The organism is Dysgonomonas sp. 520 (assembly GCF_010501095.1).
Taxonomy (GTDB): domain Bacteria; phylum Bacteroidota; class Bacteroidia; order Bacteroidales; family Dysgonomonadaceae; genus QVMP01.
In genome coordinates this window covers 1-91114 of sequence record NZ_QVMP01000012.1, presented here as the reverse complement: position 1 = coordinate 91114, position 91114 = coordinate 1, and the positions used below count along the sequence as shown (strand labels likewise).

Below are 91114 nucleotides of genomic sequence, written 5' to 3'. Positions count from 1 at the left end.
GAGTGCTCGGAAACCTACCGCAGTAATGCGATAAGGCGCTGGGTGCTTAGCCTACTCAAAACTGTCCGCAAGTTCTTTGGAGAAGCTATCGTGGTAACGCAGGAAGTAGACGATATTATTTCGTCTCCGATTGTCAAGGAAGCGATTATCAATAATTCGGATTGTAAAATACTCTTAGACCAACGCAAGTATATGAACAAGTTTGATTCGATACAAGCCATGTTGGGATTGACCGAAAAAGAGAAATCGCAGATCCTTTCCATTAATATGTCCAACAATCCGAATCGGATATACAAAGAAGTCTGGATTGGCTTAGGAGGTATGCAATCTGCGGTTTATGCTACAGAAGTTTCATTGGAGGAATATTATACATATACCACCGAAGAAACTGAAAAACTCGAACTTTTCCGTTTAGCCGAAACGTTGGACGGAGATATCGAACTCGCTATAAAACAACTGGCAGCGAGTAAGCGAAAACGCTAAATAATCATTTTTTATTCATTAAAACAATATTCAATATGAGAACAAAAATCTTCATGTTGTGCGTGAGCCTTGTGCTTTTCACAACGAATATGAGTGCCCAATGGACGGTTTGGGACCCAAGTAATTTTACTCAAAGTATTGTCAATACAAGCAAACAGGTTGTAGAGACATCAAGTACTGCCAAAAATATGATAAACAACTTCAAAGAAGTTCAAAAAGTCTACAATCAGAGTAAAGAGTATTATGATGCTTTGAAAGCAGTTAACAATCTGGTAAAAGATGCTAAGAAGGTACAGAGAACCATCTTGATGGTCGGAGAGATATCGGATATTTATGTCCACTCCTTTCAGAAAATGATGTCCGACCCCAATTATTCCATAGAAGAACTCAATGCTATTGCCAACGGCTATGCCAAACTATTGGAACAAAGTAACGATGTGCTGAACGAATTGAAAGGAGTAGTTAATATCAGTACGTTGTCTCTCACTGATAAAGAAAGAATTGATGTCGTGAATAGTTCCTACGATGCCATGCTTAACTATCGCAATCTGGTACAGTACTATACCAATAAGAATATCGGTATATCCTATCTCAGAGCTAAGAAAAAAGGAGAAACGGCACGAGTGACAGCTTTGTATGGCAATCCGAATGAAAGATATTGGTAATCAATAAAACAGTCATCACTATGGATTTCAATCAATTTCACGAAACATTAAGGACACTCTATGACCAGATGATACCCCTGTGTGGCAATATGATTGGTGTTGCCAAAGGAATTGCGGGGTTAGGAGCTTTGTTCTATGTGGCTTATCGGGTTTGGCAATCCCTATCGAGAGCCGAGCCGATAGATGTCTATCCTTTACTCCGTCCGTTTGCTATCGGCTTGTGTATTATGTTCTTTCCGACTGTCGTTCTTGGAACAATTAACAGCATTATGAGTCCTGTTGTACAGGGAACACATGGGATGTTAGAGTCCGAAACATTCGATATGCAGAAATACGCAGAGCAAAAAGATAAGTTGGAGTATGAAGCTATGAGACGCAATCCTGAAACAGCCTATTTGGTGGACAACGCTGTTTTTGATGCTCAGATGGATGAGTTGGGTATAACCGATGCAGGGCAAATTGCAGGAATGTATATCGAAAGAGGTTTGTACAATGCAAAGAAAGCTATTCGGGAAGCATTCAGAGATATATTGGAACTTGTCTTTCAGGCAGCGGCATTAGTTATTGATGTGATCCGTACTTTCTTTTTGATTGTTCTTTCCATTCTCGGTCCATTGGCTTTTGCGATATCGGTCTGGGATGGTTTTCAATCTACGCTCACTCAATGGCTAACGAGGTACATTTCGGTGTATCTGTGGTTACCTGTTTCGGACTTGTTCAGTAGCATACTTGCCCGATTACAATCGTTGATGTTACAGGCTGACATCGAACGGATGCAGACTGACCCCAACTTCTCATTAGACAACTCCGATGCCATTTTCATCGTATTTATGATTATCGGCATCATCGGATATTTTACAATACCGACTGTTTCGGGATGGATTATTCAAGCAGGAGGTATGGGCAATATGGGTAAGAATATCAACAATACAGCGACTAAAGCAGGTGCTATGGTTGGTGGTGTAGGAGGTGCTGCTGCGGGAAATGTAGCAGGAAAATTGATGGGGCGATAACGCTTTTCTAACTAATAAATATAAAAATGGAATTCAAATCATTAAAAAATATCGAATCGAGCTTTAAGCAACTTCGCATATTCAGCATTGTGTTTCTCTGTTTGTGTGCTATTATCGCAGGCTACTCCGTTTGGAGTGCCTACGATTTTGCAGAAACACAACGTCAGAAAATCTATGTACTGGATAATGGCAAATCACTGATGCTTGCACTCTCTCAGGATTTATCCCAAAATCGTCCTGTGGAAGCCCGTGAACACGTCAGACGATTTCACGAATTGTTCTTTACCCTTTCGCCTGATAAATTGGCTATCGAAAGTAATATCCAAAGGGCATTATTACTGTCGGATAAATCTGCTTTCAATTATTACAAGGACCTATCAGAGAAAGGATATTATAACCGAATTATTTCAGGAAATATAAATCAGACTGCACAAGTAGATAGCATTTCCTGCAATCTGGATGTGTATCCGTATCAGATTATAACTTATGCACGGCAAATGATAATCCGGGAAAGTAATATTACCGAACGTAGCCTGATTACCACTTGTAAACTCTTGAACTCCGTCCGCTCCGATAATAATCCGCATGGATTTACTATCGAAGGTTTCGAGATACGGGAGAATAAGGATTTGAGAGTATTGGATCGATAAAGCCTGAACCAATGAGAGAACGAATTAAAGAACTCGGCTACTGGATTGAAGATAAACTGAAAGATCTCTGCGGAGAAATTACACCTGACAAACGGTTGACGGTAATTGTCATTATGCTTCTACTATTTACGATACTAAACCTCTATTTCACATTTACCGCAATCAGTAATTGGGGACGAGAACAAGAGCGTAAGGACCAGCTGAAGATAGAGCATATCAAACAATTAGAACTCAATAAGTCAAAACCGAGGGAGCTAAATTTTGACTTTCAGGATTCAATATCAAATGATTACGAACGATAAAATATTTGGATTATATGGCTGAAAAATTAAAAATAAGCGAAGAGTTAAAACAAAAGCTTAAAAAATATGCAATTTTCGTATTGATGGCAATTGTTTGTGCAGGATGTATTTGGCTAATCTTCTCCCCATCCGAGAAAGATAAGGCCAAAGAGCAGATAGGCATGGGTTTTAATGCTGATATACCTGAACCGAAGAAGGACGGTATTGTTGGCGACAAAATGAGTGCCTATGAACAAGAACAGATAGAGCAACGGCAGAAAGACCGAATGCAATCTCTACAAGGTTATGCCGATATGTTGGAAAACTCCAAAAGCCAAAGAGTTAGTATAGACTTGGGCGATGAACCACAAAAACGTAAAGTAGCTTCTGACGAGAAAGCTTCGATCAACAATTCAGTTTCTGCTTACAGGGATATCAATAAAACATTGGGAAACTTCTATGAAAAGCCCAAAGATGATCCCGAAAAAGAAGAGATGAAAAAGAAACTGGAGGAATTGGAATCTAAAATAAATGAAAAGGAGAATAAGCAAAGTGCTGTGGACGAACAGTTGGTATTAATGGAAAAATCCTACGAAATGGCTGCAAAGTATATGCCACAAGGGCAAAACCAGCCTTCCGAAAATGAAAGCCTGAGCAAAAGAATTGCGAAAGGATCTTCCAATAATGGGAAAACAATAATTACTCCGATTAAACAGGTTCGGGAACAAACAGTATCCGCTCTGCACCAACAATTCAGTAATGACGAGCTTTTTGTTCAGTACGATCAGGTTCGCAATTTTGGATTCAACACAATGGATGAGAAAGAGAGTATTACCGAAAAGAATACCATCTCGGCTATTGTTGATAATGACCAGACTATAGTTGACGGTCAAAGCGTTCGACTCCGACTGACCGAACCTTTAATGGCGGGCAGTACGATTATTCCGGAGAATACCATTATCACAGGTATGGCAAAGATTCAGGGGGAACGATTGGGTATTCTGATAGCCAGTATTGAGCATGACAAAACTATCCTTCCTGTGGAAATGACTGTTTTCGATTCGGATGGTCAGAAAGGAATCTATATTCCCGGCTCTTTAGAAATGGATGCCCTAAAAGAAATTGCCGCTAACATGGGACAGAGTGTAGGCACAAGTTTTAGTATTACCCAAAGTGCAGGACAGCAAATAGCTTCCGACTTGACTAAAGGTTTGATGCAAGGTACTTCTCAATATCTGACCAAGAAAATCAGACAAGTGAAAGTGAAGCTGAAATCGGGCTATAAACTAATGTTGATGCCTAAAGAGAATCAGTAAATGTGTAATTGATTAATATTCAAACTTAAAATACAAAATAAATGAAAATATATATAGCAATTTTTATGAGTATGATCGGAATACTTTCGATGAATGCTCAAAGTGAAAACGAGACTTCAAAGGTTCTTCAAGATGAGTTGCAGCAAGTCCTCAAGCCATCATCGGGAGATTACTATGAGGGGTTGAGTAAAAAAATAACCTTTGATAGAATGATTCCGCCTTACGGATTGGAAGTAACCTTTGACAAAACAGTACACCTTATTTTCCCATCCTCGATTAAATATGTGGACTTAGGTTCTAATAACATCGTTGCAGGCAAAGCAGGAACTTCTGAAAATGTGATCCGAATAAAAGCTGCGATTCGCAATTTTGAGACTGAGACTAATATGGCTGTCATTACTGAAGAAGGCAGTTATTATACTTTCAATATTAAGTATGCGGATGAACCAGAGAAACTGAATATCGAAATGAAAGATTTTATGCACGATGGTATAGCTACCAATCGTCCGAACAATGCACAGGAAATCTACCTGAAAGAATTGGGAAGTGAATCTCCTCGTTTAGTGCATCTTATCAATCGCTCTATCCATCAAAATAATGAGCAGTTCATCAAGCATATCGGTTCTAAACGATTTGGTATTCAATATCTACTCAAAGGAATCTATACCCACAATGGGCTTCTGTATTTACATACACAAATCAAAAATTCATCAAATATCCCTTTAGATATAGATTTTATCCGCATGAAGGTGGTAGACAAGAAAGTAACTAAGCGTACAACTATACAGGAAACAGTTATCTATCCTTTACGTGCCTATAATTTTATATCTACTGTTGGAGGAAGTAATACAGAACGAACCATATTTACCATTGATAAAATTACAATACCTGATGATAAGCAATTGGTCATAGAACTCTATGAGAAAAATGGTGGTCGCAACCAAACCTTTATTGTGACCAATGCCGATTTGCTGAGAGCTAAAGTAATTAATGAACTCAAAATCAAATAAGATGAGAAAGTTTATATCATTGCTAATGCTGTGCTTTACCCTGATAGGGCAAGCACAGGCTCAACGGTACTTACTGGGACAAAAGGGTTTACAGTTTACAGTCGGAGCTGTCGATGGCCTCAACTTAACAAATGGGGATAAACAGGCTTTTAGTTTTGGACTGGCTCTTTCAACTTATACTCAAAACCGTAATCGCTGGTTATTTGGAGCAGAATATCTGCAAAAAAAGCATAAGTATAAGGATATTCTTATTCCTGTATCTCAGATAACGGCTGAAGGCGGTTACTACCTGAACTTCTTATCGGATGCGAGTAAAACGGTTTTCTTTTCTGTCGGGGCTTCGGCAATGACCGGATATGAAACCGTGAACTGGGGTAAGGAATTGTTGTTTGACGGGGCAACCATTACCAGCAAACATAACTTCTTGTATGGTGGTGCTGTAACTTTTGAAATAGAAACTTACCTCTCGAATAGATTTGTACTTCTGCTGAATGTAAGGGAACGTATATTATTCGGTTCATCCATCAATAAGTTCCATACACAGATTGGGACAGGGATTAAGTTTATTATCAACTAAAAAAACAATATAGAAATGAGAAAACGTGCATCCTATATAATCTTTACGCTATTGCTGGCCGCAATAGCGTGTGCCTGTAGCGATAATCTTGATATTAAGCAAAGCTATGAATTTCAAGTTACTCACTTGCCTGTTCCGAAGAAACTGAAAGTGGGAGAGACTGCTGAAATTCGTTGTCAATTAGAACGTTCAGGAGAGTATGAAAATACAAAATACTATCTCCGATATTTTCAACCTGACGGCAAAGGTGAATTGAAATTGGATGATGGGACGGTGTTCTTGCCGAATGATACCTACGAACTCAAGAAAGAGATTTTTCGACTGTATTATACTTCTCAATCAGAAGATCAGCAAGTGATAGATATATATTTCTCGGATAATTTTGGGAACGAGTTTAAATTGTCATTTACTTTTTCCAATGATAACGCCGATAATCCATCTAAGGAATGAATTGGTTTATTGCATGGTTGGTATTTGAAGTGATAATGCTGGCTTGCCTCGCTTACAGCATTTATACTGCTCCGAGTGATGTGGAGTTGTGGGGAGAGGAGATAGAATAATTAAATAAGAAAGTCGGATAATTTTTTATTGTTCGACTTTCTTTTATCTTATCTTTGATAAATAACTAGTACTTAAACTATGACACCATCTGAAAAATATGTATCGGAACTTTGTAAAAAGTCTTTCCTTCCTTTTTGGAGTTACCCAAGTCCGCTAGGAAAGAATGGCAAAGAATTATGTGATGTATTAATCATTTGTGGAAATGACATCATAATTATTTCTATAAAAGACATACAAGTATCGGATCATTCAGATCATTCAGTGCAATATAATCGTTGGCATAGTAAAGCAATAGATGCATCTGTAAAACAGATATACGGAGCTGAAAGATTTTTAGAGAATATAAATGAGATTACACTCAATGATAGAGTAACTAAAATAAGATTACCTGAAAAAAAAGATCGAGCAATTTATCGAATTGCAGTTGCCTTCGGAAGTAAAAAAGATTTTCCACTGGATACTGGGGATTTTGGCAACGGATATGTTCACGTATTTGACGAAGATTCAACTTTTACTGTTATAAATGAACTAGATACATTTCCTGATTTTATAAACTATTTAAAAGCTAAAGAAGAATTTACCAAAGGGAAAATAGTAAGTGTTCCTAAAGAGATTGATTTTTTAGCTTTATATATCAGAACTTCTTTGGAATTCGACTATACTCCTGACACAATAATAATAGATGAGGGTTTATGGGATGAATATCTAAAATCCAATGAATATGCTGAATGGCAAAAAGATATACAGCCAAGTTATATCTGGGATGAAATAATAACAACTCTATATGATTTACATATTAAAGGGAAGAAAGATAAAGATAAACATTCTGAATTAGAAGCCGCAACTAGAGCTATAAATCTAGAACCGAGAATAAATAGAAGAGAACTAGGTATTGTTTTAGAAGATATGTTTAAGAGAAATATAAGGTCTAGAATGTTAAAAGAACAACCTTATACCAATCATACATATGTATTTCTTCGTGCTGATGAGAAAAATTGGGAATCGAAAGAGAATGAATTGCAACTAAGATGCATGATTGCTAAAAAAGAGAATCCAAATGTTTCTAAAATAATTGGTTTGACTTTTGGGACTGATAAGGATGGAAACGATATGTTTGATTTAGCTTATTTCGACTTGCCAGAACTAAATGAGGAAATGAAGCGTAGAATCGAAATCGTTCAAAAAGAATTTGGATATTTTACAAATTCGCAAATCAGTCGTAGTAAAGATATGAGATAAATAAAGTTGTCGAAAACTAGATATCTATCTATAAATACAGTATATACACATTGTCAATATAAGACAATGTGTTTTTATTTTTGGATAAGTTGTCCATAGAAAGGACAACTTCACACAAAAAATGGCGACAAACCTCATGTTTTTGTCCTTTTTTTCGGAGATTTTGTGGAGATTATTAGGCTGATAGGGTATTTATATTTCTTTTATAATTAGATAATTGCCTGTAAATATCTTTATAACAGCAAACTACATAATAAATTATTTACATGAAAATAAGTATTCTTTTTTGTCCTTTGACGATTGAAAATCATTTCTGACTTTCGCAGGGCGAGGCAGGGCTTTCGATTTCATTTTTTAATTGAATAGCTATGTCTAAGAACAAACAAAAGAGAAATCGTAAGTACAGGAATCGCAGTTCTCATAAAAAACACACTAAAGATTGGGCGGATTTAATATCCACTCTAATTAAATCTGCTTTGAAAGAATTGATTAAAGATGGAATAAAAGAAATAATAAAACTATTGCTGTTATTTATCCTATATATATTATTACAAATATTTATTTAATATCCTGTATTTTAGGTATAAATAGAAAACGGACTGAAAATTTCAATCCGTTCCTTTTATTGATATCCTCATTTTACTTTTTCACTTTCAAATACGTACCAACTATCCCGATAATTATCCCCAACCAAATTAAATGCTCCGCTTAATCCGCTATCTCGGGCAAATAGTTTGGCTTTCGGAATACTATCAAATTCGCCTAATAATTTGAATCCTAAATATAATCTGTACATATCTATCCATTTCAAAATAATTCCAACTGTATCACCTTTCTCCCTGTAACCGTATCAAATAAATCCTTAGCTTGTTTCAATACACGAGCAGTATATTTATCTTGATCTACCTTTCTGAGTTTATCCATTAGTTCCTGCAAAGCAGATATTAAGCAACTCTTTCTGTCATCAAAGATTTTACCCCATATGCCTAAGCCATAACCACCTCCACTAGTGTTACAAGAATAACTTACTCCATAAGACCATTTTCCATTGACACCTCTACCAATAGTGATATGATTGCTGACTGCCCATCCGTCCCGATGCGGAAACTCAAAATGTTCAATATCTAAAAACTGAGGCCTTTCCAACCATCCATATTCATTGAATTGAATATCCGCAAAGCCAAATAAAAGATGTTGATCGTATTCTCGTCTGTTCATCAAGAGTTGTCGGGCAGAATTACCAAAACTTTCATATTCAGCTATTATTTCGCTATCATTTCGCCATAAAGCCTTTAGATATTTAGCTGCATACGAACGCTCTCTTTTCATAAGGTGTAAATCCTGTATCTGAGCCAACTTTTCGTATTTATTGAGATTCTTATAATTGTTTTCCATGATTCTGGGGTTTTAGAAGATAAATAATAGGACAAGAGAAACTATTGCTGTCAGAAATAGGATAGAGAAGAGATGAAAGATAATTTTTACAGATAAACGAATGATACTAAATACACTACGAACAAGTATGTAGATTCCGATTACAGAGATAACCGAGATACCTACTTTGTAGGCGAACCATGTACCAACCATCAGTAAAGCTATTCTCAAACCAATTTTTATGTTAATTCCAGAGGTGAGGGAGCTTTCTTGTTTCTTTATTTCGTTTCTTATTTTCATGACCTTTTTTTTTGCGGCATCCTTTCGGAGTTAGGAGTTTCTTGTTTCGTAGGGCAACATAGGGTATTGTGCTTTTAGGATAGGCATATTTTTTCGAAATAAATACGCTCGCCCGATAGGGAAGGAGGAAGATTTGTTTTGAAAACCGCAGGCCCCGAATATGAATATCTAAAACACGATTATACCTTTGCTCTTCGAACAAGACTCCACAACTCTAAAGAATACCTTAGATTTGGGGAATGAGTGTAGATAAACGAAATGTGTATATTAAAATGGTTAGACAATTATATGCTATCACAGCATATTTACTGGAATATAGAATTTAAAGTATTTGAAAAAATATCTCTACATAAGCGAAATAAAAATCAAAGTATATTTTTATTTTCTGAATGTTAATGAATCCCTGTCTAACGACTCAAATAGATCATCATCCAGTTCAAGAAAAGGGTCATACCAGTCTGCTTTCTTTCTGGCCCAAGAAATCCACTTCTGAACGGCTTCGGTCATCATGTTCCTCTCAAGGATATTTCTCTCATACTCATTTATATAATCTCGAATGATTTTAGTTTTTTGAAAGCGATCAGCTAAGGTAAAGAGTTCTTTAAAATGTAGTAATTCCAATTCTTGGCTTTTCTTAAAGTCACGTTTAATACGTTCCTCTTCTTCCTGTATTTTATGCCGATAATCACGTTCTAATCTTAACTCATATTCTTCTTTCCCTTTAACTTCCATATAGGCAATGATATTTATCATTCTATCTTCAATTAGCAGATCATCTTTATCGATCCATTCTTTTTGATCAAAATTGAAATGCCCACAGCGGAAGCAAAGTTTTCCATTGAATACAAGCGTATTATCTGTACGGCCCCATTTGTTAGTTTCCTGTTTCCAATTAGATTTTTCAAGAATGCTAAAATTCAGATAATCTTCTTCGTTGTTATACAAAAATTTAGTTTTTTCATATTTAACTTCAATACCATGTCCTCTAATTCGGAGATTTTTAATCAAGGTATCTAAGAATAATAAAGATCGATTAATATTCGAGTCTGAAGTTTTTATTCTTAAGGTATCATTAGTATACATACTCCCTCTTCTCTGATAGTCTAAAATCAGTTTGTCTGGATTGTTAAATTTCTTCGGAATCTTAAATGTCAACCTTTTATCGTTTTGAACATTTTTCTCTTGTAATTTTAATTTTCCCTGAAAAGATATTTCAGGAATATTAATAGTATCTAAAGCATTAAAATCTATAAAAGGTAAATCTCCCTCATACTTTTCAATGAAGGAAATTCTTGTTACAGGTTTGTTGAGTTTTATATTAGTCCAGTAACCTTTGAGTGGTAATGGAATACACATTTTATCACAAAGTTTTTTTAGATTGGGATAACTGATATTAAACTTTTGAGACAAACCATATAGAGGTTCTGTCCAGATTAATTCATATAATTCTTTACGTGTGTATTTTGTCTTTAATTCATCCATAATATCAGATTATAAGTTTAATACAAATATAAAAAAAGCCTCTTACATCAAATTGTAAAATGCTCATTATAAAAGATAAATTCTGATAACTATTCTTCCTCATTTTGCACAAACCCGACTCTCTTTCGTGGTTTATCCTCCAATTCTTTGATACTGGCTAATTCCGTCAAAGCCTGATATACCTCATTGAATTGCATATTGGTTTCAATCATAAAACTTTCTAATTTACTGTTCAACTCTGCATATCCCAAAGCATATTTTCTTAGCGTAACAAAAGCCCTGATTATTGAAATATTTACCTGAATAGCCAAAGGACTGTTCAAAACACTGGATAATTGTGCTATACCTTGCTCTGTGAAAACAAAAGGCATATATCGTATTCCTCCCCAATTTGAGGTGCCAAAATTGCACCTCAACATTTCCCATTCATCAGTTGTCAACTCAAACATAAAATCGGAAGGAAATCTGTCGATATTACGTTTAACTGCTCTTTTCAGGTTTTTCGTTTCAACCTGATACAATTCAGCTAAATCAAAATCAAGCATGACACGTTCTCCTCTTATCTCAAATATTTTATTCTGTATTACTTGTAATTCCATTTCAATTCAAAGTTTTAAGTGAATGTTCTCTTGTGTAAGTATTGGATATGACAATAACCTCATGGCTTTTCTGCTCCTTACTATATTCCCGAAAAGCGTTCAATACCCATTCCCGAAAAGCTTTTGTATAAAGCGATTGAATACGAAAACTCAAAAAGATAATTATTTCAAGATTGTAATAAGTACGAATATATTCTTCTTTCTCATTTCGGGTATATCTATACTCCTTTGTAACATCACTTTCTCTCAATAAACCATCTTTGAATATGGCTTTTAGATGTTTACTGATTGTCGGGGAATATACCCCGAACAAATCAGCTATCTCGTTTACTGTCATCCAAACCGTACCATCAATTATTCTCACTTCAATAATGGGTTTATCAGTTTCTATATCTGTGAATTTTATATATCCTGTTTCCATAAAGCCTATTTATTAATGTATTTCCGTCTTTTATAGTTTTTCGCCAAGCTATCCATATCTGTACTAAGCTTCTGATCGACTATTTTAGCGTAGATTTGAGTAGTCCGAATGTCTGTATGCCCGAGCATTTTTGATACCGTTTCAATAGGTACTCCATTGGCGAGCGTAACGGTTGTTCCGAAAGTATGACGTGCTATATGACAGGTTATTAGCTTATCTATTCCGCAGATTATAGAGATTTCTTTGAGGTACTCATTCATCTTCTGATTAGAGCAAACAGGAAATAATTTGCCATTCTTTTGTTGTCCTCTATACTTCTCTATAATTGCTAATGGGATTTCGAGCAAACGGATATTAGATGGTACACTTGTCTTTTGGCGTTTAGTCATTACCCATTGATGTCCGTCAAAAGCAGTTTTGATATTATCTTCTGTTAGCTGTGCTACATCAATGTAACTAAGTCCGGTATAACACATAAAAATAAAGATGTCTTTAACTTGTCCTAATCTTTCGGTTAAGAACTCTTTTTTGTATATGATATCGAGTTCTTCTTGAGTAAGTATTTCCCGAACGACTTTGGTTGTGCGGAATTTAAAACTACCGAAAGGATTAATCTTTATATCTGCTCCTGTATCTTTGATATAATAGAAAACTGCTCTGAATCGTTGGATAAACTTCAAAGCAGTATTATTACTGCAATTATGGGTATTTCGAAGAAACAGAAAAAACTTCTCTACAAACACAGGTGTTAGTTCAAATACAGGAATATCCGAAAGATTATATTCTGCCTTTAAGAACTCTTGCAGACGAAGTTTGGTTAACTTATAACGATTAGCAGTTATTTGAGAAGTATCTTTGCCGATCTTCAAAACATAGAACTCATTATATTCGTCAAAGTGTTCCAACAGCATCTTTCTTCTATCAGAATCGACTCCGAGTATAATGTTCTTAATCTTTTCGGGCAGAACATAGCCGTACTCGCTCAGTTGCTTATGATATAATTCATTTGCTTTTGCACTGATAGCTTCCAACAAACGATTGGTCTTCATGGAGTCAGCACCCTTGCCAACCGCCTTTCCATTCTTAGTATCCCAAAGTTCAGGTTTGATTTGTAACTTGGAACTGAACTGCACTTGTTCTCCATTTACAGTAATTCTTACCATAATCGAAGAATTACCGGATTTGTTCACTTCATTCTTTCGGAGATAAAACAATACACGAAAGGTTGACTTCATAACATTCATAATAGATCATTTTTTAGTGTTCAAAACTAGAATTAATTGTTAGAAGTCAGGAAGACAAAGAACTGCCAATATTCGACAAATGAGATACTTATAATCTAAATCGTTACGGTTTTTGTCTTTCGTGAAATCCGTAACGATTCCGTAACGAATGACTGTCCGATATCGGCATTTTAATGACTGATTATGTCTAAAAGGGAGAATAAAAAAACTCCCTAAGAATCTATCTTAGAGAGTTTTGTCTTGTTTTGTCAGAAATAAGTCTTTGGTTTTCCGACCTTTAAGTGATCCAGAAGGGATTCGAACCCCTGACCCACAGCTTAGAAGGCTGTTGCTCTATCCAGCTGAGCTACTGGACCTCACCTTTGATTGCTTAAAAAGCGATGCAAAGATAATATATTTCCATCTAAATCCAAATTTAATTAAAAAAAGATTCGAAAAACAACTATATATTGTAATCTTCATTTTACAATAGTAGTTTATATTATTCCTTAGAGCTTTCACTTGCTAAAATAGTCGGAATAAATTCATCCTCTAATCAAATTTATCAAACTTAATTTCTTATATTTGTGTCGCTTTTTTCAAAAAGTTTTCAAGAATAGCATTTAATCTATACAAAATATATAATATTTTTAATTTCAATAAGTTATGATAACAATTGACAAATTTAACTTTGCTGGTAAAAAGGCTTTTGTAAGGGTTGACTTCAATGTTCCTCTAGATGCAAACTTTAATATTACAGATGACACACGTATACGTGCCGCTCTTCCTACCTTGAAAAAAATCTTAGCTGATGGAGGTAGCCTGATCATTGGATCACATCTCGGAAGACCAAAAGGCGTTGAAGATAAATACTCGTTGAAACACATCCTTGGTCATGTATCAAAACTTCTTGGAGTTGATGTTCAATTTGCCTCCGACTGTGCAAGTGACGAAGCTGCCATGAAGGCCGCAGCACTTCAACCCGGAGAAGCTCTTTTGCTAGAAAATCTTCGCTTCTATGCAGAAGAAGAAGGCAAACCTCGTGGCTTGGCAGATAACGCAACGGATGAAGAGAAAGCCGCTGCAAAGAAAGATATCAAGGCTAAACAAATCGAATTCACAAAGCAACTGGCTTCGTATGCAGATGTATATGTAAATGACGCTTTTGGTACAGCTCACCGTGCACACGCATCAACAGCTCTTATTGCCGATTATTTTGATGCAGAGCATAAAATGTTCGGCTACCTTATGCAAAAAGAAATTGACGCCGTTGACAAAATTATGCAAGATACAGCTCGTCCATTTACTGCTATCATTGGTGGATCGAAAGTATCTTCCAAAATCATAATCATCAAAAACCTTCTTACTAAGGTTGACAACCTGATCATTGGAGGCGGTATGGCATTCACTTTCGAAAAAGCAAATGGTGGAAAAATAGGAAGCTCGCTTTGCGAAGATGATATGCTAAACGAAGCAAAAGAAATTATGGCAATCGCAAAAGAAAAAAACGTAAAACTTGTTATTGCCAGCGACGCACGCATTGCAGATTCATTCAGCAACGACGCCAATGTTCAGATAGTGAAAGCAAATGAAATTCCTGATGGATGGTCAGGACTTGACATAGGTACAGAAGGAGAAAAAGAATTTGCGGAAGTAATCAAAGCTTCTAAAACAATCTTGTGGAATGGCCCGGTAGGTGTATTTGAGTTTGACAATTTCGCTCACGGATCTAAAGCTGTTGCCGATGCAATAGTTGATGCTACAAAACACGGCGCATTCTCTCTTATCGGTGGTGGCGACTCAGTTGCTTGTATAAACAAATTTGGTTATGCAAACGACGTATCATACGTTTCAACCGGAGGTGGAGCTTTACTTGAATTTATAGAAGGAAAAGTTTTACCGGGCATCAAAGCCATAAGAGGTTATTAATCTTTACAACCAAAAGATACAAAGAGGTTGTTCTTCGGAGCAACCTCTTTTCATTAAACCGGTTCTGCAAAACAGGGGTACGATATAAGATTAATATTATTTATCACCCTGATTATTATGAGGTTTAAACTTTCACCTATTTTACTTGTCAAATTAGCACTAACGATAGAATTACAAATTTAGATTGAATCAGATTATGGCAAATTGCGAAAAGTGCGAAGAATTACTTTCAATATTAAAAGAAATAAAGCGATTTATGGATAGTGATGACTATCTGGCTGAATTCGACGATCTTTATGATAAAATAGCAAATGCAATCGAACAGAATTAGCCGTTTGCATATTGGATAGCATTACAATGTTATCAACCAATCTAAGTACAAAAAACAGAAGCGTGCAATCTACTGATTTACACGCTTTTATTTTCCTCTGTGACTCTGGCGGGAATCGAACCCACATCAAAGGAACCGGAATCCTTCATTTTATCCATTAAACTACAGAGCCATTCTGATTTTTGGTTCACAAAAATACAAAATATTTTGATCTGGAAAGAGTTTATCCGAAATTAAGTAACAGAAAGTTCTTTCCGGCTTATAATTGGCATTAAAACACACATAAAACAGCCTGTAACCTTATCCGAAAAGCTGCCGGAAAGCCTCCTCAACTTTCCTCACTTGCACAATCTCAATCTTCACTTTTGAAGTAAACCCTTTCAAGTTGTTATGCGGAATGAGAATCTTTGAAAAACCAAGTTTCTCGGCTTCCAATATCCTTTGTTCTATACGATTTACGGGACGAATTTCGCCCGACAAACCAACTTCTCCCGCCATACACACATGACGCTCGATAGCAATATCCAAACTTGACGACAAAACAGCACTTATCACAGCCAAATCTATGGCAGGATCATTTACCTTAAGTCCTCCGGCAATATTCAAGAAAACATCTTTCTGAATCAATTTAAAGCCTGCCCGCTTTTCCAACACAGCCAAAAGCATATTCATTCGCCTGATATCGAACCCCGTAGCCGAACGCTGAGGCGTTCCGTAGGCAGCAGTGCTCACCAATGCCTGCGTCTCGATAAGAAAAGGGCGTACCCCTTCTATTGCCGCAGAAATAGACACTCCGCTCAATCCTTCATGATTTTGGGTAAGTAAAAGTTCCGAAGGATTGCTAACTTCCCTCAATCCACTTTGGCGCATTTCGTATATACCCAATTCGGCCGTACTTCCAAAACGATTTTTGATACTTCTCAGTATCCGGTACATGTAATGCTGATCTCCTTCAAACTGCAACACCGTGTCTACAATATGTTCCAAAACTTTAGGACCTGCAATGCTTCCCTCTTTATTTATATGACCTATGAGAATAGTCGGTGTACCCGATTCTTTTGCAAACTTCAAAATGGCTGCGGAACACTCCCGAACTTGCGATACGCTACCCGGAGAAGATTCTACCATATCCGAATATATTGTTTGTATTGAATCTATAATAACGATATCGGGGTTGACATTCTTGATATGTACAAAGATTTGCTCAAGATTGGTTTCACAAACGATGAAACAGTTCTGATTTTGCTGGCTGATTCTATCGGCTCTCAATTTCAATTGCTTTGCACTCTCCTCCCCCGATATGTAAAGAATATTGACATCCGGAAGTTTCAGAATAGTTTGCAAAACCAGCGTCGATTTTCCAATGCCGGGTTCGCCGCCTATCAGAACCAACGAACCGGGAACAAGTCCACCTCCCAAAACACGGTTAAACTCTTCATCCCGAAGATTTATCCTAAGCTCTTCGCTTGTTTCAACATCCTTCAATTGCAGTGGCTTCCGCTTTGAAGAATCCGAAGCCAGTCCTCCTGTTCGGGAAGGCTTGGAAGCACTCGTCTTCAACACCAACTCCTCTACGTAAGTATTCCACTCGCCACAGACAGGGCATTTTCCGAGCCACTTCGGCGAATCGTTGCCACAACTACTACAAACAAAAACCGATTTTGCTTTCGCCATTGTCTTATTTTATAATTTTTTCCTTATACACAGCCACGCCTGTCTCCACCAATACCTGATAAACTCCCTGTTGCCACGATTCTGTCGACATGGATAGAGTAGAAGCGCCGTCTCCCGACTGTTGAGTTACCAATCTGCCCGAAATATCGTATACCCAGACCTTACTGATTATATTTTTCGCATTAATATGCAGTTCTGTATTCACCGGATTGGGAAATATAACAACATTACTACTCTCTGCTTTCTCTGATGCAATACCACTGTCCTTATTCACTTCCAGACCCTCCAATACCAATATGCCTGTATCATCGGGGTCAAGATAAGTCTTCATCCGACGGTTCGACCCGGAATATTTATTCCAATGATAAGACATTTTACCATAAACATCCTCACCAAAAAGATTGCCACATTCTGAATTTCCTCCCGTCAGCGTGCCCACAACCAGTCCGTCTTGATTGAACAATGGTGAACCGGAAGACCCTCCGGCCGTAACGCTACGCCCATTAGCTGTTTTCGACCACAACACAGACCAATGTGCAAAAGATGCCGTGTATATCGTATCACTCATCCACACGCCACCGAAACCCGTCTGACCAACAGTTTCCTTATATGTCGACACGGTTTTCTGGTAGCCGCCGGGATGATGTATGCCGACACCGCTTGACGGAGCTATTTCCCTCGCATCCCATCCGTTATAATATACATTCCAATCAGAAGGAATTTCATTTTTCAACTTGAGCAACACACCATCCGAACCCTTATGCAACGGTATATCAACCAACAGTTCGGCTCCGACGAGAGTTCTCGTATTCGAACTTATTATATTTTCTATCGACGTACATCCATTTTTCTCTTTATAAAAATCGAACATCATGGTAGCAAAATTGGCAGTATCTTTTTCTACCCATATACAATGATCTGCCGTCATTATATAAGGGGTTTTATCTTTTCGTGCATTATTCACCAATACGCCCGAACAAACATAAGATGAACTTCCTATACGAATCTGCAAACCAACCACGCCTTTTTTCTGTTTCTGCCAATTGTCTCCCTCTTCGCAATTTATGTTCACCATACATGAAAGATCTTCCTTTGCCAGTTCGGCTTTCATATTGTACACATAACCCACCGACGATATTTTTATGCGGGGTGCTTCCTCCGATTGAGCCGAAGCCACATATTCGAGCGTAACTTCGTCCTGAAACAGTACGGGACTGCTGTATTCTCCTCCCGATGGATTCGTTTTTTCCGTGTATGCTCCCTCAACCTGCAACCTATCGGATGTGTAGATATATAGTTTTGCCCCTTGAGGTATGTACATTTCATCGAACGACAAAATCAAACCGTTAGCATCCGGCGATTGAATTGTTTGTTGCCAGATTTGCTGACCATTAGACAATACCATCCACTCTCCCGTTCTATTTATATCAACATCTGCTGCAACATCCTCCGCTATCCGCAAAGGCATGCCCATCTTATTGGTCACAACATCTTCTTTCTTCAGGTCTTCTACTTTGAAGTGTTTTTCCAAAACCTGCACTTTCCTCATTAGCTTTGTTTTACCGACCGGCATATTGTTGAAGCTCGGAGGAACTCCCACCTCTATCCTTTGTGCCGACAGGTTGACACTAACAAACAACAGAGACACCAAAATGCCCGCAATTTGTAATATTTTCTTCGTACCCATCATATATTCAATGTTTTATATTGAGAAGTTCCGACAACAGAGACACATATTTCTCTATATCGTCTCTGCTAACCAACTCTTCAGCCTCAAGTGTATATTTGGCCTTAGAATAAAACGGTTCTCTTTTTCTCAAATTTTCTTTAATAAAATTGTATAGTTCTTCGTCTGTTTTGTTTTGTAAAAGGGGCCTCTTGTCTCGGCATGTCAGCAATCTGCTGTGTAACAGGTCTGTGCTGGCTTTCAGATACACAGTTTTTCCTTTCCGGTTCATTATATCAATATTGTCATAGAAACATGGTGCTCCCCCCCCTGTCGAGATAACAACATTTTCGAAGTCGCTAACCTCTTTCAACAGTTTGTTTTCTATCTTCCGGAATCCGTCTTCTCCATATTCTTCGAACAATTGAGTTACGGTTTTTTGGTATCTGGCTTGTATATATAAATCTAAATCAACAAATTCAAGGTTTAGTGCTTTTGCCAAACCTTTTCCCAAGGTTGTTTTACCAACCCCCATATATCCAATTAAAAAAATACGCTCCATAAGTGTTAACACAAATGTAATGAAAAACAAACAATTAAAATAAAGACTTAGTTAATCTTAACTATGCAAATGTATTCTATTTCCTTGTTTTTCCAATGCCCAACATCAAGCATATTCTTCTAAACACCTTGAATGTACATAAAAAAAACCTGTTCGATTTCACAAAATCAATGATATAACTATCCTTGTTCAGGTCGAATAATTTTTCATAATCGGGCAAATAGTTAGAAGGCATCAATTCCCTGATCACTTCGGCACGTTCCTTTTTAAGTATTGCACCATATTCTCCGCTTGTGCTGATACCAAACATCTCAAAATCAACCACAGGGATATTTCGAAACGAGGTTTTCTCATTGCCTAATATTGCCTTGAAAAAAAACTTCCAATCGGCTGTAATCTTCAACGTTTCATCATATTTACCATATTTATCAAACATATCTCGCCTGATGAATGTAGCCTGATGAAGCATTGTATTTTCATACATCCCAAACACGGTTAAGTCTTCCTCTCCCATATTTGTCCATATCTCGGTGCGGTTGCCATAGTTACAAATCTGGGTCCCACGGATAAACGGAACACTTTGCTCTTCCGCAAAAAAACGTTCCAAAACATCATCGGATGCATATGAATCACCCGCATTCAGGAAGTGTACATAATCGCCTGTTGCCTTATCCAATCCCTTATTCATGGCATTGTATATACCCTTATCGGGCTCACTAACCCAATAGGCTATCTTGTCATCATGCCTTTTCAGAAGATCGGCGCTGCCATCCGAAGAGCCTCCGTCAATAACAATATATTCATAGAGCCGATAGGTTTGCCGAAAAACACTTTCCATGGTTTTTTCCAAGCCCTCGCTATTGTTGAAAGATATGGTTATAATGGATATTTTATTCATTTACCTTGACTCTAATATTTTTTTGTAAATATCGACCGTAGATTGTGCGCTTTTCTGCCACGAATATTTTTTCAATTGTTCCGTACCCCGTCGGATATATTCTGTTTTCAGGGTTTCATCATTAAGCAAAGATATTACATTTGTGCGTAGCTGATTGGGCGATTTTGGTTGAAAATACAAAGCCGCGTCTCCCGCAACCTCCTTTGCGCAAGCAGTTTCGGCCAGTACGACAGGACACTTTGCCTGAAAAGCCTCCAAAACAGGTATGCCAAACCCTTCGTAATAAGACGGGTATATAAATGCTTCGGCTCTGTCATACACGGTATAAAGTTCGTTGTCCGAAACCGAAATATACTTAACCTTATCTGTTACCCCCAATTCGTTGAGGAAGTACCGTTCATCGTAATTAAATTCAGAACCAACGCACAGTAAAACTATATCGGGATACTGGTTGAATAGTGGAATGAGGGATGTTACCAGAAAATTAAAGTTCTTGTATCCCATTCTCCTGTCACCAACGTAGAGCAAGTAGCGCTGAGGCAAATCTATTTTTTCAACCTCACCCTCAATCAGCGACGAAGCATGGTGTGTTACCGATATTTTATCGGGATCTACATCAAAAACATTCACCAAATCCGTTTTCGTATTTTCCGACACAGCAATAATGTGGGTTGCCCGTTCCACCAGCTTCCGCTTTCGTTTTATAAACCCTACGCTATAAGTCAACTCCGGGTACAGTTCGAGAACCATATCATGCACGGTCAATACAAAAGGCTTGTTTTCAATTACATCAAGATAATAATCGTCAAAAAAAGTAGGATGGAAAATATCAAAGTTTCCTTCTTTTATTTTTTGTATGCTTTTTTGTTTATTTGCATCGTACCGTTTGTTATATTTTTGCGGAAAATAGCGTTCTATCTTCCCGGTCAGATAACCTTGACCTTTGAAACTATATTGAGGCAGAAACTTGTCTACCATTTGATAAACATACTGAAAAGGAATATCAGAATTTTTCAGATACTCATTAAAAGAATATTCAACCGATACATCAGCCTCTACATCTGTTGGCAAATGCTTGATTATTTCGGTAAAATAGCGGGAAACTCCCCCTACCCTCTGATACTGAAATATTTGATGATCGTATAATATTTTCATATATTATTTTCGGTTAGTCTGACACTCACATTTATTTTACCAGAGATCCGTACAATTCGACATAACGTTTTGTTATATCTTCTATCCGGAAATTGTCCAGAACTTTTTGTCTAGCAGCGTTTCCCAATTCATTTTCATCGTTATTTGATAAGCACCAGACAATTCCATCTTTCAAATCTCCTGTATTGTACGGTTTTGCCAAATAGCCGTTTTGCTTATGGTCTACCATATCCGAATTTCCTCCGATGTTGAATGCAACAACAGCAGTTGCACAGGACATGCTTTCCATTATCGTTGTCGACAGATTTTCTTGTTTAGACGGCAATATCGTAATATCGGCGGCCGAATAGGCTATCCGCATAAAAAACTCATTATCCACATAACCCAGATACGTTGCTTTATATTCTCCGTACAAATTGCCTCCGGATTCTACCCCCAAAATAAGCAGTTCTATTTCGTCCTGCCTATACGCTCCTGCCAGTTTCCTCAAGGCCTCGGTTAACAAAGCTCCGCCTTTTCGTTCGTCTTTGTTTATTGCAATGCCTCCAAACAAAATTACTTTCTTATCGGGATTTATGCCTAATGATTTTTTCGCCGACTTTTTATCAATCGGATAAAAATAGTCCGTATCAATGCCGTTGGGGATAACACTTACAGGAAAATTCTTTAATAAAACACTTTTTCGTGCATGGTCGGCCAACCAATTGCTGGGACAAACAATGTGAAAATTGATGTCCGAATATCTTTCTTTTTTCTGTTCAAAAGTTATATAGCTAAGGTCTTTTTGTATGGTTGCGCCCAATTGCGGACAAAATTGGCAATGAGACAGATACTTGTCACAATCTTCGAAATAAGTACAAATTCCGGTGAATGCAAAACAGTCATGCAATGTCCATACAACAGGCTTATCGAGATTCTTAAACTCTGTGAAATTCACAAAACTATCTCCTACCCAATGCAAATGAAGTATGTCGAAATTATATTTTTTCTCTACCTCCTCCAGGGTATTTTTTAGAAGCGAAACCTCTAGGTCTAAAACAACGGCATCCTTCAGTCCCGCGGCATATTTTTTCCACAACTTGCGCCTGTTCAGTTCCCCTCTCACCAGCTTTAACCTCTCTATGTATTGAAAAAGCCTGGATTTAGGTTTATGGAATTCTTCTATACGAACAGAGGTATTGTTGGCAGACCTTTTACTGTTTACTATAAATTTGTTGTCTACTCCCATTTTATCCAATTGTTCATGGATACGGCATGCAACCTTGGCCGCCCCCCCGAAACTATCTTTTGAACTAAGAGTAACTATTTTCATCTGTTTTTTTTCTTTATCAACCTGCTATACCTGTTTCTTACCAAACTGACAGGTATATAATACAAAAATATAGTTTTAAACGAAACCAGCACACACAATGTTCTCAAAACAACTCCTTTATCAAAAAATCTCCAGCTATTTGCCCATACCCGGGCCCAATATGAAAGAACATTCTTTGGTATTTTAATCTTAACATCAGACTCTATATATTTCAACACGGTTACACCTTCCGTAAAATCTAAGCCTAAACGTTTTGCCCTTGATGTCACTTTTTGAGAATGTTGCCTGAAATAGTTGAAGGCTTCCGAAAATTCCACTACTTTACCTTTCTCCGCTAATCTGACCCAAAAGAACCAATCGCCACAATATTTCATTTCCGAGATGTCGTCAAACCAAGCCGGATCGACACATTCTTTGCGAAACAATGCCATACTTGCATTATCTATCGCATTATAACAGAGCATCCGTTTTTTTATAAACTCTACTCCGTCATATCGTGTATATTGAAAATTGTAACTTTCCGATGGTAAAACATCGTTGTCGGACCATGCCCGTAACGATTGACAAAACGAAACGACAGTATCACCGTCAAAAGCCGAAAGGAGTTTCTCTATCATATAAGGTTCTGCCCAATCGTCGCTTTCGGCAATCCATATATAATCTCCTTTTGCCAACTCCAACCCCTTCTTCCATTGCTTGAAGGTAGAGCCCGAATTCACTTCATTATAAACGATATGGGTTACATGCGGATTGTTTCTGTATTCTTCTATAACATCCCTGCTATTATCCGACGATTTGTCATCCAATATTATTAATTCAAAATCCGTATAAGATTGATTCAAAATAGAATCAATCCGTCTTTTCAGATATTGAGCATGGTTATAGTTAGGCAGAATAACAGATATCATCATACATTCTTCACCAATTGTTTGAACTATTTGCCGTATTTTTATAATACAATTCTTCTTCTGTCATGTTGTTCGAGTCAACATACCATCCTTCGTGCTTTGCCGTAAAATTACCGGCTACCCTAATACCTGAAAAGAACTTCGAAATATGATCGAATCTGTAAAGGGGAGGATAAATAGCAAATGTTGTATCTAAATTGGCTAAATACAAGTCTTTACCAATCGGTTTTTCCCAATACTGTTTTTCCCAATCAAGCACTTTATCTTTCAGAGCATAAGACTCTGGTATATCACTGATATCTAATGCGAATCCAACTTTCACAACTTCATCATTCTCATTCAGAATATTCATTAGTTGACTAACATAATCAACCGGTAGCTTATCATTTGGCAAGATATCAGAATCTGTCACAATATAATAACCTTTTGTGTACCTCAACAATAAGTCATTATTTTTCCATAATACTAAATGTCCCCAATTTTTGTTCAACCTCTCAATAGTAACTTTATCCTTTATGTGTTCATAATATTCTAACAGAGGGGGATATGATGAATCATTATCTATAATAATAATATTTTGATGCTTTCTTTCAATTAAAAAAGTCACCAACTGTTTTAGGCCTTTAAGGCGATTGTAATTTATTATTATAACAGGAATAGAAAGGGGATTCTTTTTCTGTTTTCTCACCAATTTATTCAGGATATAAATTAATGGTTTTATTCTCTTTTTATGAATAAAGATTATCCAGTTCTGAATTGAAAATATTTTTTTGAAAAAAGAAATCATCTATTTACTTTAATATTAGTTTTTGGCTTTAATTAATTAGAGTCTGTTCAGAATTTTCTTAAATGACTTCTTTATAAATATTGAAACAAGTTCAATTTTATACCATATAGTAAACTTTCCTTTTAAAAGTTTCAACAAGTCATATCGGCCCAGATTTGAATACGATTTCAACAAATGTTTTCTTATAAATATATCAAATAACTGCTTATTAAAATCCTGTTGCAAATCATTTAAATATTTAATCTTCCACAGGGTAAAAATTGCCCGGTAAGCTTCTACCGATTCGAAAAGACGGCTTATTACAAAATAGTCTTCGGTAGTCAAGTTATCTTTCCAGTAAAATTTTGCATATTCAATCCTTACTTTACGAGTGGTTTCTCTTTGTTCAAACGCCTTACTAACGCTTATTTGTTCATTATGAATTCTATAATAGACAAGCACATCCTGCAAGTTAGCCATATTAAGATTTTTCATCGAAAATGAAGTCCACAAAGCATAATCTTCGGCAGAAATATATTCATCTTGAAAGAATAGATTATATTGTACGATATTGTTTCTTCTTATCATAACAGAAGGATGAGCAAATGTTGTTCCTTCCAGTAGATATATCTTTATAAGTTCCGTATTCTCAGGATGATGCACCTGTTTATTATTATCACTTCTCACATAACTTGTTCCCAATATTGAAACCTCATTGTTCTTCTCTAAAAAAAGAACCTGCTTTTCCAATCGTTCCGGCAGTGATATATCATCAGCATCCATTCGGGCTATATATTTTCCTGTTGCTACTCTTATAGCAATATTTGCCGAATAAATAAGCCCTCTATTTTTGTCATTCTTCAACAATTTAATACGATTGTCTGTGTATGACTCAATTATTTCAGACGTTTTGTCTGTAGAACCATCGTCAACTATAATAAACTCAAAGTTTTTATAGGTCTGATTAAGAATACTATCTATCGCTTCTTTCAGATATTTTTCTGCATTATATGCAGGCATAACAACAGAAACAAATGGAGATGATTCCATAAACTCTAAAAATTTATAATATACCAACTATCCGGTATAAAGTCATGAATATTATAGGAAACAACTTCATCATTAAACCACCTTGATGGCGCTATAGTTATTCCTTCTCTTTGCGACAACCATGCCCCCCACCAACTGAATGAACTATTTGCAATAATATGGTACTTACATGCTGTCATTAAGCATAAATCTTTCCAACTATCATCACCTTTATTCACATCTATGATAACACAATTCGGGACAAACTCGAAATGTGTCTTTATATATGCAGGGTCGTCCGAAAATATATAATAATCAATATCTTCCTTTTCTATCTTCTTTGATAACAAATCTATAGCCTGTTTGTAATATGCAACAGGAAGCACTCCGTGTTTATTTCCTATTTGAGAAGAACTTACATAGTCTCCTCTCCTCACATGGATGCTCACCGAATTGCTATTGGCTATTTTATCATATATAATTCTATTTTTTTCATCGTCAAAAGCTATAAATTCAAAATCTTTTAACAAATCCTTCCTTATATTTCTAAAGTACTTTTCTGATTGAAAATAACCATCCAGATAAATATTTCTATTATCGGGCAAATTCACATAATGATCATTCGTCTGTTTGATAGCTCTAATATTCAACAAGCGTCTAATAATCCTTATAAACAGATTAGTAGAAAGGAATATCGTTCTACAACTATTCGAAAGATGAGTTGCTCTTATATTTTTAAAAATATTCAATTCATATTTTCTGGCAGAAAAATGTTCTTCCGATTTATTATGTGTTTCAAGGAAAACCAAATCTAAATATACATTTTTATTTTTCTTCGTTTCCAACGCTCTCACTACAGCATACTGAAACATTTGGTTTCCCAACCCTCCCTGAAGTTTACTTATTTTCATCTGAGCTTTTTAAACCAAAAACAACCACATCCATAATTCTGCTGTGCCGCAGTATCCAAGTCTGCATTCCGTACAAACTCACTATCATCCTTAATCAAAGAGAACTCGATCAAATCAAACCCTTCAAACAATTCATTTACTACAAGATGTGGATCATATATACGATGTGCATTAAACATAACCTTAGGTATTCCTACCGGGAGCACTATTAACAAATTACCATTAATTGCACAAACTCTCTTCAGCTCATTAACAGCTATTATATCCCCTTTCGGATCAATTTTATCTCCATATCTGCCCAACCCGATATGCTCTATGGTATGCATACACGACAGTGATTCTATCGAATTATCTTCGAAATGCAGGTTCATTAAATCAGCTCTTCCATACGTTGCATTATCTAACTTTACTTCAGCAGGCCTGTAATCATAATATTCTACCGGAATAAAAGCAGAAAGCATGGATGAAAAGTATAATATGGATGAAATGTCGATATGTAGAGAAGGATTAATCTCTTTCACCACTCTGCACGCCCATGCCGGATGATAGAAATAATGAGCATCAAATGGTGTTGTTCCACTATTATCGTTTAAGCACGGAAATAAATCTTTCTCTTCTGCCCTGATATCATATTTGCTACCGAGCTCATTAAAAAGTTTAAATTGTTCTTGAAAAAGAACGTTTCGTGTATCGGGCTTAATAAATTTTGATTTTATTCTCGAAAACATAATTGTCAACCTTTACATACTTCAACATTAAACTGATTCATTAACAAGCCAGTAGTTCCATCTATCTTAATAAGGTTATCATTTGACGTTTTCGAAATCAGATCAATACTAAACTCTAAAGACGAATCATTATAAAACAAAGATTCGTTACCTTTAGATATACCTACTATCAATTTGAAGTTTCCTTTTTGAAGGAACAAACTGTCATTTTCAAACGAAATAGTATATGTCCCTTTCGGTAGGTTTTGTGGTTCGGACCATGTTGTTGAAATCGGTGTATCAAGGTTAGTATTTAGTCCTGTTGCAAAAACAACATTTTTCAGGTTACCCTCAGTAACTTCAAAATGAACGTTTATCTTCCACTTCTCTCCAATCATAAACGTATCTTTTATCTCGTTGTCATCACCGGTAAGATATATGGAATTTAATATTAAGTTGTCATCTATTTTTTTATTAAATTCAACTTGCATAATCTTCTTATTGTCAGAAACGTATATATTTAACACATCATTTATTTCTCCTTGACAATATATCGAACCATTTCTCAACAGAAGGCCTGTATTACAAAGTTTTTTTACAGCATCAAGATTGTGGCTCACAAAAAGAACCGTGCGGCCTCCACCTAGAGACACATCCTTCATTTTCCCGATAGCTTTTTTCTGAAATTCGGCATCGCCAACAGCCAACACTTCGTCCACAACTAATATTTCGGGTTCGAGATGTGCGGCAACGGCAAACCCCAAACGCACCATCATCCCCGACGAATATCGTTTGACGGGTGTATCTATATATTTCTCGACACCTGCAAAGTCTACTATTTCATCCAGTTTACTTTTTATTTCGTGGCGAGTCATCCCCATAATAGAGCCATTCATATATATGTTTTGCCGTCCGGTCATTTCAGGGTGAAAGCCGGTTCCGACCTCCAATAGCGATGCTATGCGCCCCTTGGCTTTTATTTCTCCTACGGTTGGCGAAGTAACTCGTGAAAGTATTTTCAGCAAGGTCGATTTTCCTGCACCATTTTTACCGATGATACCTAAAACCTCTCCCTGCTTTACGTCGAACGAGATATCCTTCAGTGCCCAAACATACTTACTATTAGCCTTCTGGCTCCGGTCGTTCACCTCTCCTATTTTTAGGTATGGGTCTTCTTTCCCTCTAACCAGATGCCACCACCTATTAATGTCGTGACTCAGTGTACCCGTTCCGATTGTTCCCAATCTATATTGTTTTGCTATATTCTCAAATTTTATCGCTATGTCTGACATGTTTTCTTTCTAATCTTTATTGATTCTTTCTTTGTAAAGACAAATGTGCTATCTTCTTCCAATCTTGCAAAGATACAACATTTTATGATACCTGTTTGCCTTAGCTTCGTTAGTTATAGTACTTTTTTACAAAAAATATTAATTTAGTATTTTATCCCAATATTTACCTAAATTAACACCACATTAAAAAACACTACCATAGCGATGATATTCCGTACTTATACTTTGTTCCTTTAAATAGTGAAGCAGTTCTATCCTCCCGTCAACAATAGGTTTATCTGCAACAATGTGCAAACCTAACTTAGCCGCCTCTTCATATACCGCCTCCGACAGGCTACCTGCGCAGCTTCTTATTCGTTCATAGTTTTTTATACAGCCTATAAAGTCAGGCTCTTTTTGAACAAAGACTTTCACTCCGGGCAAAACAATCGTAGATTGTTTTATATCTTCAACATCATCGTACATATCCGACATACTGATAGTTAAAGGTACGTTTGCTATCACCGAAGCTAAAATAACCAACAATATATCGCATATATCATCGTGAGGCTCTATACGGAATATACATTTTTGAAGAGGAAGATAACGCAATGTATTAGATTCTCCATAAATGTTGCTAACATCTTTCTCTTGCGCAAACACTTCGTCCCATGCCTTCTTATAACTGCTGAACGCATAATTCAGCCTTAACCGGCATTTCGAGTCTGCCAACAAATCGTTCAACGGAGGGTCTATGACAGGGGGATTTATGGCCGGAAGCAGATTTTCGGTAAACTTGACCAAAGAAGAAACGTAGTTAGGTCCTCCTGCTTTGACTCCGCCGCCAAAGGCTGAATGTTTCATCCCCCCAAATGGCTGACGCCTTACTATTGCCCCCGTAATGCCCCTGTTGATGTATAGGTTTCCCGCCTCAATCCGCTTTTTCCATATACATATCTCCTTTTCGTCTAAGGTTTGCAAACCTGATGTTAAACCATATTCGGTAGAATTGACAAACTCAATGCCTTCCCTCAGGTTTTCGATACACACCACAGCTAGCAATGGGGCAAACAATTCGGTACGGAATGTATAGCTACCGGGCTTGACACCCCATTTCACGCATGGTTTCAATATATATTTCTTTTCATCCAGAAATTCAGGCTCCACAAGCCACGACTCACCTTCTTCCAGATGACTTATCGCATGCAGCAGTTTTTCATTATTATTGTCAACCATTGGTCCCACAATATTTTCAGGGTTCCATGCACTGCCTGTCTGTATGCTGGTTACCGCATCCTTAAGTTTCGCTTTGAAAACAGGATCTTCATATACCTCTTTTGCGACAAGGAAAAGAGAACATGCCGAACATTTCTGACCGGCATTTCCAAAAGCGGAAGAAACCACATTCATTATGGCATGATCCTGATCGCCCCGTCCGGTCAATATTATCGCATTTTTCCCTCCTGTTTCGGCAGACAGATGGCATTTCGGATTATTTTTCAATAGGTTGAATGCTGTTTCTGTACCCCCCGTAAAAATTATATGTTTTATCACAGGATGTGATGTCAAACGATCCAAAGTACTTCTTTCTGCCGGACAAACAACTTGCAATGCGTCCTTCGCAACTCCGGCATCCCAAAAGCATTTTGCCAACTCCCAAGCTATCGGCAACGAAACTGTTGCAGGCTTCAATATCACCGTGTTTCCTGCAGACAAAGCGGCTGCTACGCCTCCAACAGGTATGGCAAGAGGAAAATTCCAGGGTGAAATGACCAATACAACCCCTTTGGGTGAATAAGATACATTTTGCAGATCGGAAAATCGCTTCATTGATATCGGATAGTAGCAACAAAAGTCAATACCTTCGGAGACTTCAACATCGGCTTCCGTAAAGGTTTTTCCTGTTATGGCAACCATACAGCCTATAAGGTCACCTCTTTTTGCACTAAGGTTTTCTGCAACCTGATGTAGAATTTTATTTCGCTTGTCCAGCGTAGTCTTTCTCCATCCCGACTTGTCTTCTTCGGCAATGGATAATATTTCAGCCACCTGGTCGGACGACGATAAGTTTGCCTCACACATACAAATCTTATCATCCCTATTTCGATCATAGTATTTCTTCTTATACTCTGTTTCTATCTCCTTATCTCCAATCTGAACGGGAACTATAAAATTCCGATCATTAAATTCCGTCTTCCATTTTTTCAATATTCCAAGTGCCCACTCCCTATTGACACTCAAATTAAGATCGGTGTCCGGTTCATTCCGGAAAACATCAATGCTTGTCTGACGATTGGGCAAAAGGTTTCTATTTTGCTTTCGGGAACTGCGTCCTATCATTTTATCTTTCAGTTCATAAGCCTGAACAAACTGATTCTCAAGAAAACCCCATTCTTTACTATTCAGCTTCAAATTGAACGAATACCTCAGAAAATTATCCTCCCCCGTATTCTCGTCCAAACGCCTGACCAAATATGATACTGCATTCAGAAAATGCTCTTTTTTCACAACCGGGGTATACAGAACAACTTGTTTTTTCAAAGATTGCATCACACGAGGCAGATGATTGGCCATCCCCTCCAACATTTCAAATGACACATAATCCCCCACCCCATTCCTCTTGGAAAGCAAATAGGCATAGCCTATCGTAAAAAAATTGTGTGAAGCCACACCTACGTGTAAAGCCTCTGCATTTTCAGGTTTCAGGGCAACATCCAACAAATGAAGATAGTTTGCATCAACCTCAACCTTGGTTTTCAGAATCGGTTTTTCCCACCCTCGGAGCGACGAAACAATTGTTTCCATCTGCAAATTAGCACCTTTCACCAAACGCATTTTCAGTGGAGCTCCACCTTCCGAATATCGTTGTTTTGCAAATTTGAGCAACTTTTCATGAAATATTCCGGCATCCGGCAAATATGCCTGAATAACTATTCCGGCTGTCAGGTTTCGAAACTGAGGCATACTCAACACAGTAATAAAAACATCCAGAGTCAACTCCACATCTTTATATTCTTCCATATCCAGATTAACAAACTTTGGGGTGGTTTTCCCCTCTTTATCCGTGTATGGAAAATCAATTGCCTGCTGATATATATTAGCCAGCCGCTTGCATAGTTCGGTCTTACTCTGGGCGTAATTCAAAGGATGAATTTGTGCGTAAATCCCCGAAATCTTTATCGAAATATAATTTATATCTTTCTCTTCAAGGGCTTGTAAATAATGACGATATCTATTATCTGCTTCTGCATTTCCCAGAACAACTTCGCCTAATAAGTTTACATTTTGCCCTATCCCCCTACCGCTTCTGTCGGCCAAATGCCGGGTTAGTTCGGGACGCTCTTCCGCTATGATTATCTTATTAGTCTCCTGCCGTAATCGGCTTCTGAATATCGGCATCGCTATTTTATGGAAGCGATAACCCACTGCCGCAAAAAGCGATAATTGTATGCGATCGAAAATATTGAAAAATTCAGGAACTCCGTATCTGTCGATCAATATCTTCATACGCTTTGCCAGTTTCCGGTCGTCCCGAATCTGAGACGATTCATCTAACATCTTAGATAATAAAATCTTAGAAGACGGAATACTTACCAACGACGCATATTTTTTTTGTTCTTTTTTTTCCTCTTTACTAAGCTCCTGCTCTGCTTTTATCAAAAAACTTTCCGTCCAATCAAGAACTTCTTTTGATGTTATATTCTCCATGACAAACTAATATCTGAGTAGTATAGATTTTTACGAAAGATACAACAAATGAATTAAAGTTCAATAAATAAAAAAAGATTTATACGCTTAATATTAATTGTGCCAACGAGTATTTGGATTGACTATAATAAAAATGTTGGTTTAAATTGTACAATATCTTTTCAGTAGGGGCGAATAAACATTCGCCCTGATATTCGTTGACTAAAAACCAACACTTTTCAACTACTTATTCGCATAATTTATATAAAAGCAAATTATAGGTCACATTCTCCACATCTTACACATTCTAAAGAAAATATCAATAATAATTACAGATATGCACAAAATACTGTCAATAAACGAATAATCACAAGTTTAATTAGCCCCAAATATTTAAATTGAAACTTTAAACATGTTAAATATATTAAATTGTTATTGTAATTCGATTTTTATATATACTTTTGAATGTTGTTTAAGTGTTGAAGATACACAACAAAACATTTTATCATAGAACTAAAAGTTATGAAAGGAGTCAACCGTGAGGTCCACTCCTTTTAGTTTTTTGGGGACAGAACACAACGAGAGGCATTTGTAAAGGATGCCTCTCGTTATTTTCCATACTTATAGAATCAATATGAATCTACAATTTCCACCAGATCATAGAGGTGCGATTGGCGCTATTCTGAAGAGAATATTGCAAAGTCCAGGGATATGAAGTATTTTCACTATGAGATAACTTAAAGGACACTTTCTCTCCGGCTTTTACGTCACACCCAACAACTATGGAATATGTATAGGCCGGAATCCAATTATTATTGCTGGCAAGACGTTTTTCCCCTCCATATATATCAATTTCTGCAATATCCACAATACTCCCATTGACCCATACCGTTAAATAGTAAGCAGCCAAATAATTAACAGGTATATCATTAATTTTACCATATAATCTAAAGCTGAAAGCGTAAGAGCCATCCTCCGGAATTTCAATATATCCCTCATCATTAAATTTGAGAAGGACCCCTCCAGACCCATCTGTACCTCCATCTGTGGTTGCTACATTTTCAACAAGGTTCAATAAATTCAGAGTTGATTTAGGGATCTCCGTCACCATCCTGATCCAGTTCACTCCATTCCAATAATATATACCCGGCGTTACTTGAGCGTTACTGGTTGTGTTATAAACCATCATTCCTGCCACGGCATTGGTTACGGGAGCTTTCACATTTGCAGCTGTCAATGCAACACGATTCAGCAATAAACCTTTGTTAGCATCGCTCAACTCCACTTGTGCAGAATTATTGAACGTAGTCCCTGCTCCGATTTTCGAGATACCGGATACATAAGAATTGCCCGTAACATGAAGTTTCTGTAAAGGATTGTTTGTTCCCACTCCTACATTACCACTGCTATTGACAATGACGTCGTCTGCCACATTCGTATTTCCGTTCGTGTTTTTTTGCGCATCGATGTGAAACACCCCTTGTGGCGACTCCGTGTTCACTCCAACCTGCCCATAAGCCTTGAAACCGATCAAAAGCATTGATAAGAATAATAAACTTTTTTTCATAATTTTTTAATGTTGTTTGTCGTGTTAGTTTTTCGTCTCCAGTTCGTTTTTTGCCTCTTCTCCAAAATCACTAATCACCTGATTATGTGCGACTAATACACTCTGTCACTTTAGCAGTGACAGAAAAACCCTTTTGACTATGTTACACCATTAATTATAAAGACATTAAGTTTTATGAGAAAAACAAATGTTAAACACCTTGTTAAACATGAGGTTGTTTCATTCGATAAAATCGGAAATACGGGTAAAGTAAATCGCTGATTACAAATATTTAAACAGAAACATGAGAATTGAAAAAATAAAATTTTTCGTTAAATATTCGTTAAACACACACTAATTCAATCACTTAAACAACAATAAAATATGAAAATTGAAAATAATAGAATCAAATCCGAAATTCGGTTTGTTGATCTGGAAAAAGGAAAACAATGGGATTGCAGACAAGAGAATTGCGGGATAATATTGGTAATTTCAGGAAGACTGAATATCTCCTTTTCGGACATTAAGGAAGAATCTATTTCCGCAAATAAGTTCTTCTTCCTGCCTGCAGGATATGGATGTATGATCAACGCTCTGGAAAAGTCTTCTTTCGTATCAATCGGCATTAACGACGAAGATTATCTTTACGATAATTTTAGAATGAAGGAGTTGAAAAACACAGAACAACAGGATTTTAGCTATCTATTTTTCAACGATGTAATGAACGGCTATATCCGTTCACTTCTTATTTACAAAGACAAGAACATAGATTACAATTTTCTGGCAGACATCAAGGCTAAAGAGCTGATTTGCATACTCAAAGCATCGTATATAGAGGAACAATTGAAAGGCTTTTTCAGCACATATCTCACAAACGACCTTTATTTCACAGAGCAGGTCAGGAAACTAACCAAAAGCGTCCGAAATGTCAGGGAACTAGCTGATCTGATGCATTATAGCTATTCCGGTTTCAACAAAAAATTCAGAAAAGTATTTGGTGTTTCTGCCTATTCATGGCTCAGGCAACGCAGAGCCAACACGGTTTTCCACGAAATATACCACACAGACAAGAGCCTGAAACAGATATCGACCGATAACAAATTCGCAACTCTTTCACATTTCAATGAGTTTTGCCACAAAATATTGGGTGCTTCACCCCGACAAATAAGAAACAAGAAACACAGGAAGCAAAACACGTAAGTTTAAGGAATATTACAGGAAGTGAGCGACGCGTATTTTGCCATAAATTTGCACTGAATAAAACCTCTGAAAAAAGAAAGCTCTGTCACTGCTAAAGTGACAGAGCTTTGATCATTATAAACAACCAAAGTACAAATATACGAAAATGATTTTATAAAAGATAAATTCTACCCGAATCTTTTAATCCGAGAAATTTCAAAGAAAGAAAAAGAGTGTAAAGTGAATAAGGCTCTCAACAAAAAACAATAAGGGACTGCTTCATCAGCAGCCCCTTATCATGCCTGTCAAAACACTTTTATCCGGAGATATTTGACAGGTCAGTCATTCTGACTAGACATACTCTATTTATATGCTGTGTGTGTTGATGACACAAAAATAATATATTATTTCAATATATCCACAGTATATTGTGTTAATAATACACCTTCATACCGTTTTTTTATGTAAAAAAAACAGTAAAAACCTTTTTAGCTCTTATCAAACAGGGATAATAAAGTATTATTTACGTATATACCAATCGTCTTTGTAACGTTTAAAATACTCGAAATTGCGTGGTGTGGAGGATGGTATTTTCGATTTTTTTATGAGGCAAGCAAATTCCGTTGTGAAAGGATTTATATAAAGAGTGTCATCCAGATCGACACTCACATAATACAATTTTGAATCCAAAAACTTCTGAACCAGTTTCACTATCATCTGATAGCCAATGTAGTCTTTCTGGCAAGTATCTATTACATCCGTATTGTTTATTCTTATTATCTTGGCATTTTCAACGTCTACCAGCACTATATATGGCTGACATTCTACATTTGCTTTTTTAACGTATATAAGTGAGGTTCCGGGTTCGTCTCCGCTCGCCCTATAATAAAGCGTATAACCCTTGAATTCTGAGATTACATTTTTTTGCTCTACAAATTCAATTATAGTATCAATTTTCTTTTGATTGCTACATGCGTAAAAAATGCAACATACAATCAAAGAAAAAAGAATCAACATATAGCATCGTATTGTCCTCATTTCTTTCTTTTAAGAAGCCTCCTACAATAAATAGAATAAAGTAATAGTGTCTTAACAAAATTCGAAGGTACTTTTTTTTAACAAAAGATGGAGGCTCCACCCTCAAATTTTAACAATAATTACAATCAAAACGTTATTACCTAGAAATTCCTTACATTTTCGACAACGACAAAACCGTATCTAAATACCAGTTCCAGAATTCTTTCCTGAGCTCTATACTTCCGGTAGCGTCGAAAGGGCTACCTCCTGAACAGGTCATTGAAGCATAATAATCAGGATTCCAACCTTCCCAGTCGAATACATCATCGTTTTCGCCACAATATTCGTCTATTTCGAGCATCATTCCGGCATCAAAAGCTATACTGTATGCCAATGAAACCACAGTCATTCCGGCTAATGCCGCCATTTTTTTCTCACCTTCCAAGAATCCAAATACCTGATCTTTCAACAAGTCGGCCAGTACAAAAAACGACGACTGTTCGCCAACATCAAAATACAAGAATTCGTTTATCGACGACATCATCAACAAAAGGCTTTCGTCTTTTCCGAAACCTTCTTCATAGATCGGAAGAACCTTTTTGGCACATTCGAAAAAGACCCTATTCACCGTCTTCACATCATTCAGCAAAGACAGCAGCCTAATCCTATGGCTTAAAGCCAAATGCCCATCGCGAGAAGCGTCTACAATATCTTTTAATATATTGATGTGATCATCTGTCAATATGCTACGCTCAACCCGAACCTCCTCTGCTTCCGGAGCAAGAGATTCTGGTTGACTTTGAGCTTTATTTTTTTTAAAAAGACCGAAAATAGCCATACCTACCCATAGTATTGTAATGTTCGTTATATCTATTCTGATCAGATAAAACTTCCCCAAACATCAATTACACCTACAATATTACGAAAAAGTTATGAAACATAGGCATATAACCATGAATATTACTTAGATTTTAAGCACTTCTATTGTATTATGGCATCCAAAACAATAAAAATGCTGCACCGTATAAATAAAAAAGCCGCCTCCCTTTTCGGAAACGGCTCTCTTTCTTATTTCGTCAGGAACAATTACAGCTTTCTTGCCCCATCTTTGATAATTACATCATAAACTTTAGGTTTGATACCAAACTTCTGCTCGTAATCGGTATTTGCACGCTTAATGAATTCATCATACAATTCGTTCTTCACAAGATTGATGGTACAACCACCAAATCCTCCACCCATCACGCGAGAGCCTGTTACGCCGCAACGACGAGCCAAATCATTCAAGAAGTCCAACTCATCGCAACTTACTTCATATTTACGGCTCAGTCCAATATGTGTTTCATACATTTTTTTACCTACAGTTTCGTAGTCTCCTTTTTCAAGGGCGGCACAAGCATCCAACAGGCGTTGAATTTCTTCAATAACAAACTCTGCACGTATATAATCTTCCGCACTCACTTCGTTTGCCACTTCCCTCAACATATCCAGATTTGCATCACGAAGAAGCTCTACCTCAGGATGGCGTTTCTTTATTGCATGGGCAACAGCCTCGCACGACAAGCGGCGTTTGTTGTATGCTCCTTCTGCCAAATTGTGCGAAACACAAGTATTTACCAATACCAAACGATAACCTTCCGGATTGAATGGCACATACTGATACTCCAGCGAACGGCAATCTAAGCGAATCAATGAACCTTCTTTACCAAAGCAAGAAGCAAACTGATCCATGATACCACACATCACACCTACATAGTTATGCTCTGTGGCTTGTCCTATTTTTGCTATTTCAAACAAATCGAAACCTAATCCAAATTGGTCATTGATAGCAAAACCAAAACAGCTTTCCAATGCCGCAGAAGAAGACATACCTGCTCCGAGAGGCACATCACCTGCAAAAACAGTGTCAAATCCGGGGATTTTTGCTCCTCGTTTTATCATTTCGCGGCATACGCCAAATATATATTTTGCCCATTGCTTTGCAGGCAGGTCATTCTCTTCCAATCCAAATTCTGCCGATTCACCCAAATCTAAAGCATAAGCCCTCACTTTGTCGGTTCCATTTGGTTTTATTTCGCAATACATCGCTTTATCTATTGCTCCCGGCAATACAAATCCACCATTATAATCGGTATGCTCACCGATAAGATTGATACGTCCGGGCGAAGAATATACAACACCTTCAGTTCCGTAAAGCGATTTAAATTTGTCTCTGATTTGATTTAATTCCATGGTTAATTCAGTCTTTTTGTGATTAAAATTAGTTAGTTATATAATAAGTAGTTTTTATTTAGTCAAAAATTTATATATACACGTTTGTTTATAAACCTCTCCGGGATTTAAACGTGTTGACGGAAACTCCGGCTTATTGGGCGTATCCGGATATTTTTGAGTTTCGAGCGCTATTGCCGCACGACGGTTTATAGGCTTTCCATATTTTCCATTGAACGACCCGTCGAACCAGTTGCTCGCATAAAACTGAATACCCGGCTGGTCTGTCCACACTTCCATCACACGTCCCGACGAAGGTTCGTAGACAGATGCAGCAAATTCCACGCCATCTTTCATTTCTTTGTTTATCACCCAATTATGATCATATCCTGCACCAAACTTCAATTGTTCGTTGTCGTTATCTATTCTCTCTCCTATTCTATAAGATGTCAAGAAATCGAACGGAGTATCTTTAACCGACGCTATTTCTCCCGTTGGGATATTCACTTCATTGTAAGGCGTATATTTGTCGGCATTAATAGTCAACATATAGTCGAGTATATCCCCGTTACCCTCACCCTTAAGGTTGAAATAAGAATGGTGAGACAAATTAACATGCGTGGCCTTATCCGTTTCTGCTTCATAAGCAATTTTGAATTCATTATCCGGAGTCAAAGTATACACCATCTTATACTTTACCGTTCCGGGATAGCCTTCTTCTCCGTCGGGTGATGTGTACGAAAAATGAATCTCGTTTCCCGACACTTTGTCAACATCCCAAACCACACTATCAAGGCCTTTCAAACCTCCGTGCAAGCTATTGGTGGCATTATTTACGGGCAACGTATACTCAACATTGTCTATTGTGAATTTCCCATTTGCGATACGGTTGGCATAACGACCGACAACACATCCGAGAAATCTCTCGCCCGTATTGTTCAAGTAACGGTCTATATTTTCATAACCCACCACTATATCTTCATAGTTACCCGCCTTGTCCGGAACCCAAAGCGTAACAACCCGTCCGCCAAAATTGGTAACTTGCATTGTAATGCCATTTCCTGATTCGAGAGTATAAAGCGCAATCTTCTTACCATCTAAAGAGGCATCGAAAGCCTCGGCTTTTAGAAGTTCGATTTTATTATTTGCATTCATGTAGATTAGGTTTAGTTATTAATTTATCTTTGTAAGCTAGCAAAGATATTTAATAAATGCCGAAAACACGCTCTTTAGGAGATGCTTCAAGTCAAAAAAAAAGTTAATATAGAATACATCACAAGACAAGACATTTTTGCAGCAAAACCTATTCTACTGTATATAAAAACATTACCTTTATTTTCTTTTTTATTCACTTCAAAACATCATGAAGATTATTTTTGCAACGCACTGAAACTCAACCACAATTTCCATTCTGGAAAACTTTACGAAAAATAAAAACAAAACACACACTCATTATCAAACACTTATCAATAATTTAAGAAAACTTCACATTTTTATCAAGAACAAAGTCTATCTCAACTTGTTTCATCTTATATTAATTAATAGATTTGCAATCTCAAACAAGTTGAGCCAATCAACACGCTCAATTTACGCTTTTATCAAGAATCAATTTACAACAACAAAGTATTAAAAAACTTAACATTTTATAATAAACGTATGGGACAAATGGTTTACAGTTTTGATGAAGCATACGAAGCCTCATTAAAATATTTTGAAGGAGACGAACTCGCTGCCAAAGTTTGGGTAAACAAATATGCATTGAAAGATGCTGCGGGAAACATATATGAGCAATCTCCGGTTGATATGCACTGGCGTCTGGCAAATGAAATTGCCAGAATTGAAAAAAAATACGAAAACCCTCTTTCTGCTCAGGAGTTGTACGATTTGTTCGATCGGTTCAAATATATTGTTCCTCAGGGAAGCCCTATGACAGGAATTGGCAACAACCACCAAATAGCCTCTCTTTCAAACTGTTTCGTCATCGGAATGGATGGTCCTGCCGACTCATACGGAGCCATCATACACGTAGACGAAGAACAAGTGCAGTTGATGAAACGCCGGGGAGGTGTCGGTCACGATTTGTCCCACATTCGCCCTAAAGGTTCCCCGGTAAAAAACTCGGCGTTAACTTCCACAGGGTTAGTGCCCTTTATGGAAAGATATTCCAACTCGACCAGAGAAGTAGCTCAGGATGGTCGCCGTGGAGCTTTAATGTTAAGTGTATCGATAAAACACCCTGATGCAGAATCGTTTATTGATGCAAAAATGGAGCAGGGAAAAGTAACCGGAGCCAATGTTTCCGTGAAAATAGATGACGACTTCATGCGCTCTGTTGTTGATAAAACAATATATACACAACAATATCCTGTCAATTCGTCTAACCCTGTATTTGTGAAAGACATAAATGCAGAAGCCTTGTGGAAAAAGATTGTACACAACGCTTGGAGATCGGCAGAACCCGGAGTGTTATTTTGGGACACAATCATAAGGGAGTCTGTGCCCGATTGCTATGCCGACCTTGGCTTCAGAACCGTTTCTACAAATCCATGCGGCGAAATTCCACTATGTCCCTACGACAGTTGCCGATTGTTAGCCATCAATCTATATTCGTATGTGGTTAATCCATTCAAAGAAGATGCGTATTTCGATTTCGACTTGTTCAAAAAACACGTAGAACTGGCTCAACGCATTATGGACGACATCATTGACCTGGAATCTGAAAAGATTGACAGCATTCTCGACAAAATAAATTCCGATCCCGAACTTGAAGAAGTGAAAGCCGTGGAAAGACATTTGTGGGAAAAAATTCGCACAAAAACACTTCAAGGACGCCGTACAGGTGTGGGAATCACAGCCGAAGGCGATATGATTGCAGCTATGGGGTTACGATACGGAACAGAAGAAGCAACAGCCTTTGCCGAAGAAGTGCAACGCACGTTGGCTTTGGCAGCCTACCGCTCATCTGTCAACATGGCAAAAGAACGTGGCCCTTTCCAGATATACGATTCAGAAAAAGAGAAAAACAACCCGTTCATCAACCGTCTGGCATCTGCCGAGCCTGATCTATACACCGACATGGTGAAATATGGACGACGCAACATTGCCTGCCTTACAATCGCCCCAACAGGAACAACCAGCCTGATGACACAGTCGACCTCAGGTATCGAACCCGTATTTATGCCGGTTTATAAACGTCGTCGCAAAGTAAACCCTAACGACGTTCAGGTAAAAGTGGATTTTGTTGACGAAAACGGAGACTCTTGGGAAGAATATATCGTATTCCATCACAAATTTGTAACATGGATGGAAGCGAAAGGATACCCTACGGCAAAAAAATATACCAACGAAGAAATTGACAACATGGTTGCCGAATCGCCATATTATAAGGCTACTTCGAACGATGTAGACTGGCTTCAAAAGGTGAAAATGCAAGGCCGTATGCAGAAGTGGGTAGACCACTCTATCAGTGTAACCGTAAATCTCCCTGCTGATGCGTCGGAAGAACTTGTAAACACCTTGTATATAGAAGCTTGGAAAAGCGGATGTAAAGGTTGTACAATATACAGGGACGGATCTCGTGCCGGAGTACTAATTGCCGCGACAGACAACAATAAAGAGAAAAAGGAAGAAGAATGTGGTGAATGCTACGAACGCCCGGCGATAGTACAACGCCGTCCGAAAGAGTTGGAAGCCGACGTTATACGTTTCCAAAACAACAAGGACAAATGGATCGCATTTATAGGACTTCTTGATGGCAGACCTTACGAAATATTCACCGGTATCGCCGACGACGAAGAAGGTTTGCTACTTCCTAAGAATGTAAATCAAGGACTGATTATCAAACGAGTAGAAGAAAGTGGCGAGAAGAGCTATGACTTCCAATTCAAAAATAAACGTGGATATAAAACAACGATAGAAGGACTGGACAGTAAATTCAACCCTGAATTCTGGAACTATGCAAAGTTGATTTCAGGAGTATTGCGTTACGGTATGCCTATCGACCAAGTTATCAAACTCGTACAAGGTCTTGACCTTGACAGTGAGAAAATTAACACTTGGAAAAACGGTGTTGAGCGTGCCTTGAAAAAATATCTGCCAAACGGTTCGGAAGTGAAGGGTCAGAAATGCCCGGTTTGCGAACAAGAAACATTAATATACCAAGAAGGCTGCTTGAAGTGTACCAATTGTGGAGCCTCTAAATGTGGTTGATAATAAGACAAATATAGCACAGATACAAATCGGGGAGTACTCTTGATGAATACTCCCCGATTTATTTATATAATTATGATAAACAATTAAGCCTCTTCGCTTTGAGTAGCTTCGTACGCTTTCAACAGTTTATCCTGAACATCAGATGGTACAAGTTCATAACTCGAAAACTTCATAGTGAACGAAGCACGACCTCCGGTCAATGAACTCAACGTAATGGAATAATTAGACAACTCTTTCAACGGAACTTTAGCTTTCAATATTTCTATATCTTTATCGCTTTCCATCCCCAGAATCATACCTCTGCGGTTCTGCAAGTCGCTCATAACATCACCCATCTTGTCTGCGGGCACAAATACCGTCACATCATAAATAGGCTCAAGAATCTTCGGATTTGCCTCCTTAAATGCCGTACTGAAAGCATTACGCCCGGCAAGCATAAATGAGATTTCGTTTGAGTCAACAGGGTGCATCTTTCCGTCGTACACAATCACACGCACATCACGGGCATAAGATCCGGTCAGCGGACCTTGTTCCAATCGTGCCATAATCCCTTTCAATATAGCAGGCAAGAAACGGGCATCAATAGAACCTCCAACAATACTATTTACGAAGACCAACTTGCCACCCCAATCGAGGTCGTAAGTCTGCACATCACGAGATTGTATTTTAAATTCCTGTCCGTTAAACTTATACGTTTCGGGCAATGGCATACCTTCCGTGTAAGGCTCAACAATCATGTGCACCTCTCCAAATTGCCCGGCTCCACCCGATTGCTTTTTATGACGATAATCGGCTCGGGCAGCCTTCGTGATAGTCTCACGATAAGGGATTTTAGGTTCGGAAAATACGATAGGAATTTTATCGTTGTTTTCCAATCTCCACTTCAAAGTCTTCAAGTGAAACTCTCCCTGTCCGGAAACAATCAGCTGCTTCAATTCCTTCGAATTTTCTATCAACCAAGTCGGGTCTTCACCATGCATACGCAGAAGAGCCTCGTTCATTTTTTCAGTATCTTTCTCATTCTCAGCCTTAATAGCACGACGATACTTAGGGTCGGGATATTGTATAAAGTTAAACTTATTGTCCGCACCCTTTCCATTCAGGGTATTACCCGTGCGCACATCTTTCAGTTTCACAGTTGCCCCGATGTCTCCCGCAGCAAGCTCTTCCACCTTTGTCCGATGTTGCCCTGCTACTGAAAACATCTGCCCCATACGCTCTTTCGAACCCCTGTCGGCATTCAACAGGTCATCTCCCTCTTTCACCTTTCCGCTCATCACCTTAAAGTAAGAAACTTCTCCTACGTGCGGCTCAACCGTCGTTTTAAAGAAAAACAAGCTAGTAGCTGCACCGCTATCGGGTTTCACCTCCACACCATCGGTATTTATGGGAGCAGGCATATCGGCAACATAAGGAACCACATTTCCTAAAAATTCGAGTGTACGGCGCACACACATATCTTTTTCGGCAGAAACACAGAACACAGGATAAATATCACGATTGACCAATCCGAAACGGATTCCCATACGCATTTCATCCTGAGAAAGGGTTCCTTGCTCAAAGAATTTTTCCATCAAAGCCTCATCGTTTTCGGCAGCAGCCTCCACCAATCTTTGATGCAACTCTTCGGCCTTTTCTTTTTCTTCTGCTGGTATATCGAGTACTTCAGGAACTCCGCCTTCGGGTTTCCATTTGTACATTTTATTCGTAAGAACATCAACAACGGCATTAAATCCTTCACCGACATTGACTGGATATTGTACTAGCACAGCCTTGTCGCCATATTTGGCTTTAAGCTGCGATACAACGTTGTCGAAATCAGCTTTTGCATGATCTAACTGATTAACGACAAAAATCACCGGTTTTTCTATCTTTTTTATATATCTCAACTGATTGAGAGTAGCCACCTCAAGTCCGTATTGTGCATTCAGCACCATCAGTGCGGTATCTGTTACATTCAACGAAGTTACAACATTACCGATAAAATCGTCGGAGCCGGGACAGTCAATAAAATTCAACTTGCGATCATTCCACTCAACAGAAAAAATACTGGAAAAAACCGAATATCCGTATTCTTTCTCTACCGGAAAATAATCACTTACAGTGTTGCCTGCATTGACCGATCCACGGCGTTGTATGACTCCGGCTTCGAAAAGCATTGCTTCGGCGAGAGTGGTTTTGCCGGCTCCCGAACTACCAAGAATAGCTATATTCCTGATCTGATTAGTTTGGTACATTTTCATGGCTTAAAGTTTTTAAGAATTAATACACCATTTATTATTTGTGTCTCAAATGTTTACGATCATAAAAAGATACATTTTCGACACACTTTTTCAAATTTAGGAAATAGTTTTCTTTTTATACAATCTTTCGAATATGTTATTTAGCTATAATTTGTTAAAATAAAGTATTTTAAAATTAAGCGGTCAGATATGCTCTTCAATTGAATGAAAAAATATAATTTTATGCTCCGTTTTTTTAATTCTATTGAAATGATAAGAAAAATCCTACCTCTATTCGTTTTATTTGCTTTTTCAGCCATCGTTTACCCTCAACAATCCGACAACAACAATACGGACTACAAATCGGGGCTATACGACAAAAAGGGAAAGTTGATTCTTCCTTGTCAATACGAAGACGCCGAACTGCTGCCCAACAAATTGTTCAGGGTGAAAATGAATGGTAAATGGGGGCTTATCGACAGCAAAAACAACCCTCTTTTGCCTTGTCAGTACGAGATTGTCCGCTATTACACGCACAACCTGATAGTTGTGGGCAATGACGACCGCAACCGTGTGATCGACATCAATACAAAAAAAGAGATAATTCCACCCGTATACGAATACATAGGAAGCGTTTCGCATGGTTTTTCCGTGGTATGCAAAAATAAAAAATGGGGAACCATAAACATCACAGGGCAGGAAATTCTACCTTGCGAATACGGCTATATCGAAACATTCCGAAACGGATATTCTTTAGCAATGGACACAGCCAACTACAAGTGGGGAATAATAAATTACGAAGGAAAAGTGATCGTTCCTTTCAAATATACAGAAATAAGGGACATGGAAGATTTGAATATCTCGATTGTGAAAATGGGTTCATTAGCCGGAATGGTGCGCCCTTCGGACGGAAAAGAGATAGTTCCTTGCGAATTCAACGAATTGTACCCGCCCGAAAACGATCTTATCAGAGCCATTAAGCATGGCAAATGGGGTGCATACCACATCACGGGGCAAGAAATAATTCCATTTAAATATAACTATATTGACAATTTCAAAGAAGATTATGCCCGTTCCATGATTAACCAGAAATGGGGTGTATTGAGTAAAAACGGAAGTGAAGTACTCCCTTTCAATTACAGCTATATTTCCGGTGTTAGCGACGGTATGGCAATCGCCCGTAAAGACAAAAGTTCCAACTGGGGAGCCATAGATATAAAAACAAAAAATGAAACCGTTCCTTTCGAATACCTGAAAATCGAGCCATTCAAAAAAGGTTACACCGTGGCTCGTGATGGTGGTTTCTGGGGGGCTATAAACAGAGACGGCAAGAAAATCTCACAGTTCATCTACAGTCAGATGAATGCTTTTTCGAAAGACGGATTGGCGCTTGCACTCAAAGATTCGGTATGCGGAGCAATAAACCATAAAGGCAAGGAGGTTGTACCTTTTATATATCAGACAATCCACCCTTATTCAAACAAAGCTGCGGTGGCCAAAATTAACGACAAATACGTTGTCATCAACACCAAAGGAAAGATTATCAGTAAAGAATATGACCGAATGGAAACTCCCACATCGAGCGACATAAGAAAAATAGATTTTGTAAACAACATAGTTGTTGCTTTCAAGGATGGAAAAAAAGGCATTGTGAACAACAAGGGTAAAGAAATTGTGCCCTGCATTTACGATGATATAAAAATAAACGAAAACGGCACTTATTCCGTAAAACAGGCTTTATTATCTCAATAAAAAGTCACTTTGTCATATTTCAGCACATAAAAAGCATAAAAAACAGCAATTTTTAGTAACATTTTCACAGAAAAAAGGAGTATATTTGGAAGATAAACCAAAGATACCGTATGATACTGAATATCAGAAATGAAACATCGCAACTAAAAACGGTTGTATTAGGGCAGCCATACTCCAATGGAAAACAGCCAAAACTGGAACAAACCTACGATGCAAAATCATATGAAAGTGTGCTAAACGGCACATACCCCGTGGAGGAAGATATTGCAAACGAAATGTCTTGCCTCGAAAAAGTGCTGTTGAAACATAATGTGGAGGTTCTTCGCCCCCTGATTCTACCCAATAGCAATCAGGTATTTGCACGGGACGTAGCATTTGTTATTGACGATAAAATAATCACGTCAAATATTATTCCCGACCGTGCCGACGAACAGGAGGCTTATGCTCCGATATACAGCAAAATTGCTTTCAACAAAATATATAACCTTCCTGAAAAGGTGCACGTTGAAGGTGGCGATATCATTTTACACAACGATATCATTTTCATGGGAGTTTATACCGACTCCGACTACCCCAGCTACAAAACGGCACGCACCAATAAATATGCCATTGACTTTTTGAGGGAGCTTTTTCCTGACAAAGACTTCATACCACTCGAACTTGCCAAACACGATACCGACCCAAGAAAAGGCATTCTTCATCTCGATTGCACCTTTATGCCCATAGGAGACGGAAAAGCTGTAATTTACAGAGACGGCTTTCTAAATCCCCGGGATGCGGACTTTCTTACCGATTTCTTCGGCGCAGAAAATATTTTCAGGATCACGCGTGAAGAAATGTATTATATGAACTCGAACATATTTTCCATTTCCCCCGAAATTGTTGTTAGTGAACAAAACTTCACACGCCTGAACCAACACCTCCGAAACGAATGGGGACTTACGGTCGAAACCATTCCATATCACGAGATATCTAAGATGGGAGGTTTGCTCCGCTGCTCCACCCTGCCGCTCGTAAGAGAATGATTTGTTGTTAATATTGAGCAAGTTATAATTTACAATTATTAAATTTGCCAAAAGAACCTTTTAAATATAATTATCGTGAAGAAAAATATTTTTTTATCTCTTGTTTTAGTCTTTACGTGTTCTGTTTTCGGACAAACCAACGAAAAAAAAGCATACGAAACAGAAACCTATACTAAACGAATGTCCGAATTCAGAAAGAACCCACTAAAAACAGGTCAGATCGTTTTTATGGGGAACAGCCTGACCCAAGGTGGAAAATGGAGCGAATATTTTCCGAAACAAAAACCTGCAAACAGAGGCATCAGCGGAGATAATACGGAAGGAATGCTTGCCCGGTTAGACGAAATTGTCAAGGCTCAACCCGAAAAATTATTCTTTCTGGGCGGAGTGAATGATATTTCTCAAAACGTCCCGAACGACACGATAATAAAGAATATAAGAACGATTATACGACGGACAAAAAAAGAGTCTCCGGGCACAATCATCTATATACAAAGCCCTCTGCCCATCAACAATTCATTTGAAAGATATAAAAGATTGACAAACAAAGAAAACGTGATAGACAATCTGAATAAAAAATTGAAAAAATTGTGTAAAAAAGAAAAAGTCAACTTCATATACATCCACCCTGCATTCTTGATAAAAAAGCAAACACTCGATGCCAAATACACAACCGACGGACTACATCTCAATAAAGAAGGATATTCTGTTTGGGCTAAAGAATTGAGCAAATATATCGAATAATGCTTCAAAAACAAGCTATTTTTTACTGAAAAAGAAAAATTTATGGAAAAAAGTAACTATCTTAGCGTATCTTTTTTGAGGTACGAGGGGTAAATCATTATTTTTTTTTATTGACTGAGAATTAAAGAAATAATTGGACGAATGAAATTAATAGCAGAAAGTGGATCAACCAAAACCGAATGGTGTATTATTGAGGGAAACTCAATCATAGATCATGCTTTTACTGATGGTATAAACCCATTTTTTCAGACCAGAAGAGAAATCAGCCGTTGCATACGATTGCAGCTATCCGAGAAGTTTTTTTCACGTAAACTGGAAGAAATATACTTCTACGGTGCAGGGTGTACTTCAGAAGAAAAGAAGGTCATTGTTAAAACTTCACTTATAGCACAATTCAGGACTCCAACACAGATCAACAGCGACTTGCTTGCTGCTGCAAGGTCATTGTTCGGACAAGACGAAGGCATAGCCTGTATTCTCGGAACCGGTTCCAACTCTTGCTTCTACGACGGAAATGATATTGTTAAGAATGTAAAATCGCTCGGTTACATACTTGGAGACGAAGGTAGCGGGGCCGTTCTTGGCAAAATGTTTATAAGCGATTGCTTGAAAGACCTTGCCCCCAAACATATTACACAGGCATTTTACGAACTTTACCGCATATCTGTGGACGACGTTCTCGATTTGGTTTATAACAAACCTTTCCCCAACAGGTTTTTGTCAACACTATCGTTCTTCCTATCAGAACACATTGAGAATGAATATGTCTACGAACTTATATATAAAAATATAAAGAGATTTTTCAAACGTAACGTTCTTCAATACGATTACCAGAACTATCCGGTATCGTTCATTGGTTCGGTTGCCCACAACTACTCGGACATTTTACTCCAAGTGTCTAAAGAATATGACATTGAGATAAAACAGATTGTTGAATCTCCAATGCCGGGACTGGTAAAATATCATACTTTGAAACTGCCGTTTACCATTTAATTTCCTCTTAAGAAAATTGTCTCTTCCAATTCGGAAAACGGGATGATCGTTTTTATGTTTCTGTCTGTGGGTGTCCACGACCGAATGATGGTATCAACCTCTATGTCAAGATTTTGTATGGCATCGTAAATAATCAGTTCCTTTTCGCTTGCCTTTTTTAAGAAACCATCTTTACTCATTTCAATAAGTTTTGGCTCAAACAATAGCTTGTCATCAGGGAAATAAAAAACGGTGAAATCATCCTCAATACCATCATACAGATTACCAATACGATACATTTGCATCGTATATTCGCCATCCGTAACCGTCTTAGTATCACTGATTATCTCAATATCCAATCTTTTAGGCTGCATGTGTAAGCTATCAACCTGAAAAGGCTTTCTATTACGAACCAAATAAGTTATAGAATCAAAGTTCTCCATTAAGGTCAATATTGTTGCGCCTTTATGAACAAAAGGTCTTATTCCTCTCAAATTCTCGGGATGATAATGGCTGAACGCAAAATATTTGACAGGTTTTTCCTGCGATATTTTTTTAGCTTCACCGATTAGTTTCTCTCCGTTTTCGCTGGTTATGGGCGATTCCAGAATTGCAAAATAATCTTTAAACTCAACAATCAACGAATTGATGCCTTCGGGGTAGAAACTCACAATGTGAATGTGATCACTCAATTTTTCAGTTTTCACGTATGGCTCCGCTATGCCTTTCTTCTTTTTCCGGGCACTCACTTCCGAAACAAACAAGAGGCTCAAAACCAAAGATATATAGAATACAAACTTTATTCTTTTCATGTCTATTAAACGTAAATGATGAAATTGTGTCTGTTTTGTAGTAGGAATAGTTAATGCAAAGATAAAACTTTGCAACAATAACACAATATGAAAAAACTAAGAGAAAGCGGTTCGAAAGTTTTTCCTGTAATCGACCGGGGTTATTTGCAAATATTTCATGAAAACCTTTCGCATATTATCCACCGATCCCAAACCACACAACACGGCAATTTCCTTAAAGGATAACTGAGTATCTACCAGATACCTGCATGCACTTTCAACCCGCATCTTATCCACATATTTTGCCGGAGTTATGCCTGTTTCCCTTAGAAAAACACGGGCAAAATTGCGTGGACTCATGGATGCTTTTTCAGCCAGATTTTCGACAGTCAAGTTTCCTTGCAAATTATCAACAATCCAATTTTCAATATCTTGAATAGGCTTATAATCAGTATTTTGATGAATTAAAACAGAGCTGTATTGAGACTGATTTCCGGGACGTTTCAAGTATAAAACCATCTGCCTGGCTACATCCATAGCCAACGATCGCCCAGAATCTTCTTCAACTAACGCCAAAGCTAAATCCATACCCGAAGAAATCCCGGCAGATGTGTATATATTACCATCTTTTACGAAAATGGGATCTTTCTTCACTTTAATTAATGGATAATCCTGAGCCAACCTGTCACATAATTCCCAATGCGTTGTAGCGTTTCTTCCCTCTAAGATACCTGCTTCAGCCAAGAAGAAAGTTCCTGTACAGACCGAACAAATACGCTCTACTTTAAGTGATTGTTCCCGAATCCAATTCAGAATTTTTTTACCTAATCTGTAATCACTCTGCATACGATTAGGAACTCCGGGAATAAACAAGGTATCAATCTCATAATCTATATCTTGAATATTCTCATCGCAATCAAACACTACTCCCGAAGCTGTCTTTATCCTTTTATTTTTTATAACCGATATAGTATGTATTTTATAGTAGAAACTCCCTTTTCTATTTAATGATTCCACACAATCGTTTGCCTGATAAAAAACCTCCAAAGGACCAGTTATATCCAATAATGTAGCATCGGATATTACGAGGAATGCAATATGTCTAATTTCAGTCGCCATTATCAACCAATTAACTTATCATACAAATATACTATTTTTTGGCAGGATTGGACGTATTTATGTCATTATAGACAAATGCTTTATAGCTTATTTTTGTATTATTATTTACAATAAAATAAAATTGAAACAAAATGGCTTTAAAAATAATGACAGCTGAAGAAGCTGCTTCTTTAATAAAAGATAATGATAATGTTGGTTTTAGCGGATTCACACATGCCGGATGCCCAAAAGTTGTACCCGTAGCATTGGCAAAAAGGGCTGAAGAAGAACATGCTAAAGGAAATTCTTTCAAGATAGGAATGTTCACGGGTGCATCCACAGGCGATAGCATTGATGGAGCATTGGCCAGAGCGCACGCTATAAAATTCCGCACACCCTATCAGACCAATAAAGATTTGAGAAATGCCATCAACTCGGATGAAGTTAAATATTTCGATCTTCACCTATCCACTCTGGCGCAAGACCTGCGTTATGGCTTTTACGGGCCTGTAGATGTGGCCATTATTGAAGCATCGGATGTTACGGAAGATGGTGAAATTGTTCCAACATGCGGTGTGGGTATCAGTCCGACCATTGCCCGACTCGCCAAAATTGTAATCGTGGAATTAAATAGCTGGCATCCAAAAGAACTGAGAGGCATGCACGATTTAGTTGAACTGCCAGACCCTCCTCATCGGGAAGCAATTGGTATCTATTCCGTTCGTGACCGGATTGGGAAAGACCACATAAAAATAGACCCTGAAAAAATAGTCGTAGTAAATACAAATATGCCAAATGAGGGTAACGGATTTTCTCCCGTAGATGAAATAACTTCACTAATAGGCAAAAATGTTGTCAAATTTTTCGTCGAGGAAATGAAAGCAGGACGAATGCCCGAAACATTCCTTCCCATACAATCGGGTGTGGGAAACATCGCTAATGCGGTCTTAAAGGAGTTGGGAGACAGCAAGGAAATACCTGATATGGAGGTTTATACCGAGGTGATACAAGACGCAATAATAGATTTGATGGAGAAAGGACGGATAAAATTTGCCAGCGGTGGAACTTTAACAGTCAGTAACCCGGTTATAGAAAGAATTTATAAAAACCTCAACTTCTTCAAAGAAAGGATTATATTCCGCACGGCGGAAATATCCAACAATCCCGAAGTTGCCCGCCGCTTAGGAATTATAGCTATGAATACGGCTATTGAAACCGATATTTTCGGTAATATCAATTCCACACATGTTATGGGAAGCAAAATAATGAACGGAATTGGCGGGTCCGGCGATTTTGCCCGCAGTTCTTATTTGTCTATTTTCTTGACACCTTCTACGGCTAAATCGGGAAAAATCAGTGCCTTTGTCCCTATGGTTTCGCACCTCGACCATAGTGAACATTCGGTGAAAGTTATAATCTCTGAATATGGAGTAGCCGACCTTAGAGGAAAATCGCCAAAAGACAGGGCTGAATGTATCATCAAAAATTGTGCCCATCCTGATTATCGACCGCTCCTGAGAAAATATCTGCAAAGTGGAGAAAAAGGTCAAACTCCGGTGAATCTGTACAATGCCTTTGCCTTTCACAAGGCTTTTATGGAAACAGGGAATATGAGAGATGCACAGATGTAAAAAACATTTCATCACCTGACAACACAATTTCGTACAGCCAGCGCAGCATTTCATAAAACAGAAAGAAAAGGGTAATAATTATCTGGCAGAAAGACATATATTTGTAATAGAAAACAAGCAACCTAAGGAAGTTGTAATTAGAGAATATATTATCAAATATTATCTATTACTTAAATATGTCGAAGTATCTGGTATTAACAAATAGCAACGAAGTGGTCAGGGTTTCACCCGAACGGATTGTATTCATCTTGTCGGATGGCAACTATTCTACCATGACCCTTGAAAATAAGGACGAACATCTGTTTTCGTTCAATCTGGCTTCGTTCGAAAAAATTATTGAGCAACAGTTAGGTACAGATGCACAGACATTCATCCGCTTGGGAAAAAGCCTTATCATCAACGGTAGGTATATTTATTACGTAAATGTGTCGAAACAGCAGATTGTGCTTTCCGACAGTAGTTTTTCCAACAAATTTACGCTTTCGGCATCGAAAGATGCCTTGAAAGCTCTGAAAACAGTTTTGGAGGACAGTATAAAGAGTAGGAGGATTGGTATATGAGCTCAAAAAACAACAAAGATAATGAAGTGTATATTCTTGGCTCCGATATTGAGGAGAACAAGAAAAAGTCCACAACAAAACTCAAATGGATCATCATTTTTTGCATTTGCCTGATTGTAGCCATTGCCGGGATAATTATCCTTCTTTCTGATAAGGAGCAGGCTCCTGAATATTATTTCGAACCGGAAATATCGGAACAACAAAGCGTAACTATCACAACCAGCAACACGGAAAGCAGTGAAAACCAAAGTTATACAAGCGCAACAACAGACACCATCAACGATGTTCCATTGAACATTTTCGTCACACACAATGCCATGATGTCTCTAACCGTAGGAATGCCCGACAGATCGGATTCGACTATCATCTTTGCAGCCATGGCGGCAGATATACGCAAAGACAATCAAGAAATTGTGGGAGACTTTGTTCTTTCCGGAAATCAAATAACGAAAGGTGTTGCCAAAAAAGGATTTTGCGCCATCATCAACAATACCATCTCAATAGGTGTAGGAGAAGACACTCCGCTATTGCAGCAAGCGATAGAAAACAAAGGGTTCTTTTTCAGACAATACCCACTTGTTCTGAATGGGGAACTGATAGAAAACAGACCTAAAAATAAATCTATCCGGCGAGCTCTTGCCATGCGCAACGAACAGATAATCATGATAGAAAGTCAGAATACCGAATCTTTCCACGATTTTACGCAGGCGTTGATAGATATAGGCGTATCGGATGCCATCTATCTGGTAGGAGGCGACGCATACGGATGGTATCGGGATAAAGAGCAAACCCGAAATGAATTCGGAAAAGAATTAACCGAAATACCCCAGAATATATCTTACATAGTCTGGCGAACACAATAAAATAAATCAGTCAAATATTCAATTTTATTAAACCCGAGTATAACAATCGCATCGGACAGGGGATTGTATGTCCGTAAGGGTTCTTTTAAAATGTGACATTTGCACCCGTCAGGCGAAACGGCATCTGCTTCGCATCAATAATAAACAAACATAAACTCTAGTTATGAGAAAAATAAACATTCTGCTATTCGTAGCGGCAGTAACAGTCGTATTTGCACATTGCACCGATAACGTTGAAAATGTGATTCCTGATCCCGAAGATAATATCATTCCCGATACGGTAGCCACTCACATTACCAAAGAGAAACAAAACACTGATAATCAAGCAAAGAAGTGCATCTATTTAACAATAGACGATGCTCCGCTCAATGGTAGTGTATACATAGACAGTGTGGTGACGGCAGAGGAAATAAAAACGAATATTTTTCTGGTTGGCAATCCGATAGATTGTAGTGGAAAATTCCGCAGATATCATGAAATACTACAAAAGAACTCACATATCGAAATTTACAACCACAGCTATTCTCATGCAAACAACAGATACTCTGATTATTATAAAAATCCGAAACAAGTACTGGAAGATTTCAACAAAAATCAATCTGATTTCGGCATATCTCACAAAATAGCCCGACTACCCGGACGCAATTTGTGGCAATTAGGAGAAAGAAAGAAAAATTGCAACCAGACCGGCTCTACATCGGCCGAACTAATATCTAACGATGGGTATCAAATATTTGGCTGGGATGTGGAATGGAATTACGATGCAAAAGATTACACCCCGAAACAAGGTATAGACGAGCTGATTGCCGAGATTAATAAACTATACGAATCTTCCCGAACATTTACTGCCAATCATGTGGTATTGTTGATGCACGATCAGATGTTTGCAAAGGTAGATGCCAAGAATAATCTGGCCGAACTGATTATCAAACTTAAAGAAAATGGCTACACCTTTGAGCATCTCAGTTCATATCCGGAAGAGATACCTAATTAACAAACTTGTCATTCTGAGTGAAACGAAAAATCTTTTTTAAATATTAAAAATCAAGGCAAACAGATTCTTCACTTCGTTCAGAATGACAAAAAACTTATAAAACCCTCCAATACAATTACAACTGCTTTACTCTCTCCAAAGCCTGTTTCAACATATTCTCGTTGCAACACAGCGAGATACGTACATAACGTTTACCTTTATCACCGAATATGAATCCCGGAGTTATAAAAACATTGGCATTATAAAGCACCTTGTCAGCCAATTCTCCACTGTCTGCATAACTATCAGGAATTTTTCCCCAAAGGAACATTCCCACCTGATTCTTGTCGAAAGAGCAACCTAATGTATCCATAATCGCCTCGGCATACTGACGGCGTGATGCGTAAATCTCGTTCATCTCATCATGCCACTCTTTAGGAGTGTTCAATGCAGCAACAGCAGCCATCTGCATCGGCTTGAATTGTCCACTGTCAATATTGCTTTTCACCTTGAGAACCCATTGCACAAACTGCGCATTCGATGCCAACATCGCCATACGCCAACCGGGCATATTGTGAGATTTACTCATCGAATTCAGTTCTATACAAATATCTTTGGCTCCCCTAATTTGCAAGATACTCAAACGAGAATCGTTCAAAATAAAACTATATGGATTATCATTTACAATTACAATACCATGTTTCTTCCCAAAAGCAACCAGTTTTTCGAACAGTTGAGTGGTAGCATTTGCACCCGTCGGCATATTCGGATAATTAACCCACATCAATTTAACACCGGATAAATCCATCTTTTCCAACGCTTCAAAATCGGGTTGCCAGCCATTGTTTTCGTCCAAATCATAAGTATGAATTTTTGCCTGAACCAAATTACTGACAGATGAATATGTCGGATAGCCCGGATTCGGCACAAGCACCCCATCCCCCGGATTCAGAAACGCCATGGAGATATGCAAGATACCCTCTTTCGATCCGATTAACGGCTGAATTTCCGTAACGGGATTCAGCTCCACATCGTACCATTTTTTGTACCAGTCGGCAAATGCTTTACGCAGTTCGGGGATGCCCACATAAGGCTGATAGCCATGCGCATCGGACGTATTTGCCCATCGGCTCAGTTCGTCTATCGTATTTCTTGATGGCGGCAGATCGGGACTTCCCACACCAAGACTTATCACATTTTTTCCGGCAGCATTCATTTCCGCCACCTCTTTCAATTTTTTAGAGAAATAATATTCCTCCACAGAATTCAACCTGTCGGCAGGTATAATCTTTTTCATATCTATTTTTTATTATCTTTTTCTTAAATAATACTTTGTTCACCTTCGGGATATTCACCCAGAATATGCAATTCACTGATCAACGGGCGAATAGCATCTACTGACTGCCTGTAACGTTCAAAATCAGCGTACTTCACATCCACATAAAACTGATACTCCCATTCGCGTCCGATTATTGGTAAAGACTGAATTTTAGTAAGGTTTATTCCATAAAAAGAAAATACGGACAAAACCTTCGACAAACTTCCTTCTGTGTGGGGAAGTGTGAACACCAAAGAGGCTTTATTCACAACATCTCCATTTATGATTTCCTCTACCATCCACCGGGCCGAAACGATAAGAAAACGTGTAAAATTATGCTTATTGGTTTCGATTCCACTTGCCAGAATTTCCAGTCCATATATCTCAGCAGCCTTGCTACTGCAGATGGCTGCCACGCCTTGCATTTTTTTCTCAGCTATATCTTTCGCCGCCAAAGCCGTATCTTCATGTTCCACTATTTTTATGTTCGGCAACGAATCCAGAAAGTTGCCACACTGCATCAAAGCTATCGGGTGCGACATCACCTCTTTTATATCATGAACACTTTGACCGGGTAAGGCGGCAAAACAATGAGATATCCGCTGCTTAAACTCTCCGGCAATGGGCAATTTATATTCTTTTTGCAACTCGTAGTTTTGGAGCAGGCTTCCCGCAATTGTATTTTCAATAGCCATAATTCCGATAATGGTAGGGTCTTTTTTTATTGCCTTAAAAATATCGCGAAATGTATTACACTCAACCAATTCTAACTCTTCCTTGAAAAAATTTTCTGCGGCAATACCGTGATAGGCTCCTAAAACTCCTTGAATAGCTACTTTCCTTTTCATAATTGTTGATTCAAAAAAAAATCCCGTCGATCTTCGACAGGATTTCATATATTATTGATTTTAACTTTTCACACTCTCAATTCTTTACATACAAAACCCTGTTCTACTTTGGCTAAAGTAAAAGCTAAAAAAGTATGCAAAGAAAAATTGATTCATAGTTGTCACTATTTTATTTTCGATTGTGCAAATGTAGTTATTTTTTGATAATCACAAACTTTTTGACAGGAATTTTATATTTCAATCACAAATTTATTTTTGTTCCCGTATTTTTTCCTAATTCCGACGCTTTGGTTATTATCACTTCCTTCACTCCGAACTCTAACGATTTGAAGGCATTTTCCAGTTTTGGAATCATACCTCCCTGCACTATTTTCTCACTCAACAGATGTTCAAAATCTGTTTTCGTGATAACAGGAATAACGCTATCATCATCATTTTCATCAGCAAGAACCCCTTTTTTCTCGAAACAATATACCAGGCTCACATCAAAGTGTTTTGCCAATCCCTGAGCCGTTTCCGCAGCCATAGTGTCGGCGTTCGTGTTCAGCATGTTCCCTTTTCCGTCGTGAGTAAGGGGAGCTACAACAGGCACTATTCCCTGCTCAATCAGGGAGCTCAGCACCGAAGCATCCACTTCTTTCACATCTCCCACAAAGCCGTAGTCAATTTCTTTCACAGGTCGTTTTTCGGAACGCAGAATATTCAAATCCGCCCCGGTAAGCCCCAGAGCATTGATACCCAACGCCTGAAGTTTGGCCACTATGTTTTTATTGACCAATCCGCCATAAACCATTGTCACAACTTTCAGTGTTTCTTCGTCCGTAATGCGTCGGCCATCTACCATCTTACTTTCAATACCTAATTGCTCGGCAAGTTTGGTTGCCGACCTGCCCCCGCCATGCACAAGCACTTTATAACCCTCGATGTGCGAAAAATCAAGAAGCAGTTGTTTCAACGAATCGGCCTCTTCAACAATTTTTCCGCCAACTTTTATTAATGTCAGTTTTTTCATATTTTTTCTAATCTGGATGCAAAAGTACAAAAAAGCGAAAAGAGATCTTTTCACAAAGACCTCTTTTCTTCATAGGAAAATCAAAAAGTAATAATCAAAATGTAATTCTAAACACTAATCATTCTAAATCTAAACTGGTAGTAGTGTCCCAAAATGACTTCGTGTCAGAAGTATCTACATTAGTTTTCGTATAATTTCTTTCATAAATTTTTTCTTCACCTTTTTCTTCTTGCACATGGATAACAAAACCAATTGATTCCGCTTCCGGGTATCTGGCTATGTAAGGGCGTATATCAAATGCCCCCAATCCTATGCCATCTTTATATTGTTCGTCTTCATATGCGTTGTGTCTCAGTTCTAAGTGTATCTTTCCGTCGTCGTCATATTCCCTCAATTTATTTTCAACAAGGTTGACAAAATGAGTTTTATGATTATATCTAAACGCAAACCTAAAGTTCAGGTAATCATCACCAAACCATACCGATTTGACTTGAATAGGATCGTACCCTAAAGAATCGCTTTGTGTGTCTGTATTAATTATTGATACATCCTTTGTCAGAATATTTGATATGTAATTTATCTTAATTGCATGATCATAATCCTCATACGAATCAGACAAAAGAGTGTAATCTATGTAAACACGCTGATTTGCTTTCGGTGTATAATTTATATTCAACGGAGCCACAGGAATCAACGTTGTTTTATCATCAAGAATCAGATAAAACGATTTTGAATCACCTATCGGACTTACTGTTGCCAAGTCAATATAAAAATCATCGAGCGAATAGTCGTCATCGTCACAAGAACTGAACATTAGGATAGTCATAAATAACATGACTCCTAAAATAAAACTACTCTTAGTTTTTTTCATCACCACAAACCTCCCTTTTTTCTTTTAAGACTCTTTACACTATTAAAGATGCTTTGTTTCGTGAAACGTTGCGTACATTTTTCAAATTTAAGTTTTTTTTACAATTGAAAAAATTCACAAAACACTAATTTTCAGGATAATAACTAAAAATTATATGCAAAACCGATTCCCAATATTTCTTTAAACTGAACTCTGGCTCCGTGCGATACGTTGTGTTTATCAACATATTTCACATCATCGTCATATTTTAGAGTCGTATTCAAATTTGCATTCAAATATTTATTGATCTTCATGTTGATAAGTACGTTCCACTCCACATCTACATTGCCAAAAGACTTATCGTATGCAGTAAAGAAACTTACGTCTGTTATCAGTTTAACGTTCTCCATTATATCTTTCTGAGCTTTACCTTTAAGATAAGCACCCAACTCTGCCTTGAATTTGTCTCCGGGATCAACACCAAAAGCACCCACATTAGACAATGAGTCATCCGTTACGAAAGTCAACTTGCCTGCGATTGGCGAAAAATATGCCGAATAGTTATCATTTGGCTTATACTCAATCCCTAACGATATATTGGAATAACCGGGCGCCATAAATTTTGAGATATAATTGTCTTTATTCGGATAGTTATACCCATAATAAAACTGCGACTTGAAATCAGCCATAGCCGAATAATACCATTTATCGTTAATTTTATATCCCAATTGAGTAGTAAAATCTATTTTATCGGCTGTTTTCTGAACTCCTTGCGACTCCAGATGTGTAAGTCCATATTCAAGTATCAAAGCATTTGTCCACAGCCATTTATCTTTTTTATACTCTAAACTCCCATTTAGATAGGCATTGCCGGCATAAGAATTTTCACCACCTGCCGACCAGTTGGTTAACGACGTTTGAGATAAATTAACGCCCGTACTACCTTTTAATTTCCAAGGACTTACAGGTTTTATATCTGTTGGCTCTACTTCTTGAGAAAAGACAAAAACAGTTGATAACAAAAATGGAATAAGTAATGCTAATTTGTTCATATTTTACAATTATTTAATTTTGTTCATTATTTTATTCAGCACAACATTTTTTGTCCGATAATTACTCATTATCAGACAAATAAAACAAAACACATATTTACAATAACATAAATAGTGAAAGTTTGCGTTATACAAAATTATAAAATTTGAACTTTCAACCCAAGAGATAGGTGTAAATAATCGTTTGGCTTCAGATAGCTATTACAAAATGCACTGATCAGATATAACTCGTTTGTTCCTATTTCATAAAAAAATGTCACAGACTTTCGGGTACGTCTTTTATCAACAGGAAAGTGATATGTAAACCTTTGTCCCAAAGCCATATTGAAACGTATTTTAGTGGAAAAGGAATAATAACCGTTAGGATATTTATCCGGAGCGGATGCCCAATAGTCGCCATCCAGAACCGAATTGGCATACAAAGAGCAAGACAAAGGGTCCATCGAAAAATCTTTTCCGAGTTTCACATTCCAAGGAATAAAGTTTTGTTTCAGGGTAAATGTTGCCCGAACTTTTTCGTCGCTATATCTGGGGATAAAACCAAACAAAACATCAGTTTCCCATTGCTTATTTTTCCCGTAGTTCCATCCTCCGCCCAACGAAAGAAAGCCCATTCCTCCGGCAAACTGCACCTTTGTATATTTAGGGATCAATTTGCTCCACCGGGTCTGATAGTTATACATTCGCCTTTCATACTCACTCTGTGCATTTGCCTGAGTAACAAACGATAGGCACAAAACCACCGTAAGCAAGAATACCCTGATTTTAGAATTCCACCACTTCATACTCATATTCGTCGTTAGGTTTAATCGTAAAAAGAAGATATTTTCTCTTGGCTATATTGGCCGTTCCATAATATATTATGCCATCGCCAAACAAATCGTCTATCTTTATATGATGATCGTGTGCATTCAGGCAGAATTGCAACCCTTTGAAAAAATTTATATAATGTTGGAATACACGGGCAACATTGTCGTTAAATTCCATAGAATATGGACGGACGTGCATAGCCACAACCGTTTTTTCGTGTCCTTCCAGTTCTTCATTTATTTGCTCTTCTATAAATTTGAAATCGGGAACAGGCCGTGAATAATCATACTCAAGCGCATTTGTGTTGAGACAAACAAACTTCACATTTCCTGCCAGAAAGGAGAAATTTTCCGCTCCAAATATTTTCCGGTAAATAGTTTCTCCATTTGCCAGACAATCGTGATTGCCCAACAGAGCCACATACGGAACTTTCAATTTGTTCATAATATCACGCATCCAGATGAATTCGTTAGTCAAACCAAAATCAGATATATCGCCACCATGAATAGCAAAGTCAATATCATCTCTTTTATTCAGTGCCTTAACAAAATCTTCCGTTTCGTCGTACCATCGCTGAGTATCGCCAAAAAAGGCAAACCGAATAGTTTCCTTTCCCTTACATGCTTCTTCTATACGTGCAATATTTTTTGCATTAACATTCCGTTCTCCACTAATTTTACCATCGTAAGGATGATACTCAAAGGCGTCGCATCCCGAAAGAAAAATAGTAGAGCATGTAACAAAGAATAAAGTTATACGCTTTCTCATATCATTTTTATTATTTTGGCAAAAATAGAACTTTATTGTTTAAATAGTGAAAGAAAAATATGGTTGACAGCCATATTCTTTCATTCTTTATCGAATATTAAATATCTTCGCATTCCTTTTTGATTTTTTTGATTTTCCACAGTTATACATATTTCACTATCTTTGCAGTTCATAAAACTTAACAAAAACGAAATAACAAACAAAATATAGAATATGTCGGACGATAAAAAGATCATTTTCTCGATGATTGGGGTAAATAAAATATATCCCCCACAAAAACAAGTACTGAAAAACATTTATCTATCTTTCTTCTACGGAGCTAAAATTGGCATTATCGGTCTTAACGGATCGGGTAAGTCTTCTTTATTGAAAATCATTGCCGGTATTGATAAGGAATATCAGGGCGAAATTGTTTCCGACAAGGGGTATAGCGTTGGTTATCTGGAACAAGATCCTAAGCTCGACCCTACCAAAACTGTGAAGGAAGTGGTTCAGGAAGGTGTACAGCCAATCATTGATCTACTTACCGAATATGAAGAAATAAACGAAAAATTCGGACTTCCCGAATATTACGAGGATGCCGACAAAATGGATGCCCTTTTTGCAAGGCAAGCCGAACTTCAAGATAAAATTGACGCTACCGACGCATGGAATCTGGACAATAAGCTGGAACGTGCTATGGATGCCCTGCGTTGTCCGCCCGAAGACGAGTTGACAGAACACCTGTCGGGAGGTGAAAAACGCCGTGTGGCTCTTTGCCGCCTGCTATTGCAACAACCCGACGTTTTGTTGCTGGATGAGCCTACCAACCACTTGGATGCCGAATCAATTGACTGGCTCGAACAACATTTGCAACAATATGCCGGAACGGTTATCTGTATCACCCACGACCGCTATTTCCTTGACCACGTAGCGGGTTGGATTCTTGAGTTGGATCGTGGCGAAGGCATTCCCTGGAAAGGAAACTATACTTCTTGGCTGGAACAAAAAACCAAGCGTATGGAACAGGAAGAAAAGCAAGCAAGCAAACGCCGCAAAACACTTGAACGGGAATTGGATTGGGTGCGAATGGCTCCGAAAGCACGTCAGGCAAAAGGTAAGGCTCGTTTGAACGAATACGAGAAACTGTTGAACGCCGACCAAAAGGAAAGAGAAGAAAAACTGGAAATATTTATTCCGAATGGTCCACGCCTCGGAAACAAAGTTATAGAAGCGCATGATGTGGCAAAAGCCTTTGGTGATAAGTTGCTGTTCGACAATCTCAACTTCTCGCTACCGCCTAACGGCATAGTTGGCATTATCGGACCTAACGGGGCAGGTAAAACAACACTGTTCCGCCTCATTCAAGGAATGGAAACCCCAGACAAAGGCACATTTGAAGTGGGAGAAACCGTAAAAACTGCTTATGTAGACCAAGCACACGAGTCTATGGATCCGAACAAATCGGTGTATCAGGTAGTATCGGAAGGCACTGAGTTTGTACGGGTTGGAGGTAAAGAGATCAATGCCCGGGCATATCTTTCACGCTTCAATTTTACGGGAGCCGATCAGGAAAAGCTTTGCGGAGTGCTTTCCGGTGGTGAGCGTAACCGTCTGCATCTGGCCTTAACACTGAAAGCCGAAGCCAATGTTTTGCTTCTGGACGAACCTACCAACGACATAGATGTGAACACATTACGTGCATTGGAAGAAGGTTTGGAGAACTTTGCAGGCTGTGCCGTTGTTATATCTCACGACCGCTGGTTCCTCGACAGGATATGTACGCACATATTGGCATTCGAAGGAAATTCGGAGGTCTTTTATTTCGAAGGATCATACAGCGAATATGAAGAAAATAAGAAAGCACGAATGGGCAATGTAGAGCCTAAACGTGTACGTTATCGCAAACTTACTAACTAAACAGAACTTCAAAAATAACATCTTGAAAGCCTAGGATAACTAAATATCTTAGGCTTTGGCAAGTAAACATTTTTGTTCGTAAATAAAACCCAATGTCTGTAAAGTCAAATAAATCATATATAAAGAAGCTGATTGCAGCCATCAGTTTATTGCTTGTTATTCAATCATATTCTTTTTCTCAAACAACAACTGTTCAGGGAGTTGTTAAAGATTCAATAACAGGCAATATTATTGAATTTGCAATTGTCAGGTTCGACGACTCGGCGGTTGGAAATATATCGGACGAAAAAGGTAAATTCAAAATAAGTAACAATAGCAAAAAGAATCAGGTGGTGGTTTCACTCATGGGTTACAAAACATGGACGAAAACTGTCCCTATTGGGAAAACCACAACTCTGGAAGTTTTGTTACAACCATCGGAGTATCAACTGGATGAAGTAGTTATAAGACCGGGAAAGGAAAAATATTCGAAGAAAAACAATCCGGCCGTAGAGCTCATTAAAAAAGTAATTGAGAACAAAGAGAGGAACAACATTCGCAATCAGGACTACTATCAGACTGATGAATATGACAGGCTGATCTTTGCATTCAACAAAGTAGACACTGCCAAGGTAAAGGAAAAGTTGGCTAAATATACTATGCAGTCGCGTATAGACAACAAAACTATTTTACCATTTTCTACGAGGGAAACCCTATCCACATTCTATTACAGAAAAAAGCCTGAATCTACGAAAAGAATCGTTACTGCCCACGAACTGAACGGAATAGACGAGGCCATGAACGTGGAGGCGATTGATGCGGTTACTAAGGAAATGTTTAAAGACATAAACATTACGGACAACAAAATAAACCTGCTTCTCAGAGACTTCGTCGGTCCTTTGAGTTCAAGTCAGGCTGTCGATTTTTATAAATGGTATATCATTGATACCGTGACAATAGAACAGGAAAGATACATCAATCTGGGATTTCTTCCGTTCAACACCCGCGATATCGGTTTCACCGGCAACATTTATGTATCGAACGACTCTTCCTATGCCGTAAAAAGAGTTACGATGGATGTTCCCAACAAATCGAACGTAAACTTTGTGGACGCCATGGTGGTGGAACAAGATTTTGAAGAACTGTCGCCAAATTTGTGGATACCAAAAACACTTACCATGTCGGTAGATTTGACAATGGCAAATGCCATAAAATTATATGTGGAAAAGGTGAAAAACTACAATAATTTTGTCTTCAACCAACCGGTTGATGTTGTCTTCGTAAATCCGGCTCCCGTTCTTTACGTATCGGGATACAATAAACAAAGTAGGGAATATTGGGAAGAGAACAGGCCTCAGTCCTTAAACACTGACTATAAGGTAGATTTGATGATGGACGAACTTATGTCGAACAAATATTTCAAGCTTTTCCTTGGGGCCGTAAAAATTATATCAAGCAGTTCGGTTCCATTGTCAAGCGATGAAGAAAAGAATAAATTTGAAGTAGGTAAGACCCTCAGCCTATTCAGTTTCAACGGATTGGAGGGTGCCCGATTCAGGCTGACAGGAAACACCACGCCCAATTTTCACAAGCATCTATTCTTGTACGGATATGGCGCCTACGGAACAAAAGACAAAAAATTCAAATACTACGGAGAAGCAACATGGGCATTCGGGAACAGGGAAAAAAACAAGGATGAGTTTCCGATGACAAATCTGGTGGTAGGTCACAAATACGATGCAAACCCTTTAGGTTTGAGATTCTTGCAATCGGAACGTGACGATATTTTCATGTCCGGAAAGAACCAGTTGAAAGAAAACGCAACATATTCACGTACAACTCAGGTTGAATTTAAACACGAAACATATAAGAACTTCTCGTTCGACATTTTTGCTCGTACTCAGAAAGAAAAGCCTGCCGGAAACTTAACATTCCGTCTTATCGACGACAATGGCAATATGTTTTTCAAACCAAATCTTATCTCTACCGAAGTAGGGCTCAGTCTTCGTTATGCACCCAACGAAAAATTCTTCCAACAGAGACGTGCCAGAAGGAAGATTCCGCACGAAGGCGTCGTATACAGCCTTTCGTATACCGCCGGATTGAAAAACGTATTCGGCAGCGACTATAATTATCACAAACTGATGGCATCCATAACAAAAGATTTCTGGATGTCGCCTTACGGAAAGCTGCAAATAAACGTAATAGGTGAAAAAATATGGGGAGATGCACCCTTTCCCATTCTTTTGACAGCCAGTGCCAATAAATCATTTACTATACAAAAACATTCATTCAGTTTGGTAAATACCCTTGAGTTTTTGAACGATCAGCAGATAACATGGAACGTTACCTACAATATGGATGGTTGGTTATTGAACAGAATACCGTTGCTCAATATGCTAAAACTTCGGGAAGTTTTTGGATTAAGAGGAATTTGGGGTTCATTATCCGACAGAAATAATCCCGAACACAACAACAAAATGTTAGTCTTTCCCAACAATTCTTTTAAAATGAAAAAAGACCCGTATATGGAGGCTAGTGTAGGTCTGGAAAATATTCTCGGCTTTTTCAGGTTGGATTACGTTTGGAGACTGAACTACCTCAATCATCCCAACATAGACAAATCGGCAATCCGTTTAGGCTTCGAGATGTCCTTCTGAAAAAACAGTGAGATTCCGGCATTTTTTTTGTAAATCACTATAAATAGTAATTGCAACACTCATTAAACTTATGTACTTTTGCAACGAGTTTTTTAGTAAACCAGATTGTTGTAAGGTCACAGACCTTTTATATTGCTTTGGTAGGTAAAAAACACCTCAGCAAGGTTATAATTTTAGAGATATATCATCAAATTCTATCAATTACTTATACTGATAAAAAAATGGAATCATACAAAGATTTTAAAGGAACCAAGTGGAAAGAAAACATTGACGTAAACAACTTTATTCTGGAAAACTACACAGAATACACAGGCGATGAAAGCTTTCTACAAGGTCCGACAGAAGCCACTACTCAATTATGGAACAAACTTAGCGAAATGTTTGTAGAGGAAAAGAAAAAAGGTATTTACGATGCCGAAACCCGTATTCCCTCTCAGATAGACGCTTATGGTGCAGGATATATTGATAAAAATTTAGAGAAAATTGTTGGTGTACAAACCGACAAACCATTGAAACGCGCTATTTTTCCTAACGGAGGACTAAGAATGGTTCAGCAAAGTTTGGAAGAATATGGCTACAAACTGGACGAAACAACTGCCGAAATATTCACTAAATACAGAAGAACTCATAACGAAGGAGTTTTTTCCGCATACACAGACAGTATCCGCCGTGCCAGAAGCAACGGTTTACTTACCGGGCTTCCCGACGCTTACGGACGTGGACGCATAATCGGCGACTATCGCCGTGTTGCCCTTTATGGAATAGACCGCCTGATTGCCGAAAGGGAAAAACGCTTCAAAGAATGCGACCCTATCGTTATGACTGACGAGCTGATCCGTCTTCGTGAAGAATTAAATTCTCAGATTCTGGCATTGAAAGCATTGAAACGTATGGCTGCGGCTTATGGTTTCGATATTTCACATCCTGCAAAAACTGCGCAAGAAGCTATTCAGTGGACGTATTTCGGATATTTGGGTGCAATCAAAGATCAGAACGGTGCAGCAATGAGTCTTGGACGTGTAACAACTTTCCTTGACATTTACATTGAACGTGATTTGCAAGCCGGCTTGATTACGGAGCAAGATGCGCAGGAATTTATCGACCACTTTGTTATGAAATTGCGCATCGTGCGTTTCCTTCGTACCAACGAGTATAACGAATTGTTTTCGGGCGATCCTGTATGGGTTACCGAATCTTTGGGCGGTATGACCAACAAAGGAAAATCTTTGGTTACGAAGAACAGCTTCCGTATGTTGCACACGCTTTACAATATTGAGCCTGCTCCGGAACCAAACCTTACTGTTCTTTGGAGTGAACGCTTACCCGAAAACTGGAAAAAATATTGTGCAAAAGTATCTATTGATACATCTTCTTTGCAGTTTGAAAATGACGACATTATGCGTCCGCAATTGGGCGACGACTACGGAATCGCTTGTTGTGTTTCGCCTATGCGTATCGGTCATCAGATGCAATTTTTCGGAGCCAGAGCAAACCTGCCTAAAGCATTGCTTTACACCATCAATGGTGGTAAGGATGAAAAAACAAAAGCTCAGGTATTGCCAAAGCACTGGGTAGAAAAAGTGTCGGGTGAGTATCTTGATTTTGACGAGGTTTGGGCTAAATTTGACAGAACACTCGACTGGCTTTCAGAAACTTATGTAAAAGCATTGAATATCATTCACTATATGCACGATAAATATTCGTACGAAGCCTTGGAAATGGCTTTGCATGATGTGGATATTGTTCGTACACAAGCATTCGGAATATCCGGTTTGTCTATCATTGCCGACTCTTTCGCAGCCATTAAATATGGTAAAGTACGCATAATCAGGGATGAAGATGGCGATGCGGTAGATTATGAATTGGAGGGTGAATACGTACCTTTCGGAAATAATGACAGCCGCACAGACCAAATTGCAGTGGAGATTGTAGAAAAATTCATGAACAAGATACGTAAACGCAAGATGTATAAAGATGCAATCCCAACACAATCGGTATTGACAATTACATCGAATGTGGTTTATGGAAAGAAAACAGGTAATACCCCCGACGGACGTCGTGGCGGAACGCCTTTTGCTCCGGGAGCTAACCCAATGCACGGTAGAGATACCAAGGGAGCTGTCGCGTCTCTTTCATCTGTTGCTAAACTTCCGTTCGAACATGCCAATGACGGTATTTCGTACACGTTTGCTATAACTCCCGACACATTGGGTAAAAGCATGGACGAAAAAGCAACCAACTTGTCGGGACTGCTCGACGGATACTTCCACAATACAGGTCACCACTTGAATGTGAACGTATTCAACAGAGATTTGCTTGTAGATGCAATGGAACATCCGGAGAAATATCCTCAACTCACAATCCGTGTATCGGGATATGCCGTAAACTTCGTAAAATTGACCAAGGAACAGCAATTGGATGTTATCAACAGGACAATCACGACAACTTTCTAAGAAAAGTAGCCGAGTAAATGATTAATATTCAAGCAGAAAAGAACTTTCATTTCTTTTCTGCTTGTTTGTAACAGAGTATCAGAAATGAAAGGTTATATACATTCTTTCGAATCTTTCGGAACAAAGGACGGTCCGGGCATACGCTTTGTTATTTTCATGCAGGGTTGCCCGTTGCGATGCCTTTACTGTCACAATCCTGATACATGGAAAAAGGATGATGCTCAATATACTTTGACTGCGCAAGAGGCGTTTGACGAAATAGAGAAAGTAAAATCCTTTGTCCGTGGTGGAGTTACCGTATCGGGAGGTGAACCCATGCTTCAAGCTGATTTCGTATTGGAATTATTCAGATTGTGTAAGGCTGATAATATCCACACGGCAATAGATACATCCGGCTTCTTGCTGAACGACAAGATAAAAGAGCTTCTCAACTACACCGATCTCGTTCTTCTTGATGTGAAACACATCGACCCGTCAAAATATAAAGACCTGACAGCAGTCCCCCTTGAACCGACCCTTAAGTTTCTTAGCTTTCTTTCCGAAATAAAGAAACCTGTCTGGCTGCGTTATGTTCTCGTACCCAACTTCACTGATGACGAAACAGACCTACATAACTGGGCAAAACATGTTTCTCAATATACAAATATAGAGAGGGTAGACATTCTTCCTTTTCATCAGATGGGAATACATAAATGGCAGCAAATGGGATTAAATTACAAATTACAGGATGTAAAATCGCCTTCACCCGAAATCGTAAAAAAAGCAGAGCAGATATTTGAAGAATATAATCTTCCTGTTTCTAAATAAAAAATAACCCGTGGTGCATTTAGGACTTTGATATAAACTCATTTATTATAAGATTCATATCGGTTTTGTCATTTTGAACGAAGTGTAAAATCTATGTGTTTACAATCCAGATCCTTCGTTTTATTCAGAAACAACGTTCGAGGAGCAAAGGCGACTCAATGGCAATATAAATATGTATTATATTTCAGTCTGTTATCTTTCATTATCTAGATGCACCACGGGTAAGATTTTACGCCTCAGCGAACAGTCATTTACAATTTCCAATATATCAATGATGTGCGTGCCGCATTAATCTGCCCCGGAAGAGATTGCAACTTAAAGGAGATGGGTTCTGTATAGGCCGGATTATAACTTGGATCTAATAGATGACACCATCTGAAAGTTATTACATCTCCCCTACTTGCCGTACATCCCATTGTCACAGAATAAGTACTTGAACCATAATGCAACAACCCGTTTGCCGGATTCATTGATATGTTGATTTCAGCAACATCCACCACTTCATCTATATTTTTAGTAGGATTATACCTCATCACATTTATATAGAATACGCCATAAGACAACGGATACGAAACAAGATTCACCGGAACTAACATAGCTCCATAAAGACGAAAAGAAAAAGCATACGAACCATCTTCTTCCACTGCTATTTCGTACCTGTTCCGTTTGACATTAAAGTCTCCAAAAGGCAGAAGAATTCCATTTTCTGTTGCATCATATCTTGCATGAACCGACATAACATCCATCATCAAATCGAGTGTATGAACAGTAGATATCGGGGCTGCGGGTATATCGGTTAAAAGATGCAACCACCTCACTCCATCCCACACATATTGTCCAGCATCAATGCCGTTGCCTCCAATATGATAAACATTCATCCCTTTATGAGCTGCTTTTTGTACATTTGTTCCTCCTCCTGATATAAACGGTTCCAGACTTTCCACATTCACCAATCTCACTCGTGATAATAACAACCCTCCTTTTTGCGAAGTAATTCCGCCCTGAGCAGGATTGGAGTCAACCTGAGTTTGAATGTTAACTATTGCTGCATTGGGCGAACTTATGTCAGATCCAATGGTTACCTGCGCCGACACAGAACATTGCATGGCCTGTAAAGTCAAGAAAACTACAATGGCCTTAAGAAATTTCACTTGTTTATACATCATCATTTTTTTTCTTTGTTTTGTAAGTCAATTTTTAATATTAATTAAAGTTATTTAAGTCAACCCAAACACTAATCCTTATGCTTTTATAAATCATTTTTTCAAGATATAAATTTTAACACTTTTCTCTATACTCTTATTTATCAACAATTTACAACAGCTCAATTTTCCGTCACTTTATGAGTGACGGAGGGGTACTTTTTAGCATATTATATATTTGAAAATAAACCTATTACATACACACCTAAAGCAGTTGACAAACATTTTGTTAAACATGTGGTCTTCATCATCAACAAAATGGAAAACATAATCAAAGTAAATGATTGAAAACAAAGGATTAAACTAGACCAAGCTGGTATTCAGACCGGAATTTTTCGTTAAATATTAGTTAAACATGCACAAATTCAAATACTTAAACAACAACAAAATATGAAACTTGAAAATAAAGACATGAGTTCGAACATTCTGTTCGTTGACCTGGAAAAAGGTAGTAACTGGAGTACCAAACAAGATAATTGCAGGATAATATTAATCATTTCGGGAAGACTAAATATCTCTTTTTCGGATGTTCAGAAAAACTATGTTTCAGCCAACAAATTATTCTTCCTGCCTGCCGGATATAGATGTATGATTAACACCCTGGAGAGTTCTTCTTTCATCTTAATTGACATCAACGATGAAAATTACCTCTATGATAATTTCAGGATGACGGAATTCAAAAACGCTGAACAGCAGATAGTTAACTATCTCCCTTTTAATAATGTAATGAACGGATATATTCATTCTCTCCTTATTTACAAAAATAAGAATATAGATTACAATTTTCTGGCTGACATTAAAGCTAAAGAGTTGATTTGCATACTCAAAGCATCGTATACAAAGAAAGAATTGAACGAACTTTTTAGTACATACTTAACCAACGACCTATACTTTACAGAACAAGTAAGAAAATTGTCTCAAGACATCAGAAATGTAATAGAACTAGCTGATCAAATGCATTATAGCTATTCCGGATTCAACAAAAAATTCAGAAAAGTATTCGGTGTTTCAGCCTATTCGTGGCTCAGGAAACGCAGAGCGAATACGGTTTACCACGAAATATACCATACGGACAAAAGCCTGAAACAGATATCAACCGATAATAAATTCGCAACTCTGTCTCATTTCAATGAATTTTGTCACAAAGTATTGGGTGATTCGCCTCGACAAATCAGGTACAAAAGACACAAGAAGCAAAATATATAATTTTAAGGCTTATTACAGGAAGTAGACAACACATATTTTGCCATAAATTTGCACTGAGCAAATCCTCTTAAAAAAAGAAAGCTCTGTCACTCATAAAGTGACAGAGCTTTTATCATTATTCATAACGAAAGTACAAAGATATACAAATTTATTGGAAAAGGAATAATGAAGATTGCAAAATTTTATCTCTTGTCCTTCATCCTGAACTGCATCACAGTTTCTTTATCCCAAACATTTTCAAGCAGAACGGTTTTACGTGTAACTTTCTCATTCTTACGTCCCCAATCCTGATAAACATCAATGTAAGCCTTTGCTTTCGATGCTGTTTTGGTTCTGTTTCCACTATAATATTTGAGCATCACTTTATAATCTCCTTCCGGAGCCTTTTTCAGAATATACATTTCGGGACCGTAACCATCTGTCACATCAATGCTCAAACGTCCGCCGATCTCAGTTTTGCTGTGAGCATAATAGCACTCTTCGCCTGTTGGTTCAAGCACATGCAGGTCAATATCTGTGTTGTCGATATTCCAATTAACCATTATAACCAAATCTGCCTCTTCAAACAAAAGGTCTTCGTCATCCAATATTTTTTCAACCTCAGCCTTAAATTTATTCAGAAATTTACGGGTATGAGGCGAAATTGTCACATTCTTATTAGCCAACAGTTTATTCATATATTTGTAGCACCTAAGGGCAGCCACTTCCTCAAAACTACCATAATCGCTGTCCCAATCCGAATTTAAACAGATATAATAATATATCAGAGCCATATCTATATTGTTTATCGTATTGGCCAAAGCATCCGCCGCAGTCAGATAAGATATCGCCTCGCCTTGCCGCCATTCTATTATACGCCTCATCATATAATATGCCTGATCTCCCATCCCCCAATCGGTCACAACCATAGCTATATCTCTCACCGCCTGAACGTCGGAAGCATTCTTTTCCACCACAGAACTAAGTAGTTTCAGGGCATCGGCTTTGCCATAAGTCTTTTTGCGATTTTTGGACAATTTATACATCCTGTCGAAACGAATATCGTCACTGTTAAGTATTTCTTTTTCATCCGAATCCTGCTGGTCTGACAGGTAAACATAATATTGCAGAGGTTTCAGCCAAACTTTAAATATCTCTTCCGGCAATCCGTTCACATATTCTGTAAACTCATCCTTTGGCCTGAAATCTATTACAGAATTCTCATTACTTAAACCTTTCATCCATGCAAGGAAATCGGCTTTGCTGTTGCCCAGCGATAATGCAGCTTCTTGTTCCTCCAATTTGGCTATGATTGTATGTATTTCATTATCATCAACAAAATTTTCGGCATCATCCATATCTATTGCTCCATAATCTTCGTACTCAAAGCTTCTGTCTAACATAAGGAAAGATGTGTACTGCCCCGGAATCTGATAATATGTAGAATAGTTGATCGCCGCATCTTCTGCCTTATATCCATAGTTATCAAGATACGACATGGCTATTTGCCCATACACACGAGAAGCCAAAGGTGATTCTATTTTTTCGGCAGCATCAAATGCAATCTCCTTGCGTTGAGTGCCATTGTTCACTTTTATGAGAATTTTCCCCGTAGGCTCTCCCCGTCCGGTGAATAGCAACTTCTGACCGTTATACAACTGTGTGGGATTGCCCGATATAAGAAAATCTTTAACACCTTCAACCTTAATATCTTCAACCTTCCAAGGCTTGTAGCGGAACGACTTAGCCGTCAACTCAGCTTCTTCTTCACCTGTTACAGTGAAGGAATAGCCTCCCGTTTCCCGGCTGAGAAAATCGAGCACGCCCATATTTGTGCCCGAAAGTCCTGTTTTATAGGTATGTATCCTATCTCCTTTGTTCACAAGATATTTGAATGTGTGTTTATTTGTTTCACCCCAGTTGCAGTCGGCGTCACTCATCAAGAATATATGTTTCGAGGCGTTCTTCTTCAACCACGACGGACTAGCACCTTCTTTCAGAGCAGTATAAATATCCGTTGCACCTTCCAATGACAGCGTATTGGCATACTCCAGAAACTTCTGCACATTGTAGTAATTGTTACTTTCATAGAATTTAGAATACCAACGATTTTCGATATTGAAGCTAAGAACCGCAAAACGCTTGATTATATCCCTGTTTTTTTCAAGGATTTCCTCAATCAGCTTCAGCCAGACATTAAATTTATCAGGATTGGAACTTAACGAAACATCTAACAGAAAAACCGCGTCTTTAGGCAAGTTGTCCTGAACTTCTTCGGGTAATTCAACCCTGTAAGCCGAAGCAAAATAATCATTATTATCACCCGAATCAACAGAACTGTCTTGTATCAGCACGACAGGAGCCGTAGTATTGTAACTGATGGTTATCTCCTTCTCTTGAGGATTTGTCACCGAATAATATTTGCGTGTACCGTCATTTTCTATCAGGTCGCCATCCGCATTGTGCGTTGTTTCCTTCAAATTTGGAGAGACATCGACAGGCATACTTGGCGAGTTATACACATGCATATCCAGACGAACATCTTTCTCGGCCTTAGGAATCGACAATATGTGCTCCCTGAAATCCAGAGCCTCGGTCATATCCACATCATATCCAATCACAATTTGATGCAAGGTATTATTAGCCATCGGGAAAACCCTGCAACTGAACATATCTGCCCCGCCCCATTCCATCAAAGCAGGGTCGATATTGGCAGACAAAATGTCTTCGTATGCTTTTGCGGCTTTTTGTTTCGAGACAATGCGTGCGGCTTTCACCCGCTCCCAATCGCGACTCGAATCTTCGACATCTCTGAATGATAGCTCAAAATCGTCGAAATCGTATTTGGTGAATTGCACCTTTTTAGACATAATGTTGTTGTTAGCATCTGTTTCTTCATTATATTCTGTTTCGCCAAAAGCAAAACAAAAAGGAGTTGCTCCTGTTGGCAGTTTCAATTTGAATACACCCTCCAAATTGTCTTTCTTATCGTTGAAGAAAAAGCAATCCATCAATACCCTCACCCGAAAACCATCTACCTGAACGGCCATCTGAACAGATTCGAGCGGAATAAAGTCATCATCACCCACTTGCAACCTGATAGAGTTGTCCGTGATGCCCGATCGTTTCCATGTTGTGGCTTTGTCTTTACCTTTTTTTCTCATCTCCTGAACTGATATGGAAGATACCGAGCCCATAACACTTCGCTTCTGCTGCACGCCATATCCCACAACCACCACTTCGTCTAGCGTCATTTCTTCTTCATCCAGAACGATGTCCATTTTAGGCTGAATTGGAAGTTCTTTCGATTTATAGCCTATGTATGAGAATACCACCGTGCGACCCGTAAAAGTTGACGGGACGTCGAGAGTAAAATTTCCGTCGATATCCGTACATGTACCCGTCGTAGTACCTTTCAGGGTCACAGAAACCCCAATCAACTCATCTCCATATTTGTCTTTGACCGACCCCTTTATTCTGGTTGTTTGTGAAAATGCAAGAAGAGATAACATTAAAGAAATAAAAAGTAGTGTAGCTTTTCTCATAGTTTTGTTGCTAAGTTTGTTTCGATTGATAAAAATAAACAATATTTATATAAATTATGAGTATTGATGCCGAAAAAATCCATAAACATATATCAGAAAGTTTTTTATACCTTTGAATATCATATAGAACAAAACAACTTCAAATGAAACACAAAATTTCAACACTATGTTTACTCCTGATCGTAACTGTATCAGGACTGACATTCACTCAATGCAAAAGAAATGAACAAGCAAAAATCGACGAATTTGTAGAGCTGATGAACAAAGATTGCCCTGTCAGCTTCAATCAATCTACAACATTGGTTAATGTTGAATCTCTACCTGAGAAAAGAGTCAAATTCAATATGACAATGACAGCCATAAATCAGGTAGCGGCTGATGTAGCCGCAAATATGCTGGACAAGCTCGTCCGCCCCATGATGATACAAGCGCTAAACAACTCTCCTGAGATGAAAGAACTTACCGCTTTAGGTGTTACATTCATCTTTTCCGTTAAATCGGCAGATAACAAAACGTCCAACGAAATTATAATTACACCCGATCAATATAACAATCCAACAGAAACCCTTGAAAACATAGACCCTACTGCTTCGATAGAAGACAATGCGGAAGGACTATTGCAAGCCTCTGTCGATGCGCTAAAAAGCCAATTACCGATGACTGAGCCCAACACAGGTATCGTCATACTGGAATGTTATGCCGAAGGAAAAACAATGGCTACCGTAGCCGAATTGCCCGAAGCCATAATAAATGGCATATCGCAAGAAGACTTTAAAAGAAATACTCAAGCAGGAGTGAAGCAAATGGTGAAATCTAATCCGGGCATGAAGGCCCTGATCGACAATAATATTGGAATAAAATATATTTACAAGAAAAAAGACGGAAGCCTATTCGCTGAAATAGAATTGACAAAAGATAGTTTGTAATCGTTTCATATTCCCCCCTCGCTTAAATCCTGTCACGAACGAGTTCGAGGCGGGATTTTTATTTTCAGTTAAACAATGCGCACCATCGGTTGTTATATAATCAATGATTAAAAAAAATTAAACTGGAAAAATTATGAAATCGAGAGTATACACATTATTATTTTCTATTTTCCTACTGGCAACTGCTTGTGGCAACACAGGCCGTAACAAAGTAGATGGTACTGACGCGCAAGCAGCGGCAACGGGTGAAGGCCAAGTATTGGTAGTAGATACCACAGCGTCCGTCATTCGTTGGACAGGGTTCAAACCGGGAGGAAGCCACTCCGGAATTATAAAAATAAGCGAGGGAACATTAACCGTGAATGGAGAAGAAGCAACAGCTGGTTCTTTCACCATCGACATGAACAGCATTGTGAATGAAGACCTGACAGACGCTAAAATGAATAAAATGCTTGTCGACCACCTGAAAAGTGAAGATTTTTTTGAAGTGGCAAAATATCCGCAAAGCAAGTTTACGATTACCAAAATTGAAAAATCGGCAACGCCATCCGATTCGGTAAACTATACGATCAGTGGAAACCTTAAGATGAAGGATGTTGAAAAAAATATTTCGTTCGGTGCAAAGATTAACAAAGAGGGTGAGATATACAAAGCCGTATCGGTTCCTTTTTCTATCGACCGCACTCAATGGAATGTTAAATATGGTTCTAAGTCATTGTTCTCGGAACTGAAAGATAATTTTATCAACGACGATATAGAATTACAAATTACGATCGAGGCAAAAGCCTTACAATAAGTTTTTCGTTTACAAATTTCAATGGAAAACGGCTTTGGATGATTATACCGGAGCCGTTGTTAATAAACAAAAAGAAAGGATCAGAAAAAATGAGAACTGTTTTATATAAAGCAAACACTCGTGGTCATGCCAATCATGGTTGGCTCGATACACACCACACCTTTAGCTTTGCCAATTACTACGATCCTGACAGGATTAATTTCGGGGCATTGCGTGTAGTTAACGACGATATAGTGGAAGGAGGCAAAGGCTTTGGCACGCATCCTCACGACAATATGGAAATAGTATCCATACCCCTTAAAGGTGGCTTGAAGCATGGCGACAGCATGGGAAACGGAGGCATCATACACGAAGGAGAAGTGCAGGTGATGAGTGCCGGCACAGGTGTCCTCCACAGTGAGTTTAATGCTTATCATGACAAACCTGTCAACTTTTTCCAGATCTGGGTATTTCCGAACAAAAATGATGTGAAGCCCAGATACGAACAGAAGAAAATGGATTTTCCGGAACATAGGAATAAGCTATCTGAAATAGTAACACCAACCCCCACCGATCATTCTTTGTGGATACATCAGAATGCGTGGTTCAACATCGGAATGTTCGACAAGAATGTAAGTATCGACTACGCTCTGAAAGACAAAGGCAACGGTGTATTTGTGATGGTGATAGAGGGTAAGTTTAATGTTTCGGGCACAGAGTTGGATAAACGTGATGCCATCGGTATTTGGGAAACAGACTCCATAAACCTCAAGGCTCTGTCTGACGATGCTCAGATATTGTTGATAGAAGTTCCTATGGAATTTTAAACAATCGACTCGGTTATTGACTCAATTATATTTTCCTGAAGAAGTTCTGTTTATATAGTTAGACAGGGCTTCTTCTTTTTCATTTATTACACCCGTAGTGCATTTAGAAAATAAAAGATAACTAGCTGAAAAATAATATATATTTGCATTGTCATCCTGAGTAAAACGAAGGATCTGGATTGAAATACACAGATTTTTCACTTCGTTCAAAATGACAAAGCGGATATAAATCTTATAATAAATGAGTTAACATCAAACTCTTAAATGCACTACGGGTTTATTGCACAAAATAGTATCAAATACCGATATAATTTGTTAACTTTGAAACATAACCTTTATTGGGAGATTGAATATTAACCCGGCAAATATCTCTTGATTATGAAAAAGTTAACTTTCCTTTTATTTTCTGTTTTCTCGTTTTTGGTTCCTTGTGCCCAAACCCAATTGCCATATAAAACATTGGCTGCACTGAACTACGACACCACGGCTTTTGTTGTCTACAATTTCATGGATAGAGCCGACCTGTATAAGGGTAAAACTCTGGAGGATATATCTAACGACTTGCAAATGCCGATAAAAGATGTTGACTACAATATCAATTCCGAAACAGGCAATATACAAGGCATGTATCTTTATGTATATAGCAGAAGACATCTGGCTCGACTAATCAGCAACAATTCCGATTACAGTATCATCTACGTCCTTTTCAGCAACGAAATGAAATGGAATGATGATATTATGAAATCGAAAAGAAAAAAACGAGAATGGAACAAAAACACATTCGAATATTATAAAAACGGCACTATCAAGGATGTAAAGGTCTTAATCCCTAAAAGCAGTAGATATTACGAAAAATATAAAGACTTAGAAAAAAACCTGCTACCCCTTTATGAAATAAGTGGCGATACGATCTATTACAATATAAACAGATTCAGATAATCAATGCGGAGCAAAATTTGATTTTATATAATCCAGAATCTCAAAATCTTTGTTCAGCACAGGTTTTCCTATTTCTTGCACCCTCAATTCTATCATAAGAGGTTGTTTCTTTGCGACACATTTGTTCAAAAAAGATTCTATTTCCATCAAATTCTCAGTCATAGGAGTAATAGCAATTTCATGTGCTGCATTTTCCACATTGTAAAAATAGTATGCAGATTTCATCTCATTCAATTGCCCGGCAATATACTTAGAGCCATAGAATCCCAAAGGCCCCATCTCTAACTTGTTGTAAGGTACATTGCTGTCAGCATCGCCATGAAACAACAGCATCGGAGCAGGTTTCGATTTCCAAGCCAATTCGCCCTGCATGCTGAATATTGCTCCGGCAAAAGAGATAATGCCTGCATAATTAAATCCATCGGGAAGAACATTCGACAATTCAGACGAATTACAGATATCATACTCAGCATGAAGAACGGCTACCGCACCCGCACTCGACCCACAGACCACAATTCTAGTCTGGTCTACATTCCAGTCGTGTGAGTTTTTTATCACATAATTAGTTGCATCGTACAAATCCTCAACCGACATAGATATAGCATTATTGAATAGACCGACAACCGACATCACATCTCCACCCTCATCAAATTTAGGATTTTTCAGTCCCAACCTATAATCAATGGAAACCACAACATAACCCAGATCGGTAAGGCTCTTAAAGTAAGGCACGTAACGGTCATCGTTCCTCGTCCCGGTCGAGAAACCTCCGCCAAACATAAAAATCACACAAGGTTTCTTATCTTTAGCTGAAGCTATTTCGTATTTATCCAACCTCAACGTATCACCGCCCTTTACCGCATAGACGAACGTTTGCTTTTCAGGCTGTTGAGCCGATACAGACAATATAAAAAGCAAAATGACAGTCAGTAGTATATTTCTTTTCATAATTTTTTTCTTATAGATAAATAATACTTCATTTGATGCTGGGGCAAGCTTCTGGTCTACCCGAATGGCAGGGGCATAAAATTTTTACGCCCGAAAAGAATTTGTCGTGTAAAAATAGTTAAATTTATTACACAATTTTAGTCTCTGTATAAAAAAACTAATCTATATTCGTACTCTATTTCTAAAATAAATACTGTTATGTCGAAAGAAAATAAGAAAAATATTGAAACAATCTGTGTTCAGGCAGGCTGGACACCCAAAAAAGGAGAACCCAGAGTATTGCCTATCTATCAGAGTACAACCTTCAAATACGAAACAAGCGAGCAAATGGGCAAACTTTTCGATCTGGAGGAAAGCGGGTATTTTTATACACGGCTACAAAACCCTACGAACGATGCCGTAGCAGACAAAATTACACAGCTCGAAGGCGGCGTTGCCGGCATGTTAACTTCATCGGGACAGGCGGCTTCTTTCTACGCACTGTTCAACATTTGCTCGGCCGGCGATCATTTTGTCAGTGCTTCAACTATCTACGGAGGAACTTACAATTTGTTTGCCGTAACGATGAAAAAATTAGGAATAGATGTAACCTTCATAGATCAGGATGCGTCGGAAGAAGAAATAAGCAAGGCCTTTCAGCCAAACACTAAAGCCTTGTTTGCCGAAACCATCTCCAATCCGGCAATGAATGTTCTTGACATTGAAAAGTTTGCTCGGATAGCACACAGTCACGGGGTTCCTCTGATTGTAGACAATACTTTCCCAACGCCTATCAATTGCCGTCCTTTCCAATGGGGGGCAGATATAATTATACACTCCACCACCAAATACATGGATGGACATGCAGCAGCAGTAGGAGGCGCAATTGTTGACAGTGGAAACTTCGACTGGGAAGCATACGCAGATAAATTTCCAGGATTGACGCAACCCGACGAGTCGTATCACGGACTGACTTACACCAAAGCCTTTGGAAAAGGTGCATACATAACCAAAGCTGTTGTTCAACTGATGCGTGACCTAGGTTCTGCCCAATCGCCACAAAACGCATTCCTGCTGAATCTCGGACTTGAAACTTTGCACCTACGTGTGCCCCGTCATTGCGAAAATGCTTTGAAAGTGGCACAATACCTGCAATCGCACCCCAAAGTGGCATGGGTGCATTATCCTAAACTAGAGGATAATAAGTATTACGAATTGTCTGAGAAATATCTTCCGAATGGCGCTTGCGGTGTCATGACCTTCGGCATAAAAGGTGGTAGGGATGAATCGGTGCGTTTCATGGATAGCCTTAAGCTAGTGGCTATTGTTACGCACGTTGCCGATGCCCGCACCTGCGTTCTTCATCCTGCAAGCCATACTCACAGGCAGCTGAGCGACGAGCAGCTTATTTCTGCCGGAGTGGCTCCCGATCTTATCCGCCTTTCTGTTGGGATAGAGAATGTTAACGACATCATCAATGATATTGAACAAGCATTGGAAGATGTAAAATGAAACAAATAAGAAAACAGGTTGCACCCGTAAAAAATGCAACCTGTTTTTCGATCTACTTATCGGAATATAAACCGATCTGATTACCTTCACAATCTTCGAAAACGGAAAAATAACCTCTGTCGTCCGCCTCTATCTTTGTTTTGGGAATAACAATCCGTCCACCCACTTGCTCGATAAGAGAAGTTGTAGCCTCCATATCTACACAATTTAAACTTACAAGGACTCCTTTTCCCGATGGCTTGAAGTCCGGAGCCCAAGATATTGCTCCCGGCGATTTGCCATCTTCTTCGTCGGACGGGAAAAATGCCATTTTCTCCGTTTCGCACTCGAAAGAACTCATTTCGATATCAAATACCGTTTGATAAAATTTGATTGCCCTGCTGAAATTTTCGCAAGGAATTTCGAAAAATGCTACTAATCTTTTCATGTTTTTTCTTTTTTATGACTGTTTTTTACTGATAACACTACAAAAGTAGGAGGTATTAAGAGCAAAAACTTGTAAAAAACGGACACAAAGCAAGCACATACAACCCCTACCATTCGGGCAAACCAAAGGCTTACCCCTACAAAAACGCTTATTGTGACTTTGAAGAAGAATTTCTGAAAAAAAATCCGGATGCAAACATGTATGATGATTATTTTTCTAATATCTTTGCTGAAAATTATCAGAATATTGAGTTAACTTTTGATGGTGACTGATATTTTCTTAATTGAAAAAGGAGAATCAAACAACGAAAAATGAATACCATACAAATCCCTCTTAGCAAAAGGAGGATTATTTTATTGATAACACTATCTGTGCTGTTTGTTATTGTCAGTTTGTGGCTATTTTTAACTGCAGATCAGCAAACATATTATAATTCCATTTTTGTAAAAATCGCAGGAATAGTCGGAACCATATTTTTTGGTTTCACTACTGTTATATATATCACAAAGCTGTTTGATAAACAGGCGGGACTTATTATCGACGATATGGGAATTATCGACAACAGCAGCGTTTCCACTGTCGGACTGATTGAATGGAAAGATATAGAAACAATACGCCAGGTTAATATAATGTCAACAAAGATACTGCTCATTGATGTTTCTTTACCTGCAAAATATCTGAATCGTGTGAGCGGACTGAAACGCAAAACAATGGAAAGCAATATGGCTTTGTGCGGAACACCTCTTTCAATAACACCCAGAAACCTCAACTGCAAAAGCAATGAATTGGAAAAACTTCTTATCAGCGAATTAGAAAAACGTAAGAAAAAAGATTCTTGCCTATAAAACCAATTCTTCGAACAACAATCGGGTAGTCTTTTCCAGATCGTCCGAAAATCCGGGATGCGGACGAGATGTCTGTATGCACGAACTTTTCATGGCGGTCAACCATCTGAAACGCTCCGGCACATCCAAACGGGCAATCGCTCCTCCGTCTTCAACGCCCAGGCATATTTTCTCGAAAGCCTCCAAATTGGAGTAAACCTCATCCAAATCCGTATCAGGAGAAAACACCTTCAACTTTTCCTTATCAACCTCATACAGCATTTTGATAAATCCAACACGTTTAGAAAAAAGGATAAGTCCTACATTCATAAACTCTTCCCTCTCAACTTTGGGTACAAGGCGTACAACCGCATATTCATATAAATGTTTTCCTTGCATCTTGCGCTTCTTTTACAAAGTTACAGGAACTATCTCTTCTTGTTGTCAGAAATTTATAGTAGACTTCACGAATATCTTCCTTCGATTCTTCTTCATTATCCCAATTCAGCCAATCTTCGGGAATTGAATCTACAACCTCCCTGATTTTATCGTCCGTGAGCAGTTTTTTCAAATACTCGTCAGCCTTATCCATTTCATCGGCAAAGGGCAACAACACATGATCTTTGACCTGTGCAAACGGAGTTTGCGCATACCTCTCCCACCCTTGCCACGAGTGATGAAAATAGAGCGACGCTCCATGATCTATCAGCCACAATTCTTTATGCCACATCAGCATATTTGTGTTACGGATAGTGCGGTCTACATTGGTCAGAAAAGCATCCAGCCATACAATACGGGAAGCGGTTTCAGCATCAACACTCGTAACCACAGGATCGTAAGCGAATGCCCCGGACAAAAAATGCAGCCCCAGATTGAGTCCCCGGCTTGCCTGCAATAGGTCTTGAATTTCTTCGTCACCCTCCGTACGTCCAAAAGCCTCGTCCAGATTTATAAACACCAACTCAGGAACCCTGAATCCAAGCAGCGAAGCAACCAAACCTCCAACAAGTTCCGACACCAACATTTTTGTTCCGTGCCCGCCTCCTCTGAATTTCACGACATACTTGAACCCGTCGTCAGCATCAGCCAACGCAGGCAAAGAGCCTCCCTCGCGCAAAGGAGTAACATATCTTATAACATTAACAGTACGTAAGTTCATAATCTTTTCCTGAATGGAAAAGTAAAGATACAACAAAGATAATACATATTTATATTGTCATCCTGAGTAAAACGAAGGATCTGGATTGAAAACACACAGATTTTTCACTTCGTTCAAAATGACAAAACCGATACGAATCTTATAATAAATGAGTTTATATCAAAGTCCTAAATGCACCACGGGTCCTCAATGTATGTAGTAACGTATACCCATACTTAGTCGGATGCCTTGAAGGCCCTCCATCTCTTTATCGTCAAATTTTATTGTAGATTTATCTCCGTTTTCATTTTTTTTCATCTTGCTCAAGGCACCACCAATTCCGATGAGATTCAGACCTAATCCCCAGTTTTTATTGAATTTGTATTCTGTTCCCAGCGAATATTGTATCCCCACGGTTGCACCTGTATACTTTTCTTCATGTTCGGGAAAATCAAGATTCAATTTATAACCCAAATAACCAACACCAAAACTACCCTCAAGAATCCATTTCGGGTGCAAAGCAGATCTTATGGAAAATGCAGGTCCGGCAAAAGTTATGAGACTTTTGCCCTTGCCCTTCAACCCTCCTACCGAACCATCGGCCGTAGCCGAAAAGGCTGAATACATGAGTCCTAATCCCCAGAAATCGCAAAAATAATAGTTTACGGAAGCATCCCAAACGGGAGCATGCATCAATTTTTCACAAAAACTTCGTTGACTATGATCTATATCAGCTGCCAGCTCCGCCGTTCTCCAACCATAACCTGCACTTGCAGCCACCTTAAAACGGGGCAACTTCCTTTCGTTAGATTCGGTGTATCTTTTCGTTATATTATTCGTTGAATCCTGATCTAAACCCGACATGCCATCTATTGTCCTGAATATGACACCTTTCATCTCGTGACAACCATTTCCCCAAAGTTCCGGCTTATTATGTCTGCTTATAAATATTATGTCTCCTCCTATCTGGCGGGCTTCCTTTTTTATATAATCCAATACACTGACAGAATCGCAAAGCGTTGATACCCCTGCATCTTTTATATCTATCACCCCTAAAGATTCAATACCTGACGGTGGCATACTGCTCTTATCGAAAAATACTTCCACATCGGAATCTTCGTCAAGAGGCGAATATGTTTTTGTAATTGTTCTTCCAATATGGGGCGAACAAGCCGAAAAGGAAATAACAAAAAGAAAACAAAATAAGACGTTTATTTTAGTAGTTTTGAAAATTTCATGGTATAATTTTCGGTAATCGAATATCATTATTGTTCTGTGTTTTACATTTCCATTGCGAATATAGAACTAAATTGTGTTAAACACAGAGATAAAACTCAAAAAAAATAAAAAAAACAATGACTATCATCAGAATCGGAATGCTTGAAAGAATATCCTTCGCCTAAAAATTCCGAAAAATATATTAACAAAAAATACATTAAAAAAAGAAAGTATTGTTATTTATACTTACTTTGTTGATGGAACAGCCATAAAAATCGAGAGTATGAAATTGACAGATAAAATAATCGTAGAGAAATTAGCCGAAGTTGGAATTATTGTTTCCAGCATTGATGACCTTGTAAACACACGGATGAGATATCCTCAGGCAATACCCCTATTGGTAAACCTACTTAATTGCGATGACTATGAACACTTGGGAGTAAAAAAGGCTATAGCCAGATCCTTAACTGTAAAAGAAGCCAAAAGAATAGCCAATAAGCCACTATTAGAGGAATTTGAGAAAATGAAGTCTAAGGATTTGTCATATTGTTGGGTCATAGGTAATGCCTTTACTGTTATCATACAGGAAGATGATGTAGATCACATTTTAGAAATTGTGAAAGATAAACGGAATGATTATTCCCGACAAATGTTCATTCTGGCGTTGGCGAAGATAAAATCCAGGAAGTCAGACATTGAAGATGTACTCATCCCCCTATTGGGGGATAATAGTATCACAGGGCATATTATTACTACTTTAGGAAATCTGAAATCGGAGAAGGCAAAAAGTAAAATAGAACTTTTCCTTAACCATGAAAAACCTTATTATAGGAGGAATGCAAAAAATGCATTAACGAAAATAGAAAAAGAAAGGATGAAAAAGGAAGGATGAAAGTACCACTGTCGTTGCGTGGGATTTACAATCCCATGCTTGGCTACTATCCGGATTTAAAATCCGGAGAATAATAACTCCGAGGTTACAAACCCCAGAGAACGGGCAACCAACACTACCTGTATATAAAAACATAAAAAAATGAAAAATGCTATAAAAAAAGAATATTTATTAATGTTGATATTGCTTGGAGTTGTATTTCTTATTGTATTTGGGTCTATATACGATCGGCGAAGCATAAGACGAAATATACACAACGATCCAGCTTATGCCATTGCTACAATAGATAAATATAATAATCCTTCTGGTAATGCACAGAAAACAGGATCTAGTTTATTTATTTCATTTTATGATAATGAAAAATATATAAAAACAACATCAAAAGTTCCACTAAAAAAGAATGGAGAAGTAATTGTTCCAGGAAAGGATTATAAAGGAGAAAAATATATAGTAATTTATAACAGGGATGATTCCGATGAATGTATATTGCTATTCAATTATCCTATAAAAAATGAATTTGATTTTGATAGATATATGAAAGAATTTGAGAAGAATCCTCCTGTTTTGGAATGAGTTTTTGGAATTAATGCAGTCTGCTTAGTAGGAAATTTGAACCACTTCTGAAAATATAATATGCAATACAAGTTTTTTGAATAACCAGAAAATTTTAAGATTATGATAATAACAAATAAAAAAATAATTGTTGAGAAATTAGCCGAAGTTGGAATTATTGTTTCCAGCATTGATGACCTTGTAAACACACGAATGAGATATCCTCAGGCAATTCAGGTATTAGTAGATTTGCTAAATTATGATTATGAGCATTTAGGTATAAAAGAAGGAATTGTAAGGTCCTTAACTGTAAAAGAAGCTAAAAGAATAGCAAATATGCCATTATTGAACGAGTTTAAAAAAATGAAGTACAATCATTTATCTTATTGCTGGGCCATAGGTAATGCCTTTACTGTTATCATACAGGAAGATGATGTAGATCACATTTTAGAAATTGTGAAAGATAAACGGAATGATTATTCCCGACAAATGTTCATTCTGGCGTTGGCGAAGATAAAATCCAGGAAGTCAGACATTGAAGATGTACTCATCCCCCTATTGGGGGATAATAGTATCACAGGGCATATTATTACTACTTTAGGAAATCTGAAATCGGAGAAGGCAAAAAGTAAAATAGAACTTTTCCTTAACCATGAAAAACCTTATTATAGGAAGAATGCAAAAAATGCATTAACGAAAATAGAAAAAGAAAGAATGAAAAAGGAAAGATGAAAGTACCACTGTCGTCGCGTGGGATTTGCAATCCCATGCTTGGCTACTATCCGGATTTAAAATCCGGAAAATAAAAACTCCGGGGTTACAAACCCCAGAGAACAGGTATATTTCGCCCCTACTGAAAAGATATTATACAATTTAAACCAACCTATCTCAACTACTGATTGGCATTAACGAAAAAGCTGCACATCTATACAAAAAAAGATTATTAATATTGGCATTTTGATAATATTGCCGTAGCTTTGAATAAAATTTCAGAAAATAATGGGAAATCCACACTCTATAGACTCTATGATGAGTCGGAAATTTAAAGCTCACCCTTGGCACGGTATCAAACTAGGACCGGATGCTCCGGAGGTGGTTACAACATTTATCGAGATTGTACCTACCGACACAGTGAAGTACGAGGTTGACAAGGAAACCGGCTACCTGAAGATAGACCGTCCGCAAAAATACTCAAACATAATTCCCGCCTTGTACGGTTTTCTTCCGCAAACATATAGTGGAAAACGTGTTGCCGAATTGAGCAATGCCCGCCTGCAACGCCACGACATTGTTGGTGACAGTGACCCTATCGACATTTGCGTTTTGACAGAGAAAGACATCACTCACGGAGATATAATTGTGAAAGCCCGCCCGATAGGTGGTTTCCGCTTAATAGATCACGGGCAAGCCGACGACAAACTGATTGCAGTACTGGAAAACGACGCCATTTACGGCGGCTACCGAGACATCAGCGATGTGCCTTTCCTTGTGATTGAGCGTCTGAAACATTACTTCACCACGTATAAGGACATTCCCGGAGAAAATGAGCGCAAATGCCTTCTAACTCATGTGTATGACGTGGAAATAGCACGGGAAGTGATAACACGCTCAATTGAAGATTATAACGAAGAATTTGGGTTTACTCTCTAAAAATAAAAAGCAAGTTTTAATAAACTTGCTTTTTATTTTTTAAACTGTCTGTCCATCATCCGTTTATCATCTTTTTCTTTCAACGATTGACGCTTATCGTATTGCTTTTTACCTCGGGCAACAGCAATATTCAGTTTTGCCAATCCTTTGTCGGAAATGAACAATCGTGTGGGAACTATGGTGTATCCTGTTTCTTTCACCAGACGGTCTATTTTCTTCAATTCCTTTCTGTTAAGCAAAAGTTTCCGATCACGACGGGCATTATGATTATTGTACGAACCATAAAAATATTCGGAGATATTCATGTTCTTCACCCACAATTCGCCTTTCTCTAAAATGCAATAAGTATCTACAAGACTGGCTTTTCCTAAACGGATAGACTTGATTTCCGTACCCGTAAGCACTATTCCTGCAGTAAATGTATCGAGCAACTCGTAGTCGAAAGTTGCCCGCTTATTTTTTATATTTATGCTTGGTAGTTTCGTAACCATTATTCATTCAAAAGTTTATCCAGAAATTCGTCAAATTCCTTGTCCATACGCTCCATAAACTTGTTGTCTATTCTCACCAAAGAATCGTCTTCAACCAAAAGCAACTCTTCCAAGACAGAAAAGTCCTCATCTGCCAGATTGATGGAAAAAGGTGTATACACATTTAAAGTTTCAAATTTACCCTCATCATCCATCTCCGCAACAGCCTCTCTCAAATCACGGGCATAGACCGAACTTGTAATGTCGCTATCAACATCAGGATTTTCGACCCATTTGTATACAACATCTTTAGCTACACAATTTTCCTCATCGTCAAAGACTGACAATTCGCCACTTTCTCTATCTATAACAATGAAAACATCAGTAAGCGAACTACCGGCATAATCTGTTGTCAAATTATCCACAGCTTTACCGATAATATTCTTTATTACTTGCTTCTTATCTCTACTCATAGCTATTACAAGTTTTATTTATGGAATGCGAAGTTATGAAAAATACAAATGCAACGCCCTAGTAATCACTCTTTTTTTATTTAACAATTTATTTTGCAAATCGCACCTCCCATTCATTTCAAATTTAATAAAAAATCGCATAAACGCCTAAACAACAACACCAAACAAACACAATGTAGTAGTAATGTTGTGGTATTTATCCGGCAATGTTGAGTTTTTGAGAAACAAATTATTTTGACACCCCTGCACGCAATGCTAATTTTGAGCATCCATCCCCATCAAAAACTCAATATAAAAACAAATACAAAATAGCCATTATTAAAACCATGAAAAGATTACATTTTTTAACTTTAAGTATTCTAACCATACTGATTCCGATGCAAAACTTTGCGCAACAAAAAAGTTACAAGCGAGGAGTTTCGTATAACATCCCCTACGATCAGGATATCGCTGCCTTATCGGACGGAATATCTTGGTTCTACAATTGGGATTCAACCCCAAAAAACAGTACCAACAATGCCATTGAAGAAAACGGGATAGACTTCTTGCCTATGGCTTGGAACGGCGACTACAACGAAGCTGCAATCAGAAATTATTTAAAAACACACCCCAATGTAAAATACTTGCTTGGCTTCAACGAACCTAACTTTGTGAATCAGGCCAACATGACACCCAAACAAGCTGCCGCTAAATGGAAAGATCTGGAAAAAATAGCCGACAATTTCGGATTAAAGCTGGTGGGACCAGCTGTAAATTACAGTCCTGATGCACCATATTACGACCCGATAAACTATCTGGACGATTTTTTCAAAGAGTGTCCCAATTGCCGTGTAGACTACATTGCGGTTCACTGTTACATGCCATACCCATCTGCCCTGATGTGGTATATCGGCCGTTTCAAAAAATACGGAAAACCCATCTGGCTGACCGAGTTTTGCGCATGGGACAATTTCTGGGAAATTGAAGGTAATCCCGAAGAAAACCAACTGGAATATATGGTAAATGCCCTAAACTATCTCGAAAACGACAAGGATGTATATCGTTACGCTTGGTTTATTCCTAGAACCGACGAAAATGACAAGTGGCCTTTCATGCAACTGCTGGAAGATAACAAGCCGGGCAAATTAACCAAATTGGGAGAAGTATTTGTCAACATGTCGTCTCAAGACAAGTCGCACTATTTCAATGTGAGCAGCCAGATTCCTGCCGAACATTACACCTCAACAAATATTGCCGACATCCCCGACAGCGACCATTGGGAGTCGAGCATATTACTGGAGCCAACCAACGACCAATCGGGCAAACTGAACATCTGTGATTTCAGAGACAACAGATGGGTAGAATACAATATCAACGTTCCCGAAAATGCAGGAGATTGCAAGCTGCAACTCAGAGTTTCTTGTGAATCTGACGCTATTTGCAAAGTGTCAGTAGATGGGAACGAAAAGCCAGACCTCACAATCAAGTCGACCAATGAGTTCAGCAATTGGCAAACTCAGGAATATCCATTTAGCATCACCCCGGGGAAACATACTATCCGCCTGAAAATTACGTCGGGCAACATAAAACTGAACTGGCTGAACCTGCTTTCTCCAAACCATTCGTCTATCTCCAAGAACAAGATAGCAGACATATCAATCTATCCAAATCCGGCTACCGACATCCTGAACATTAGTGGAGAGCAAACTCCAACTCTCGTTACGGTTTACAATCCTCAAGGAAAAAAACTCATAAGTAAACCGAAGACCAAAGAACTAGACATAAACAACTTAGTATCCGGAATGTATTTCGTGAAAATTGACATTGAAGACGGCTCTAATAAAACCTTGTCTCTTCTGAAGAAATAATATAAATAACAATCTTTTACTACATTTTTTTAAGGATAACACCCTCGTGGAGTTATCCTTTTTTCATACCCACGTCACTTTTTAAGTAAAAAATACTTTATATTATTAAATTTTTAGATATATTTGCATAATATCCACTTTAAAAGACTTAATTATGAAGAGAAATGTTTTTATTATTTATTTTTTGTTAAGCTGCTTTAGCTTCCATTTCGCAAATGCTCAAAACCATCCGGGTGGTGTTATACCCGCTACAAAGGCTGAGTATGACAGTTATCCCAAAGTAGACGAAGGGTATTCTACCAAAGCAGCAAACTTCGATCCGGATGACGACAACATCGATCCAGGAGGCTCTCCCGGAGGCTCAGAAACATCAACTACACATTATCTAGTCAACCCTCTACCCATCCCCGGAGATCAGGGCAATATGGGTTCCTGTGTGGGTTGGGCCACTTCCGCTGCAGTATCTATTATGGCAAATTAGTACTGATGCGTTAAAAATTTGAATTAAATAAATCCAATTGCTCTTTGACATT

83 protein-coding genes and 2 tRNA genes are annotated in these 91114 nt (G+C 38.2%); 39 read left to right on the top strand and 46 right to left on the bottom strand.

The features are described from left to right. The 10 genes from D0T56_RS09150 to D0T56_RS16635 form a co-directional block, all read left to right on the top strand. A partial coding sequence (locus D0T56_RS09150; protein WP_163319840.1) for a TraG family conjugative transposon ATPase occupies positions 1-483 on the top strand: 483 nt, incomplete at its 5' end. Positions 484-518: 35 nt separating this feature from the next. Then, positions 519-1148, top strand: a complete 630-nt coding sequence (locus tag D0T56_RS09145) for a DUF4141 domain-containing protein (protein ID WP_163319839.1) — start codon at positions 519-521, stop codon at positions 1146-1148. A 20-nt stretch (positions 1149-1168) separates the two neighbouring features. Beyond that, entirely contained in the window at positions 1169-2161 is a 993-nt protein-coding gene (gene traJ, locus D0T56_RS09140) for a conjugative transposon protein TraJ (RefSeq protein ID WP_163319838.1), read from the top strand. Positions 2162-2187: 26 nt separating this feature from the next. Then, positions 2188-2811, top strand: a complete 624-nt coding sequence (gene traK / locus D0T56_RS09135; RefSeq protein ID WP_163319837.1) for a conjugative transposon protein TraK — start codon at positions 2188-2190, stop codon at positions 2809-2811. Between the two features lie 11 nt (positions 2812-2822). Beyond that, positions 2823-3113, top strand: coding sequence for a TraL conjugative transposon family protein (locus D0T56_RS09130; RefSeq protein ID WP_163319836.1), 291 nt, complete (start codon positions 2823-2825; stop codon positions 3111-3113). Between the two features lie 14 nt (positions 3114-3127). Further along, positions 3128-4408 (top strand): conjugative transposon protein TraM, encoded by a 1281-nt coding sequence (gene traM / locus D0T56_RS09125; protein WP_163319835.1) that lies wholly within the window; start codon positions 3128-3130, stop codon positions 4406-4408. A 41-nt stretch (positions 4409-4449) separates the two neighbouring features. Continuing rightward, the gene (gene traN / locus D0T56_RS09120) at positions 4450-5418 is read left to right on the top strand and encodes a conjugative transposon protein TraN (protein WP_163319834.1); all 969 of its coding nucleotides are present in this window, start codon (positions 4450-4452) and stop codon (positions 5416-5418) included. Position 5419: 1 nt separating this feature from the next. Continuing rightward, positions 5420-5995 (top strand): conjugal transfer protein TraO, encoded by a 576-nt coding sequence (locus D0T56_RS09115; protein ID WP_185153868.1) that lies wholly within the window; start codon positions 5420-5422, stop codon positions 5993-5995. 15 nt (positions 5996-6010) lie between these two features. Then, a complete protein-coding gene (locus D0T56_RS09110; RefSeq protein WP_163319832.1) occupies positions 6011-6445 on the top strand; it encodes a DUF3872 domain-containing protein in 435 nt (144 codons plus the stop codon). Positions 6446-6634: 189 nt separating this feature from the next. Further along, positions 6635-7795 (top strand): hypothetical protein, encoded by a 1161-nt coding sequence (locus D0T56_RS16635; RefSeq protein ID WP_221412346.1) that lies wholly within the window; start codon positions 6635-6637, stop codon positions 7793-7795. Between the two features lie 634 nt (positions 7796-8429). Here the strand turns inward: D0T56_RS16635 and D0T56_RS09100 are convergent. The 8 genes from D0T56_RS09100 to D0T56_RS09065 all read right to left on the bottom strand — a co-directional run bounded on the left by D0T56_RS09100 (position 8430) and on the right by D0T56_RS09065 (position 13571). Continuing rightward, positions 8430-8591, bottom strand: a complete 162-nt coding sequence (locus tag D0T56_RS09100) for a hypothetical protein (RefSeq protein ID WP_163319764.1) — start codon at positions 8589-8591, stop codon at positions 8430-8432. Between the two features lie 11 nt (positions 8592-8602). Then, positions 8603-9190, bottom strand: coding sequence for a hypothetical protein (locus D0T56_RS09095; protein WP_163319831.1), 588 nt, complete (start codon positions 9188-9190; stop codon positions 8603-8605). Positions 9191-9202: 12 nt separating this feature from the next. After that, positions 9203-9469: a hypothetical protein gene (locus D0T56_RS09090; RefSeq protein ID WP_163319830.1), complete on the bottom strand. Its 267-nt coding sequence runs from the start codon at positions 9467-9469 to the stop codon at positions 9203-9205. A gap of 378 nt (positions 9470-9847) precedes the next feature. Continuing rightward, positions 9848-10951: a hypothetical protein gene (locus D0T56_RS09085; protein ID WP_163319829.1), complete on the bottom strand. Its 1104-nt coding sequence runs from the start codon at positions 10949-10951 to the stop codon at positions 9848-9850. An 89-nt stretch (positions 10952-11040) separates the two neighbouring features. Continuing rightward, a complete protein-coding gene (locus tag D0T56_RS09080; RefSeq protein ID WP_163319828.1) occupies positions 11041-11550 on the bottom strand; it encodes an ORF6N domain-containing protein in 510 nt (169 codons plus the stop codon). 1 nt (position 11551) lies between these two features. Beyond that, positions 11552-11971: an ArsR family transcriptional regulator gene (locus tag D0T56_RS09075; RefSeq protein WP_163319827.1), complete on the bottom strand. Its 420-nt coding sequence runs from the start codon at positions 11969-11971 to the stop codon at positions 11552-11554. A gap of 5 nt (positions 11972-11976) precedes the next feature. Continuing rightward, positions 11977-13206 carry a site-specific integrase gene (locus tag D0T56_RS09070; protein ID WP_163319844.1) on the bottom strand — a complete coding sequence of 410 codons (1230 nt, stop codon included), beginning with the start codon at positions 13204-13206 and terminating at the stop codon, positions 11977-11979. Between the two features lie 291 nt (positions 13207-13497). Next, positions 13498-13571, bottom strand: a tRNA-Arg gene (locus D0T56_RS09065). 289 nt (positions 13572-13860) lie between these two features. On the opposite strand from D0T56_RS09065, the gene pgk reads away from it, so the two are divergent. Continuing rightward, the gene (pgk, locus tag D0T56_RS09060) at positions 13861-15123 is read left to right on the top strand and encodes a phosphoglycerate kinase (RefSeq protein WP_163319826.1); all 1263 of its coding nucleotides are present in this window, start codon (positions 13861-13863) and stop codon (positions 15121-15123) included. A 196-nt stretch (positions 15124-15319) separates the two neighbouring features. Next, positions 15320-15454, top strand: coding sequence for a hypothetical protein (locus D0T56_RS16750; RefSeq protein ID WP_255491132.1), 135 nt, complete (start codon positions 15320-15322; stop codon positions 15452-15454). A gap of 100 nt (positions 15455-15554) precedes the next feature. On the opposite strand, the gene D0T56_RS09055 is transcribed toward D0T56_RS16750, so the two are convergent. The 15 genes from D0T56_RS09055 to D0T56_RS08985 form a co-directional block, all read right to left on the bottom strand. Further along, a tRNA-Arg gene (locus tag D0T56_RS09055) sits at positions 15555-15626 on the bottom strand. 128 nt (positions 15627-15754) lie between these two features. Further along, the gene (radA, locus tag D0T56_RS09050) at positions 15755-17128 is read right to left on the bottom strand and encodes a DNA repair protein RadA (protein WP_163319825.1); all 1374 of its coding nucleotides are present in this window, start codon (positions 17126-17128) and stop codon (positions 15755-15757) included. A gap of 4 nt (positions 17129-17132) precedes the next feature. Beyond that, positions 17133-18818 carry a serine protease gene (locus tag D0T56_RS09045; RefSeq protein ID WP_163319824.1) on the bottom strand — a complete coding sequence of 562 codons (1686 nt, stop codon included), beginning with the start codon at positions 18816-18818 and terminating at the stop codon, positions 17133-17135. Between the two features lie 4 nt (positions 18819-18822). Beyond that, positions 18823-19356 (bottom strand): shikimate kinase, encoded by a 534-nt coding sequence (locus tag D0T56_RS09040; RefSeq protein ID WP_163319823.1) that lies wholly within the window; start codon positions 19354-19356, stop codon positions 18823-18825. Between the two features lie 76 nt (positions 19357-19432). After that, positions 19433-20254, bottom strand: coding sequence for a glycosyltransferase family 2 protein (locus D0T56_RS09035; RefSeq protein ID WP_163319822.1), 822 nt, complete (start codon positions 20252-20254; stop codon positions 19433-19435). After that, the gene (locus tag D0T56_RS09030) at positions 20255-21409 is read right to left on the bottom strand and encodes a glycosyltransferase family 1 protein (RefSeq protein ID WP_163319821.1); all 1155 of its coding nucleotides are present in this window, start codon (positions 21407-21409) and stop codon (positions 20255-20257) included. Between the two features lie 31 nt (positions 21410-21440). Continuing rightward, on the bottom strand, positions 21441-22721 hold the full coding sequence (locus D0T56_RS09025) for a glycosyltransferase (RefSeq protein ID WP_163319820.1): 1281 nt from the start codon (positions 22719-22721) through the stop codon (positions 21441-21443). Further along, entirely contained in the window at positions 22718-23632 is a 915-nt protein-coding gene (locus D0T56_RS09020; protein ID WP_163319819.1) for a glycosyltransferase family 2 protein, read from the bottom strand. The genes D0T56_RS09025 and D0T56_RS09020 overlap by 4 nt, the downstream gene beginning before the upstream one ends. Positions 23633-23639: 7 nt before the next feature. Beyond that, a complete protein-coding gene (locus D0T56_RS09015; protein ID WP_255491131.1) occupies positions 23640-24416 on the bottom strand; it encodes a glycosyltransferase in 777 nt (258 codons plus the stop codon). A 36-nt stretch (positions 24417-24452) separates the two neighbouring features. After that, complete coding sequence (locus D0T56_RS09010) at positions 24453-25445, bottom strand: glycosyltransferase family 2 protein (protein WP_163319817.1); 993 nt, start codon at positions 25443-25445, stop codon at positions 24453-24455. Positions 25446-25450: 5 nt separating this feature from the next. Beyond that, positions 25451-26335 carry an alpha-1,2-fucosyltransferase gene (locus D0T56_RS09005; protein WP_163319816.1) on the bottom strand — a complete coding sequence of 295 codons (885 nt, stop codon included), beginning with the start codon at positions 26333-26335 and terminating at the stop codon, positions 25451-25453. Beyond that, entirely contained in the window at positions 26332-27063 is a 732-nt protein-coding gene (locus D0T56_RS09000) for a DUF268 domain-containing protein (protein WP_163319815.1), read from the bottom strand. Before D0T56_RS09000 ends, D0T56_RS09005 begins: the two co-directional genes overlap by 4 nt. Positions 27064-27068: 5 nt before the next feature. Continuing rightward, the gene (locus D0T56_RS08995; protein ID WP_163319814.1) at positions 27069-28334 is read right to left on the bottom strand and encodes a polysaccharide ABC transporter ATP-binding protein; all 1266 of its coding nucleotides are present in this window, start codon (positions 28332-28334) and stop codon (positions 27069-27071) included. Between the two features lie 183 nt (positions 28335-28517). Then, positions 28518-32021: a bifunctional proline dehydrogenase/L-glutamate gamma-semialdehyde dehydrogenase gene (locus tag D0T56_RS08990; RefSeq protein WP_163319813.1), complete on the bottom strand. Its 3504-nt coding sequence runs from the start codon at positions 32019-32021 to the stop codon at positions 28518-28520. A 619-nt stretch (positions 32022-32640) separates the two neighbouring features. Next, on the bottom strand, positions 32641-33567 hold the full coding sequence (locus D0T56_RS08985; RefSeq protein ID WP_163319812.1) for a hypothetical protein: 927 nt from the start codon (positions 33565-33567) through the stop codon (positions 32641-32643). 363 nt (positions 33568-33930) lie between these two features. Here D0T56_RS08985 and D0T56_RS08980 point away from each other — a divergent pair, with 363 nt between their 5' ends. Beyond that, on the top strand, positions 33931-34746 hold the full coding sequence (locus D0T56_RS08980) for a helix-turn-helix domain-containing protein (protein ID WP_163319811.1): 816 nt from the start codon (positions 33931-33933) through the stop codon (positions 34744-34746). Between the two features lie 498 nt (positions 34747-35244). Here the strand turns inward: D0T56_RS08980 and D0T56_RS08975 are convergent, their stop codons facing one another. The 4 genes from D0T56_RS08975 to D0T56_RS08960 form a co-directional block, all read right to left on the bottom strand. Further along, a complete protein-coding gene (locus D0T56_RS08975) occupies positions 35245-35763 on the bottom strand; it encodes a hypothetical protein (protein ID WP_163319810.1) in 519 nt (172 codons plus the stop codon). Positions 35764-35914: 151 nt separating this feature from the next. Continuing rightward, positions 35915-36580: an Imm5 family immunity protein gene (locus D0T56_RS08970; RefSeq protein ID WP_163319809.1), complete on the bottom strand. Its 666-nt coding sequence runs from the start codon at positions 36578-36580 to the stop codon at positions 35915-35917. 248 nt (positions 36581-36828) lie between these two features. Continuing rightward, positions 36829-37974, bottom strand: coding sequence for a galactokinase (gene galK / locus D0T56_RS08965; protein ID WP_163319808.1), 1146 nt, complete (start codon positions 37972-37974; stop codon positions 36829-36831). A 54-nt stretch (positions 37975-38028) separates the two neighbouring features. Beyond that, positions 38029-39108: an aldose epimerase family protein gene (locus D0T56_RS08960; RefSeq protein WP_163319807.1), complete on the bottom strand. Its 1080-nt coding sequence runs from the start codon at positions 39106-39108 to the stop codon at positions 38029-38031. A gap of 501 nt (positions 39109-39609) precedes the next feature. Between D0T56_RS08960 and D0T56_RS08955 the strand changes: the two genes are divergently transcribed. Then, positions 39610-42162: an adenosylcobalamin-dependent ribonucleoside-diphosphate reductase gene (locus D0T56_RS08955; protein ID WP_163319806.1), complete on the top strand. Its 2553-nt coding sequence runs from the start codon at positions 39610-39612 to the stop codon at positions 42160-42162. Between the two features lie 86 nt (positions 42163-42248). Here D0T56_RS08955 and D0T56_RS08950 read toward each other — a convergent pair whose 3' ends face one another. Then, positions 42249-44408, bottom strand: a complete 2160-nt coding sequence (locus D0T56_RS08950) for a translation factor GTPase family protein (RefSeq protein ID WP_163319805.1) — start codon at positions 44406-44408, stop codon at positions 42249-42251. 222 nt (positions 44409-44630) lie between these two features. Here D0T56_RS08950 and D0T56_RS08945 point away from each other — a divergent pair, with 222 nt between their 5' ends. The 4 genes from D0T56_RS08945 (at position 44631) to D0T56_RS08930 (ending at position 48901) form a co-directional block, all read left to right on the top strand. Next, complete coding sequence (locus D0T56_RS08945; RefSeq protein WP_163319804.1) at positions 44631-46139, top strand: WG repeat-containing protein; 1509 nt, start codon at positions 44631-44633, stop codon at positions 46137-46139. A gap of 110 nt (positions 46140-46249) precedes the next feature. Beyond that, positions 46250-47164, top strand: a complete 915-nt coding sequence (locus D0T56_RS08940) for a dimethylarginine dimethylaminohydrolase family protein (RefSeq protein WP_163319803.1) — start codon at positions 46250-46252, stop codon at positions 47162-47164. Positions 47165-47239: 75 nt separating this feature from the next. After that, complete coding sequence (locus D0T56_RS08935; RefSeq protein WP_370458796.1) at positions 47240-47908, top strand: GDSL-type esterase/lipase family protein; 669 nt, start codon at positions 47240-47242, stop codon at positions 47906-47908. Between the two features lie 141 nt (positions 47909-48049). Beyond that, a complete protein-coding gene (locus D0T56_RS08930; RefSeq protein WP_163319802.1) occupies positions 48050-48901 on the top strand; it encodes a hypothetical protein in 852 nt (283 codons plus the stop codon). Here D0T56_RS08930 and D0T56_RS08925 read toward each other — a convergent pair. Continuing rightward, on the bottom strand, positions 48898-49692 hold the full coding sequence (locus D0T56_RS08925; RefSeq protein WP_163319801.1) for a hypothetical protein: 795 nt from the start codon (positions 49690-49692) through the stop codon (positions 48898-48900). The genes D0T56_RS08930 and D0T56_RS08925 overlap by 4 nt on opposite strands. Positions 49693-49788: 96 nt before the next feature. After that, positions 49789-50790, bottom strand: a complete 1002-nt coding sequence (locus D0T56_RS08920; RefSeq protein ID WP_163319800.1) for a GlxA family transcriptional regulator — start codon at positions 50788-50790, stop codon at positions 49789-49791. A 131-nt stretch (positions 50791-50921) separates the two neighbouring features. On the opposite strand from D0T56_RS08920, the gene D0T56_RS08915 reads away from it, so the two are divergent. From D0T56_RS08915 to D0T56_RS08900, 4 genes are all read left to right on the top strand, one after another. Further along, positions 50922-52400: an acetyl-CoA hydrolase/transferase family protein gene (locus tag D0T56_RS08915; RefSeq protein WP_163319799.1), complete on the top strand. Its 1479-nt coding sequence runs from the start codon at positions 50922-50924 to the stop codon at positions 52398-52400. Between the two features lie 176 nt (positions 52401-52576). Further along, complete coding sequence (locus D0T56_RS08910) at positions 52577-52960, top strand: LytTR family transcriptional regulator DNA-binding domain-containing protein (RefSeq protein ID WP_163319798.1); 384 nt, start codon at positions 52577-52579, stop codon at positions 52958-52960. After that, entirely contained in the window at positions 52957-53823 is an 867-nt protein-coding gene (locus tag D0T56_RS08905) for a hypothetical protein (protein ID WP_163319797.1), read from the top strand. Before D0T56_RS08910 ends, D0T56_RS08905 begins: the two co-directional genes overlap by 4 nt. Before the next feature lie 163 nt (positions 53824-53986). After that, positions 53987-54817, top strand: a complete 831-nt coding sequence (locus D0T56_RS08900) for a polysaccharide deacetylase family protein (RefSeq protein WP_163319796.1) — start codon at positions 53987-53989, stop codon at positions 54815-54817. Positions 54818-54932: 115 nt separating this feature from the next. Here the strand turns inward: D0T56_RS08900 and D0T56_RS08895 are convergent, their stop codons facing one another. The 7 genes from D0T56_RS08895 to D0T56_RS08865 form a co-directional block, all read right to left on the bottom strand. Further along, on the bottom strand, positions 54933-56093 hold the full coding sequence (locus tag D0T56_RS08895; protein WP_163319795.1) for a pyridoxal phosphate-dependent aminotransferase: 1161 nt from the start codon (positions 56091-56093) through the stop codon (positions 54933-54935). 23 nt (positions 56094-56116) lie between these two features. Next, the gene (locus D0T56_RS08890; protein WP_163319794.1) at positions 56117-56962 is read right to left on the bottom strand and encodes a prephenate dehydratase; all 846 of its coding nucleotides are present in this window, start codon (positions 56960-56962) and stop codon (positions 56117-56119) included. Between the two features lie 241 nt (positions 56963-57203). Next, positions 57204-57974, bottom strand: a complete 771-nt coding sequence (argB, locus tag D0T56_RS08885; RefSeq protein WP_163319793.1) for an acetylglutamate kinase — start codon at positions 57972-57974, stop codon at positions 57204-57206. Between the two features lie 118 nt (positions 57975-58092). Then, on the bottom strand, positions 58093-58845 hold the full coding sequence (locus D0T56_RS08880) for a NigD-like protein (protein WP_163319792.1): 753 nt from the start codon (positions 58843-58845) through the stop codon (positions 58093-58095). Between the two features lie 143 nt (positions 58846-58988). Then, positions 58989-59876 (bottom strand): DUF3078 domain-containing protein, encoded by an 888-nt coding sequence (locus D0T56_RS08875; RefSeq protein WP_163319791.1) that lies wholly within the window; start codon positions 59874-59876, stop codon positions 58989-58991. Positions 59877-60013: 137 nt separating this feature from the next. After that, the gene (locus tag D0T56_RS08870; RefSeq protein ID WP_163319790.1) at positions 60014-60661 is read right to left on the bottom strand and encodes a hypothetical protein; all 648 of its coding nucleotides are present in this window, start codon (positions 60659-60661) and stop codon (positions 60014-60016) included. Then, positions 60642-61454: a metallophosphoesterase gene (locus D0T56_RS08865; protein WP_163319789.1), complete on the bottom strand. Its 813-nt coding sequence runs from the start codon at positions 61452-61454 to the stop codon at positions 60642-60644. The genes D0T56_RS08870 and D0T56_RS08865 overlap by 20 nt, the downstream gene beginning before the upstream one ends. 213 nt (positions 61455-61667) lie before the next feature. Here D0T56_RS08865 and ettA point away from each other — a divergent pair, with 213 nt between their 5' ends. The 4 genes from ettA (at position 61668) to pflA (ending at position 69252) form a co-directional block, all read left to right on the top strand. After that, a complete protein-coding gene (ettA, locus tag D0T56_RS08860) occupies positions 61668-63353 on the top strand; it encodes an energy-dependent translational throttle protein EttA (protein ID WP_163319788.1) in 1686 nt (561 codons plus the stop codon). A gap of 92 nt (positions 63354-63445) precedes the next feature. After that, on the top strand, positions 63446-65992 hold the full coding sequence (locus D0T56_RS08855; RefSeq protein ID WP_163319787.1) for a DUF5686 and carboxypeptidase-like regulatory domain-containing protein: 2547 nt from the start codon (positions 63446-63448) through the stop codon (positions 65990-65992). A 221-nt stretch (positions 65993-66213) separates the two neighbouring features. Further along, positions 66214-68445, top strand: coding sequence for a formate C-acetyltransferase (gene pflB / locus D0T56_RS08850; protein WP_163319786.1), 2232 nt, complete (start codon positions 66214-66216; stop codon positions 68443-68445). Positions 68446-68529: 84 nt separating this feature from the next. Then, positions 68530-69252 carry a pyruvate formate-lyase-activating protein gene (pflA, locus tag D0T56_RS08845; RefSeq protein ID WP_163319785.1) on the top strand — a complete coding sequence of 241 codons (723 nt, stop codon included), beginning with the start codon at positions 68530-68532 and terminating at the stop codon, positions 69250-69252. Between the two features lie 251 nt (positions 69253-69503). Here the strand turns inward: pflA and D0T56_RS08840 are convergent, their stop codons facing one another. Continuing rightward, positions 69504-70421: a hypothetical protein gene (locus D0T56_RS08840; RefSeq protein ID WP_163319784.1), complete on the bottom strand. Its 918-nt coding sequence runs from the start codon at positions 70419-70421 to the stop codon at positions 69504-69506. Between the two features lie 423 nt (positions 70422-70844). Between D0T56_RS08840 and D0T56_RS08835 the strand changes: the two genes are divergently transcribed. Continuing rightward, entirely contained in the window at positions 70845-71660 is an 816-nt protein-coding gene (locus D0T56_RS08835) for a helix-turn-helix domain-containing protein (protein ID WP_163319783.1), read from the top strand. A 182-nt stretch (positions 71661-71842) separates the two neighbouring features. Here D0T56_RS08835 and D0T56_RS08830 read toward each other — a convergent pair whose 3' ends face one another. Next, complete coding sequence (locus tag D0T56_RS08830) at positions 71843-75184, bottom strand: carboxypeptidase-like regulatory domain-containing protein (RefSeq protein WP_163319782.1); 3342 nt, start codon at positions 75182-75184, stop codon at positions 71843-71845. 143 nt (positions 75185-75327) lie between these two features. Here D0T56_RS08830 and D0T56_RS08825 point away from each other — a divergent pair, with 143 nt between their 5' ends. The 4 genes from D0T56_RS08825 to D0T56_RS08810 all read left to right on the top strand — a co-directional run bounded on the left by D0T56_RS08825 (position 75328) and on the right by D0T56_RS08810 (position 78651). Then, the gene (locus tag D0T56_RS08825) at positions 75328-76110 is read left to right on the top strand and encodes a hypothetical protein (RefSeq protein WP_163319781.1); all 783 of its coding nucleotides are present in this window, start codon (positions 75328-75330) and stop codon (positions 76108-76110) included. Positions 76111-76243: 133 nt separating this feature from the next. Next, entirely contained in the window at positions 76244-76906 is a 663-nt protein-coding gene (locus D0T56_RS08820; RefSeq protein WP_163319780.1) for a YceI family protein, read from the top strand. Positions 76907-76995: 89 nt separating this feature from the next. Next, on the top strand, positions 76996-77712 hold the full coding sequence (locus tag D0T56_RS08815) for a pirin family protein (protein WP_163319779.1): 717 nt from the start codon (positions 76996-76998) through the stop codon (positions 77710-77712). A 378-nt stretch (positions 77713-78090) separates the two neighbouring features. Continuing rightward, the gene (locus D0T56_RS08810) at positions 78091-78651 is read left to right on the top strand and encodes a hypothetical protein (RefSeq protein ID WP_163319778.1); all 561 of its coding nucleotides are present in this window, start codon (positions 78091-78093) and stop codon (positions 78649-78651) included. Here D0T56_RS08810 and D0T56_RS08805 read toward each other — a convergent pair whose 3' ends face one another. Beyond that, positions 78652-79599 carry an alpha/beta hydrolase gene (locus D0T56_RS08805; RefSeq protein ID WP_163319777.1) on the bottom strand — a complete coding sequence of 316 codons (948 nt, stop codon included), beginning with the start codon at positions 79597-79599 and terminating at the stop codon, positions 78652-78654. It abuts the gene before it with no gap. Positions 79600-79797: 198 nt separating this feature from the next. Here D0T56_RS08805 and D0T56_RS08800 point away from each other — a divergent pair, with 198 nt between their 5' ends. Further along, positions 79798-81090, top strand: coding sequence for an O-acetylhomoserine aminocarboxypropyltransferase/cysteine synthase family protein (locus tag D0T56_RS08800; RefSeq protein WP_163319776.1), 1293 nt, complete (start codon positions 79798-79800; stop codon positions 81088-81090). Positions 81091-81142: 52 nt separating this feature from the next. On the opposite strand, the gene D0T56_RS08795 is transcribed toward D0T56_RS08800, so the two are convergent. Further along, the gene (locus D0T56_RS08795; RefSeq protein ID WP_163319775.1) at positions 81143-81517 is read right to left on the bottom strand and encodes a VOC family protein; all 375 of its coding nucleotides are present in this window, start codon (positions 81515-81517) and stop codon (positions 81143-81145) included. A 311-nt stretch (positions 81518-81828) separates the two neighbouring features. Between D0T56_RS08795 and D0T56_RS08790 the strand changes: the two genes are divergently transcribed. Further along, positions 81829-82362, top strand: coding sequence for an STM3941 family protein (locus tag D0T56_RS08790; protein WP_163319774.1), 534 nt, complete (start codon positions 81829-81831; stop codon positions 82360-82362). Here D0T56_RS08790 and D0T56_RS08785 read toward each other — a convergent pair. From D0T56_RS08785 to D0T56_RS08775, 3 genes are all read right to left on the bottom strand, one after another. After that, positions 82357-82740, bottom strand: a complete 384-nt coding sequence (locus D0T56_RS08785; RefSeq protein ID WP_163319773.1) for a DUF3037 domain-containing protein — start codon at positions 82738-82740, stop codon at positions 82357-82359. The genes D0T56_RS08790 and D0T56_RS08785 overlap by 6 nt on opposite strands. After that, complete coding sequence (locus tag D0T56_RS08780; RefSeq protein WP_163319772.1) at positions 82718-83500, bottom strand: HipA family kinase; 783 nt, start codon at positions 83498-83500, stop codon at positions 82718-82720. The genes D0T56_RS08785 and D0T56_RS08780 overlap by 23 nt, the downstream gene beginning before the upstream one ends. A gap of 186 nt (positions 83501-83686) precedes the next feature. After that, complete coding sequence (locus D0T56_RS08775) at positions 83687-84745, bottom strand: outer membrane protein (RefSeq protein WP_163319771.1); 1059 nt, start codon at positions 84743-84745, stop codon at positions 83687-83689. 235 nt (positions 84746-84980) lie between these two features. Here D0T56_RS08775 and D0T56_RS08770 point away from each other — a divergent pair, with 235 nt between their 5' ends. From D0T56_RS08770 to D0T56_RS08755, 4 genes are all read left to right on the top strand, one after another. After that, on the top strand, positions 84981-85589 hold the full coding sequence (locus tag D0T56_RS08770; RefSeq protein ID WP_163319770.1) for a HEAT repeat domain-containing protein: 609 nt from the start codon (positions 84981-84983) through the stop codon (positions 85587-85589). Positions 85590-85730: 141 nt separating this feature from the next. After that, positions 85731-86162: a hypothetical protein gene (locus D0T56_RS08765; RefSeq protein ID WP_163319769.1), complete on the top strand. Its 432-nt coding sequence runs from the start codon at positions 85731-85733 to the stop codon at positions 86160-86162. A 102-nt stretch (positions 86163-86264) separates the two neighbouring features. Further along, positions 86265-86873, top strand: a complete 609-nt coding sequence (locus D0T56_RS08760; protein ID WP_185153867.1) for a HEAT repeat domain-containing protein — start codon at positions 86265-86267, stop codon at positions 86871-86873. A 267-nt stretch (positions 86874-87140) separates the two neighbouring features. Continuing rightward, positions 87141-87791: an inorganic pyrophosphatase gene (locus D0T56_RS08755; RefSeq protein WP_370458795.1), complete on the top strand. Its 651-nt coding sequence runs from the start codon at positions 87141-87143 to the stop codon at positions 87789-87791. A gap of 32 nt (positions 87792-87823) precedes the next feature. On the opposite strand, the gene smpB is transcribed toward D0T56_RS08755, so the two are convergent. After that, positions 87824-88282: an SsrA-binding protein gene (smpB, locus tag D0T56_RS08750; protein WP_163319768.1), complete on the bottom strand. Its 459-nt coding sequence runs from the start codon at positions 88280-88282 to the stop codon at positions 87824-87826. Then, the gene (locus D0T56_RS08745; RefSeq protein ID WP_163319767.1) at positions 88282-88734 is read right to left on the bottom strand and encodes a hypothetical protein; all 453 of its coding nucleotides are present in this window, start codon (positions 88732-88734) and stop codon (positions 88282-88284) included. Before D0T56_RS08745 ends, smpB begins: the two co-directional genes overlap by 1 nt. Positions 88735-89060: 326 nt before the next feature. Between D0T56_RS08745 and D0T56_RS08740 the strand changes: the two genes are divergently transcribed. Together D0T56_RS08740 and D0T56_RS08735 are read left to right on the top strand one after the other, a co-directional pair. Then, positions 89061-90581: a glycosyl hydrolase gene (locus tag D0T56_RS08740; RefSeq protein WP_163319766.1), complete on the top strand. Its 1521-nt coding sequence runs from the start codon at positions 89061-89063 to the stop codon at positions 90579-90581. Positions 90582-90735: 154 nt separating this feature from the next. Then, positions 90736-91062: a hypothetical protein gene (locus tag D0T56_RS08735; RefSeq protein ID WP_163319765.1), complete on the top strand. Its 327-nt coding sequence runs from the start codon at positions 90736-90738 to the stop codon at positions 91060-91062. The last annotated feature ends 52 nt before the right edge of the window (positions 91063-91114 follow it).

Excerpts from the sequence above, each read along its gene's own strand:
- D0T56_RS09145 (WP_163319839.1), top strand. The coding sequence starts at position 519 with ATGAGAACAAAAATCTTCATGTTGTGCGTGAGCCTTGTGCTTTTCACA.
- traJ (WP_163319838.1), top strand. The coding sequence starts at position 1,169 with ATGGATTTCAATCAATTTCACGAAACATTAAGGACACTCTATGACCAG.
- traK (WP_163319837.1), top strand. The coding sequence starts at position 2,188 with ATGGAATTCAAATCATTAAAAAATATCGAATCGAGCTTTAAGCAACTT.
- D0T56_RS09130 (WP_163319836.1), top strand. The coding sequence starts at position 2,823 with ATGAGAGAACGAATTAAAGAACTCGGCTACTGGATTGAAGATAAACTG.
- traM (WP_163319835.1), top strand. The coding sequence starts at position 3,128 with ATGGCTGAAAAATTAAAAATAAGCGAAGAGTTAAAACAAAAGCTTAAA.
- traN (WP_163319834.1), top strand. The coding sequence starts at position 4,450 with ATGAAAATATATATAGCAATTTTTATGAGTATGATCGGAATACTTTCG.
- D0T56_RS09115 (WP_185153868.1), top strand. The coding sequence starts at position 5,420 with ATGAGAAAGTTTATATCATTGCTAATGCTGTGCTTTACCCTGATAGGG.
- D0T56_RS09110 (WP_163319832.1), top strand. The coding sequence starts at position 6,011 with ATGAGAAAACGTGCATCCTATATAATCTTTACGCTATTGCTGGCCGCA.
- D0T56_RS16635 (WP_221412346.1), top strand. The coding sequence starts at position 6,635 with ATGACACCATCTGAAAAATATGTATCGGAACTTTGTAAAAAGTCTTTC.
- D0T56_RS09100 (WP_163319764.1), bottom strand. The coding sequence starts at position 8,591 with ATGTACAGATTATATTTAGGATTCAAATTATTAGGCGAATTTGATAGT.
- D0T56_RS09095 (WP_163319831.1), bottom strand. The coding sequence starts at position 9,190 with ATGGAAAACAATTATAAGAATCTCAATAAATACGAAAAGTTGGCTCAG.
- D0T56_RS09090 (WP_163319830.1), bottom strand. The coding sequence starts at position 9,469 with ATGAAAATAAGAAACGAAATAAAGAAACAAGAAAGCTCCCTCACCTCT.
- D0T56_RS09085 (WP_163319829.1), bottom strand. The coding sequence starts at position 10,951 with ATGGATGAATTAAAGACAAAATACACACGTAAAGAATTATATGAATTA.
- D0T56_RS09080 (WP_163319828.1), bottom strand. The coding sequence starts at position 11,550 with ATGGAATTACAAGTAATACAGAATAAAATATTTGAGATAAGAGGAGAA.
- D0T56_RS09075 (WP_163319827.1), bottom strand. The coding sequence starts at position 11,971 with ATGGAAACAGGATATATAAAATTCACAGATATAGAAACTGATAAACCC.
- D0T56_RS09070 (WP_163319844.1), bottom strand. The coding sequence starts at position 13,206 with ATGAAGTCAACCTTTCGTGTATTGTTTTATCTCCGAAAGAATGAAGTG.
- pgk (WP_163319826.1), top strand. The coding sequence starts at position 13,861 with ATGATAACAATTGACAAATTTAACTTTGCTGGTAAAAAGGCTTTTGTA.
- D0T56_RS16750 (WP_255491132.1), top strand. The coding sequence starts at position 15,320 with ATGGCAAATTGCGAAAAGTGCGAAGAATTACTTTCAATATTAAAAGAA.
- radA (WP_163319825.1), bottom strand. The coding sequence starts at position 17,128 with ATGGCGAAAGCAAAATCGGTTTTTGTTTGTAGTAGTTGTGGCAACGAT.
- D0T56_RS09045 (WP_163319824.1), bottom strand. The coding sequence starts at position 18,818 with ATGATGGGTACGAAGAAAATATTACAAATTGCGGGCATTTTGGTGTCT.
- D0T56_RS09040 (WP_163319823.1), bottom strand. The coding sequence starts at position 19,356 with ATGGAGCGTATTTTTTTAATTGGATATATGGGGGTTGGTAAAACAACC.
- D0T56_RS09035 (WP_163319822.1), bottom strand. The coding sequence starts at position 20,254 with ATGAATAAAATATCCATTATAACCATATCTTTCAACAATAGCGAGGGC.
- D0T56_RS09030 (WP_163319821.1), bottom strand. The coding sequence starts at position 21,409 with ATGAAAATATTATACGATCATCAAATATTTCAGTATCAGAGGGTAGGG.
- D0T56_RS09025 (WP_163319820.1), bottom strand. The coding sequence starts at position 22,721 with ATGAAAATAGTTACTCTTAGTTCAAAAGATAGTTTCGGGGGGGCGGCC.
- D0T56_RS09020 (WP_163319819.1), bottom strand. The coding sequence starts at position 23,632 with ATGATGATATCTGTTATTCTGCCTAACTATAACCATGCTCAATATCTG.
- D0T56_RS09015 (WP_255491131.1), bottom strand. The coding sequence starts at position 24,416 with ATGATTTCTTTTTTCAAAAAAATATTTTCAATTCAGAACTGGATAATC.
- D0T56_RS09010 (WP_163319817.1), bottom strand. The coding sequence starts at position 25,445 with ATGGAATCATCTCCATTTGTTTCTGTTGTTATGCCTGCATATAATGCA.
- D0T56_RS09005 (WP_163319816.1), bottom strand. The coding sequence starts at position 26,335 with ATGAAAATAAGTAAACTTCAGGGAGGGTTGGGAAACCAAATGTTTCAG.
- D0T56_RS09000 (WP_163319815.1), bottom strand. The coding sequence starts at position 27,063 with ATGTTTTCGAGAATAAAATCAAAATTTATTAAGCCCGATACACGAAAC.
- D0T56_RS08995 (WP_163319814.1), bottom strand. The coding sequence starts at position 28,334 with ATGTCAGACATAGCGATAAAATTTGAGAATATAGCAAAACAATATAGA.
- D0T56_RS08990 (WP_163319813.1), bottom strand. The coding sequence starts at position 32,021 with ATGGAGAATATAACATCAAAAGAAGTTCTTGATTGGACGGAAAGTTTT.
- D0T56_RS08985 (WP_163319812.1), bottom strand. The coding sequence starts at position 33,567 with ATGAAAAAAAGTTTATTATTCTTATCAATGCTTTTGATCGGTTTCAAG.
- D0T56_RS08980 (WP_163319811.1), top strand. The coding sequence starts at position 33,931 with ATGAAAATTGAAAATAATAGAATCAAATCCGAAATTCGGTTTGTTGAT.
- D0T56_RS08975 (WP_163319810.1), bottom strand. The coding sequence starts at position 35,763 with ATGAGGACAATACGATGCTATATGTTGATTCTTTTTTCTTTGATTGTA.
- D0T56_RS08970 (WP_163319809.1), bottom strand. The coding sequence starts at position 36,580 with ATGGCTATTTTCGGTCTTTTTAAAAAAAATAAAGCTCAAAGTCAACCA.
- galK (WP_163319808.1), bottom strand. The coding sequence starts at position 37,974 with ATGGAATTAAATCAAATCAGAGACAAATTTAAATCGCTTTACGGAACT.
- D0T56_RS08960 (WP_163319807.1), bottom strand. The coding sequence starts at position 39,108 with ATGAATGCAAATAATAAAATCGAACTTCTAAAAGCCGAGGCTTTCGAT.
- D0T56_RS08955 (WP_163319806.1), top strand. The coding sequence starts at position 39,610 with ATGGGACAAATGGTTTACAGTTTTGATGAAGCATACGAAGCCTCATTA.
- D0T56_RS08950 (WP_163319805.1), bottom strand. The coding sequence starts at position 44,408 with ATGAAAATGTACCAAACTAATCAGATCAGGAATATAGCTATTCTTGGT.
- D0T56_RS08945 (WP_163319804.1), top strand. The coding sequence starts at position 44,631 with ATGCTCCGTTTTTTTAATTCTATTGAAATGATAAGAAAAATCCTACCT.
- D0T56_RS08940 (WP_163319803.1), top strand. The coding sequence starts at position 46,250 with ATGATACTGAATATCAGAAATGAAACATCGCAACTAAAAACGGTTGTA.
- D0T56_RS08930 (WP_163319802.1), top strand. The coding sequence starts at position 48,050 with ATGAAATTAATAGCAGAAAGTGGATCAACCAAAACCGAATGGTGTATT.
- D0T56_RS08925 (WP_163319801.1), bottom strand. The coding sequence starts at position 49,692 with ATGAAAAGAATAAAGTTTGTATTCTATATATCTTTGGTTTTGAGCCTC.
- D0T56_RS08920 (WP_163319800.1), bottom strand. The coding sequence starts at position 50,790 with ATGGCGACTGAAATTAGACATATTGCATTCCTCGTAATATCCGATGCT.
- D0T56_RS08915 (WP_163319799.1), top strand. The coding sequence starts at position 50,922 with ATGGCTTTAAAAATAATGACAGCTGAAGAAGCTGCTTCTTTAATAAAA.
- D0T56_RS08910 (WP_163319798.1), top strand. The coding sequence starts at position 52,577 with ATGTCGAAGTATCTGGTATTAACAAATAGCAACGAAGTGGTCAGGGTT.
- D0T56_RS08905 (WP_163319797.1), top strand. The coding sequence starts at position 52,957 with ATGAGCTCAAAAAACAACAAAGATAATGAAGTGTATATTCTTGGCTCC.
- D0T56_RS08900 (WP_163319796.1), top strand. The coding sequence starts at position 53,987 with ATGAGAAAAATAAACATTCTGCTATTCGTAGCGGCAGTAACAGTCGTA.
- D0T56_RS08895 (WP_163319795.1), bottom strand. The coding sequence starts at position 56,093 with ATGAAAAAGATTATACCTGCCGACAGGTTGAATTCTGTGGAGGAATAT.
- D0T56_RS08890 (WP_163319794.1), bottom strand. The coding sequence starts at position 56,962 with ATGAAAAGGAAAGTAGCTATTCAAGGAGTTTTAGGAGCCTATCACGGT.
- argB (WP_163319793.1), bottom strand. The coding sequence starts at position 57,974 with ATGAAAAAACTGACATTAATAAAAGTTGGCGGAAAAATTGTTGAAGAG.
- D0T56_RS08880 (WP_163319792.1), bottom strand. The coding sequence starts at position 58,845 with ATGAAAAAAACTAAGAGTAGTTTTATTTTAGGAGTCATGTTATTTATG.
- D0T56_RS08875 (WP_163319791.1), bottom strand. The coding sequence starts at position 59,876 with ATGAACAAATTAGCATTACTTATTCCATTTTTGTTATCAACTGTTTTT.
- D0T56_RS08870 (WP_163319790.1), bottom strand. The coding sequence starts at position 60,661 with ATGAAGTGGTGGAATTCTAAAATCAGGGTATTCTTGCTTACGGTGGTT.
- D0T56_RS08865 (WP_163319789.1), bottom strand. The coding sequence starts at position 61,454 with ATGAGAAAGCGTATAACTTTATTCTTTGTTACATGCTCTACTATTTTT.
- ettA (WP_163319788.1), top strand. The coding sequence starts at position 61,668 with ATGTCGGACGATAAAAAGATCATTTTCTCGATGATTGGGGTAAATAAA.
- D0T56_RS08855 (WP_163319787.1), top strand. The coding sequence starts at position 63,446 with ATGTCTGTAAAGTCAAATAAATCATATATAAAGAAGCTGATTGCAGCC.
- pflB (WP_163319786.1), top strand. The coding sequence starts at position 66,214 with ATGGAATCATACAAAGATTTTAAAGGAACCAAGTGGAAAGAAAACATT.
- pflA (WP_163319785.1), top strand. The coding sequence starts at position 68,530 with ATGAAAGGTTATATACATTCTTTCGAATCTTTCGGAACAAAGGACGGT.
- D0T56_RS08840 (WP_163319784.1), bottom strand. The coding sequence starts at position 70,421 with ATGATGATGTATAAACAAGTGAAATTTCTTAAGGCCATTGTAGTTTTC.
- D0T56_RS08835 (WP_163319783.1), top strand. The coding sequence starts at position 70,845 with ATGAAACTTGAAAATAAAGACATGAGTTCGAACATTCTGTTCGTTGAC.
- D0T56_RS08830 (WP_163319782.1), bottom strand. The coding sequence starts at position 75,184 with ATGAGAAAAGCTACACTACTTTTTATTTCTTTAATGTTATCTCTTCTT.
- D0T56_RS08825 (WP_163319781.1), top strand. The coding sequence starts at position 75,328 with ATGAAACACAAAATTTCAACACTATGTTTACTCCTGATCGTAACTGTA.
- D0T56_RS08820 (WP_163319780.1), top strand. The coding sequence starts at position 76,244 with ATGAAATCGAGAGTATACACATTATTATTTTCTATTTTCCTACTGGCA.
- D0T56_RS08815 (WP_163319779.1), top strand. The coding sequence starts at position 76,996 with ATGAGAACTGTTTTATATAAAGCAAACACTCGTGGTCATGCCAATCAT.
- D0T56_RS08810 (WP_163319778.1), top strand. The coding sequence starts at position 78,091 with ATGAAAAAGTTAACTTTCCTTTTATTTTCTGTTTTCTCGTTTTTGGTT.
- D0T56_RS08805 (WP_163319777.1), bottom strand. The coding sequence starts at position 79,599 with ATGAAAAGAAATATACTACTGACTGTCATTTTGCTTTTTATATTGTCT.
- D0T56_RS08800 (WP_163319776.1), top strand. The coding sequence starts at position 79,798 with ATGTCGAAAGAAAATAAGAAAAATATTGAAACAATCTGTGTTCAGGCA.
- D0T56_RS08795 (WP_163319775.1), bottom strand. The coding sequence starts at position 81,517 with ATGAAAAGATTAGTAGCATTTTTCGAAATTCCTTGCGAAAATTTCAGC.
- D0T56_RS08790 (WP_163319774.1), top strand. The coding sequence starts at position 81,829 with ATGAATACCATACAAATCCCTCTTAGCAAAAGGAGGATTATTTTATTG.
- D0T56_RS08785 (WP_163319773.1), bottom strand. The coding sequence starts at position 82,740 with ATGCAAGGAAAACATTTATATGAATATGCGGTTGTACGCCTTGTACCC.
- D0T56_RS08780 (WP_163319772.1), bottom strand. The coding sequence starts at position 83,500 with ATGAACTTACGTACTGTTAATGTTATAAGATATGTTACTCCTTTGCGC.
- D0T56_RS08775 (WP_163319771.1), bottom strand. The coding sequence starts at position 84,745 with ATGATATTCGATTACCGAAAATTATACCATGAAATTTTCAAAACTACT.
- D0T56_RS08770 (WP_163319770.1), top strand. The coding sequence starts at position 84,981 with ATGAAATTGACAGATAAAATAATCGTAGAGAAATTAGCCGAAGTTGGA.
- D0T56_RS08765 (WP_163319769.1), top strand. The coding sequence starts at position 85,731 with ATGAAAAATGCTATAAAAAAAGAATATTTATTAATGTTGATATTGCTT.
- D0T56_RS08760 (WP_185153867.1), top strand. The coding sequence starts at position 86,265 with ATGATAATAACAAATAAAAAAATAATTGTTGAGAAATTAGCCGAAGTT.
- D0T56_RS08755 (WP_370458795.1), top strand. The coding sequence starts at position 87,141 with ATGGGAAATCCACACTCTATAGACTCTATGATGAGTCGGAAATTTAAA.
- smpB (WP_163319768.1), bottom strand. The coding sequence starts at position 88,282 with ATGGTTACGAAACTACCAAGCATAAATATAAAAAATAAGCGGGCAACT.
- D0T56_RS08745 (WP_163319767.1), bottom strand. The coding sequence starts at position 88,734 with ATGAGTAGAGATAAGAAGCAAGTAATAAAGAATATTATCGGTAAAGCT.
- D0T56_RS08740 (WP_163319766.1), top strand. The coding sequence starts at position 89,061 with ATGAAAAGATTACATTTTTTAACTTTAAGTATTCTAACCATACTGATT.
- D0T56_RS08735 (WP_163319765.1), top strand. The coding sequence starts at position 90,736 with ATGAAGAGAAATGTTTTTATTATTTATTTTTTGTTAAGCTGCTTTAGC.